Source organism: Paenibacillus sp. sg306046 (assembly GCF_059821225.1).
Map to the genome: position 1 here is coordinate 115,344 of NZ_JCAMRT010000009.1, position 104,997 is coordinate 220,340.

Genomic DNA, 104,997 nt, shown 5'->3' on the forward strand with positions numbered 1-104,997 from the left:
ACAACCTTGGTCATCTCCTCGATACCCTCGATGTCTTTCAGCTTCAGCCTTTTCTTATATGGGGAGCGCTCACGGACGTAAAAATGCCGGCCCTCTATCGTGAAGAAGCCGAGGTACGGATCGGCCTTGTGGTGCATGGCTTGCTGGGTAGCGGTGACGCGCTTGCCCTGATGTCCGAAGGAGTCCCAGAATGAGGCCGAGTAAGGCATAAAGTAGGCTGGAACCGTGACGCGTACTTCTTTGGCCTCCAGCACGGTGTCGTCAGCGCCCTCCTTCTCCATGCCGCCCTCAATCAGATCCGGTAGTGATCGTCGTTCGGGCTGCGCTCGGCGACCGTGCCGATCTAGGAGGCCCACGCTTGCTCCAGCTGCGCCTGCTCGGCGGGCTCGGGGACGGCCAGCTCCGCATTCTCTACAAATACGCGGCCGTGCTGCATATGAGCGGTTACCTTCTCCAGAAAGTGGGCTTGTCTCCGTTTCTCCAGCTTGCGAAGCAGCTTCTTCACCGGTCCTTTCGCTGAGCTTTCGTCGATCTCGAAATGTCCGGGGTCAGCCTTGCCTTGGCAAAACTGGCGAATTTGCTTGGCGTACGCCTGCACAAAGCTGACGATGACGTCATGCTGCTCCGCCTCGCTGTAGCCGAGCTGCTTGCCTACAAGCGCCAGACTGACGGACATCCGCAGCAGGTCATACAAGTAGGAGCCGACATACGCAGCGCAAAATACAGCTTGCCCGCAGCATAACTGCCGGTGGAGTCGGCTGCTTCCCCCCTCGACCAGCGGCTTGTCCTCCGCTATAATATGGAAATAAATGCTGCCGGAAACGGTTATGCAGGCATGATGAGGGTAAGGGGAAGTTGGACATGGGCAATGGAAGCAGCAACAAACAGCAATTTCGTCGCAATATGCAGGCAAGGCATCTGATCATGCTGTCGCTGGGCGGCGTCATTGGAACGGGGTTATTTTTAAGTACAGGCAATACGATTCAGCAGGCAGGTCCGTTCGGGACGATTCTCTCGTATATGGTCGGTGCGCTGGTCGTATACCTGGTCATGTTATGTCTGGGCGAATTGTCGGTGCATATGCCGGAGACGGGGGCCTTTCATAGCTATGCCGCTGCTTATATCGGACCGGCGACCGGGTATACGGTGGCGTGGCTGTATTGGCTGACCTGGACGGTGGCGCTGGGGTCGGAGTTTACGGCGGCAGGACTGCTGATGCAGCGATGGTTCCCGGAAGTGAGCGTATGGTTGTGGAGCGCTTTATTTGCAGCGCTTATTTTTGCGCTTAATGCGTGGACAGTCCGCTTTTTTGCCGAATCGGAGTTTTGGTTTTCGTCGGTGAAGGTGCTGACGATTGTCGTGTTTATTATGCTTGGAGGAGCGGCTGTGTTTGGCCTTGTGCCGATGGCGAATGCCGAGCCTGCCCCGTTTTTCAGCAATTTGACCAGCGGCGGCTTGTTTCCGAACGGAGCGTTTGCTATTTTGCTGACGATGCTGGCGGTAAATTTTGCGTTCTCCGGGACGGAGCTGATCGGCATTGCCGCCGGGGAAACGGAAAATCCCGTGAAGACGATTCCGAAAGCGATTCATACGACATTATGGCGGCTAATCGTCTTTTTTATCGGGACGATTGCGGTGCTGGCGGCGCTGCTGCCGATGACGGACGCGGGTGTGCGGGAAAGCCCGTTTGTTGCGGCACTGGAGCGAATCGGCGTGCCTTATGCAGCGGATATTATGAATTTTGTTATTTTGACGGCGATTTTATCGGCAGCCAATTCAGGTCTGTACGCTTCTTCGCGGATGTTATGGTCGCTGGCGGACAAGCAGACGATCTCGCCGCGTTTTGCGAAGCTGACGTCGAAGGGCGTGCCGTTTAATGCGCTGCTGCTAAGTATGGTCGGCGGATTGCTGGCGTTGCTGTCCAGCGTTGTTGCGCCGGATACGGTGTATATTGCGTTGGTGTCGATTTCGGGTCTGGCCGTGGTGGCTGTATGGATGAGCATCAGCGCATCACAGTTTATGTTCAGGCGTCGGTTTATACAGGAAGGGCATTCGGTGAAGGAGCTGGCTTACCGTACGCCGCTGTATCCGCTTGTGCCGATTGTATCGTTCCTGCTGTGTCTGGCGGCTTGCATCGGCATTGCGTTCGACCCGACCCAGCGAGTGGCGCTGTATTGCGGGATTCCGTTTATTGCCATTTGTTATATCAGCTATTATATGACGGTGCGTAGAAAGGGCTAGGTGAAGGCGATGACGGCTTCAAATCAAGTAAATGCCATTGAACGTATTTTGCAGCAGTTTCCGGTGATGATTGTGGACGGCGCATTGGCGACCGAGCTGGAGCGGCACGGCTGCAGCCTGGCTGACCCGCTTTGGTCGGCTCGCGTGCTGCTGGAAAACCCGGAACTCATCTACCGGGTGCATCTCGATTATTTCCGAGCTGGAGCCGACTGTGCCATTACAGCTAGCTATCAGGCGACGCTGGACGGGTTCAGGAAGCGCGGGCTGAGCGAGCAGGAGGCGCTGGAGCTGATCCGCCAAACGGTGCGGCTGGCGAAGGATGCGCGCGACGAGTTTTGGCGGGAATGGACGAGCGCTGCGGCGGATTCGGCTGCTGCCGCAAGTCGGCCCAAGCCGATTGTTTCGGCTTCGGTCGGGCCGTACGGCGCGTATTTGGCGGACGGCTCGGAGTATGTCGGACACTATGGCGTGTCCGATGAGACGCTGGCGGCGTTCCATCGGCCCCGGATGGCCGCCTTACTTGAAGCCGGCGCAGACGTGCTGGCGCTGGAGACGATTCCTTCGCTCCAGGAAGCGAAGGTGCTGGCGGCGCTGCTGCAGGAGTTCCCTAGCGCATACGCCTGGCTGTCCTTTTCCTTGAGCAGCGGACAAGCGATCAGCGAAGGTACGCCGCTGGCGGAATGTGCCGCAGCCTTCGCCGCGAACGACCAGATTGCCGCGATTGGGCTGAACTGCGCGCCGATCGGCATTGTGACGGAGGCGGTGCAGACGCTGCGCGCCCACTCGCCGAAGCCGATTATCGTGTACCCGAATTCCGGGGAAACGTACGATGCCGCCACGAAAACATGGCATGGTGGAGAAGGCTGCCAAAGCTTCGAGCTTGACGCGGTAGGCTGGTATGAAGCCGGGGCGCGGATCATCGGAGGCTGCTGTCGGACTTCACCGGAGCATATTGAGGCCATTGCGGCGAAATGGCGGGGGACGGCCGAGCGGTAGTAGTTAGGGGAGGCCGGAGCCTATTAAGGCCGAGGCAGCCATGAGGCCTGCACGTTAAGAAGCCGCTGAACACCACGCTAACGGTGGGTTCAGCGGCTTCTTTGCATCGGCCCGGGCCAAGCCCGGCAGACGTTAACCTTTGCCGGAGGCGCTGATTATGGCAGTCGGCGGCAGTGCAGCAGCGTTCCACGAGGAACAATCGGACAGAACGCTTCATAAGCAACGCGAGTCTATACCGGATTTTACAGGATGACGTTGCTTGAGAAACGATCTGCTAGCCGCTCTACAGACCGCGCGGCGCTCAAGAGGTTTGCGATGCCAGCCATTCGGCATGCGCCTGCCGCACGCGGGCCCATATGTCGTCCTTTTCCAGGGCGCTGTAGCGGATCAATTGCTCGCCGAAGCAGTCGCTCAGCACCTCAAGCCAGGCGGATTTCGTAGGCAGCTCGATTTTCTCCGTACCGCGTTCATCGCGCCGGGTCCAGATGCAGCCGCGCAGCTCGTCGCTGCCTGTCGCATGGCGGCGCCGGACGAGAAATAAATGGAACCAGACGGAATCGGGCGAACGGCTGTAGATCCGATGATTGTCTTCGAATACGGTGAGGTCGGTAACGACGCCGGCATCCACATCCACCCCGACAAACGAGGCGTCCGGATCATGCTCGATTCGCCAGCCGCCGGGAGCGACGGAGGAGGCCGTTACCTTGTACTGGAGCGGGCCTTGCTCGTACGTGTCGTAGTGCAGCGGCAGCGGCGCATACGGCAGATCGCCGAGCCCGACATCAATGAGCCAAGTTCCGGCCGGACCCTCCGGCGAATCCGGCAGCTGAACGCTGAGTCCGACATGGAACGAGTTAATGGAGGGCTCGCCGCCCCGCCGATGAACGCCTGCCCGGTGCATGGACACGTCATAGCCCAAGGAGCGAAGCAGCGTGCTGAATGCGCCATTCAGATGAAAGCAATAGCCGCTTCGCCCGTCGATCAGCAGCTGAACCGATTCGCGGACATCTATCCCTGCCGGTTTGCGGCCGAAAATATCAACCGTTTGCCAGGAGCAATGCTCTACATGAGCTTGATGCAGTCTGGTTAAATACGCCAGCGTCGGCGGCTCCATGTCGGACACGCCGATGCGGGACAAATAAGCCCGGATTTCCGGGACGGATAACGTGATCATGAGCATATTCACCTCTGGTCTGGAATTAGCGGAGCCCGGACGTTGGCACACACAGGGCCCTAATCGAATTGTAAGGGGAAATTCACCCCAACACCATGGCTTAAAAGTTGAATTGTACCGGTACAGTCAAGGTCGGCATGCCGTCGAAAGCATTGAAAATCCACACTAAATATGCCATGATACATGCGTGATGACTTCTCTTAGACTGCAGCCGTCCGACAGTGGGACCGCAGCCGGGAGCAGCCCAGGGCCGAGGTGAAACGATGGATCATACTTATGAAATTATTCAAACGGATCAGATGCTGCCGATGCATATTTTTTTCCACCGGGTCCGGTATGTCCCGAATCATTGGCACGACAGCCTGGAGCTGCTGTTTGTGCTGAAGGGCCAGGCCGTAGTCTGCGTGCAGGGGAAGACGTATGAGCTGCAGGAAGAAGACTTGATCCTTATCAACAGCAATGATATTCACACGATTCAGTCGGCGCACGATAATCTGCTGCTGGCGCTGCAAATTCCGGATTCCTTTCTGCGGGAGCAGGGCGTGGACGTTCAGCATATGACGTTTCAATGCCGCTCGGTCAAGGAAAACCGCGACGAGGCGGATCAGGCCCGCTACGATGAGGTGCGCGTCTTGCTTTCGTCGATTATGTGGATCTACCATAAGGCAGGCAGCGGCTATGAGCTGAAAATTCGTTCGCTGCTGCTGGAGCTGATCTATGTGCTCGTACGGAAGTTTGCGGGCAGTCAGCCGCGCAGCGATGCTTCGATTAACCGGCGGACGATGGATCGGCTGCTGAAAATCAATGAATATGTGCAAAGCCATTTCCGACAGCCGCTGACGCTGAACGAGCTGGCCGGACGGGAAAATTTCTCGGTGTCGTATTTATCAAGTTTTTTTCAGAAAAGCATGGGTGTCTCGTTCCGCGCTTACTTGACTCGAATTCGGCTGGAGCATGCCGTGAAGCTGATGCTGACAACGCAGGAGTCGATCATTCATATCGCGCTGGACAGCGGCTTCCCCAACCTGAAAGCGTTTCATAAGGCGTTCCGCGATGAATATGCGATGACGCCCACCGAGTACCGGGCCAGCGGCATGGATGCACGGGAGGAACCATCGGGCGGTCCGGCAGGCGGCAACAACTACTTGGCCTATGACCGGGAAAATGCGTATGTCCGGCTGTTTAAATATTTGCCGGCGGCCGACAAGCAGGCTGCGCCTCTGCTGGCGGACGAAGCGATTGTCGCCCGTGAGCTGGAGGTGCGCGCTTCCGGGCATGGCAAGCCGCTCAAGCATACATGGCGGACATTGTGTACGATCGGCAAGGCGAAGGAAGCGCTGTTTGCGCCGGTGCAGGAGCAGCTCAGGCTGGTGCAGAGCCGCATCGGGTTCCGGTATATCCGGTTCCACGGCATTTTCGATGACGAGATGATGGTGGCGGTCCGCGATCGCGACGGGCGGCTCCGTTACAATTTCGGCTATGTGGACCAGGTGTTTGACCTTATGCGCAGCCTAGGGCTGAAGCCGTTTGTCGAGCTGGGCTTTATGCCGGGCGAGCTGGCGGATAAAACAAAATCGTTTTTCCATAAACAAAGCTATGTCAGTCTGCCCCGGGTGATGAGCGAATGGACGGAGCTGCTGCAGGCGTTTTTCGTTCATCTGCTGGACCGTTACGGACTCGCCGAGGTGCGGAGCTGGCGCTTCGAGTTTTGGAATGAGCCGGACGGCTGGCTGTTCTGGCCGTATTCGTTCGAGCAATATATGCAGTTTTATAACGCGACCTATCAGGCGATCAAGCAGGTATGTCCGCAGGCGCAGGTCGGCGGTCCGAGCGTTCAAGGCGAGACGGTGGCGCTGCATCCGAGCTGGATGAGCGAATACCGGCGCAGCTGCGAGGAGCTTGGCTGCCTGCCGGACTTTCTGACCATTCATATTTATCCGGTCATCGGGGTGCAGCATCCGGAGCAGGCGGGTGAATACATCAGCTTCCGGTATGCGGATGCTTCTTATTTAACCGAGACGCTCAACGGGGTGAAGCGGAAGCTGGCGGAGCTGGGCTGGCCGGATGCCGAGCTGCATGTGACAGAGTGGAATGCGACCCCGCATCATCGCGAGCTGACGAACGATACGTGCTACAAGGCGGCGTTTCTTGCCAAAAGTGTCGTGGAAACGCTGGATGAAACGGCCGGCCTCGGCTACTGGACGGTAACCGACCTGCTGGAGGAGCTGGCGCTGCCTGAGCATACGTTTCATGGCGGGCTTGGACTTATGACACGCAACGGCATCCGCAAGTCGGTCTTCTATGCGTACGAGCTGCTGGCCAAGCTGGGGTGCCGACTGCTGGATCGCGGACAAGGCTATTGCCTGACCGTGGACGCCGAGCGCGGCTACCAGCTGCTGGTGTACCATTACTGCCATTACGACCAGCTTTATTCGCTAAACGATACGTCCGCCATCGGGCTGCACAGCCGCTACTCCGTGTTTGAGGACAACGGCGTGCTGGAGCTGACCTTGCGGCTGCATGGGCTGGAGCCGGGGCGCTACCGGATCCGCAGCCACGCGATTAACCGCGACAGCGGCAGCGCGTATGACCGCTGGGTGCAGATGGGCGGTCATGCGCTGCTGACGCCGCAGGATGTGGAGTATTTGAACGCGTGCAGCGTGCCGCGGCAGCAGGTGCGCGAGGAAACAGTCGGTGCGGAATGGCGAATAACCTGCCGCCTCGCGCCGCATGAGGTGCAGTTATTCGAATTTAGAAGCATATAGTCCAAGCGAAAGAGAAGACTATGAAGGCCTGGAATCGGCCGACATGGTCTTTTTTGTGGTTGATCCGCTGCATCCGGAATGGCTCTGCGACTTTTACCATAAAAAGTGACATGGTTTTCAATCATATAGGGAAGGATTGTTCCAGCCGGGAGTCCTATAATGGACAGGAAAACCTTTACACTGGCTTACCGCCAGTTAGGTTAACGGTTACATGACTTCATTCGATATTAGATCCGGGAGGTAATAAGAATGATGAGAAACATAGAGAGTCTGATTCAGCAGATGACATTGGAAGAGAAGGCAGGGCTGTGCTCGGGGCTTGACTTCTGGCACTTGAAGGGCGTGGAACGTCTGGGCATCCCGTCCATTATGGTGACAGACGGACCACACGGTCTGCGCAAGCAGAGAACGGGCGCCGACCACCTGGGCTTGTTCGACAGCGTACCGGCGACCTGCTTCCCGTCCGCTGCAGGCATGGCCTGCTCGTGGGACAAGGAGCTGATCGGCAGCGTCGGCGTGGCGCTTGGCGAGGAGTGCCAGGCGGAGGATGTAGCGGTGCTGCTCGGACCGGGCGTCAACATCAAGCGTTCGCCGCTGTGCGGGCGGAACTTCGAGTATTTCTCCGAAGATCCGTTTCTGTCCTCGGAAATGGCGGCCAGCCATATTAACGGCGTGCAGAGCCAGGGCGTCGGTACGTCGTTGAAGCACTTCGCGGTGAACAATCAGGAGCATCGCCGGATGTCGACGGATGCGGTTGTGGATGAGCGTACGCTGCGCGAAATTTATTTGGCGAGCTTCGAGGGTGCGGTCAAGAAGGCGCAGCCATGGACGGTGATGTGCTCGTACAACCAGGTGAACGGCGTGTACGCATCCGAAAATATAAAGCTGCTGACCGATATTTTGAAGGACGAGTGGGGCCATGAGGGCTTTGTCGTCTCCGACTGGGGCGCAGTCAACGAGCGTGATCTTGCGCTGGGCGCCGGGCTGGAGCTGGAGATGCCGGCAAGCAATGGCGCTGGCGAAGCGAAGGTGCTCAAGGCTGTCCGCAGCGGCCAGTTGACCGAGGAGGCGCTTGATCGCGCCGTTGCTCGTCTGCTGCGCATTATCTTCAAGTCGGTGGAGCTGAAGGTGGAAAATGCCTCCTACGACCAGCAGGCACATCACCAGCTGGCGCGCCGCGTCGCTAGTGAAAGTATGGTGCTGCTCAAAAACGACCAGGGCTTGCTGCCGCTTGGCAAGGACCGCAAGCTGGCTGTGCTCGGCGCCTTCGCCCAAAAGCCGCGCTTCCAGGGAGGCGGCAGCTCGCATATCGTGCCGACCCGTCTGGACAATCCGGTCGAGGAGATTACGGCGCTGGCAGGCAGCGGGGCATCGGTCGTTTACGCGCAGGGCTATCAGCTGAACTCGGATGATTCGGACGAGGCGCTGGTCGAGGAAGCGAAGCGTGCGGCGGCGGACGCTGACGTAGCGATCATTTTCGCCGGGCTGCCGGACCGTTACGAGTCGGAGGGCTATGACCGTTCGCATCTCCGTATGCCGGCCAATCAAAATGCGCTGATCGAAGCGATTGCAGACGTGCAAAGCCATGTGGTCGTCGTGCTGCTGAATGGCGCGCCGATTGTGATGCCGTGGCTTGACCGTACAGCCGCTGTGCTCGAAGGCTATCTGGGCGGGCAAGCGGTAGGCGGCGCAGTAGCCGACCTGCTGTTCGGCGAGGTGAACCCGTCCGGCAAGCTGGCGGAGACGTTCCCGCTGAAGCTGAGCGACAATCCGTCTTATCTGAACTTCCCTGGCGAAGGCGACCGGGTAGAATATAAGGAAGGCATCTTTGTCGGTTATCGTTACTATGACAAGAAGGAGCTGGCGGTTCAATTCCCGTTCGGCTACGGACTGAGCTACACGACATTTGCTTACAGCAATCTGAAGCTTGGCAGCGAGGCGATTCGCGATACGGATACCGTTGTCGTTACGGTCGATGTGACGAATACGGGCAGCCGCGCCGGTAAAGAAACGGTGCAGCTGTACGTTCGCGACGCCGTCAGCACCGTCATTCGTCCGGAAAAGGAGCTCAAGGGCTTCGAGAAGGTGGCGCTGCAGCCGGGCGAAACGAAAACCGTTTCGTTTACACTCGACAAGCGGTCATTTGCGTACTATAACGTTTCGCTCAAGGACTGGCATGTGGAAAGCGGCGAATTTGCCATCCTGATCGGCCATTCCTCGCAGGATATCGTGCTGCAGGCCACGCTGCAGGTGGAATCGACGGTGGCGTTGAAGCGTCATTTCACACGCAATACGACGATTGGCGATGTGCTGGCTCAGCCGGACAGCGCCGCGCTGTTTAAGCCGATTATGGCTGCATACCAGCAAGGAGGCGGTATATTCAGCGGAACCGACGATGACGAGCACGGCGAGATGATGGCGATGATGCTGCAATTTATGCCGCTCCGAGGGCTGCAGGCGTTTGGCGGTGATGCTCTGACGGATGACATGCTGGAGCAGCTGCTGCTCGACTTGAATCGTCTATGAAATCAAGCCTGAGGGAGACAAGAGTGCAATGAACGATAGAGGGGTAACCGGCTTTGCCGCGGATGATGCTTATCACAAGGTCAGCCTGAGGGAACGGCTCGGCTACAGCGTTGGCGATGCGGCGAGTAATTTGATTTTTACAGGGGCTGCGACGTTCCTGACGTATTTCTACACGGATATTGTGGGGCTGGCGGCAGGTGCGGTCGGCACGCTGATGCTGATCGCCCGGGTGCTGGACGCCTTCTTCGATATCGGGGTCGGGGCGATGGTGGACAAAACGAAGAGCCGCTTTGGTAAAGCCCGGCCGTGGCTGCTGTGGATGGTCATTCCGTTTGCGTTATCCGGCGTCTTGCTGTTTACCGTGCCGAATATCGGTCCGGGCGGAGCGCTTGCGTACGCTTATGTAACCTATATGCTGATGAATCTGGCTTATTCGGCCATTAATGTGCCGTACGGCGTGCTGAACTCGCTGATTACCCAGGACGGATACCAGCGCTCGGTGCTGAACATTTTCCGGATGGTCGGCGCGCTGGTGGGGGCATTGGCGGTCTCCTACTTTACCCAACCGATGGTGCAGGCGCTGGGCGGCGGCAAGCAGGGCTGGGTGACCACGTTTGTTATGTTCAGCGTCATTGCGATTGTGCTGTTCCTCATCACGTTCAGCACGACCAAGGAGCGGGTGAAGCCCACTGTTTCCCAGAAGGAAATTCCGCTCAAGCAAGGGCTGACAGCCTTGTTCCGCAACAAATATTGGGGCATCATGGTGCTGTTTGCGATCGTTGTGTTTATCAATAACGGCGTCGGCGGCGGGCTGAATATGTATTATGCCCAGTATATTTTGAAGGATGAAAGTCTGGTAGGGCTGCTCGGCATTATGGGGCTGCTTCCGATTCTGGTCGGCTTGTTCCTCATCGCGCCGTTCATCAAGCGTTACGGCAAGCGGAATGTGGCGGTTGTCGGCAGTATTCTGATGATTGTCGGTTCGCTGATTATTGCCGCCAGCCCTGAGCAGCTTCCTGTCGTACTTACGGGGCTGGTGATCAAGGCGATCGGCATTACACCGATTATCGGGACGATCTTCGCCATGCTGGCCGATACGGTGGAGTACGGCGAATGGAAGACCAGTGTCCGCACGGAAGGGCTCGTCTATAGCGCGGGCAGCTTCGGCACGAAGGCGGGCAGCGGAATCGGCGCGGCGATTATCGGCTGGGGACTGGCGATCGGCGGCTATGTCGGCGGGCAGGCTACGATCAGCGCGGAGGCGAGCGCGGCGATTCACTTTATGTTCATCTACTTGCCGTTGATTTTGTCCGTCGTGCAAATTGTCATCTTATGGTTCCACAAGCTGGATAAGCTGTATCCGCAAATTGTCAGCGACTTGAAGGCAGTCAAAAATCAATAAGGGGCAGGGAGTTTCGCGTTAGTTGGCTGCGGACAATGGTGTTATCCCGTTTTTTATGATAGGATGAGACCGAGTCTATAACGAGGAAGTGACCGATTGTGATCGACATTACGATCCCTACTCCGGATGTGACGATTGCCAAGCAAGCCGACCCGCAGCTGAGCCACATTTACGGATTTACTGATTTTATTTTGATTCCCCGTGACAAGGGCGGCATCTTTATGTTCTATAATGCTCAGGACGAGCTGCTGTTTGTCGGGAAGGCGAGAAAGCTGAGGCCGCGCATCAAAAAGCATTTCGAGGATACGGTATCCCCTATGAAGGATCACCGCAACGAGGTGACGAAAATCGAGGTTTGCTTGGTCGAGGAGCCGCTGCACCGGGAAATTTATGAGACGTACATCATCAATACGCTGAAAGCGAAATACAACGTAGACAAAGTGTTTAACTAGGGTGAGGCAAGCGGGCATGTATGCCCGGCTCCTCAGATCGTCAAGCACAATCCTTCTGTTCCGGCGCGAGTTGCGGGGCAGGAGGATTTTTTTTGCCTTCATTTGCATAACGCCGGTCGGCAGTCGCTGTGAAGTTTAGCGGTCTGGTACCAATTACCGGCCGTTTGGGGTACACTAAGAGGATGAACAAGGGAATGGGAGTGGGCATATGAGCAGTGAAGAAATTATTTTGACCCAGGAAGGGCTGGAGAAGCTGGAAGAGGAGCTGCGTGAGCTGAAAACCGTCAAGCGCAAGGAGCTGGCGGAGCGGCTGAAGGTGGCGATCAGCTACGGCGATCTCAAGGAAAACAGCGAATACCATTCCGCGAAGGACGATCAGGCTTTCATGGAGACGCGGATTCAGGTACTGGAGCGCATGCTGAAAAACGCCAAGGTTGCCGATGCGGGCGCTTTATCCCGCGATGAGGTCGGCGTCGGCTCAGTCGTTGTGCTGAATGATATTGAATTTGCCGAGCAGATTGAATATCGGCTCGTCGGTTCTGCCGAGGCGAATGTGGCGGAAAATAAAATTTCGTATGAGAGCCCGCTGGGCAAGGAGCTGCTCGGCAAAAAGGTCGGCGACACGATCAGTGTCAACGCGCCGATGGGCGTGCTCAAGTATGAGCTGCTGGAGATCAAGGCGTAGGCGATGGCTGCGCATCGACAGGACAAACCAAACCATCCGCGAACCGGCGCTGCCGGGCTGCGGATGGTTTTTTGTCGCGCTGCGCCGGCGTTTCTGCGGCCGGACAGGGTCAGGTCAGCAGGTCCTGCAGCGTATGCTCCAGCGTGCGGAAGGTGAAGCGGAAGCCTTCGCGCTCCAGCCGCTCCGGAATGACCCAGCGGCTTTTTACGATCAGCTCGGTTTCGGTCCCCAGGGCGAGGGCGCCGATTTCCAGCATCCACTTGGCGGCCGGCAAGCCGAGCTTCCGGTTCATCCCTGTCCGCAGCTGCTGCATCAGCTCGCGGTTCGTGACGGGCGTTGGCGACGAAGCGTTAAAGACGCCGCTCAAGTCATTCCGCTGCTGGAGGAACCGGATGATCCGGAAAACATCCTCAATATGAATCCAGCTGAACCGCTGGCGGCCTGAGCCTTGCACACCGCCGAGTCCGAAGCGGACCAGATTCTGATAAGGCGTCATCACGCCGCCGCCCGGTCCCAGCACGATCGCGATCCGCAGCGCGACTTGCCGGGTGTGCGGCGGCTGGAAGGCGAAGAAGGACTGCTCCCACGCCTTGGCGACCTCGACGGAAAAGCCTGAGCCGAGTTCGCCGTGCTCCTCCGTCATCGGCCGATCCTCCGCATGGCGGTAGATGGTAGCGGTGCTGGAGTTGACCCAGAGCGGAGGCGGGCTGTCGCAGGCCAGCACAGCTTGGCCGAGCAGCTCGGTCGTCTCTGTCCGCGATTGCAGAATCGCTGTCTTATTCGCTTCGTTATACCGACAGTTGACCGATTTACCGGCCAGGTTAACCAGCAGCTCGGCCTGCTCCAGCGCCGCGACGATGCCAGCCGTGTCGGTCCACGCGATCGCTCCGGGCTGCCTGGAGATCAGAAGGACCTCGTAGCCGAGCTCCGTGAACTTGTTCCGCAGATAGCGGCCAATAAAGCCGCTTCCGCCGGCCAGCACGATTTTCTTCTTCATGAAATTCACCTCTTGAACATCATTTTGATGAAAAAGGGCACTGCAATCAGCTGTTGGCAGAGAAGCTCCCGGGTAGGCAGGCTGTCCGTCAGCTTGATCAGATCATCGCCGCTCGAAAAAAAGTCCGCGTTGCGCGAGGGCAATCCGGCGTTATAAAAGCGCATCAGCGCTGAGCCTGCCGCATCGGTCAGGGTAAAGGAGGTCGCCAGCGGGTCATCCTTGGCCACCTGAGCGATGACTTCGCCGCTGTCGTCCTTGATGTCGATCCGCGCCTGAACCATCGCCTGCTGGTAGACAGCGATCCGTTCGCCGCCGGGCAGCCGCACCTCGATAGGCGCATTCAGTCCGGCCCGCTGGTGAAACAGCAGCCGCACTTCGCCATGACGGTCCGCCAGCGTATACGTTCTGCGCAAAAACGGGTGCAGCGATTCGAGCAAGGTGCCCGTGAGCACGGCCAGCGGACCGCCCGTTTCCTTAAATTCCAGCAGTGCGTCCCCGTCTAAGGAAAAATACCGGTACACCGGCAGCAGGCCCGAGCTTTTCTTCACCATGAGCTCTCTGTCCGCCGGCAGCAGTCCATCACCGCCAGCGGCTGGCGGCGGACTGGAGGCTACGGGCTGCAGAAAAGCTTTCCGTTTCTGCGAGGAGCCGACGCCTAGCAGCAGCATAGCGGGCAGCCAGAGCTGAAGCAGCCCAAGCGCCAGCAAGCCGGAATTGGCGAATGCGTCCGCCAGCCAGCGGTACACGCAGAATCCGACGCCTCCCAGCGCCAGCGCCCCTCCGGCGAGCTGACAGCGCAGGGCATTTTTGAGATGATGCTCGCGCCAGTTCAATACCGTCCCCCCTTGACCAACCCCTGATTATTTCCAGATGGGGAATTATGCCCCACCCTATACCATGATTATAACCCTTGTTTTTCCTGGCGTACAACCAGGCGGGGCGAGCCCCTAATCATTGACAGCTGGAAAGCAGTCTGTTACTATATGACTTAACAAGGTAGTTGGCGAAATTTTTTTGGAAAAGTATCTTGTTATGCAAGTTAGTAATTTGAAGGAAAGGAGTGTCAGTTGCGCATGTCAACGTATAGCCAGATGCTCAAGGGCATCCTGGAGGGCTGCATTTTGCATATTATATCGCAACGGGAAGTGTACGGCTACGAGCTGTCGGTTGTGCTGGCGGAAAGCGGCTTTTCTTTTGTCAGCGAAGGGAGCATCTACCCTCTGCTGCTGCGGATGCAGAAGGAGCACTGGATTACAGGCTATCTGAAAGCGGAGGAACGCTCCGGCGGACCCCCGCGCAAATATTACCGGCTGACCGACGAAGGCCGTCAGGTGCTGCAGCAATTCGGCATGCATTGGAACGAGCTGAAGGGCAGTGTCGATGCGATTTTAACTCAAGGAGGAAACCGCCGTGAACCCACATGATTTGGTTCGGGAAAATAACCGGCTGCGGAAGCAATTGCGGCCAGACAATAAAGCGTACTACGAGGGAATGCTTGTCTATATTCGCTCCAGCCCGATCAGCGAGCAGAAGGGAGAAGAGCTGCTGCTGGAGGTGCTCCAGCATATGGTGGAGGCGCAGGCGCAGGGGCGTTCCGCCCTCGATGTATTCGGCAAGCAGCCGGAGGCGTATTGCCGGGAGCTGCTGGAGCAGCTGCCGAAGCCGGGCTTGCCCGAGCGCTTGTCGACGCTTGCGTTGATCGTCTGGTGCTCGCTGACCTGGGCGCTCCTTTTGCCGGCCTTAAACGGGCTGCTGTGGCTGCTGTCCCGGAAGTCGTTTGAGGAAGCCAGCCGGCTTCCGCTGTCCACGCTGCTGGTTGATGTGCTGATGTCGATGGCGCTTATTGCGCTGATGTTCCGGCTGCTGCGGACAAGGGCTTTCCAGCGGGCGGGGATGTTATTTAATGTGCTGCTGTTTGCCGGGCTAACCGGATTTATTGGCACCAGTACGTTGACCGGCTTGTACGCGCAGAACTGGCTGCCGATTGTGACGCTGCACCCCGGCCTCAGCTTGCTGCTCTTCTTGCTTGGACTGGCGGGCATCAGGCTGATCTTCTTCCGCAAGGGCTTCGGACGGCGTGCAAAGGCCGCTTAGGCAGGTTGGACGAATGGACGGGTGCGTTGGCCCATGCCAGCCGTCCGGCTCCGTCATATCCTAAGGCAAACGACTTTGCCAAATGGAGATGAAGAGATGGCGATGCCCTACCCTGTTCAGCCAGGCAGCAGGACGAAGATTGATGTGCTTATTCCTGCGATCGAGAAGGATCTCAAGACCCTTCCTTACGTGATTGATGCCGTCCGAAAATATGTGAAGCACCCGATCGGGCAAATTTTGATCGTGTCCCCCCGTAAGCCGCGCATCAAGGCGCTGTGCCGTCGTAAGGGCTGCCGTTTTGTCGACGAGACTCGCGTTTTTCCGCTGACCAAGCAAGATATGAAGTACAGCTCCCGCACCTGGGACCGCTCCGGCTGGTTGTTCCAGCAGCTGCTCAAGCTGTGCGGAGATAAATTGTGTACGGCCGATTATTACCTGGTTATCGACGCCGACACGGTGCTGATCCGGCCGCATGTGTTTTTGTCCGGGAAGAAGACGGTATTTTATACCCGCAGCTGGAGCCAGCCGGAATATTTCAACACGTACCGCAAGCTGATGGGGACCCCGCGCTCCTCGTCGCGGTCCTTCGTCGCGCATTACATGCTGTTTAAGCGCTCGAAGGTCAGTCGGCTGAAGCGCACCATCAAAGCGAGGCACGGCATAAGCTGGTACCGCGCCATTTTGCGCAGCATGAACAAGTCGCGGCAGTTCGCTTTCTCAGAGTTTGAAACGTACGGTAATTTCCTCCACGCGGCCAATCCGGGCCGACTGCTGCTGAAGCCAACCTTGAACCGCAGCCTGCATACAAGCGTAACCCGGCTGTCCGCGTCGCGCATTCGGCGGCTCGCTGCCTCGTACCGTTCAATCTCCTTCCATGAGCGAAATGCTTACACCAGAAAACCGAAGGCTTCGCGCGGCTGAAGGCTGGCTTGCCATTCGTGAGAGGAGGGGGAAGCGATGCGTATTGTGCTGTTGTCCGGCGGTTCGGGGAAACGATTATGGCCGCTGTCCAATGAGATCAGATCAAAGGCATTCCTGAAGCTGCTGCAGGCCGCTGACGGGAGCCGGGAGTCGATGATTCAGCGGGTATGCCGCCAGCTCGACGCGGCGGAACTGCTGGAGCGTACGGTGATCGTCGCGCACCGCAGCCAGACGGGCATTATTCAGCGTCATGTCGGCGAGCGGATTCCCGTGCTCAGCGAGCCTTGCAAGCGCGGTACGTTCACAGCGATTGCGCTGGCGGCTGTGTCGGCCTTGGCTGACGTACGCGCGCGGTCCGGGCAGGTAGATGGAGCTGCCGAAGCGGGCGCAAGCTTGGCGGCGACATTGGTTGAGGCGGAAGCTCCGGGTGCTGACGGGACGCCGGGTAGCGATGGAGAGGCGACGGTTAGCCGGGATGCGGCGTCAGGCCAGGGTGGTGCGGCGGCTGGCCCGGATCAGAAATCTGCGATGGAAGGGGAGGCGGCATCCGTCCTCTCTCTGGATGAAACGGTATGCGTGCTGCCGGTGGACGCCTTCGCCGATTCGGCATTTTTCCGGCTGCTGCATACGTTTCCCGATGCATTGGCGGAGTCGGGCGCCGACCTCGCACTGCTCGGCACAGCCCCGCAGCAGCCATCCGATCAGTTCGGCTACATCGTGCCCGCTGCCGGAGCGGGCGATGGGCAGCGTTGGCTGCGCGTCGCCCGGTTCGCCGAAAAGCCGACCCCGCAGCGGGCTGCCGAGCTTATTCAGTCGGGCGCATTGTGGAACTGCGGCGTGTTTGCCTTCAGGCTGCGGTTTATGCTGCGGGAGCTTGCGAGCAAAGCGCTGCCGCTGGACCAGACGGAGCTGCTGCGCGTCTATGAAAGCTTGCCTGTGCGCAGCTTCGACGAGGAAGTTGTGGAGCGCAGCGGCAAGGTCGTGGTGATTCCCTATGAAGGCGGCTGGCAGGACTTGGGCAGCTGGGCCGCGCTGACCGGTTATGTGGAGGACCGCGTTGTAGGCGCTGGCTGCGTCTCCGAGGACTCGGCGAATACCCATATCGTAAATGAGCTGGCCGCGCCGATTCATGTCATTGACGCGCCGAACCTGATCGTTGCCGCGAGCCCGGACGGCATTCTGGTCGCAGGCAAGCACAGCGCCAGCCGGATCAAGGAAGCGCTCGCTGCGCAGCCGGAGCTGGCCCGGCCGCGGTTGGAAGAGACGCGCTGGGGCTCCAGTCGTGTGCTGGACCAGTGGTCAACCCCGGCAGGGCTGGAGGTATGGACCTGCCGGCTGGAGCTGCTGGCGGGCAAGCATACCAGCTACGAGCGGCATCGGCAGCGAAAAAAAGTGTGGACCGTGGCGTCCGGTACGGGCGAGCTGCTGCTGGACGGGCGGCTATGCCCGCTGCAGGCCGGGGATGTGCTGCACATTGCGCCCGGCGTGCGGCATGCGGTGAAGGCGGTGACGGAGCTGACCATCATCGAGGTGCAGCTGGGCGGCCCGCCCGCCGAGGCGGAGGTGGAGCAGCTCGCCGAGACGTGGGCGGAAGCTTTGCGGGCAGACGGCCAGGGCCGGGGCGAGCCGACAGAGTGAGAGTTAGGCGGCCGTCCATCTCCAGCCCCTGAAATGGGCGGCCGCCTGATTGAGGGTAGCCTAGCGTAAATAAAACCAAATATTGAACGAGACTTGGTGTTTACTAAGGAGTTCCTGTATAATTAGGCTTGACAAACATAGTGAACGGGACTTATTACGTTGCTTATGGATAAACTGTACGTAGAAGCCATATTCGCGAATTGGAGTTGCAGGGGGTTGAATGCATGATGAATACGTGGACGCTTAAAGTGCGGGATTTCGGCAAGATCAGCGAGGCAGATATCAGAGTAACCCCTTTTATGATGTTTGTCGGAGAGAATAACAGCGGGAAAAGTTATATGCTCGAGCTGCTATGGGGCATTTGCAAAAACATGGATTCGATCATGAGCAGAGTGCGCCAAGAGGACGAGTTCCAGCAATTGCTTGTGCAAATAGGTCTGGCATTGAAGAGCAGTCCGGTTGAAGGGGAGCATCAACGTAGGTCGCTCAGGATTGATGAAAACATGCAATCCAGACTCTTTCAACTGCTGAATCTGGCTTTGATGGCATCTAAGGAGTCGCTGGTAAAGGCGATCTTTAATCATTCTATTCCTATTGCCGGTTTGGAAGTTGCAAGAGACACGTATTTTAACTTTAGAATTCAAGTGACAAAACGGCAAGTGCTGTACTCTCGAGTTATTCGGACTGAGCATGAATCAGAAGAAAAGAAAACGGTGCAAGCTCCGATTTTTATAGATATGTATGCCTTGTTACTAATTAAAGAAAATGGAGAGGAAGAGCTGCTTACTTCCTTCGGGCTGGATTCGGAAAGAGAGCAAAATAAACTTCCAACCATTTTGTTGAGTAAAATTGTGGAAGTGCTCATTTGCAGCGATTACTCGTTTTCCTATAGAGGCCATTCGTTTGAACAGAGACGGTCAGGGCTTAGTGCTCCGATCTATTTTCCTGCTTCCCGCACAGGGTTTATGCATACTTACAAGACCATTCTCGGGAATGATCGAAAAGAATTAAGGCGACAATTGTTACATGAAGAATCCGTGATCGAAGAGGAGTTATTAAATTTCGACGAGGGGTTAAATCTCTACGAGGAGAAGCCTCGCTTGACACTTCAGCTGACTGCACCCGTTCAGGATTTTCTGGAAAAGTTATCGGAGTCCTATTGGGATGACGAGCAGCAAGAGGTTTATAAGGAAGAAATCCAATTTTTAAATACAAATATTTTAAATGGCCGCGTAACTATGGACCAAGCCCAAAATTATCGTTTTGTGGCCGATCGCGTGGCTGAGGGATTGCCTTTACATGTCACCTCCTCGCTGGTAGCAGAGCTTGCGCCACTAGCCATATTTTTGGCATCGCAGTATGATCCGCAGTTGCTTATCATAGAGGAATCGGAGTCGCATCTTCATGTCAGGAAGCAGCTGGAGCTGGTTCGCATATTTTTTAGACTGATAAACAAAGGCAAGTCGATTTGGCTTACGACACATAGTGACAGCTTTGCCCAGCAGGTCAATAATTTGCTTACTTTATCGCAGCATCCGAATCAAGAACAGCTGTTTGAGGAGCTGGGCTACGATAAATCCGATACTTTGCAAGATGTAGCGTACTCCTCTTGCTACGAGTTTAAGTCGGTGGACGGCAAAACGGTGGTCGAGGAGATCAAGCTCGGCACGTACGGCTTTGTCATTCCGACGTTTAATACGACTCTTGAAAAATTGTTGATTGAAACCAGTAAAATCCAGGATTTTGGTGAAGTGGATGCCTGATTTTGAAAACTCTTTAAAAAGAGTCGATCAAAGCTATTACAGCTTGCTAGAGGGCTTGTCCCATGATGTTGAAGAAACCTCCAAGGATGGAAAGGCGAGACTGACAGTAACCTTCCATTCTACCCAAGAGAGAATATGGATAAGGTTACTTCAGGAACATGCGGCCTGGCTGCAGTATGCAGTTAACAAACGTTGTGCGGACGGCATTCTCATTGAAATTGATTCAAGCAATCATAAGCAATGCAACTTGTATGTGATTGAGTTGAAACGTACAGTGGACTCAGAAAAATGGACGTCGGATATCAAATCTCAATTTAGAGGAGCTACACTTCGAGCTCTGGCGTTTTTATCGACTCTGGGTGTCACGCAGGTGGTGAAGCAGGAGTATGTCACTGGATTTGTTCATTCGAGTATGGAGACTTCTGTTGCCTCCCTTAAAGCTAGACAAAAGATAGACGAGTCAAGTCTTGTTGCCAAAAAAGGGTTTGTAGGTGGTCGTAGGGACGAAGAAATTCTTGAGTGGGAACAAGAGGAAATCAAAATTTTTGACGGCATTTTTGTCCATCGTAAGGTACAGCTTAATCTCAATGCGGAGGATATTGGGGTTGGTGAGGTTACAATAGCCAGAGGGGCGTTTTAATGTATCACTCCATTTTTACTTAATTAGGGTGTTGAAAAGAGGCTAGCGATGAATAAGCAATCCATATACGGGTTAACACTGGAGCAACTGATCGGATGGCTGCAGGAGCGAGGGCATAAAAAATCCCGCGCGCTGCAGGTGTGGGACTGGCTGTACCGCAAGCGGGCGGCGGATTTCGCCGCGATGACGGACGTGCACCCGGCATGTCTGGAGGCGTTGGCTGCGGAGTATGAGATTCGTATACTCACCGAACATGTCAGGCAGGAATCCGCGGACGGCACCGTCAAGTTTTTGTTCAGGCTGCAGGATGGCAATCTGATCGAAACGGTGCTGATGCGGCATAAGTTTGGCTTGTCCGTCTGTGTGACGACGCAGGTCGGCTGCAATATCGGCTGCAGCTTCTGCGCAAGCGGCCTGCTCGCCAAAAGCCGCGATCTGACCAGCGGCGAAATTGTCGGGCAGCTGATGGAGGTGCAGCATCATCTGGATCGGCTGCATCCGGGCGATCGGGTCAGCCATATTGTCGTGATGGGCATCGGCGAGCCCTTCGACAATTATATCCATATGTCCAACTTTATCCGGACCGTCAAGGATCACAAGGGACTGGCGATCGGAGCGAGGCATATTACCGTGTCCACCAGCGGACTGGCCGGCAAAATCCGCGAGTTTACCGATTCCGATCTGCAGGTCAATCTGGCGATTTCGCTGCATGCGCCGAACAATGAGCTGCGGACGCGCATTATGAAGATCAACCGCGCCATTCCGATTGAGCAGCTGATGGAGGCGATTGATTACTATTTGTCGAAGCGGAAGCGCCGGGTCACGCTGGAGTACATCTTGCTCCGCGATGTCAACGACCGCAGGGAGCATGCGCTGGAGCTGGCCGAGCTGATTGCCGACCGCCGGTCGTCCGTCAATGTGAACCTGATTCCGTACAATCCGGTGGACGAGCATAGCCAGTACCAGCGGAGCGACAAGGAAGCGGTGCTGGCCTTCTATGACGTGATGAAAAAGCAAGGCATCAGCTGCAGCGTGCGGCTGGAGCACGGCACCGATATTGACGCCGCCTGCGGCCAGCTTCGCAGCAAGCAGATTGAGCGTTCACAGGGTGCATAGCTTGAAAACGCCGACTTATCGGTTGCATGAAACGAACACCTCCAGACCCGGCAAGCCGATGCGCGGGACTGGAGGTGTTCGTTTGTTTTAGCCGGTTGTGCTCATCTGGCTTCCGTCAGGCGCCACGTCACTGCCCGCCGCCTGAATCGCAGCATTCCGGCTACCGCGCATGCCGGTTGGCCGGCCGCGCCAGCCCCAGATGCTCGCGCAGCGTTGTCCCTTCATAGTCCAGCCGGAACAAGCCCCGGCGCTGCAGCTCAGGGATGACCAGATGGACGAAGTCCTCCAGCCCGTCCGGCAAATACGGCGCCATGACATTAAAGCCATCGGCTCCGCGCTGCACAAACCACGCCTCCAGATGATCGGCGATTTGCTCGGGCGTGCCGGCCACGGTCTGGTGGCCCCGTCCGCCCGCTACCCGCATATACAGCTCGCGCAGCGTCAGCCCTTCCTCGCGCGCCATGGCGAGCAGCAGCTGGTTGCGGCTTTTGTCGCCATTGCTGTCCGGCAGCTCCGGCAGCGGCTCATCCAGCGGATAGCCGGAGATGTCATGACCCAGCTTGCGCGACAGCGCGCCGAGCCCTACGACAGGGTGAATCAGCTCCTGCAGCTCATCCAGCTTGCGCTGAGCCTCTTGCTGCGTCCGACCGATGATGGGAAATATGCCTGGCATGATCAGCAGCTCATGTTCTTCCCGTCCATAAGCAGCGAGCTGGCTCTTGAGACCGGCATAAAATTGCCGAGCGCGTTCCAAAGTGGGCTGCGCCGTGAACACGACCTCCGCCGTTTGCGCGGCCAGCGCCTGACCTTCTGCCGACGAGCCCGCCTGGATCATCACCGGATAACCTTGCGGGGAGCGGGCAATATTTAACGGGCCGCGAACGGCGAAGTGCTCGCCCCGGTGATTGAGCTTATGCAGCTTGCCGCTGTCGGCAAACCGGCCCAGCTCCCGGTCGATCAGGAAGGCATCGTCCTCCCAGGAGTCCCACAGGCCGGTGACGACCTCAACGAATTCCTTGGCTCGCTCATAGCGCGCGGCATGGGCCATATGGGCGTCCCGGCCGAAGTTGCGCGACTCGTCTGCCAGCGCCGAGGTGACCACATTCCATGCGGCCCGTCCGCCGCTGAGGTGATCGAGCGAGCTGAACATCCGGGCGATGTGAAACGGCTCGTTATACGTCGTGGTCGCTGTAGCCGCCAGGCCGATCTGCCGGGTGACGGACGACAGCGCGGCCAGCAGCGTAAGCGGTTCCAGCCGAATTGAAATTTGATGGTCATAAAACGCAGCCGAATCCGGCATGCCGAGCGTATCGGCGAGAAAGATCAGATCCATTTTGCCGCGTTCGGCCGTCTGGGCCAGCTCCTGATAGAAACGGACATCCACCAGCCGGTTGGCCGCCGACCGGGGATGACGCCAGGCTGCAAGATGATGCCCCGTTTCCATGAGAACAGCGCCCAGCTTCATCTGGCGGCGGGAGTCCTTGTTTTTATGCATAGCGATCCTCCACGTTGCGATTTTCTGCTTTCCACGCAGCACGCGCCTTGCTCACGATTAGTCCTCGTACAACTTGTTAACTTGCTTGCGATACGCTTGGGGCGTGATACTCATTTTGCTTTTGAACGACTTGACGAAATAGGCGCTGCTTTTAAAGCCGACCTGCTGTCCGATCTGGGTGATGCTCAGATTCGTCGTGGACAGCAGCAGCCGGGCTTCGCGGATACGGTGCGCCATCACGTATTGGCTGAGCGTACAGCCCGTTTCGCGGCTGAACAGATGCGACGCATAATAAGGCGACAGGTGCAGCGACTCGGCCAGACGCTCCAGTGAAAACTCCTGGGAATAGTGTTCATTGATCCAGGCCATCATCTGCTCGACATGGCGGCTGTTGGAGCGCGGACCTTCGCTTGATGAAGTCTCCGGATCGCCCTCGGTCAGCTTGCGGAACTGGCGCAGCAGGGTGAACAGGAACAGCACGACCTCCTCCGTTTGCTGCAGCTCGGTGCAGGTGTGCAGGTTATAGTGGAAGTCCTGCAGCAGCTCGGCGATCAGCGTCTGCTGCAGCAGGTCGAGCTGAAGCACCTGCTGGTGCAGCTCAGCCTTCCACAGCTTGTTGAAAAACATATGCAGCGCCGGGAACATCGCCATATACCGCTCGAACAAGGACGGGTCAAAGACGAAGATGCTGCGAATATACGGGCAGTCCGGCGTCACGTTCAGCTTGAACTTGTGCAGCTGATAAGGCTGGCACAGCAGCAGAGTGCCGGGGGAAACCGGATGAAGCTTCTGATCAAACATCAGGTGGCCGTTGCCCTCATGGACGTATAAAAATTCGATGCCCTGGTGGGCATGAATTTGCTCAAAGCCGCCTTCGCGCGTTTCGCGGCGGTAATGGAAGATGTAGCTTTTTTCTTCAAACTTTGCTTTGGGCTCTAGCATGGGACGGTGAATCACCTCTACATGTAGCAAGCTGGGGCGTTGCTGTTATCCCTTGAGCGCTCCGATGAGAACACCCTTGACAAAATGCTTTTGTAAAAACGGATAAATAAACAAAATTGGCAGCGTTGCGACCATAATGGACGCGTACTTGATCGTTTCGCCGATCTGGTACAGCTCATTGACCGCCCCGCTGGAGATCGTGTCGGTCGCATCGCTGATCAGCAGCTCGCGTAAAATAAGCTGCAGCGGGTACAGGCTGCGGTCCTTCAGGAAGATGGAGGCGTAAAACCAGGCGTTCCAGCGGTCAACGGCCGCATACAAAATCACGACGGCAATAACCGGCATGGACAACGGAATCACAATGCGCAGCAGGATCGTCAGCTGGTTCGCCCCGTCCATCTTGGCCGATTCCTCCAGCGTCTCGGGGATCGCCTGGAAAGCCGTGCGCATGATGATCAGATGGAACGTGTTCATGGCAAAGGGTAAAATAACCGAGCTGAGCGAGTTGGTCAGCCCGATGCCCTTCACGATCAAATAAAGCGGAATCAGCCCCCCGTTGAAAAACATCGTAAACACGATGAAAAACAGAAAAAACGGATTCCACATCACCCGCTTGCGCGACAAAACAAAGGCGGCGACAGTCGTCATCGCGACGCTTAGTACAACGCCGCTGAGGACGACCAGCAGCGTGTTCAGATATCCGGTATAAATCGACTTGTTGCCAAGCACGTGCTTGTAGCCGCTCAGGTTAAAGCCAAGCGGCTTCCACAGCAAGCCCTGATGGGCCATCAGCCGTCCGCCTTCGCTTACCGACGCAAACGCTACGTACAGCAGCGGATACAGCGTGCTGACGACCAGCGCGCTCAGCAGAAGGGCGATCAGGCCGCTGAACAGCTTGTCGGACCAACTGATGGACCGCGTCACAGGCATCAAACTCCTCTTCACCACAAGCTGTTTTTACTCCACTTGCGGCTCATGTAATTGGCGGCGATGAGCAGCAGCAGATTAAACGCCGAATTAAACAGGCCGACGGCCGAGCTGAACCCCCAGTTGGCTTCCAGCAGCCCTTTGCGGTAGACGGAGGTAGCGATGACATCGGCTGTTTCATAGATCACCGGATTGTACAGCAGGACAATTTTCTCATAACCGACATTCAGCATATTCCCGATCCGCAAAATGAGCATGATCATGATCGTCGGCAGCAGGCCCGGCAAGCTGATATGCCACATTTGCCGCCAGCGGGAAGCTCCGTCGATCCGCGCCGCCTCGTATTGCTCCGAATCAATACCCATCAGGGCAGCCATGTAAATGATGGACTCCCAGCCGGTTTTCTGCCATATTTCCGAGACGACATAGATCGGGCGGAACAGCTCGGGCTTTTGCAGCATGGACTGGCCGTCCGTCCCGGTCAGCGCCGTATAAGCGGTATTGATCAGCCCGCCGCTATTCGTAAAATCCTTGATGATGCCGCAGATGACGACCAGCGAAATAAAATAGGGCATGTACGTCACCGTCTGCACGAAGCTGCGCAGGTAGCGGCTCCGCACTTCATTCATCAGCAGAGCCAGCATGATCGGCGCGGGAAACTCAAACAGCAGCGTGTTCAGGCTGATCATCAACGTATTGCCGAGCAGCCGCCAAAAATAATAGCTGGAAAAAAACGCCTCGAAATGCTTGAGTCCGACCCAGTCGCTGCCCCAGATGCCTTTGACCGGCGAAAACTGCTTGAAGGCGATGACGGCTCCGTACATGGGCGCATAATGAAAGACGACGTAATAAGCGATGACGGGAATCATCAGCAGGTAAAGCGTTTTATTCAGCGCGAGATCCTTGAGAAGCCGCACGGCGAGAGGGCGGCGTTTCTTCGGCGCTGAAGCAGACCGGACCACGGCACTCCGTTTCATACGGGACATCCTTTCTGATCGGCAGAATCAGGGACGGCGCGGCGATGGCCGCCCCGTCCCTTCGTTTAACGTTTCAAGTAGAGCTCATACGCCGTCTGCGTAATCTGCGTCGCCCTGTCGAGCTGGACGGACTTGAGCTTGTCCAGGTAGCTGTCGAACTCTTCTACAGGCAGCGTGCCCAAAATAATTTTCAGCGAGGTTTCATCCACCAGTGTGTTGACCTCCGACATAATCTGAGCGTATTCATCCGCGTCAGCCCGTGCGATGGATACCGGCGGCAGCGCGTTTTTCTCGTTGTTGCTCTTCCAGACGGTCAGCGCGTCCTGCTGCTGCGGCATCGCATAAAATTGCTCAATAAACCGTTTGTCCTGCACAAACGGACCGACGCCTGCCCCGCGGATGTACAGCCCCATCGCTTGCGAAGGCGACAGCTTGTCCGGATTTTTCAGCAGCAGGTCGGTGTACTTCGGATAGCCGTTCTCCAGGTTGTAGCTGAGGCCCGGCGTGCCGAAGTTAAAGAAGTAGTGCCCTTCCTCGCTGTACGCGTAGTCGAGGAACTTGACGGCCAGCTCCGGATTTTTCGCCTTGGCCGAGATGGCGGCCGACGCTGTGCCGGCGTAGGAAAATTCCTTCTGTCCGAAGGCCGGCGTATCGCCTTTCTTGAGCACCGGATAAGGGGCCGGCACGAGCTTCGCTGTCGGTACGGCTGCGGTCAAGATCGGGGACCACTTGCCGATGCCGCCGCCTGCGCCGCCGATCGTTGCCCCGGCCGCGCTGGATGTAACGGCGGCGTCAAGCGCCTTCGTGTCGGCTGCCGCAAAGTTTTTATCAATCAGCCCTTCGGCGTACCACTGGCGCATCGTCGTCAGAAATTGCTTATAGCCCGGCTGCGCAGGGCCGTATTTCACCTGGCCGTTGTCCACGTAGAAATTGCGCACGACGCCGTAAGCGCCGACGAAGGAGCCGTTCAGCAAACTTTCCAGCGCGCGCGGCTTGCTTTTGAACGCCAGCGGAGCGGCAGCCCCCTTTTTCTCCTTGAAGACGGTCAGAACGGTATGCCATTCGTCGATTGTCGTCGGTGTCGGCAAGCCGAGCTCGTCCAGCCAATCCTTGCGGATGATCGGTCCTTCATACGTCTTCACCAGATCATCCTTGCGGATAAATGGAAACACGTAGTAGATGCCACTGTCCGTTTTGACCATTTTGTCGATATCGGGATTGTCCTGCAAATATTTTTTCAAATTAGGCGCGTGCTTCTCGATCAGCTCATTCAGCTTGAGAATATAACCGTCGCTGATCATCTTCTCCGGCCCGCCCGGCGCTCCGGTCAGCCAGTTGTATTCCACGATATCGGGCAAATCGCCGGAGGCCAGCATCAGGTTAAAGGCGTCCTTCGCCTGTCCGTTCGGAATTTCGGTTATATTCAGCTTGACACCGGTTCGTTTCTGCCATTCCTGGAAAAACGGAACGTCCTGCAGCGTGGATTTGAGTCCGAGGAAGGAAGCGTTCATCTCGATCCAATACGTTAGCGATTCCTGTGTCTGAATGGGATAGGCTGTAGGCTCCGTGCTGGTGCTTTTCGTGTCGGCAGAGGCCGGCTCGCTCACATTGGCTTGGGAGCAGGCAGCCAGCAAGCCAAGCAACAGAGTGGCGATGATTGGCTTTTGTACAATAATTTTCATAAGTTTACTAAAATTCCTCTCTCGTTAAATTTTGATATAATAAGTTTCATATATAACGTTTTCATGGTCCGAAATCTGTCCGCTCCATGAGGCTGTATGCATGCGATCAAATCGGAAAAAAGGAAAAAAGGCCCATTTCTAGTGGAAAAAACCGCTTATGGCGGGCAGTAAATCCCGAAATTTACTTGTGCTTCCTCAATTCGACATTTTCCATAATCATAATGGGTTAGAATGAAGGTGTAAAGCTGGAACTTTTAGGAATCACAATATTGTTATATAAAAGCACAACATTGTTATGGCGACTCTAGCTATACTAAAACTCAAAGGTGGTAGGTTCTGGAAATCATAAGGGGGAGAAGGGTTACTTATGAAATATGCGTTTAATTCGGCGTCTTGCCCCAAGCTGACTTTGCAGGAGCTGATTCATACAGCCAGCTTGTACGGTTACGAAGGATTGGAGCTGCGCAGCGGCGTCGATCATCTGCACGGGGTGGAGCTGTCCATCGGACAGCGGCAGCAAACTGAGATGCGGAGCCTGATTGCCGATTCAGGTATCGACGTTTGCTGCCTCAGCATTTCGAATACATTTTCCAAGCCGGTGGAGGTCGGGTACCAGGTCGGAGAAACGATGTCTTATCTGGAGCTGGCGTCGAAGCTGAATATTCCGAACGTTCGGGTTTTCTGCGGCCGTATTCCGGCTGGAGGCTCCCGTGAGGCTTCGCGTTATGCGATTATTGACGCGCTTTACTCGCTCGGACAGTTCGCTGGAGAGTACGGCGTCAGACTTGTCGTCGAGACGCATGATCACTGGTCCGACCCGAAGCTGCTGGCGGCGGTAATACAGGAGGTGAACAGCCCGCACGTGGCCGTTGCCTGGGATGTGATTCATACGGAGCGGGAAGGACTGGCGGAGCCGGAGGAGGTTGGCGATAGTCTGGGGCGCTGGATCAAGCATGTGCATATTCACGACGGGCTGCGCCGTCTCGACCGGCTGCACTATATGCCGATCGGCCAGGGAGAATTCGACCAGCTGCGCATTGCCCGTGTGCTCGTCAGGTCCGGCTATGACGGCTATGTGAGCGGCGAGTGGTACAATTGGGAGCCGTACGAAATACATCTGCCCCGCGAGCTGGCCGCCTGGAAGCAGTTCGTTAATCTGGCTCAGCAGGAAGTGGAAGTTCATGGCGTTTAACATTGTGACCATTGGCTGCGGGAGCATCGCCAGGCGGGGGCATGGCCCCGCCTGGCAGGCTTATGCGCTGCGCCACGCCGACGTCGAGCTGGCCGCCTGCGTTGACCTCGATGCCGGTCGGGCGGAGTCGTTCCGCCAGGAGTTTGGCTTTCGGCGGGCATACGCGGACCTGGAGACGGCGCTGACGGCCGAGCGGCCGGATGCGGTTTGTCTCATCGTCCCGTTTGACCAGACGGCACGGCTCGCGGAGCGGATCTTGGAGCTGGGCTACCCGCTGCTCACGGAGAAGCCGCCCGGCCTCACCCGTGCGGAGACGCTGCGGTTGATCGCGGCAGCCGAGCGCAGCGGCGCTCCGCATCAGGTGGCCTGGAACCGGCGGCATATGCCGGTTGTTGCCGAGGCGAAGCGCTGGCTGGACGAGCATGCGCCGTCCGGCCGCTTGCAGCATATCAGCTATGATCTGCATCGCGTGGACCGGGTCGGCTCGGACGCCTCCATGACGATGGTACACGGCATTGACACTGTCCGCTTCTGGGCAGGCTCCCCGTACCGGCATGTCCGCTTCAGGTATCAGCCGGTGGAGCATCAGGGCGCTTGTGAAACAAACATTTACATGGAATGTGAGTTTGACTCTGGTGTATGCGCGCATATTCGTTACTTTCCGCTGGCCGGAGCGGTGCTGGAGCGTGCTGTATTGGATGCGGCGGCTCATACGCTGCTTGTGAAGCTGCCCTTCTGGTCTTCGCATGATTCACCGGGCAGTGTGCAGCATCTGGCGGGCAATCATCACCAGCCGGAGCTGTCGGGAGACGTGCTGGGTGGAGACGGAGCCGCGTTTGTGACCAACGGTTTTTATGCGGAAAACGTCGCCTTCTTCGACCGGCTTCGCGCGGGCCGCAAGCCGCCGGAATCGTTCGCCGCGTCGCTACAGACCGTTGAACTGGCCGAAGCGATCCGGCTGCGGCGGCCGGAGTATACGGCGTTGGACTAGGGATACGGATGGAGCTTGCTTCTTATTCGAAATACGCCTGATAAGGCTGCAAAATACGCGCAAAATTTTCGCCATACCGCTCGGCCAGCGCCGGTCCGAAATCTTGTTCCAGCTGCTGCAGGACAACGTCATGGCGCCATTCATTCTGCAGCAGCTCGGCCAGTGCCGGATGGTCGGTTTCCAGCATCGACAGCTTGTGGGTAGCGCCGAAGCTGCCCAGCAAAGCGGAGCGGCTGTCGCAGAGCAGTGAAAATTTGCGGGACGGAGCGCCGGCCCATGAGCCGCTTCGCTGCCGGGCAACCACGTGCCGGAGGCGGCTGTGACATTCGCCGATGGAGATGACGGTTACGGCGATGCCTCGCCTTTCCGCTTCAAGTAGTGACGCTTCAACCCAATGAATATCTTCCGCCCAAAGCTGGGCGACCATGGATCGCTCGGCATTGGCGGCCATACGCTGAATGGCGGTCTCCACTGCCTTATGGCCCTGCCACGAATAAAACGAGGCGGCTGCGCGCGGCGGTGCTTGCAATTGGCTGAGCAGCGCCCGTGCTGTCTGGTCGAAGTTCGTTTGCAGCAAGCGGACCAGCTGTCTGATCGGCACCGCATCGTACGTGACAGGCTCGCTTTCCACGACGCGGCACATGCCCTTGTCCGTCAGGGCGCGCAGCACCGCGTATACATTGGTACGTGATACAGATACCCGCTTGGCTACCTCATAGCCGGATAAGCCCGGTTCGTCATGGAGCACCAGGTAACAGCGGGCCTCCAGATCGGACAGGCCGATCCGGCGAAGCTCCTCAATCATCCTCCAACACCTCCTGTCATTATAATGGTATTACTAAATACTACGTACAGGTGCGTACGTATGCGTGCGAAAGCAAACAGAAGACTGTTTATCCGCGCAGTCTGGGGGAACGGCAGCTTGCTGTCCGCTTGGCTCAAGGAATTTTTTGTCTGGGCAGCTGACGGAACGGCGTCGCCCGTTTGCCCGGAGGAGCTGGTGATTAGTCGATCCATCTCAACAGCAGCTTCAGCAGCTTAAAGAGCATCCTGAATAGGGACGGGATTAATTCGAATACAAATTCTAATACATCGACGAATCGAATGAACCTTTTTTTGAACGATTGTTTTGGCTTGGACATGGCGGGCACCCTGAACGAATAGGATAGTTTAGTGAAGCGGCGAGGCAGTAAGCGGGAAGGACAACTTGCCGATCTAATTGGATTGTGGCACACAAGCGCAGCGGTTGGCAAGCTCTATCCGTTTATTTGCGTTCGGACATCATGGACGGTGACAATGAAGTGAAACGTAATCGCTGCTTTTACGTAATACTGACGGAAGATGAGGGAGGGGAGTACGATGAATACAGAAAGCGCTGTTCGTAATCCGAATCCGGGCTCCAAGCAAGTTACTCGGCTGGTGACGGGTATTGCTGTTGTTCTGGTACTGGTGTTTCTGGGATTCCGTTCATTTACGATTGTAGAAGCAGGTCACCGCGGCATTGTGCTGCAGCTCGGAGCTGTCCAGCCGCAGGTGCTGGAGGAAGGCTTGCATTTTAAAATTCCGTTTGTTCAGAAAGTCATTCCGGTTGAGATTCGTGTCCAGAAGGCAGAGTCCAGTCAAGTATCGGCCAGCCGCGATTTGCAGACGGTGACGACGACGCTGGCGGTCAACTACCATCTGGAGGGAACGGCGGTTAACAACCTGTACCGTACGGTAGGGATGGAATATCGGGGGCGGATCGTCGATCCGGCCATCGCCGAGTCGCTCAAGGCTGTAACGGCTCAGTACACAGCCGAGGATCTGATTTCCAAGCGCTCCGAGGTTAGCGCAAAGGTTAAGGAATCGTTGACAGCGAAGCTGGGGATGTACAATATGGTCCTGGATGAGATCAATATTACCGAATTTAAATTTTCCGAGGAATTCGACCGGGCCATTGAGCAAAAGCAAATCGCCGAGCAGCAGGCGCTCAAATCCAAGCTTGACCTTGATCGGATCAAGATCGAGAAGGAGCAGGAAATTACCCGCGCCCAGGCCCAAGCGGAAGCGCTGCGGCTGCAGAAGCAGGAGGTCACGCCTGAGCTGATCCAGCTTCGCCAGATTGAGGCCCAGCTCAAGGCAATTGAGAAATGGGACGGCAAGATGCCGAATGTGACCGGTGGCGCTACGCCATTTATTAATGTAGAGTAAGCTGACTCGTAGAGTCGTCACAAAACAAACGCGAGTGCAGAGGTGCGGCAGCCCCTGTCACTCGCGTTTTTAGTTTTTATGTGAAAGAGCCTAAAGTAAGCGCATTCCACCTATTGACTCCTGGCTGTACTGAGCTATGATGGAAAAAAATAAATGATCAGGGGGCGGGTTTCTATGAAGGAGCAGCTGCAGCAGCGCGGGATTCGTGAGCACCATCAGCGGGCTATCTTGTACTTGGTCAACGATTTGAAGAAAAATCCGGATTACTTGGCGATTATCATCACGGGGTCGGTGGCGCATGGAACGGCGCGAGACGATTCCGATGTCGATTGTTATTTGGTTGTGCGGGATGAGGTGTTTGAGGAGCGGAAGCAGCAAGACGCGTTGTTTTATTACACGAAGGAGGGCTGTGATTACGAGGGCGGCTGCTACGATGGGAAGATCATTCCCGCTCATTTTGTGGCCGCGGCTGCGGAGCGGGGGAGCGAGGCGACTCGCGCGTCCTTCCGTCAGGCGATTGTGGCTTATTCCGAGCTGCCCGGACTGGAGGAGCTTGTACAGCGTATTCCCGTATATCCGGAACAAAACCGTGAACGGAATTTGCAGGATTTTTGGGCGCAAATCGAGCTGTATGCCGGGTACTTCGCCCGCCGGGCGCTAGAGGCGAATAATACGTATCTGCTCGCTCATTCCGTCAGCAGCGTAGCGTTGTTTGCCGGGCGGCTGATGCTGGCGCATAACCGAATCTTGTTTCCTTGTCATAAATCCATGTTGGCGGTATTAAAGACGGCTCCCCAATTGCCCGAGAATTACTTCGAGCTGCACGATGCGATGCTGGCGGATCCTGATCGAGAGACGATTCGGGCGTTTGTCGAGCGGCTGCGCGGCTTCTCGGATTGGGGGATGACGGTCCATGCGTCGGTAAGCCGCTTTGTTGAGAATAACGAATGGAACTGGCTGGAGGGGGAGCCGCCGCTTGCGGATCGCTAGAGTGCTGATAGTCAGAGGTGTGGGTTGGAGGAGATAAGGTTGAGGAGCAGCAGGATTCCGCGTCGCATCCATATCATAGGTTCGGTAGGGAGCGGCAAAACAACACTGGCTCGCCGCTTATCCGGACGGTACGGCATCCCGCACTTTGAGCTGGACAATGTGGTGTGGGAGCGGCATCCGTCCGGTGATATGCGCAGATCCGGGCATGACCGGGACTTGCACTTGGAACAGATCATCTGCACGGATGAATGGATTGTTGAAGGCGCGCACCATCATCCGTGGGTTATTCCGAGTCTGCGGCGCGCGGAGCTAATTGTGTTGCTCGATCCGCCGTATCTGACAAGGATGATTCGGATTGTGACACGGTATTTCCGGCAAAAAACCGGGCGAGAGCAAGCTAACTATATCCCGACATTTGAGATGGTACGAAAGATGTTTGTTTGGAATCATGGATTTGAGAAGCGTGGCAAAGCGACTGTGTTGGACATCTTTCGCCAGCATAATCTGACATATGTCGTCATAAAAGATGACTACGAGCGACATATCATGTCTTGTTTTGAATGATAACATGATATGTCTGGTTTAAGGCAATTCATAGTTGTAGCTGGCGAATCATTGCTCGTCCGAGGCAAGAAGGTTGAGTATTAGCCAAATAAACGCATGCCCACCGTGAAAAGAGGGACATGCGTTTATTTGTTTAGAACCCATCTTGGACTAGGCGTTCGCCGCTCGCCAGCCGCCGTAGGCCGAGATCGAGACGGCGTCCTGCGCCGCGTACGCCTCGCACACAAAGCCCGGCACGACCCGGCCGTCGCTAAGCTCGATTTTGCCGATGCCAAGCGGGGCCGGAATGGCGGCGGTGAAGGCGCCGAAGCCAGCTACAGGCATCTGCCACAGCTCCAGTGCAATGGAGTGTCCGCCATCGTGGACGCGAACTAGACCTGGCTTGGCTGGCGTCGTTGGCAGCTTGTACAGCTCGTAGCTCGGAGCTGTCACGGCCTCCTCCAGAAAACGCGCGCCCAGCCCCGTCATCTGCGGCTCCAGCGCGAAGCTGCGCATATGCAGCCCGCATACGGCGACGGTGACGAGCTGCTGTGCGTGCGCGAACAAGTTGGCAGCCGGCGCCAGCTTGGCTTCCTCCTCCGGCAGCGCAAACAGCGTAATGCCGAACGGCAGCTGTGCGGCCGCGTCTACGGCTGGTATGGCGATGGCGCTCAGATCGAGCAGATTGCAGTGGTTGGTGAACAGTCCCATTTGACGATTCGTAGCGATCGGGTCGGCGTTGACCTGTTCGCGTGTCCACGTTCCGCCGCACGTCGGCAACGCCAGCACGGCGCCCCGGAGCAGCTGAGCGGTCAGCCGCTTTATTTCCTGCAAGCGATGCTGGGCGCGGAACAAGGAGGCGGCATCGAATTCCGGCCGCGTGGCGGAGCGGAGAATCGTCTCCGTGACCGGCAGTGCAGCGCCAGGATGCGACTCGACGAAGGAGGCGAGGTCCGCCCAACGCTCCGCGACCAGCGGTCCTTCATACAGCAGGGCGGCCGCCTCCTGCAGCAGTTCGGTGTCCGCCTCGACGACCGTGACGCCCAGGCTGCGAATGGTTGCGACGGCCGCTTCCCATGCCTGCGCATATGAGTCGGCGTAAGGGCCATAGAAAGCCGGCCGCTGCTGCGGCAGCAGCCAGATGGCGGGCAGCGCTGCCCTTGTCAGCGGGCGATCCTGTGAAAACGGATCGTTCGGCTCCGGACCGCGCACGACGCGGTCCACCGCTTCGGCGTCAGCGACGCTGAGGGCGAACGCCGTCACGCAGTCAATGCTGCGGCAGGCCGGCACGACGCCCCGCGTCGGCCAGGCTCCGACTGCCGGCTTGTAGCCGACAAGCCGGTTCAGCGCAGCAGGCACCCGCCCGGAGCCGGCCGTGTCCGTGCCAAGCGCGAAGGCGGCCTGGCCCCGCGCGACCGCCACGGCTGAGCCGGAGCTGGAGCCGCCGCTGATCAGCTCGGGGCGCAGCGCATTATGCGTGTCCCCGTAAGGGCTGCGCGTGCCGACCAGCCCTGTGGCGAATTGGTCGAGATTTGCTTTGCCGACCGGAATCGCCCCTGCCGCCACCAGCCGCTCGACGACTGCTGCGTGCTGCTCCGGAATATAAGCAAACGCTGGGCAGGCGGCCGTTACCGGCCAGCCTGCTACCTCGATGTTATCCTTGACGGCGAACGGCACGCCCCACAGCGGGCAGTCCGCCGGGTTCATTTGCGCCAGCTTTTCCAAATAGGGACGGATGGACTCCAGCGACGGCGGCTGAATCCAGATGTTCATGTCCCGATCCCGCTCGGCGCGGTTCATGACGACCTGCACGACCTCCTCCGGCGTAAACCGGCCCAAGCGGTAGCCTTGCCGCAGCGCATCAACAGACAATTCAAACGGAACAGCTTGGATCGACATCAGGCGCTTGCCTCCTCATCATACGGATAAATGGCCGCAATGCAGTCTCCCGACCTGACCTCGTCTCCGGCCTGGACGTACAAGGACGCGATCACCCCATCACACGGGGCGAATTGCGGAAACTCCATCTTCATGCTTTCTTCCACGATCAGCACGTCGCCCTTGCGCACCCGCTGACCTGGCTCCACCAGTACCTTCCAGACGCTGCCGGACATCGAGCTGTTCACGCCGGAGCTGCCTTCCGGCAAGCCGAGCTGCTCCTGGGCAAGCGCGGCCTCCGGCTCGGCGACATGCTCGGCGATGCCGAGTTCCTTCCAATAAGCAAGCTCCTGCCGGAAGGCGCTTTGCTGCTGCTCGCGGAATGACGAGGCATCCTGTCCGATGCTGTCCGCCCACGCCAGATAGTCGCCCAGACGGAAGGTCGTTTCCTCGGCTTCCACCACAAATTCCCCGCGCGGGAAGTCCTCGCGCATCTGCAGCAGCTCCTGCTGTGTCACCGGGTAAAACTGAATCTGGTCGAAGAAGCGCAGCAGCCAAGGCTTGCCGGCTTCAAAGTTCGACGTCTCCCGGAACTTGTTCCACATCTGGACCGTACGGCCGACAAACTGGTAACCGCCGGGACCTTCCATCCCGTATACGCACAGGTAGGCACCGCCGATGCCGACCGCATTTTCCGGCGTCCATGTTCGCGCAGGGTTGTATTTCGTCGTCACCAGACGATGGCGCGGATCAAGCGGGACGGCCACCGGCGCGCCCAAATACACATCGCCAAGCCCCATCACCAGATAAGACGCGTTAAATACAACCTCTGCAACCTCCTCCAGCGAGCCAAGGCCGTTCATCCGGCGAATAAACTCCAGATTGCTCGGGCACCAAGGGGCGTCCGGGCGCACATTTTGCTGGTAGCGCTGGATGGCCAGCCGGGTCGCCGGATCATCCCACGAAAGCGGCAGCCGCACGATCCGCGACGGCACCTCGATGGAATCAAGCGCGGGCAGCTCCAGGTCGAGCGCGAGAATGATCGCTGCCGCTTCCTTGACAGTCATTCGCGTCGGGTTCAAATGAATTTGCAGCGAGCGGATGCCCGGCGTCAGCTCGACGAACGGGATGCGGCCGCTGTCCTGAATGGCCTGCATCAGCACATACACCTGGAACCGGTACAGCAGGTTCAGCTCCCGCTCGCCGTATTCGACGAGCAGATTTTCGTCGCCGGAGCAGCGGATCGCAATCGGGAAGCGGCGCCCGGCTTCTTCGTAAGCAAGGAGCGGCGTGTAGCCGCCGCGCGATACGTCAGGCAGCGAGGGCAGGGCCGGAGCGTTTGCCAGCTCGTCTAAATAGCGCTCCTGCGCCGCGCGCAGCTCCTCGGCTTCTTCGACCGCGATCAGCTTGAAGCGGACGGTGTCGCCGGGATGGAGCTGGCCGAGCTTCCACAGCTCGGCGGTCGCTGTCGTCACGGGGCAGACGAAGCCGCCGAGACTTGGTCCGTCCGGGCCGAGCAAAATCGGCATGTCGCCCGTCAGATCAAGCGCCCCGACCGCATAGGCGTTGTCGTGAATGTTGGACGGATGCAATCCGGCGTCGCCGCCATCCTCGCGCGCCCAGAGCGGGGCCGGTCCGATCAGGCGGACGCCGGTCCGCGAGCTGTTGAAGTGGACCTCCCACGCCGTTTGCGTCAGCTGGTCGAGGTAAGCGGGCAGCAAATATTCCGCCGTGCAGTGCGGCCCGGGAATGACGCCGATCGTCCATTCGCGGGTGAGCGTTGGCTGGGACTCGGCAGCAAGCGCTGCCGGGACCCCGGTGCTGGCGACATGGCCCGAATAGGCAGAGGCGCTCGCTTGGTTGGCTGTGGAAGCGCCCGCTAAAGCTGTCGAACCGACCGTCGCAAGCGCCGATCCCGTACCGCCGCGATGAACCCGCAGCACCGCTCCGGCGCGAAGCGCTCCGCCGCCATGGCCGCCGAAGCCGCCGAGCGTGAAGGTTGCCGCGCTGCCGAGCGTCAGCGGCATATCCAGCCCGCCTGCGACCAGCAGGTATGCACGCATCCCGGCGGCTGCTTCGCCCAGCGACAATACCGCGCCGGCTGTGGCCCGGACGGGCGTGTACACCGGCACCGGCGCGCCGTCGAGCGTTGCGCCCATATTTGCGCCGGTCAGGCAAAACACCAGCTCTTCGCGGAATTGAAACGAGCCGCCGCGAAGCGTCATTTCCAGCCCGGCTGCGCCTTCGTCATTGCCGAGCAAGCGATTGCCGATACGGAACGCCAGGCGGTCCATCGGACCGGAGGGAGGGACGCCGATGTCCCAGTAGCCGACGCGTCCGGGGTAGTCCTGCACCGTCGTCTGCACGCCGCCGTCCAGCACCTCGATCGCGCACTCGCGCGGCTCGAACTTTTGCAGCATCGTTGTGTACACTTGTCCTTGCCGGAAAGCTTCGGTTTGCAGCAGCGCCTCAACATAGGACTGGTTCGTTGCCAGGCCGTAAACGCGCAGCCGCTGCAGCGCTGCGATCATTTGGTGAATCGCCGCTTCGCGCGTCTCCGCATGCACGATCAGCTTGGCGAGCATCGGATCGTACAGCGGCGTTACCTCCAGTCCGGGCTGAATCCACGTTTCAACGCGTGTATGGTCCGGCAGCCGGACTTGATCAATACGCCCGGTGCTGGGACGGAAATCATGCAGGCAATCCTCCGCATATAGCCGAACCTGCAAGCTATGCCCGGCCGGGCTGCCTATTCGCTCGGCCAAGCCGCGCAGCTCGCCCGCCGCTTCCCGCACCATCCACTCGACGAGGTCGAGGCCCAGCACTTCTTCGGTGACGCCATGTTCGACCTGCAGACGGGTGTTCACCTCCAGGAAGTAGTAGCGCTCCGCCTCCGGGTCGTACAAATATTCCACTGTACCTGCGCTGCGGTAGCTGGCAGCCGCAGCGAGACCGCGCGCGCTTTCCAACATGCTGGCCCGAATGTGCGCGGGCAGCAGCGGAGCGGGCGTTTCCTCGATCATCTTCTGGTTGCGCCGCTGCACCGAGCAGTCCCGTTCGCCGAGCGCGACCGCTTCACCGTAGCCGTTGCCGAAAATTTGCACCTCGACATGGCGGGCGCGGGCGATGTATTTCTCCAGAAAAACGCCGCCGTCGTTAAAATTAGCCATCGCGAGCCGGGTGACGGAATGGAAGGCCTCGCGCAGCTCCGGCTCATTGGCGCAGATGCGCATCCCGATCCCGCCGCCGCCCGCCGTGCTTTTCAGTATGACGGGGTAGCCGATTCCGTCGGCCCGCAGCACCGCTTCGTCCAGCTCGGCGATCAGTCCGGTGCCTGGCAGCAGCGGCACGCCTGCCTGCTCCGCGATGGAGCGTGCGGTATGCTTCAGTCCGAACAGCTCGATTTGCTCCGGCGTCGGGCCGATGAAGGTAATGCCGTGCAGGGCGCAGGCGCGTGCGAATGCCGTATTTTCGCTCAGGAAGCCGTAGCCGGGATGGATGGCGTCCGCCCCGGTTTCCAGCGCTGTCTGCAAAATCAGCTCGGCATTCAGATAGCTGTCCTTGGCCGGTCCGTCGCCGATCAGCCGCGCTTCATCCGCTTGTTCCACGTGCAAGCTGTCGCGGTCGGCTGTCGTGTACACGGACACCGAGCCGACGCCCATTGCCCGCAAGGTGCGGATAATGCGGACCGCGATTGCGCCGCGGTTGGCAATCAATACTTTTTTAAACATGCGAGCCGCCTCCTTCCGCTTCCCAGATGATCACTTCAGCCGGGGTCGGGTTGTATGCATTACAAGGGTTATTGAGCTGCGGGCAGTTGCTGATCAGCACGGTGACGGGAGCTAGCGCGACCAGTTCAACGTAACGGCCGGGTCCTGACACGCCGTCGGCAAAGGTAAGCTCGCCTTCCGGCGTCACCGGCACATTCATGAAAAAGTTCACGTTTGGAGCCAAATCCCGCTTGTTGAACTCGCCCCGGCTGGCCAGCATCCGCATGAAGGTATCGCGGCAGTTATGCATCGGGAGCTTTTCATGCGCGTAGCGGACGGTGTTGCTTTGGGCTGAGCAGGCGCCGCCGATCGTGTCGTGCCGTCCGCACGTATCGGCCGTAATCGTCAGCAGCTTCCGGCCGGATTCAGCGAGCAGCGTCGTGCCTGCGGTCAGGTACAAATTGCGCTGGCCCGTAATCGTCCTGACTGCGCTGTAGTGATCGTCCGGATCATCAGTGGCGTAAAATAACGTATCAACCGCCTGATTGCCCTCCAGATCGACGATGCGCAGCGTCTGGCCCGGCAGCAGCTCATGCAGCCAGCCGTCCCCCGCGGGGATGATGTGGGAATGAATTGCGTCCGTCTTGCTGCGGTTGCTGGATACAGGTTGGAACAAGCTCATGTTAGTACGCCCCTTTCATCAGCATGGCGGCGGTCCATGTATTTTCGAATGCGCGCCGGTTTTCGCTGCAGTGATTCACGCACGGATCGTCTTCGCCGACCAGGTCGGCATCGGTGATGACCAGCTCGATCGCGGCATCCGGGTAAATGGAGGACGGGTCGAGCGGATGCGGCGTATTGGAGAAGACAGCCAGCACATCCAGCTCGGTGCGCAGCGTGATGGACTGTCCTGCCGTCGGCTGCGGCACATACATCATGTCGCCGCTTGCGGAGCAGACAACCTTGGCAAACAGGTTCAGCGGCGGTGACAGGTCGCGGGTTCCGAGTCCGTGACGGAACAGCTCGACGGTCATATTTTCCTCGCCGCTGCGCAGCCACGCGTTCCGTTCGGTCTGGAACGTGGTGAGGCCGTAGCGGGCATCCGTGTCCTTGCGGGTGGAGTAGCCGGAAAGCGGGTCGTGCCAGCCGACCGAATCTGAAGTGATGGATATCATCGACCGGCCCTGATCGCTCATCAGAATATGGCCCGCTGTCAGCATCGCCGTATGCTGTGCCTTGAGCGTATCCGGCATATTATAGCGCTCGGCCGTATGCGGGGCGCAGTAAAACAGGCAGGCGAGATTAGCCCGGTCGCTGCCGGCCGTCAATCGGATCGACTTGCCGCGGCCGATAGGAGCAGACCACTTGTCGCCCGGCTGGAGTGTGATCGAAAAAGCTGCTGTCGCTGTCATGGTAATGCCCCCTCTGGTAAAGTTAAGAAAACTCCGATCAAAGCCCTTCCAGGATGTGCGGCTGTGTTGAACGATCCGTTTTCTTGCGATTGTAAAATATAAAAAAGCCCGGGAGAATATCGAAGGCAACGCGTGCTTATTGGTGAGCAGCGTCATTCGATACATTCTCCCGGGCTTTTTTCCCGCCGTGTACATCAGGCCGGCAGGGGTCTGATGCGTTTTCTCTCGGTCCAGTCAATCGCGGCTGCGATTCGGAACCCTAGAAAACCTTTGTATGCAATTTTCCTTGCTTATCTTGACTATGTCATGAATGCTAACACAAAATCGGAGGGGTGCGCAACAAAAAAAATTTCGGGCGTGGTTTATCTGGGGGGATTTATCGTTTTCGAAGGGGGGACAAAAAAATAAGCTTGATTTTTTTAAAAACGCCTGTAAAAATGTTAGGTGTCATGACATGGATTGCCGGTTGAACAACATTCAAGGATCGAAGAGGAGGATGTGCGATGTCAAATTCTATAACGTTGAAACGAAACCTGACATTATCCCACGTCGTCACGATGGGACTGGCCTGGATGTCGCCCATGATATTTTTCACCAGCTTTGGCGTGCTGCATGAAGGCTCCGGAGGTATGCTGCTGGCCGCTTACGTGCTTGCTTTCGCCGCCATTTTGTTTACGGCCGTCAGCTACGGGCAGATGGCCAAAGCTTTTCCTGTCTCAGGTTCGGCGTATACGTATGTTACCAAAGCGATGAATCCGTTTCTTGGCTTTCTGGTCGGCTGGGCGATCCTGCTGGACTATTTATTTTCCTGCATCATTGCAGTGCTGATGTTCGGCATTAACCTGAATGCGCAGTTCCCGACGGTTCCGTTGGCAGTTTGGGTGATTCTGTTGACCGTCGTTGTGATGGTTGTTAACATCATCGGCATTAAGACATCGGCCAACGTCAATAAAGTATTCGTGCTGCTCCAGATTGTGTTTATCGCAGGCTTCTGCGCCATGCTGGTGTACAAAGCGGCACAAGGCGGCCTGTCTGCCGGGTGGAATCCGCTGGTCCATACCGAAGGCGTGTCCTTCACCGCGATTTTAGCCGGAGCTTCGCTTGTGTGCTTCTCCTTCCTCGGCTTCGATTCGATCACGACGATGGCCGAAGAAACGCGGGAGCCCAAGAAGACCATTCCGCGCGCCATTCTGATCATCGTTTTGGCGGCCGGTTTGCTCTACTTTGTCACCGCCTACCTCATCCAGCAAATGTACCCGGGCTTTACGTTCCAGCATATTGATTCGGCGGGCTTTGAGTTAATGGGGACGATTGGCGGAGGAATGCTTGCTTCGTTGTTTACTTTTGTAATCATATTTTCGGTGCTCTCCCAGGCCATGTCCTCCATGACAACCGTTTCCCGCATGCTGTTTGTCATGGGACGAACAGCGCTGCTGCCTCCGAAAATGTTCGGCTCCGTGCATCCCAAATTCCGCACACCGGTCTTCAATATTGTCTTTGCCAGTATCATCTCATTATCCGCGCTGTTCGTCAGTCTGGAGACGGCGATCAAGTTTGTCAATTTTGGCGCGCTGACGGCCTTCCTGTTCGTGAATCTTGCGGTTATTTTCCACTATATCGTCCGGCAAAAGCAGCGCCGGCTGCGCGACTTGGCGATCCGGCTCGTATGTCCGCTGATCGGCGCGGGCTTCGTCTTTTACCTGATTACGCTGCTGGATGCGTCAGCCTTGCTGCTCGGCTGCGGCTGGCTGGCTGTCGGTCTGATCTACTATGCGGGCATGGCGATGGCCCGGACAGCGCAAAGCCTCGGCTTGCCCGAGGTGGAGAAGGCGATGTAGACGGGATAGGGTTTCGCGGCAAGCATGACAAAACGACCATCCTCCTGAGGAATGGTCGTTTTGTCATGTCAGGTTAGGCGCGAGCAGACGGGGGCGTTCCAATGGGTAGAGATGCTGTGCTTATATTTTTTTCGCTGCCACGAGTGAGAAGAAAATATGTTCCATGATCGTATGTAGTTCCTGATGATGAAAGTTTGGGTAACGGGTGATGTTGGTCAACTTGGCATCGTCGGGGGGATGAACGTGGTATGGCTCGGTAGCTGTCTGATAGCGCGGATCTTGCTCAGGAGGCTCACTATGGAAGCTGAGGATCGTGTTTCCACTTTGATCCACCCAGTTGTAGTAGGAGATATCAATGAGGCCACGGCTCAATTCTTCGGTGACAAGCAAACGAGACCCATCAACGAGGATGAACGTATGGCGCGTAAATTTGCGGGAGGACATTACCCAGATCCATCTCCGTCTCTGGTGTCCATTATGATGTGAGCGTAATCCTGTTCTAATCGCGTAATATTAGACGGAGGTCTAGCCGCTCGATGTGATGGAGTCAAGCGCCGTTTCCCCGCCTTTCGATCGAGCGAAGCAAGCCCTCCCACTGCTGGGCATCGCGGGCTTCATCAGTCGTAAGCTCAGCTTTTACGCGAAGCGTTTCCTCATAAGCGCCAGAATACTTTTGCTCGAAATGAACGACCGCATTCACCAATTCGGCAAGTTCTTCCGCATCTGTCATCGACCGGGTCCGGTTCAGGCGAGCTTGCTCGCGCTCAAAGGCTTCGGCGGCTTCTACAACCGTCGTTTGTACACCCGTTGGGGCCAGGTAGACGGCGTTTTCCGGAATACGAACCTGCTTGAACCTCTCCCCTTTCTCAACACCAAGAAAGCGTCCTTGGTTGACCCAGTTATTAATCGTTGCGATGCTGACGCCGAAAAATCGAGCAACTTCTCCCGTCGTAAACATACGCATGCTTAACACATCCTCCGAGGTACCTACGGTCACCATATGCACAAACAATCGCTGTAGCGCACGCTGCGTATTTTGCTCGGTTAGATTCCGTTGAACTTCTTGCAGAATCAACTCTGTATTGTGGATTGACGTTTTTTCAATGTAGTTTGCCACAGCCATGATAAAAAGGGATAGCTTCTTGCTCTCCGCCTCCGGAAGGTCCTTGACCAATTCAGAGATGGCGACCGCCTCCGTAATGGCTATTTCCCTTTCGGCTAGATCAAACATATACATCACCTCACCGCCTATCCTAACATAATCATTTCAAAACTTCAATTAAACTTAAATGATTCATAAAGTGAACTTAAAATTCAGTATAAGCCCGAATTTACTGAATTATTCCACCCTGTTCATAAATGGACAAGGAGGCAAAAACGAATGCTTCGGATGGAGGTAGACAGAGGATCAGAAGCTGCAGAAGGTGTTCCAGCTTCACAGCCCGATGAAGCGTCACCGCGCGGTGATTCTGGACAATCCGTTTTTAGGCCCTGTATTTTTATATTGCGGAGCAGCTAGGCTTCCAAATGATTGCTCTCACGGCACATTGTGGAGGGAAAGTTTCTGCAGGACTACTTTCCGGTCGTGTACAGCTGCCGGCTGCGTTCCGCGGCGGAAGGGGGCGGCAAGCAAATTGTAGCCCCCCAGCAGCAGATTCAGCAGGCCTACTTCCGCGACCACGCGCCAGAGTCGCTGGACAGGCTCGGCGGGGAGTTCAGGCAGGCGGAGATGTTCTGAGGCGGACGTTATCCGTGCGGATTTTGTTTCCAATTGCAAACAAAATCTCCCCGCCTCCGCCGTCTACGGATACGTCTCCGGCGGCGCATCCCGGTACGTCAGGCGCAGCTCATCGACCGCCTCCAGCACATCGGCGCCGATGGCAGAGGCCATCTGGGCGTACACCGGCTCCAGCGCCTGCTGCCAGGCGAGCCGCTCCTCCGGCGTCAGCGTATGCACGCGCATGGCGCCGGTTTGCTTTAATTCCTCCCATTGCTTCCGGTTCAGCGCGACGGCATTGCGGTTCGCCCAATGCGTCGCTTCCTCCATCGCTTCGGTAATCGCCTGCCGTTCCCCGGGCCGCAATCCGGCCCAAAATGCTTTATTCATCAGCACCCCATAGCCAAGGTACGCGTGATTGCTGATCGTTAAATATTGCTGCACATGATACAGCTTGCGTGAATAAATGTTGGAGATTGAATTTTCCCCGCCATCCACCGCACCGGATTCCATATACCGGTACACCTGGTTAAACGGGATGCGCGTCGTTGCGGCGCCGAGCTGGCGGAACTGGGCTTCGATCACCTGGCTGGGCAGGATGCGAAATGTCAAGCCACGGAAGTCGGCCGGTTCCAGGAGCGGCCGGCGGCTCGACGTCATCTGCTGGAAGCCGTTCGGCCAGAAGGCCAGCCCGATTAGGCCTTGATCGCCCAGCTTGCGCAGCAGCAGCTCGCCAAGCCGGCCGTGGAATGCATCCTGTACGGCGGCTTCGTTGGCGAAGGCAAACGGCAAGTCCATCGCCATCCATGCCGGTGCAAGCTCCGAAATGTTCGAGAAGCTCGGGGCGATCATCTGGATGCTGCCGCGCTGCAGCGCAGCGACTTCATCCGTTTCGTTGTACAAGGTTCCGTTCGGAAACAGCTGCACTTGTACGGTATCCTGCGTCTTCTCCTTGACGAGCCGGGCGAATTCCTGGGCCGCGAGTCCTTTGGGCGTATTTTCCGCGACGACAAAGCTGAAGCGAATGACCGTCTGCTCGCCGAGTCCCTGCTGCTCGTCATCGTAGATGCGCGGCGTGCTGGCAAATTGCCCGTAGAAGCCGAACCCGGCTGCGGCTGCGATGCCGACCAGGACGAACAGTGCGATCGCGAAAAAGGTTTTCATAGCTGTCTCCTTTCTAAAGCGGACGTTCCGTGCTTGCCTGTTGTGTTCAGTGTATCATATTTGTATGATGATCGTAGAAGCGGTTGGGCGGCGGGAGGGACGAGCATGTTCGGGAGCATACAGCGGCTGCGGATGAACTGGAAAATCACGATTTTGTCCTTCGGCATCGTACTGTTTGCGATCAGCATCGGCGGCATTATATTGCTCGGCCGCGTGCTGCATCTGCAGGAGGAGGAGCTGGGGCAGCGGCTGCTGGTGACGGCGCGCACCGTTGCGGGACTGCCATCCGTGGCGGCCGCGCTGGAGAACCCCCGCCGCCGAAGCGAGATTCAGCCCATCGCTGAGCGCATTCGGATCATTAATGACGCCGGATATATCGTGGTGCTCGATATGGCCGGCATCCGCTGGTCGCATCCGGTCGAGCGGCGGATTGGCGAGCGGTCGCTCAGCGAGGATGAGCATGAGGCTTTCGCCGAGCATACGTATGTGTCGAAGGCGAGGGGCGAGCAGGGGACGGCGCTCCGCGCCTTTGTGCCGGTGATGAATGCCGCGCATGACCAGGTCGGCGTTGTGCTTGTCGGACAGCTCGTACCCGGTCTGGCCGATGTGCTGGGCAAGCTGGGCGGGCAGCTGTACGTAACGCTGCTGCTGTCGCTGCTTTTTGGGGTATGGGGCTCGTGGATGCTGTCGCGGCATATTAAGGAGCAGATGTTCCGGCTGGAGCCGGAGGAGATTGCCCAGCTGCTCGTCGAGCGGACGGCGACATTTAATGCGATGCATGAGGGTGTTATTGCGATCGACAGCCGGGAGCGGGTGACGGTATTTAACGACAAGGCGAAAAGCATGCTTCACATCCAGGGCGAGGTGCTGGGCCGCCCGATTCGCGAGGTGCTGCCTGACACCCTGCTGCCGGAAATGCTGGCGCTGGATCACGGTATTTACAATGAGGAGCTGCATATGGGTCCGGTCATGATCATGAGCAACCGGGTGCCGATCAAGGTACGCAATCTCACGGTCGGGGCGGTTGCGATTTTCCAGGACCGGACTGAGGTAACGCGAATCGCGGAGGAGTTGACCGGGGTCAAGACATTTGTCGATGCGCTGCGGGTGCAAAACCATGAATATATGAACAAGCTGCACACGATCGGCGGGCTGATCCAGCTGGACCATAAGCAGAAGGCGCTGGATTATTTATTTCAGACGATTGAGGACCGGTCCGAGCGGAGCAGCTTCGTAGCCAGCAAAATCGCCGACGAAAGCGTGGCGGGGCTGCTGCTAGGCAAGATCAGCCGCGGCGCGGAGCTGGGCATTGACGTGCGGCTTGACCCGGCCAGCCGACTGCAGCAATTTCCGGAGCGGCTGGATCAGCATGATCTTGTTGTCATTTTGGGCAACCTGATCGAAAATGCCTTCGACGCACTGGTGCAGCAGACCGGTCCGCGCGAAGTATTTCTCAGTATTGCGCAGGAGGACGAGCTGTTGTCCATTCTGGTTGAGGATAACGGGCAGGGAATGAGCGCGGAGACGCGGGCGCGGATGCTGGAGCGAGGGTTTTCGACCAAGTCGGGAGCGCATCAGGGTATCGGCATGTTTCTCATCGGGCAAATTGTAGGCAAGTGCGGCGGTACGTTGGAGGTTGAATCGGAGCCGGGGGCGGGAACAAGCTTTGTTCTGACCTTCCCCATGAAGGAAAGCGAGGCGGAGCGCGATGGTGAAGGTAGTGCTGATCGAGGATGACCCGATGGTGCTGGAGGTGAATCGGCAGTTTGTCGAGCGAGTCCCCGGGTTCGCGGTAATCGGAACAGCGGGCAGCGGCCCGGACGGGCTGGCGCTGGTGCGTGAGCTTAGGCCGGAACTGGTCGTGCTCGATATTTATATGCCGGGTCAAAATGGGACCGAGGTGCTGCAGCGTATCCGCGAGGAGCAGCTGCCTGTGGACGCGATCGTCATTACGGCGGCCAATGACAGGCCGACGATCCAGCGAATGCTGCATCAGGGGGCCGTCGATTATATCGTCAAGCCGTTCAAGTTTGAACGGGTGCGCGAGGCGCTGCTGCATTATACGCTGATGAAGGCGCGGTTCGGCGCGCAGGACGTGCTAACGCAGGAGGAGCTGGATGTGCTGCTGCATGGCCCGCAGCCGACCTCCGGGCAGCAGCCGGGGGCGACGGCCGGCGCAGCTGGCGCCGACGGCGAGGCCGCGCGTGCAGCCGCTGCGAATGCGGCGGATGACCGCTATGCGCCGGTCATTCCGTCCGACCTGCCCAAAGGCTTGCAGGAGCTGACGATGAAGCAAATTATGCTGTATTTGATGCGTCAACAGACTTCGCTGTCCGCCGAGGCGGTGGCGGAAGGCGTCGGGCTGGCGCGGGTGACGGCGCGGCGTTACCTGGAGCATTTGGAGAAGGCGGGACAGGTGAGGCTTGATCTCGAATACGGCGGCATCGGCCGACCGGTCAACCGGTACCGCTGGGTGGAGCGGCGATGACGGGAGATGCGGCGCCTGTGTTCCTTCTGTTCCTTCTATAATCTTGCCGAGCCTGCGACCAAAAAGACCATAATCACCAATATGGTCTAATTCTTCACGAGCTCCTCTGGAAGCGATATCATGAGCACATGAGATGAAAGCGCTATCCAGATCAGAGGAGGTTTCCTGATGAAACTGGCAAGAAATTTAACGGTTCAGGTGCTGGTTGCCATTGTGCTTGGGATTGCGGTTGGGCAGCTGCTCCCGCAGCAGGCCGACAATTTGAAAATATTGTCCGATGTGTTTGTGAAAATGATCAAGATGGTGATTGCGCCCATCGTATTTTTTACTATCGTAATCGGCTTCTCCGGAATGGGCGATATGAAAAAAATCGGCCGGATCGGCGGCAAGGCGATGCTGTATTTCGAAGTGATTACGACGTTCGCGATGGTAATCGGCGTTGCGGTCATGCTGTTGATCCAGCCTGGCGCGGGTATGAACACAAGCGGCGTCAAGGCGGCCGATGTGGCCAAATACACGAAGCAGGCGGCTGACAGCAGCCACGGCTTCCTTGATTTTCTGACCGGCATCGTGCCGGATAATGTGATCGGCGCATTTGCGAAGGGCGATATGCTGCCGGTGCTGTTTTTCTCCGTGCTGTTCGGGCTGGCGCTTGCCGGGCTGGGCGACAAGGCGAAGCCGGTTACGTCGCTGCTGGAGAAGCTGAACGATATTTTTTTCCGCATCGTTGCGATGATTATGAAGTTTTCGCCGGTGGCCGCTTTCGGCGCGATGGCGTATACGATCGGCAAGTTTGGCATTCATTCGTTGTTTTCGCTCGGCAAAATGATGGGCTCCGTCTATGTTACGATGGCGCTGTTTATTTTCGTCGTGCTGGGCACGATCTGCCGGGTGTACGGCTTCAGCCTGATCAAGCTGCTTTCGTTTATTAAGGAAGAGCTGCTGCTTGTGTTGGGCACCTCCTCGTCGGAGTCGGCGCTGCCGCGAATTATGCAGAAGCTGGAGCGGTTCGGCGCGTCCAAGCCGGTTGTCGGGCTTGTGGTCCCGACCGGTTATTCCTTTAATCTGGACGGAACGTCGATTTACTTGTCCATGGCGGGCTTGTTCATCGCACAGGCGTATGGCATCCAGCTCGACTGGATTCAGGTACTGACGTTCCTTGGCGTGCTGATGCTGACGTCCAAAGGCGCCGCCGGCGTCACCGGCTCTGGGTTCGTCACCTTGGCGGCAACGCTTGCGGCCGTCCCGAATAACGTAATCCCGCTGGAAGGGATGGCGCTGCTGATCGGTGTAGACCGGTTTATGTCGGAAGCGCGGGCAATTACGAACATTATCGGTAACAGCGTGGCGACGATTGTGATCGCCAAGAGCGAAAACCAGTTTCATCCGGACGGTCAGCCAGAGGCAGAAGGGGTGTCAATGGCCGCGCCGCTGTCTGCATCGGAAGGAGCGGAAGCAAGCCAGCCTGCTATTACGGTTGCGGACGGCTCGCTGGAGCTTCCCGGCAAGTTCGCATAATTCGGTTAGCCATGAAATCGAGACAGGCTGTGAGTCGGGGCGGGCCAGCCGGAGATCGACTACGCTCGAGAACCGCGGGGCCGCTCCGCTTGTTGCCTGACCTTGCTGTAACCGTCCTGATTTTATAAGGCTAACGGATCGCCACATGGTCCCCGCTCCCCGCGTCGAATGGGGAGCGGGGGCCATGTGTTGTTTGGGTAAAGTTGATTTGAGCATGTATGAACCTGCCGCTGAGCGAGCTTAAAGGCAGCGACGGGAAGGAAGGCGGCGATGTTTTTAGGGGACGGTTCGGGTATGATGAAGTACATCGGCGTGCGTTGTTTCATGAACTTACCAGGCTTGGGAGGGAATCGGATGGAGGCTTATGTTGCGCTGCTGCGCGGCATTAATGTCAGCGGGCAGAAGCTGATCAAGATGGCGGAATTAAAGCGGATGTTTGAGCAGTTGGGTTTCGAAAATGTCCAGACGTATATTCAGAGCGGCAACGTGTTGTTCAGGACGGGGCCGGAAAGCTCCGGGGAGCCATTTGCACCCAGGATTCAGCAAGGGATCCAGGACATGTTTGGTTACGAGGTTTCGGTTGTCGTCCGGACGGTGGAGGACATCGCGCGGGTGATTGCGGACTGTCCATTTCCGGCGAAAAAGCTTGCTGCGGGGGAAAGCCTCTATGTGGCGTTGCTCGCACAGACGCCGACTCCGGAGGGCGTTGACCGGCTGCTTGCCTGCGGCAGCGATATAGATGACTACCGGCTCGCCCGAGAGGAAGTGTATGTGCTGTGCCGCCAAGGTTTGGGCAAATCGAAATTTTCCAACAACTTTCTGGAGCAAAAGCTCAAGGTCTCCGCGACGACTCGCAATTGGCAAACGATGAACAAGCTGGTGGAGCTGGGTCGGGCGCTGTCCGTTTAACAGGGAACCGGTGCAGGACGCTTTGCAGAAAAGAAGACGAATTTGCCAAGTACGCGAATAGGATGGTTGTACAGGGAATTAGCTGAGTTCGCACTTCCTCTGAAATAAGTGCCGCTTTCCCGCGAGCCGTATTGCCTGTGCTGCACGAGCAGTTTGACGGAAGGCCTGCCGTATGAGGCAGAAGCGATGAGGCAGAAGTGACGAGTTTAGAAGCGATGAAGCAGAAGCGGCCTATAAAGGAGCGTCAGCGATGATCGTCGATTGTGCAATTATCGGAGGAGGGCCGGCCGGATTAAATGCGGCGCTGGTGCTGGGCCGGTCGCGCCGGTCGGTGCTGCTGTTTGATGACGGCAAGCCGCGCCATGCGGTGACCCGGAAGTCGCACGGATTTATTACGCAGGACGGGATATCCCCGGCTGCGTTCCGGCAGGCGGCTCACCGCGACCTGAGCCGTTATGCCGCTGTACAGTGCCGGGCGTTGCGGATCGCCCGCGTCAGCAGGCCGCCGGCGGACGCGATGCCGTCAGCCGCTGAATCAGGTGCAAGCCGCGGCTGGCCCGGTGCGCGGGGCGGCGTCTTCAGATGGACTGCGGAGCCGCCGGGGGGCGGGTTGTTTGGGTTGACCACGGAGCAGGGGGAGCTGTACGCCGCCCGTACGCTGCTGCTGGCGACCGGCTTGCGCGAGGCGCTGCCCGCGGTTGCCGGCATCGGCGATTATTACGGCATCAGCTTGTTCAGCTGCCCGTATTGCGACGGGTGGGAGCGCCGTGATCAGCCGCTCGTGATTATTTCAGAGCAGCCGCATGCTGCACAGCTGGCAAGGACGGTGTGGCAGTGGAGCCGCGATCTGCTTGTCTGCACCAATGGCCGACGCCTGCCGGACGAGCAGCGGGCAGTGCTGCAGCAGCGCGGCATTGCCGTGTACGAGCAGCGGATTCGCTCGCTGACCGGTGAGCAAGGGCAGCTGAGCGGCCTGCTGTTGGCGGACGGCACGAGGCTTGCGCGTTCCGGCGGCTTTGTGGCGACAGCCTGGTTTCAGGCGGCGCCGTTCGGCGAGGCGCTGGGCTGCCGGTTGAACCCGCAGGGCGGCTTGATCGCCGACCGCCTTGGCCGGACCTCCGTCCCCGGCGTTTATGCGGCGGGGGATACATGCGCGCCCGCGCCATCGCAGCTGATCGTCGCAGCCGCAGAGGGCAGCCGTGCGGCGGTGGGCATTAATACCGATCTGATGCAGCTGGACGGATAGTTTGCCAACAGCAGCGGGTTCAGCCAAGTCGGAACGGAAAGCCCTGGTGCAGGATGAAGGCGGACTTGCCGGACTTGTCGATGTTGTGCGGGATACCGTTGGAGCGGCGTTGCTTGAGTGTCGGCGGGCCGCAGAACGCTACATCCGGGAGCCGGTGCCCGCACCGGCGCGGCAGCAGGCTTGCATCGTTGCCCCGCAAGCTCAGGTCGTTTTCCCAAGACGGGGTTGGCTGGCGGCGGCACGTGGGCAGTCAGCCTGTGCGAGCTGGTCGGGAAGCGCCGAGCACCCCTGCGATAATCATCACGGCGCCGACGGCATGATACCAAGCGAGCTGCTCTTGTAGAAAGACAACGCCTGCGACCATGGCGACAATCGTAGATAGCTGATTGAACGTCGTCATGCGGGCCGCTTCCATCCGGGCAAGGGTGAAGTTGGACAAGTACGCGGTCACAAACGAGGACAAAATGCCCAGGTAAGCAATCGCTCCGAGAAATGCCGGATTCGCGAGCGGCTGGAAATACGCAGTCAGCGTGCCTTCGGCGATGTTGCGCGTAATCGCCATCAGATGAAAGGTAAGGAAGCCGATCACGGTCATCGCGCAGGTCAGCTCCAGCGAGGTGAACTGCCGGGCCAGCTTGCGCGCCCAGACCGTATAGCCCGCCGAGGAAAGCATGGACAGTACAATCAGCACGATGCCGATCAGCGGAGTGCTGCCGAGGCTGCTTCCTTTCATCACAAAAATAAACACGACCCCTGCGACGGACAGCAGCAGACCCGCCAGCTGCAGGCGCGTGGTGCGCTCCTTCAGCAGCAAGGCGGCCATTCCCATGGATACAAGGGGCAGCAATGCATACAAGATACCGGCTTCCGAAGAAGAAGCATAGACGAGACCGAACGTCTGGAAGGCGAAAAACATCGCCGGATAAAGCAGCGCCAACGGCAGCAGCGGCAATAGCTCGCGGAAGCTGCCGGGAAGGCGGATACGGCCCAACAGCAGCGGAATCAAGGCGGCGATCAGCGCTACCGTGAAGCGGTGAGCGAGCATATCCAGCGGATGGGCTGCCGTCAGCCCCACCTTCACAAATAAAAAGGAAAACCCGATAATGATCGCATACAAAATAGCAGCGGCGTAAGCGGCCCGCATCGAAGCGGGTTTGGTTGCGGCTTGCATAGGAAGCGCCTCCTTTGGGCAGAAATCAGGATAAGTTGCTGTAGGTGCTGGTCACGGAAAAAATAGGAGCGTTGCCGTGGTGAATGGCCCTGCTTCTATGGTATGTCCGAACGCCGGGTGGTACAATACGATTTAAGTCAGACTGTACCGGTACAGTCAGAGATGGGGCAACACGATCATGCGGAGGGATTGCGCTGGGAAAGCACGCAAAGCACACATAACGCTTGCTAGGAAGCTTCGCCGCTAGCGGCAATCAGGACAGAGAGGAGGCGATAAACGGAAGATGCTCAAATATATGGAGCTGCTTACGGAGCTGGAAGCGAGAATCGAGGGCGGAAGCATCCCGAAGGGCGGCAAGCTCCCTTCCGTTCGTCAGCTTGCTGCGCTTCATCAGCTTAGCAAGGCAACGGTGCTGCGGGCGCTGCAGGAGCTGGAGCGGCGGCATTTGATCTATGCGGTTCCGCAAAGCGGGTACTACGTCGTCGCACAGAATCGGGCCGGGGCGGATCAAGGCCCGCCTGTAATTGATTTTGCCGCCTCGGCTCCGGACCCGGATGTGTTCCCTTACATGGACTTCAGGCACTGCATTAACCAGGCGATGGACAGGTATAAAAATGAGCTGTTTATATACGGGACGGCGAAGGGGCTGCCGACGCTGATCCCGGTTGTTCAGCGGCAGCTGGCCGCACATCAAGTATTTGCCGACCCGGCGCGCATCGTGATGACGTCCGGCGTACAGCAGGCGTTGTCGCTGCTGGTGTCGCTGCCGTTTCCGAACGGGAAAACGAACATTTTGATCGAGCAGCCCGGCTATCATCTGTTTATCGAGCAGCTGCAAACCCACGGCATCCGGGCACTGGGCATTGCCCGAAGCGAGCAGGGAGTCGATTGGGCGGAGCTGGAGCGGTTGTTTCGCGATGGGGATGTCAAGTTTTTTTACACGATCCCCCGGTTTCATAGCCCGCTGGGCGTTTCATACACGGAGAAGGAGAAGCGGCGCATCGTGGAGTTGGCGGCACGTTATGATGTGTATGTGGTGGAGGACGATTATATGGCCGATCTGGAGACGGATACGAAGGCCGATCCGCTGTTCGCCTACGATACGTCGCGCCATTCCCATGTTATTTATTTGAAAAGCTATTCCAAGATCATTTTCCCCGGTTTACGGATCGGGGCCGCCGTGCTGCCGGAGGCACTCGTTGAACCGTTTATCCGGTATAAACGGGTGCTGGATATCGACAGTCCGATGCTGTCTCAGGCTGCCTTGGAAATTTACATCAAAAGCGGCATGTTCGAGCGGCATAGGCAAAAAATCAGCCGCTCCTACCGGCGGCGGTCGGCCACTTTGCAGGAAAGTCTGGTTAAGGCAAAGGAAAGCTTGCCGTCGCAGCTGCAGGCGGGGTTTCCACAGAAGCCGCCTTATATTCACACGCATCTGCGGCTGGATGGCCTCGGCGGCAGTCCCGGCGCGTTCATCCGCCGTTTGCAGAAGCGCGGGATTAGGCTGGAGCCGATTGACTCGCACATGCTGGCGCATATGCTCCGTCCGAGTATACTCAAGCTGAACATTTCGAATGTGAAGGAACCCGATATCCGGCGGGGGATCGCGGAAATTGCCGACGCATTGCGTGCGTTGTATCGCGGGTAGGCCGCCGGGCATCGCGAAGCATGAAGCGGTGTAACTGATGGAGGGCTTCGCGGCTATGTTAGGCGATCGTATCGACTTTTGGGACACGCGGCGTAGGAAGCGACGTTAAAAGTTGGAGGGCTTTCGCTATATAGGTGATCTGTGGACTTGGACTTATGGCCTTGCGGATATAAAGCCGCGTTCCAGGAAGTCACGCAGCTCGTTGGGCGGACTGCCATGAGAGTTAATGTTGAGCGTTCAGCGGCTGCATACGGCATGACAATTAAAGCAGTCTCCCCATTCCGCTCGTGGCGGATGTGAGGAGACTGCTTTGTTTTGCCTAAGAGTGGTTAGGTCAATGCGTTGCTTTGCACCAGAGATGTCTGTTTAATAACTGCGGGGTGATCCCGGATAGTAGTTATGGTGCGACGGCTCCTTTGGAATAACGATGCTGGCGATAATGTAGACGAGCAGCGTCGTGCCGAAGCTGCACAATGCGGAAATGACCCAGATCAGCCGGATCAACGTTGCGTTAATGCCGAGCCATTCGGCCAAGCCGCCGCTCAGACCGGTTAATTTGCTGTCATAGCGGGAACGAAATAGTTTATGCATAGGAAGTTCTCCCTTCAGATTTCCGTAGTTGGCTGTTGCTTTCGATGTCTTTATTGTAAGGCAGCGAGAGCTTCCCGCGAAACGGACCTGTGACGGTGCGGATGCTGGACCTGAGGCGGGGATGACGCGGAAGATATGGAAGCAAGGCGGGAAGGTATGAGCCTCGTAGTTGGAGTTCCGGTATTTAACAGCGGCCGCATGATTGGTATGCTTCCATCCGTGACATATTACACCTATATCGCCCGAAGCTTTAATTTGAATCTACTTTCATCTATGGAGGAGTCCCGATGCTGGCGTTGTACTGTAAGGGAAGTCCGGTCACCTTTTATAGCGTCAGCACGCAGCCGACGCATCATCTGATCCCGCCCTCCTGTGGGGTTGGCACGTATTTGGAAGATATACATCCTGAATGGCAAATGTGCTGCAAGGAGCTTCCGGAGGAGCTGCGGCATGCCTGGGGAGCATCCGGCCGTCTGATCCGGGGTCGGTTGTTTAAGCTGCCGGAGGATCAGCTGCACTTTGACTGTCTGTTTCTGACGCATCACGATATCGGCACGCTGGAGATGTATGTAGCGGAGCAAAAGGCGGCAGCCGAGACGCAGGACGAGCCGTTGACCAACGGTCCCTGTGTGATGCTGGTAGAGCTGATGATTGATTTTATGAAATCGCATAGCAATGAAACGGTGTTTCCGTTTGTCGGTGAACGGCCGCTTGACGGCGCGGTCAACGGACGGGTGCTTAGCGGCTCGCTTTGGCGGACGATGGGGCATATTGCCGTGGCGATTCCGTAGCCGGGTCTGAGCGAGATGTCCAGCGCAATTTAGGATAAGAATGTCCTAATTGTGCTTAGCATCCTCTATCCTCAACCGCCGTTCCTCTCTCTATAATCTAAAGTATTCCCCGAGTAAGAGAGGATGAAGGCGCAAATGGACAGCAAGCAGCCGGTTTTGCTTACGGATGAACAAATGCAGCAGTTTATTACGGATGGATTTCTGATTTTGCAGACGGACTTTACGGAGTCGTTCCACGCCAGTTTGATGGCGCAATTAAATCACGTTTACGGAGAGGAAGGCAATCCGGGCAACAACCTGCTTCCGCGAATCCGCGAGCTGCAGAAGGTATTCGACCATCCGGTCATCACCGGCGCGCTGACGAGTGTGCTTGGCCCGGACTACATGCTTCATGCGCACCGGCATGGGCATTTTAACGCTAATCCTGTGGCGGGCGGCTGGCATAAAGACAGCTATTGGGGCTACGAGCGTATACGCAATCATCATCCGTGGTGGGCCATGATTATGTATTTCCCGCAGGATACGCCGCCGGAGCTTGGGCCGACCGGGATTATGCCGGGTACCCAAAATTACGAGTCGCGCACATTCCCTAAGGATGACACGCCCGGCGAAGCGCTGGCGAGCGGCGGGGCTGGCACCTTTGCCCTCATCCATTACGATATTTGGCATCGCTCGACGCCGAACGTGCTCGGCCATCCGCGTTATATGCTGAAGTTTGAGTTTATGCGCACGCAGGCGCCGGTCCGTCCGACATGGGATGCCAAAGGCATCGCCTGGTCGCGGCCCGCTCATCTGGCTCCGGCGCTCGCGGCGCAGCAGGTGCAGGCACATGATTTGCAGTGGGAGGAAACGTGGAACTGGCTGTCCGGCTCGATCGGCAGCATCGCAGGCCTGAGCTCCGGCGAGCCGTCCGCGATTCAGGGCTTGGCGGCGAAGCTGGAGGACACCTTTGAGCCGGATGCGTTGAATGCTGCATACGAGCTGGCAGCTTGTGGAGCAGAGGGTATACAGGCACTGCTGGAGGCGCTGCGTCACGGGCAGCCTGCCGTTTCCCGGCTGGCGGCCTACGGCTTGTCGGTGAGCGGGGAGCAAGCGGTTCCCGACTTGATCGAAGCGTTGGACGATCAGCGGGAAGCGGTCGTCATTCATGCTGCGTTTGCACTGGGCGAGCTGCGTCACGCTGCCGGGGCAGCGCTTCCCAAGCTGTCCGGCCTGCTGGAGCAGGCGCCGGTTGGTGTACGCCGCACCGTCGTTGAAGCGCTCGGCATGATCGGAGCCGGGGTGGTTGAGCAAGCTGCAGCGGCAGAGGCGGTGCAGGGGCTGCTTCGCGGGCTACAGGATGAAGATACGCAGGTTCGTTTTATGACCGGTCTGGCGCTGGCCAGACTGGGCCGTGCCGCTGAAGGAGCTGTACCGGAGCTGGAGCGGGCGCTGGACGATGAGAACCGCTACGTGCGCGCTCATGCGGCAGAAGCGCTCCGCTACATCGGCACCCCGGAAGCGCAGGATGTGCTGATCCATGAGCTATTCTGTTCGCGGTGGTGCACTACGACAACGAAGGACAACACCTTTTACCCTTAATGTGCAGTAAGCTTAAAATGCCGGTTTCCGGTCCGCGACAGCGGCCGGGGGCCGGTATTTTTTTGATGAGTTGAAGAGGTGAGAGCTCGATTTGAGGAGGGAGAAGGGGTGGGATGCAAGCTGCAGTAGGCCTCTGCCAGCCTGACGATTGCAGCCAACCTTGAGATTTGGCATGAACAAGAGCATTGCGAAGCAACGGGGGGCAGCTCGCGGAATTGGCTGGAAGACAACATCGGTTGAAATGAGTTGGTACCAAGGGAGAATGATTGTGAGATCCTGCCCTTGGTGTGATTGAAGAGGCTGCGGCTTTTTAAAATTTGGATTAGTACCTAGTTTATGGTACCCTTGTGCCATAATTGAGGAAAGTTAATAATGTTCAGAAGGGATGAGTGTTATGAAGAAAAATATTATAATGATATCTGTTATAGGTATCTTTTTGCTGATTGCAGTATCGATTATCTATAATCAGAAGCAAAATGAGAATATAAAATTAGAAAGTATCATAGGTCATGCGCTCACTATGGTTTTAAATGGCTATGATGAACTAGCCAAAAATAAAAATGAAGTTCCTTCACTTGATTCCTTAAATGCAATGAGTCTAACGCTAGTACAGATTGAGGCTTATGCGGATATCATTGATCGTACAGTGAGTTCATGGAACGTGACAAAGAAAGATATTCCATGTTGCAAAATGAAATTTCAATTTTAATTCCTTTGATATATAAAATCTACTATGTTTCCGGTTCAGAGGGAAAAGCTGCACTTGAGATACCTACGCCACAAGAAATTATGGCAGTCAAAGAAAGATTAAATAAATACGCTACTAATATGAAATAATGCAAAAAGGTCGAGCGGGATGAACCCTGCCCGACCTTTTGCTATTAAAAGCCCGCATAATCCTCGAGATTTATTGGAAAGATTAGACTTTATACAAATTGACGAATTAATTCAAAACATCGCTTCAAAGAAGTGCCGCTATATCATTAAAAGAATTTATGTAGATGGATTGAAGGAGAAAGAAGTTGCGGACGAACTTCATATATCGCAGCAGGCTATAAGTAAGTGGAAAAGGAAAGGATTGGAATGTTTGGGGAACAAAATAAAAATAGAAGATTTAATGTAGGATTGCTGGAGGGCAGTGAATGCAGACAGAACGAGATCAATTTATAACTGAGTTAATTAAACATCAAGAAGAAGACAATAAAATTAAATTTATTGAAATGCTCTTATTCTACTTTGATGAAGAGATCCGAAACATGTCTAGATTTATAAAGATGCCTAGTGAAGATGCAATACAATCCATTAAAACAGATTTCATTGAATATGTTACAAAAAATTGGTAGGCACCTAGGAGGTGCTGCTCTGCGGTAATGCGCCACGACAACCAAGAACAACATCTTCTACCCCTAACGTGCAATAAAACTTAGAATGCCGGTTTCCGGTCCACGATAGCGACCGGAGGTGACAGAAGGCGAGCGTAGGAGACAGAGCAGCTGCTCCGCCCCGTTTCCTAAGGCGAAAACGGGGACAGCTCGCGGAATTGGCTGGGGGAAAAGCCTGTATGATCCTTGAACAGCCGGGAGAAGTAGGACATCTCCAGGCCAAGCGAATCGGCGATTTCTGAAATATTCAGCCCTGACAGCGACAGCAGCTGCTTGGCCTTCTCCATACGCCGTCGGTTGACGTATTGGATCGGCGAGACGCCGGTCGTATTTTTGAACACCCGGCTCAAATAGTTCGGGTGAAAATGCGCGACCTGGGCGAGCGCCTCCAAGGTCAGATGCGCGGACAGATGCTCGTCGATATAACGGAGCACCTGGTTGACTTTGTCCAGCGAGGCGGAGGCGCCGGAACGGAACCGGACAGATCCGGCTTCGTCCAGGAAGACGGACAGCAGCTCCAGCAGCAGCGCGTTTACCCGCAAGCCTGCGCTCAGCGTGTCCTGCCGGTGCCAATCGATCAGCCGCCGGAATGTATCCTCGACTTGCGCGGGCCGGCTGATCCGCACGAACGGCGGCACATCCAGCAGCCGGAACAACGGCAGCTCGGCGGCGACGGCTGTGAAGTGGCACCAATATTTGCCGAAGGTGTCGCCTGTGGTGGTGCCGAAGGCATGCACTTGTCCGGCCGGGAGCAGGAACAGCTGGCCGGGCTGCGGATGGTACAACTGCTCGCCGAGCTTGATGAAGCCCGACCCCTCCGCGAAAAAATAAAACTTGTTAAACGACGGGGCAATATCGTCGCTGCTCCAGGTATCGGCGACCTTCGTATAAGCCGCGACGGAGAGGTCTAGCTGAACCCCGGCTATCGTTTTTTGCCAATGAACCGCTGGGTCGGCCATCATAACGGTGGATCAGCTCCTTGATGAGGTGAAATGCGAGATGCGTCGTAATAAGGCGAAGCGTCCGACACTTGCGCTGGCACGGCGATTATTAGCCAGGTAATCCGATGCCCGCATGAGCAAGCGCTTACGGTATGTCTCCTATTATAACGGATCATAGGTAATGCAGCACTTAAATCCTTCAAGTTGACAGCAGCTCCATTTCCCTTTATATTTTGATTGTCATGAATGTCAATGAAAGCGAGGGGCAACGATGTCACCACGTACCAAAGAACAAAATGAAGAAATTCGCAAGCAGCGGAAGCAAGAAATTTTGCAAGCAGCGATGCTTGTTTATGCGGAGAAAGGTTTTGCGGCATCAGAGATCGGGGAAGTAGCGGAACGGGCCAGTCTGGCGCGCGGGCTGGTTTACCATTATTTCAAAAACAAGCAAGCCCTGTTTCGTGAGTTATACGAGCATATGATGGATAAGACCGAGCGCTTTACGCAAGCTCATTTCGCACAAGAGTGTCCGTCGCCTGATCTATTCCATGGATATGCGCGTATTGTCTGCAAGCAGGTGCTTGACGAACCGGAGGTTTTTCGTTTTTACATGCGAATCAGCACGGATGTGCATGAGTTGTATACCGATGAGCCGTTCTCGCCGTTTGCATGGGTGAAAAATTTTCTGCAGACTATGGCGCAAGCTATTGAGAAGGGGATTAGCGAACGGACGATTCGGCAGGGGGACGCAAGTCTGATGGCTATGCAATTTTGGGGCGCTGTGTCGCAAGGCATGAATTATTTGGACAAGCTGAACCAAGACCTCATCTTGCAGGGAGCTTCGGAGCCAGAGAGGAAGCAGCAGCTGGAGGCGCGGCTGGAGCAAGTGATCGAGTCGGCTGCAGCTGTACTAAATACGCGAGTAGATCGTTTCGAAAGTTCGGATGTGGTGTCTGACATATGAAGCTTTGTCGCAAGAAAACACTACGGCTAGCGCACGAATGCAGCCTCGTCGAAAATGCTTCTGTACGAAGCTTTTTTTTACTTTTTTAATTGACATTCATGAAAGTCAAATACTAAAAGGAGCGATTACATGGCATTAGTAACGGTAAAAAAACAGGTTTTTGACACGTTGGAGGACGAAAGACTCGGGTGGGTATGTATGGAACCGATACTTCTCCAAATCCGGGGAAAAGATAGGTCTGTGAAAACAGAAGTGATCTCTCGGCTCACCAAGGGCCAGCAGGCTTTGTGTATGTTTCGAGTCTTGTACGATCATGCCAAAAACTCGGTCGACGAATACGCTGCGTGGATCGGATACTTGCTGGATGAACCGGGTTATTGGTCTGGAGTAACGGGTGGCTTGCGTTATTTTGGCGATACCGCGATGCTGGGCTTGCTTGAGGAAACAAAGGAGCTGCTCGAAGCCCGGAAGCGCAGACCAGATATGCCGGGGGACGGAGCTGATGCGCAAGACCTGGATCAGGAGCGTGAACGGCTCGCCGCTGTAAGCTCGTTGTTTGAACGCTTCACGGAGATCGCCCCGGATAGCTTGAAGCGAATAAGTTTGCATATCCGGTCCAATCCGCGCGAGTTTGTCCTCCTGGAAAGCTGAGTAGTCGCTGCAAGCTGATTGAACTCAGGCTGTGTGCGGTCAGACAATTGTTTCTTCCTCCATCCGCAGCTAAGGCGTTGCCGCCCGATTGACACCGTTTCGCGACTCCGATATATTTATATTATATAATTAAAATATTTAGATTTAAAATGTATAGGGAGGACGCAGCATGTTTAGTTTATTTCGGTACCTAAAGCCGTACCGGGCGGCGGTCGCGCTGGTGCTGGTGTTTATTTTGCTCCAGTCGCTGTCGGATCTGTACCTGCCAACGTTGATGGCGGATATTGTAGACCATGGCGTCGTTACCGGCGACACGCCTTACATTTGGCGGATCGGCGGCTTCATGCTGCTGGTGGCGGCGCTGGGCGCAACCTGTTCCGTGGGCGCAAGCTACTGGTCGGCCAAGGCGTCCAGCGGCTTCGCCCGCGACCTGCGCAGCCGGGTATTTGCCCATGTCGAGCAATTTTCGTTGCAGGAGTTCGACCGGATCGGCACAGCTTCGCTCATTACGCGCACGACCCAGGATATTCAGCAGCTGTACCAGGTGCTGGGCATGATGATGCGGGTTATCGTGATGGCTCCGCTGATGTGTATCGGCGGCATCGTGATGGCTGTGTCCAAGGACGCCAAGCTGTCGCTGGTGCTGATCGCGATTGTCCCGGTGCTCGGATTATTTATTTTTTTCATTTTCCGTAAGGCGGGGCCGTTGTTCAAGGCGATGCAGACGAAGCTGGACCGGCTCAGCCTGGTGCTGCGCGAGCAGCTGACGGGCGTGCGCGTTATCCGTTCGTTTAACCGGACGGAGCATGAGCAGCAGCGATTTGCCGCGTCCAACGGGGACTTGACCGAAACCGCGATCCGGGTAAACCGGATGATGGCTTCGATGATGCCTGTGATGATGCTGGTGCTCAATTTTGCAAGCATCGCGATCATTTGGTATGGCGGCATCCGTATTGATCAGGGTCATATGCAGGTTGGCGATTTGATCGCATTTATTCAGTACGCGTGGCAAATTATGTTTTCACTTGTGTTTGCTTCGATGATGTTTGTGATGATTCCGCGTGCGTCTGCCTCTGCTGTCCGGATTCAGGAGGTGCTGTCGATGAAGCCGGATATTCTGGACGGCGACGGCTCGGCGGAGGCTGCCACAGAGCGGCCTTCGGTGCAGTTCCGTAATGTCACGTTTCGTTACCCGGGTGCGGAGATGCCCGCGCTGATGGATATTTCGTTTGAGACGCGGCCCGGCGAGGTGACGGCGATTATCGGGGGCACCGGCTCCGGCAAATCGACGCTGATCCATCTGATTCCGCGCTTCTATGATGTGGAGCGTGGGCAGGTGCTGATCGGGGGCGCCGACGTGCGCAGCATGACCCAGGAAAGCCTGCGCCGCCAGATCGGATTTGTTCCGCAGAAGGCGGTGCTGTTCAGCGGCACGGTAGCGGACAATATCCGCTACGGCAACGAGCAGGCGAGCATTGATGAGGTGCGGCGCGCGGCTGAGATTGCGCAGGCGTCCGAGTTTATCGGCCGGATGCCGGAAGGCTTCCAGGCGCCGATTTCTCAAGGCGGAACCAACGTGTCCGGCGGACAAAAGCAGCGGCTGGCGATTGCCCGCGCACTGGTGCGCCGTCCGGCCATCTACGTGTTCGACGACAGCTTCTCGGCGCTTGATTTGAAAACCGATGCCAAGCTGCGCGCGGCGCTGCGGCCGGAAACGGCTGACGCCTGTGTGCTGATCGTCGCTCAGCGGGTGAGCACGGTGATGGACGCCGACCGGATTCTGGTGCTGCATGAGGGACGACTGGTTGCGGAGGGCACGCATCGCGAGCTGCTGCAGTCCTCGCCGGTGTACCGCGAAATTGCAGCTTCCCAGCTGAAGGAGGAGGAAAGCGCATGAGTGATAGACCAAGCACGACCTCGATGAAACAAACGGCGTCCGATTTCGCAGCTGGCGATCGCACAGGCGGCTCTCCGGCTTCGTCAGGCAAAACGGGAGGCTCTGGCGGCCCCGGTCCGGGCTTCGGCTTCGGTCCCGGCCGCGGCGGCCCGGGCATGATGGGTCCGGCCCAGAAGGCGAAGGACTTCAAGGGTACGCTGCGCCGGCTGGCGGGCTATCTCAAGCCGCATCGGCTGTCGCTTGGCCTTGTGCTGGCCGCGGCGGTGCTGAGCACGATATTTTCCATCGTCAGCCCGAAGATTATGGGGGACGCGACAACAAAGCTGTTCGAAGGCATGATGGCCAAGGTGAAGGGCGTGCCGGGCGCGGCGATTGACTTCGGGTATATCGCCAATATTTTGCTCGTACTGGCGGGCTTGTATATCGTCAGTGCGTTGTTCGGCTATGTGCAGCAATATGTGATGGCCGGCGTCTCGCAGCGGATTGTCTACGATCTGCGAGCGGCTGTCAACGGCAAGCTGGCGAAGCTGCCGCTTACGTATTACGATGCCAGGCCGCATGGCGAGACGCTCAGCCGCGTAACCGGCGATATTGAAACGATCAGCAGTACGCTGCAGCAAAGCTTGACACAGCTTGTTACCTCTGTGGTAACGCTGGTCGGGGTCGTCGTCATGATGCTGACGATCAGTCCGCTGATGACGCTTATTGTCATCGTAACGCTGCCGCTCAGCTTCGTTGTGATCAAGGGCGTGACGAAGCGTTCGCAGCAGCATTTTCGCACATTGCAGCAGTCGCTCGGCCAACTAAATGGACACGTCGAGGAGATGTACACCGGGCATACGATTGTAAAGGCCTTCGGTCATGAGCAGAGGTCCATCGAGAAGTTCGACACAATCAACGGCCGGATGTATGATGCCGCATGGCGGTCGCAATTTATTTCCGGCGTCATTATGCCGCTGATGGGCTTTGTCGGCAACATCGGTTATGTGTTCGTGAGCGTCGTGGGCGGTGTACTGGTCATGAAGGGCACGATCCGGATCGGGGATGTGCAGGCGTTTATCTCGTATTCGCGCCAGTTTTCCATGCCGATCAGTCAAACGGCGCAAATCGCCAACATCATTCAATCGACCATTGCCGCCGCCGAGCGCGTGTTCGAGCTGTTGGATGAGCAGGAGGAGACGGCGGACGCGCCGCCACAGACACGGACAGCAAACGTTGCGTCGATGGGCGAGGTTCGGTTCGAGCATGTGGACTTCGGCTACAAGCAGGATGCTCTGCTTATTCAAGATATGAATCTGCTCGTCCGGCCAGGGCAAACGGTGGCAATCGTAGGGCCGACTGGCGCAGGCAAGACGACGCTGATTAATTTGCTGATGCGTTTCTATGAGCTGAACGGCGGCCGCATCCGAATCGACGGCGTCGATATTACGAGTCTGCCGCGGCATGAGCTGCGCAGCCAGCTCGGAATGGTGCTGCAGGATACGTGGCTGTTCAATGGCACGATTCGCGAAAATATTGCGTATGGCCGCGCCGGGGCGACCGAGACGGAGGTAGTGGCCGCAGCTCGGGCTGCCTATGCGGATCATTTTATACGCACGCTGCCGGACGGCTACGAGACGAAGCTGAATGAAGAGGCGTCCAATATTTCACAGGGGCAAAAGCAGCTGCTGACCATCGCCCGGGCGATTCTCGCTAACCCGCCGATTTTGATTCTCGACGAAGCGACCAGCAGCGTGGATACCCGTACGGAGGCCCACATCCAGCAGGCGATGAACGAGCTGATGCAGGGACGCACGAGCTTCGTCATCGCCCACCGGCTATCCACGATCCGTGACGCCGATCTGATTCTGGTTATGAGCCAAGGCACAGTCATCGAGCAGGGTACCCATGACGAGCTGCTGGCGGCGGGCGGCTTTTACGCGGATCTGTACGAAAGCCAGTTCAGCGCGAGTCGGCCTGCAGTGTAGCGCACAGAGGAGCGTACGTAGGCAGGGCCCGTAGCAGCCGGGAGAGAGCGAAGGCAGGGCGTTTTGTGAGGGAGGGTCGAGCTGAGCGACTGTCTTGGCCCGGAATATAGGTTGCGCAGGCGAGAAGGGTCGTCGTAATCTTGTGCGGCGCATGATATACTAAACGGCAACGAACGTATGTTTTGGGCGGGCAGGTGAATACGATGACGACGGAGGTCGGCATTTCGGTCAGAGCCTTTGTTGAGTACGCTTATATGAGCGGCAGCATCGAAGCCGGGTTTCGTACGATGACGACGCTGGCTGAGGGGACGAAGGCGCATCAGGCTATTCAGCAAACGTATGAACAACCGGACCGCAAGGAGGTGCATCTGGACGGAACGGTGGAGCACGGCGAGCTGACGTTCCGGCTGGAGGGGCGCTGCGACGGGCTGCGCTTCGCAGGAGAGCAGGCTATTATTGAAGAGATCAAGTCTACCTCGGGCGACTTGAGCCGACTGACGGAAAATTCCCATCCGGTCCACTGGGCTCAAGCGGCTTGCTACGCGTATTTGTACGCGGTGCGTGAAGGCTTGACAGTCATGCGGCTGCGGCTCGTTTACGTGCAGACGGGGACCGGGGAGCAGCTCCGCTTCGAGCGGGAAGCGGACATCGAAGCGCTGGCTGCGGAGCTGCAGCGGTATGCTGAGGCTTATGCGCCGTATGCCCGGCTGCAGCTTGATCATGTGCAGCAGCGGGATGCGAGCATCAAGCAGCTGGCGTTTCCGTTTCCCGCCTACCGGAGCGGGCAGCGGAAATTTGCGGGCGCGGTGTACACGGCGATTGCGCAGGACAGTCGTTTATTTGCCCGCGCCCCGACCGGAACGGGTAAAACGATGTCCACGCTGTTCCCGGCCGTGAAGGCGATCGGCGAAGGGTTGCTCCAGCGCGTATTTTATTTATCGGCGAAAACGTTGACCCGTACGGCGGCAGAGGAAGCGCTCGCGCTGTTAAAGGCGGGAGGCTTACGCCTGCGGTCCGTTACGCTGACGGCGAAGGACAAGATTTGCTTTCAGGAGGAAACGCGCTGTGACAAGGAATTTTGTCCATTTGCCGACGGTCATTATGACCGGGTGCAGGCTGCGCTGCTTGATCTGCTGACCCATGAGACATTGATCACGCGGGAAACGGTGGAGCGATACGCTCGCAGGCATATGGTTTGCCCGTTTGAGCTGTCGCTGGACGCCGCCTATACGGCCGATGCCGTGCTGTGCGATTACAATTACATTTATGATCCGCGCGTTTATCTCAAGCGCCAATCGGAGGAGCAGAAGCGGCAAGCCGTGCTGCTTGTCGATGAAGCGCATAATTTGGTGGACCGCGGCCGGGACATGTATTCGGCGGAGCTGACGAAGGCGCCGTTTCTGGCGCTGCAGCGTGCGTACAAAGGTGTAAACGCCGCGGTATACGAGGCCGCCAAGGCGGTGAATGCTTGTTTTATCGCCTGGCGCAAAGCATGCGCCGCAGCCGATGCAGGGGTTGGTTGGGCCGCGGCAGACGGTATAGGGCGGGAGCTGTTGCCTGCTTCTGGAGCTCGTGGGATGACCGGTTTAACGGCCAGATCAGCCGAGACGGCCGGAGCAACGGAAGCCACGGGAAAGACCGGAGCCACAGGAGCAATAGTTAGCTCAGCGGGCGCATCAGCCAAGCATTGCGTTCACGGAGAGCCGCCGGAAGAGCTGGGCGTATGTGTGGAGTCGTTTATTCAGGCGGCGGAGCGGGAGTTGTCCGGACCCGGTACGGGTGAGTTGCGGCAGCTGCTGTTGGATACATACTTCGCCTGTCAGCGGTACAGCCGCGTGCTTGATACGTATGACGAACGGTTCGTGACGCTGACCGAATGGTCGTCCGGGGGCGTGCGGCTCAAGCTGCTATGTCTCGACCCGTCGGCGCTGCTGCGCCAGATGGCCAAAGGCTACCGGTCGCAAATTATGTTCTCGGCCACTTTGTCCCCGCTAGGGTATTACCGGGACATGCTGGGCGGCGAAGCGAATGATTACGCAGTGACAATTCCGTCGCCGTTTCGCAAGGAGCAGCTGGCGGTCGGACTGCTGCCGCTGTCTACGCGTTATAAAGATCGCGAGGCTTCGAAGGCCGTCATTGCCGAGGCGCTGCATACGTTAATTGGGGAGCAAAAGCCAGGCAACCGGCTCGTTTTTTTTCCTTCTTATGCGTATATGAACGAGGTGCTGGCTTGCTTCGCAGAGCAAAGCTGCCCGTCCGTTCACCTGCTCGTGCAGCATGGCGAGATGAGCGAGGAGGAGCAGGCGGCCTTTCTGGCGGAGTTTCAGGCGGGACGCGACAAGCCGGTGCTTGGATTTGCCGTGCTGGGCGGTATGTTTGCCGAGGGTATTGATTTGACCGGGGAGCGGCTGACGGGGGTGGCGGTCGTCGGAGTCGGAATGCCGCAGCTTGGCCCGGAACGGGACGCGATTAAGTCGTATTTCGATCGTACAGGTAAAAACGGGTTCGATTACGCGTATGTTATTCCCGGCATCAACAAGGTGCTGCAGGCGGGGGGACGGCTGATTCGGACGGAGCATGATTATGGTGCGCTGCTGCTGATCGACGACCGTTACCGACAACAGGCTTACCAGCGGCTGCTGCCGGAGGAGTGGAAGCCGCTGAAGCTTGTCCGCGAGCTGCTGCCCGGCAGAAAGACGGGGGTGCCGAAAACTTCGCCCATTGTCATCCAACATATAGAATGAGTGTAGTATACCTAGGAAATCCACTAGGGGCGCCGTCGATGGCTGAGATAAAGCGTTACGCTTTGGTCCCTTTGAACCTGATCTGGGTTATGCCAGCGTAGGAAAGTGGGAAAGTGAGTTCATCGCACAACAAGGATGTCCAGGGAACGGAGCTGTAATTGGCCGAGTGGACATGCTGTTGTCAGCGTATGTTTGCACCTTCAACCGCTTCTTCGATGGAGCGGTTTTTTGAATGTCAAGCGCAGCAGCCGGACGGCTGTCTGCCGGCCGCTTGCCGTTCATGTCCAGACGAGACGGGTCCGCCGCAGGCGGGCGCAGCCGTTGGTGTTGCCTGCTTATCCTCCGCTTCCGGCCTCGCTCCGCGCGGCGATACGGAGGCGTACGAAGGGCGTTCGACAAGGCCGGCGGATGACGGCTTTGGTTCGGCGGCAACGCGGGCTGAGCGGGGGGCGGAGCCATTTCCGGCGTCGGCGCGGCCGCGGCGGGCGAAGCCGGGGCGCAACGTGTCGCAGCTGCATTATGCGCGGATACGATTATGGATTTGTCGACGGGGAAGCATGTTCATACGACACGCGAATGGATCATTCGAAACTCCCCGGTTCCGGTCGGGACGGTTTCGATCTATCAGGCGCTGGAGAAGGTGAACGGCAAGGCGGAGGGGTTAAGCTGGGAAGTATTCCGCGATACGCTGATCGAGCAGGCGGAGCAGGGCGTGGATTACTTCACAATTCATGCGGGCGTGCTGCTCCGTTATATTCCGTTGACGGCCCAGCGGGTGACGGGCATCGTTTCGCGCGGCGGCTCCATTATGGCGGCCTGGTGCTTGGCTCATCATAAGGAAAACTTTCTGTACACGCATTTCGAGGAAATTTGCGAAATTATGAAAGCTTACGGCGTTTCGTTTTCGCTGGGTGACGGGCTTCGTTCCGGCTCGATCGCCGATGCAAATGACGCTGCGCAATTTGCGGAGCTGTGGAGTCGGGCTCCTTGTCTCGTGTATGTCCATATCCAGTAGACATGTGTCTTTTGCTCAGTGGACATTGCTTCGTCAGTTCTCCTGTTGCTCACATGTCCAGATCTAGATGTTGATGGGTTATATACTGCTAGATATGGATTTCTAGCTCGGCTATACGTAGATCGTGATCATGTCCCCTTATGTCCGCCTTTTAAAAGACAAAGTTCTGTAAACGTCCTCTCTCAGGGGACATTCCTGCCCTCTGAAATATCATACTTATTAGCCAAGCAGTTTTTTCTGCGTGCGGAATTAAACAAGTGCCGCATAACGTAAGCCATCTGTAGGATGGAACTATTACGTTATGCGGCACTTGCAAGTTAGCGGTGTTGAGTCTTGTTGTTCCGGGCGTGTATGGATGCGAGAAATTTAAGTGAGCGAAGGATGCTAGATGTGACTTCGTGTCAGTGTCAAACCTGCCAAGCGTCTGACAAGCCACACAGCACGAAGTACGCTGTGTCACTGTGTCGTCTACGCGCGAGTCAGGCTCGCCCGGCCGCCACACATCAAGCCTGCTCGGGCATCGGGCTCATGCCGCCGGCTGCTGCTTTTTTCGCCCGTACATACCGGAGGGCGAGCAGCAGGGCCAGAACGGCTACGGCCAGCATGCCCCAAAATTCGGCTTCATAAGCGGAGGCCAACGGCCGGTTCGTTTGCCAGACGAGGCTGGCTCCGGTTAATGCGACGCCAAGCGCGCCGCCGAAAAACTGCGTCAGCTGCAGCATGCCGAGGCCGCTGCCGATCTCATCTTTATGCAGGGTTCGGGAAATTTCATTGGACACTCCGGAGCCTGCGGCAGAGAAGGAGACGCTCATCACCATATACGACACCATCAGGCCATAAGGCGATTGAACGCCTAGCAGGACAAAGGCAAGCATAGCCGCCGCAAGGGTGGAAAAGCCGCCGATGATCACCTTCACGTTGCCAGCGCGGTCGATCGCCCGGCCGATGAACGGCGAGAGCAGCGCGCTGAGCATAGCGCCGGGGAAAATCATCAGCCCTGCAAACACCGAGCTGTGGTTGAACAGCTTGATCACCACCAGCGGCATGAGAAACAGCATGGCAAAGTTCAACACATAGGCCAGTAGATTCAGCGCAGACAAGTTCATATAGGTGCGGTTGCGCAGCAGAGCCGGCTGAACGAACGGATGTGAAGTCCGGTGGATACGCAGCCAAAACGCGGTCAGGGCGATCAGGCCCGCAGCCAGCGCAGGCAGCGTCTGGCCGGTCAAGTACAGCAGCAGGCCGGTTACGCCTACGCCGATGAACAAAGCGCCCGGTACGTCGAAGTGTACGGACGAGCTTTCCTGGGCAGGCAGGTGACGAAGAAACAACGGCAGCGCCAGCAGCACGAGGGACGTGACCGCAAATAACGATGTATAGCCGAAATATTGGGTTAGTGCGCCGCCGACGATCGGGCCGATCCCGAAGCCAAACGAAGCTGCCGAAATGATGGAGGCCATGGATTGGCCGCGGCGCTCCAGCGGAACGAAGCGGGTGACCAGCACGATGCCGAGGCCCGGGGCTGCTGCTGCGCCCAGCGCCTGCAGCAGCCGAGCTGCGAGCAGCAGGTAGAAATTGCTGGCGGTCAGTCCGATGATCGACGCGATGCCGAGCAGCAGCAGCCCGACAAGCAGCAGCTTGCGAATCGGCAGAAAGTCAGATAGCCGGCTATAGGCAATGGACGCGATGGCAAAGCAAATCGAATAGCCCGTCACGATCCACGAAGCCGTTGTCGGCGTCAGATTCAGATCATGCGCGACGGTAGGCAGCGCCACATTAAACATCGTCGTATTCATGACGACCAGCAGCACGGTCAAGCTCCAGAGGCGGATGACCAGCTTTTCGCGGAAGGTGCCGGAGGCGGGAAGGTCTTTTTCCATAAAAGCGATCTCCTTTAGCGCGTGAGCGCATTTAGTTTTATTAAAATACTATTATTAGAATAGTAGTTGTGCTAAAATATAACCGATCCGTTATTCTGCTGTCAACGGTAAACAAATAAAAATAAGATCATCAGTGAGGTGAGGCACGATGTCCGAGCATCCGGTCAGCTCGCTATGGCGCAGTCTGCTCGATCTAGACAGCAAGCTGAAACAAACGTTGTGCTTTGTCAGCCAGGAGGCTGGCATACCGCCGTCAGCTGTATCGCTTGTATTTAAGCTGGAGAAGGAAATGCTCAAGATCAATTGCGTAGCTTCCGCGCTTGGCATTACGATCGGAGCAGCTTCGAATTTGATTGATAAAGTGGAGGAAAAAGGGTGGGTTGAACGGGTGCGCTCCGAGGAGGATCGGCGTATTATGTTTGTTCGCCTGACGGACGTGGGCATGGAGCAGCTGTTGCGCTGGCGGCAGCATTTTGCCAGCCGTGCGGATACGATTTTTGCGTCGCTGCCGGAGGAGGAGGTCCGCGAGTTTGAGGACAAGATCAAGCGGCTGAGCGAGCACTTGGAAGCCTATAACAACCAACTGGAGCGCGACGGGCTATAGATGCAGCCGATCTCCTCCGCCAAGTGTGCCCGGGCAGGCGATCAGGCATGCATGGCAGGAAGAGGAGGAGGTAGACCTGTTCCTGCCTATGCTCCGCTATCGCCTACTTTGAAAAACGTTGTCCCGGCAAGCATTCTCAGGTTGAGCGCTTATGCAGGGTTAATGTGGTTGAACAAGGAAGGGAAGGATCTCTGAATGGAAGAAAGTCTGGAAGGACAACCGAAGCGGGCCGGCGCCGCCGACAGGCCGGGGCAGGCTGCTTCTCCAGCTCAATCACGCCGGTTATGGATGGCGCTTGTGTTAGGCGTGCTGTCGGCCTTCGGGCCGCTGTCGCTTGATATGTACTTGCCTGCGCTGCCGCAGCTGGCGGGTGACCTGAACACAAGCGCCTCGATGGCGCAGCTTAGCCTGACGGCTTGCTTGCTTGGCTTGGCGCTCGGACAGCTGGCCGCGGGGCCGCTCAGCGACAAGTACGGCCGCCGCCGTCCGCTGCTAATTGGGCTGACTGTATTTGCGGTGTCATCGCTGCTGTGCATGCTGAGCGCGTCGGCGGCTGCCTTTGTAGCGCTGCGGTTTGTGCAAGGCGTAGCGGGTGCGGCCGGGATCGTAATCGCCCGCGCGATTGCGCGCGATTTATATGCGGGCACCGAGCTGACGAAGTTTTTCGCGCTGCTGATGCTGGTGAACGGAGCAGCGCCAATTCTCGCTCCGATTGCCGGAGGGCAGCTGCTGGAATTTACGTCTTGGCGGGGCGTATTTGTCGTGTTGGCTGGCATCGGGCTGCTGACGATGCTTGCGGTCGCGCTGGGGCTGCCGGAGACGCTGCCGCGCGAGCGCCGACAGCAGGGCGGAGCGCAGGAAACGTTCGCGACGTTTGCGCGGCTTCTCCGCGACCGTTCCTTTATGGGGTACGCGTTGTCGCAGGGCTTCGTGACGGCCGCCATGTTCGCTTATATCGCGGGCTCGCCGTTTGTGCTGCAAAATTTGTACGGCGTCTCGCCGCAAGGCTTCAGCCTTATCTTTGCAATGAACGGGCTGGGCATTATTCTCGGCAGCCAGCTGACCGGGCGTCTAGCCGGGAAGATTAGCGAAAGCCGGCTGCTGGTGACAGGGCTGACGCTGGCCGCGTTCAGCGGACTGGTGCTGCTGGCCGGCGTGTACGCCGGAGCGGGCCTGGTCTGGATTTTACCGCCGCTGTTTGTCGCCGTATCCTGCGTCGGCGTCGTCGGGGCGTCGGCTTTTCCGCTGGCGATGGCTGGCCAGTCGCAGGCTGCCGGAAGCGCGTCTGCGCTGCTCGGCGTCCAGTCGTTTATTTTCGGCGGACTCGTCGCTCCGCTTGTCGGCTTGGGCGGGGAAAGCTCCGCGATCCCGATGGGGCTGGTGATGGCGGCTGCGAATATCACGGCCGTCTTGATTTACTGGCTGTGCATAGGACGTACACGAACCTCGCGGACATAGTCCGTGAGGTTTTTAAACTCTGTTCACATATTGTTCACATTTGTCGGAAATTGGCTTTTCTTACTTTGGGCATCCGGAGTTATAATAGAAGTAACATAGGGCTCCGCTTCGGGCCTGAATCTTTTATCGAGCATGTTGTGAAATTTGGTACAATTAGGCGGGTTTATTGATCCCTGAACGTGAACTTCTTAAGATTACAGAACGCATAAGTTTTCAGCGCAGCTGAACTTGCCTTGAGATAAGTAACGCGCACGCCGATCAGAAGCCTAAGTAAGGCTCGAACAGGATGATCCCGGACACCAGGGCTTCTATTTTTTCAATGCAAAGGAGGACGTTTATTTATGTCTCAATCGACACAAACGATCACACGCGAGTCCGCAGACGTGCTGGATCAACTGATGAAGCCGGAGGTGCAGCAATCGCTGACCGTGCTGGTGGAAAACCTGCCCAAGCTGGCTGAGATGGTCACGCTGCTGACCAAAACGTACGATGTGGTGCAAGGTCTGGCAACGGATTCGGTTTTCATCGAAGACATCAAGGGCGGAATCAGCGAGGTTGCCGTTCCGCTTGTGGAAGGCGCGAAAAGCATCGCAGCCAGCGCTATCGAAGCAAATGACCGCGCGCAGGCAGAGACGGCGACGATCGGTCTGTTCGGCTTGCTCAAAATGCTGAAGGACCCGCAAGTGCAAAAAACATTCCGGTTTGCTCAAGCCTTCCTGGAAATTTCCGCACAGCGCAATCAGCAAAAACAACAAGGCGAATAATTTTCGTTAATCCAGAACGGAGGATAAATCAGTATGTCGAAGCACATTTTGATCTTGGGCGGCGGTTACGGCGGCTTGCTTAGCGCGCTGACGGCCCGCAAATATTTAACCCCTGAAGAAGCGACGATTACGGTTGTCAATAAAGTTCCTACACATCAGATTATTACGGAGCTGCACCGTCTGGCTGTCGGTAATGTGAGCGAGCAAGCGGTAGCTCTTCCGCTGGAAAAGCTGCTGCGCGGCAAAGATATCAACCTGCGTATTGATACAGTCGAAACGATCGGCCTGGACGAGAAGCGCGTTGTGCTGAAAAGCGGCGTCACCTACAACTATGATGCGCTTGTCATCGCCCTTGGCAGCGAAACGGCTTACTTCGGCATTCCTGGACTGAAGGAAAACAGCTTCACGCTGAAATCGGTCGCCGATGCCAACCGCATTCGCGAGCATGTGGAAGCACGGATTGCCGAGTATGCCAAGTCGAAAAACAAAGCGGACGCAACCTTCGTGGTCGGCGGCGGCGGCTTGACAGGCATCGAGCTTGTCGGCGAGCTGGCGGACATGCTTCCTGGGCTGTGCCGTAAAAACGGCGTCGACTTTGCCGACGTGTCTCTGTATACCGTAGAAGCGGGTCCGTCCATTCTGCTGGGCTTCCCTGCCGAGCATATCGAGCGCGCCCAAACAAGCCTTGAGAAGCGCGGCGTCAAGTTCCTGACCGGTCTGGCCATTACTGAAGCAACCGAAACAACGGTATCGCTCAAAGACGGCAGCTCGATCGAAACAAATACAATGGTATGGACGGGCGGCGTACAAGGCAACGCACTTGTTGGCGCTTGTGGCATTGAAGTGAACCGCGGCCGCGCAAGCGTGACCGAATCGCTGCAATCCGTCTCCCATCCTGATGTGTATGTCGCTGGCGACAGCGCGGTGGTAATGGGTCCGGAAGGCCGCCCATATCCTCCGACAGCTCAAATCGCCTGGCAAATGGGCGAAGCGATCGGCTACAATATTTTCGCAAGCTTCAAAGGCGTGCCTGCCCAATCGTTCAGCCCGGTATTCTCCGGTACGCTGGCGAGTCTGGGACGCAAGGACGGTATTGCTACCCTAGGCGCGAACCAAACCCGCCTGAAAGGCTTGCCGGCTTCCCTGATGAAGGAAGCGAGCAACCTTCGCTACCTGTCGCATATCAACGGCTTGTTTACACTCGCGTACTAATTCAATACCGGTTCATGGCGATGAACCGTATAGCTTCGTTCTCCTGTCGGTCAGGGGAACGGGGCTTTTTTTTGCTGCCTGTGGACCAATTGTGGATAAAAAGTGGATAACTTTTCAGAAAATAAAAAATATTTAATACATTTTAATGTCATATATATTGACGTTATGGGATATAAAAATTATGATAATAGGTATAAATAACAAAATATCTAGAAAATTTCCACTCACCACTCATATTGTGTCATTAATAATAACATACATTGAAGGGGATTAGAAGGGGGCGGTTCCGATGTCTACTGGCGATCGTATATCTTGTGCGCCGTATTCGCTGCAAGCTTTTTATGATGAGATGTTTGGCGCCGAGGAGCCTGTCCGCTTGCATTATGAGCAAGTGTACTGCAGCTTCTCCCGAATGCGCGGGGAGGAGCTGAAGGCGAAGCAGCAGGGCATGGAGCGGCGAATGCTGGAAGAGGGCATCACCTTCACGCTTTACAAGCCGGAGCAGTCCCAGCCGCTGGAGCGTACGATTCCGTTTGATCTCATTCCCCGGATTATTCCCCAGGCCGATTGGGCGATGCTGGAGGCTGGTCTGATCCAGCGTGTGAAGGCGCTGAACCGCTTCGTGCATGACGTCTATCACGAGCAGCGCATCATTAAGGACGGCATCGTGCCCAGACGGATGATCATAGCCAACTGCTATTTCCGGCCGGAAATGATGGGCGTTGACGTGCCGGGCGGCGCCTACATCACCACTTCGGGCATTGATCTGATCCGCGATGCATCCGGCGAATATTTCGTGCTGGAGGATAATCTCCGTTCCCCGTCCGGGTTTTCTTACTTGTTCAAGGGACGTTCTATTATGAAGGAGCTGTTTCCGGAGCTGACCTTGTCCTGCTCGCTCCGCGATGTGGACCACAGCCTTAACCGGTTTCTGACCATGCTGCGCAGCCTCGCGCCCGCAGGCAAGTCGGAGCCTGTCATCGCGCTGCTTACACCGGGCGAATACAATTCGGCGTATTACGAGCACGCCTTTCTCGCTCAGCAGATGGGCATCCATCTCGTTGAGGGCCGCGATCTGATTGCGCGCGACCATAAGCTGTACATTCGCGGTATGAAGGGGATGACCCAGGTTGACGTGCTTTACCGGCGGCTGGATGACGATTTTCTCGATCCGCTTGTGTTCCAGCCGGATTCAATGCTCGGCGTAGCCGGCATTATGAATGCTTACCGGGCAGGCAACCTGGCGATTGCCAACGCGCCGGGAACCGGGGTGGCCGACGACAAGGCGATCTACGCGTATGTGCCGGACATGATCCGTTATTACTTGCAGGAGGAGCCGATCTTGCGCAACGTGCCGACCTACCTGCTGTCGCGTCCGGAGGAGCGGGAGTACGTGCTGCAGCATTTGTCCGACATGGTGGTGAAGGAAACGTCGCTGTCCGGCGGCTACGGGATGCTGATCGGCCCTGCGGCCACCCGCGCGGAAATCGACGCGTTCGCCGAGCTGATCCGGCGCGATCCGGGTCGCTATATTGCGCAGCCGACGGTGCAGCTGTCGCGGGCGCCGGTGTTTCAGGACGGTCGGATGCAGCCGCGCCATATTGATCTGCGGGCGTTCGTCCTGCAGGGAGCTGGCGAGCAGATGCATGTGATTCCGGGCGGGCTGACCCGCGTGGCGATGAAGGAAGGCTCGCTGGTCGTTAATTCGTCGCAGGGCGGCGGCTGCAAGGATACATGGGTGCTTGCCTGAGGGGGCGGCAGGGCCGGTAAGTGATAACGCGAAAGCCGGGAGATTGAACGGAAGGGGATCGGAAATAATGATGCTTAATCGAAATGCGGAAGCTTTGTTTTGGGTCGGCCGGTATTTGGAGCGCGCGGAAAATCATGCGAGGTTAATTGACGTGCATTACCATATCCAGCATGAAGGCGACTTCGAGCATGAGGAGCATAAATGGGCAAGGCTAGTGGACGCTTTCGGCGCGCGCGCTGATTACACGCTGCAGTTCGACAGCTTCACGCAAAAGGATGTGCTGTCGTTTATCACGCTTGACCGCGGGTACGCCAACTCGTTGTTTTGCTGCGTCAGTCAGGCGCGGGGCAATCTGCGCACGCTCCGCGAGAAGCTGCCAAGCGAGCTGTGGGATGCGTTGAACGGCTTCTACCTGTGGCTGGGCGACAAGAAGGTCGATGATATATTGGCGGAGTCTCCGCATCTGTTTTTCAAGCAGATCAAGGAACGGACGGCGACCTTCTACGGCATTCAGCAATCGGTGATGCTCCGCGAAAATGCCTGGAATTTCATCGAAATGGGGCGCTGCCTGGAGCGTGCGGAAAATACGGCCCGCATTCTTCAGTCGGTCGCCGCCGCCATTCGCGAGGATGAGGTTCCGGCATATCCTTATTTGCTCGCGGTGCTGAAGTCGGTGAGCGGCTACCAGGCTTTCCGCAGGTATTACGCAGATGCGGTATCGGTTGAGCATATTCTGGAGTTTCTGATCGTAAATGATTTCTTCCCGCGTTCGATTCATTTCAATTTCACCCAGCTGGAGAAGCACCTGGCCGGCATCGAAGCGCTGCGCGAGCTGCGGACGCCCCGGGAGCGGGCGATCCGCCAGGTCAGCAAGCTGACGGCGGAGCTGGCCTGCCTGGAACGGGACGATATGACGTTTCCGAAGGTACAGCAGCTGCTGGATCACGTCGCGACATCGTGCCAAAGCCTGGGGCATATGATGGCGAGCGCATTTTTTCGGGTCGGGGAGGCAACCGCATGAAGCTCGAAATTCAGCATACAACCCGTTATTGCTACGGCCAGCCGGCCACGGAGAGTGTCAATGAGCTGCGGCTTACGCCGCGCACCGACGGACGGCAATCGTGCTACCATCATGAGGTGATCATCGAGCCGACCGCGTCTTTGTTCACCTACGAGGATTACTTCGGCAACCGAGTGCATGCATTCAGTGTAAATGTGCCCCACCGCGAGCTGGTCATCCGCACGCGCGCTACCGTCGTGACGCGTGATCAGGATACGGCTACGCGGCCGTCCGCGGCGCTGGTTGAGCAGCTGGAGCTGCTGCGCGGCGAGGCGTTTCAGGACCGTCACATTGAATACTTGCTGCCGACCGCCTATACGCTGGACACGGAAGAGCTGCTGGCGTATGCGGAGCGGTATCCGTTCGGCGGAGAGGGGCTGGCTGCGTGGGCGCGCGAACTGATGGAAGGCATCCATCAGGAGCTCACCTATGACCCCGAGGCCAGCCACGTGCATACGACGGTCAGCGAAACGCTGCAGCAGCTGCGAGGCGTTTGCCAGGATTACGCTCATCTGATGATCGCTGTGTGTCGCAGCCGGGGCGTGCCGGCCCGCTATGTGAGCGGTTATCACTTCGTCGGTGACTTGCAGGGCGGAAGCGCCGACTTCGAGCAGGCGTCCCATGCCTGGGTCGAGGTGCAAATTCCCGGTACCGGCTGGCTCGGCTTTGATCCGACGAACCGGGCCGAGATCGGCTGGCGATATGTGAAGCTGGGCCACGGCCGCGACTATAAGGACATCGTGCCGGTCAAAGGGGTGTATATCGGATCAGGCGGGCAGCATCTGGAGGTGACAGTGGACGTTCGCCGTCTCGACGCTTAGCTGTCGCAAATGTTGCTGCTTTGCTGAAAGCCGCCGTGCTGGCTGAAACCAGCGCTATTGAAGGGAGCATGCTGCTGACAGGCGGCAAGCTCCCTTTTTACAGGCGTGCCGGTTGCTCCGGCTTGGATAACGATAGACGATGCAAGGCAGGACGCTTGCTCCTTCGGGAGGGCGTTTTTTGCCGTGTTCGACAGCGTCGGGCCGTCGTCTGCTCAGGAAGGGGCCTGGCCGGAAATCGGGAATATAAAATAAAAATATAATATGGATAGACCGCAGCAGAGCTTGTTCGCTATAATGGAAAGAAACCGTTATCAATGTTGGAGAGAGAGGAAATTTCCGCATGCTTCGATTTTTGAAAACTCATCTGATCGCCCGAATTTTACTCATTGTGACGGCTGCGATGCTGCTGATTGCCGTCGGCAGCGTTGTCCTGCAATTGACACGCACGCAGTCGGCTGTAGAGGAAGCGATCGGCAGCTATAACATGCGGATTGCGCAAAGCTATGCCGCCGGGATGGATACGGCCCGTTATGGCGAATTTCTCAAAAGCCGTCAGGAAACAGAGCTTTATTGGTCGCTCAGGCAGGAGCTGGACAAGTTCCGTACATCCGTCGGGGCGCGTTATGTTTATTTCGTTCGGGTGGAGGCGGACGGCACCCCCTTTATTATGATCGACGGGCAGCCCAAGGGCTCTCCTGACGCTTCGCCGATCGGGGAGCCGACCGATATGCCGAAGGACGCCGTGCAGCGTGTGCTGGCGGGTGAAACGGCTACCTCTCCGTTGATCCAAAACCCGGAGTATGGCACCTACATTTCGGCCTATGCGCCGGTGCGCGATGCGAGCGGCGCCACCATCGGAGCGCTGGGGATTGATACGGATGCTTCCGTTCTCCAAAATTTGACGATGAGCGTCATTCGCGACAGCTGGGCGTTTTATGTGCTCATGCTGCTGGTGACGGTGGCCGCGATAGGCGTCGTCATCGGCATGGTCGTGCGCATGCTGCAGCCGTTGCGGATGATCACGGCAAGCGCCGGGAAAATGGCGGCCGGAGAGCTGGCCGAAGCGAAAGCTATGCTGCAGTCGCATCCGGTCAAGTCCGAGGATGAAATCGGCGTTGCGTATAAGTCGATGGTCGTCATGTCGGAAAACTTAAACGAGCTGGTGCGTAACGTGGTTGTCCGGGTCGCGGAAACATCCGATCAGCTGGTGCTGTCGTCCGAGGAATTTGCCCGTAATGCCGACCGGATGCTGGGAATGAGCGAGACGGTTCACGGCAAAGTAAATCAAATTCATGCCGGCGCCCGTTCACAGACGCGCAGCGCGGACGAAAGCGCCCATGCGATGGAGGAAATGGCAACCGGCATCGGCCGCATTTCCGAGTCGTCCAGCACGGTCAGCGAAGCGGCGCTGCAGGCGCTGCAAGTAGCCGAGGCAGGCCAGTCTTCCATGCTGCGCATGGATGCGAAAATTCGCGCTATCTCGACATCGGCCGTTCAGACGGTAGAAACGGCTGCGCGGCTGCGCAGCTACTCGAATGAAATGGAAGAGGTTCTGCACTCGATTAACGAGTTCGCCGAGCAAACAAAGCTGCTTGCGCTGAATGCTTCGATAGAAGCGGCCCGAGCCGGGGAGCATGGCAGCGGATTTACAGTTGTTGCGCACGAAGTGCGCAAGCTGGCCGAGGCTTCTTCGACAGCTGTGCAAGGATTGACGGCGCTGCTCGGCAATATCGGCCGGGAAAGTGTGAGCATCAGCGAGCAGATGGACGAAGCGGAGCGGGAAATCACGTCCGGCGTCAGCTTGTCTAAGGAAGCCGAGCAATCATTCCGGCATGCCGTGTCGGCGTTCAAGCTCGTTACTGAGCAAATTTTGGAGGTATCGGCTGCGGCGCAGCAGCTATCTGCCGGCTCGGAGGAAGTGGCTGCCTCAGTAGGCAGCATCGCTGAAATTGCGCACGAAGTATCCGATCAGACACAGCATATCGGCGAGCTGACGAGCGGACAGCTGGATATGATCCGTCAAGTATCGGAAGCGTCGTCGCTGCTGAACGGCCATTTGCACAATATGCAGCAGGCGATCCAGCAGGTGAAGGTGTAGGTAGAACTGCAGCTGCGTTCCACGTGGAACGCAGCTGTATTTGTGTTGGATAAACGTGTGAGGTAAGCCGAGCAATTCGTAAACGAATAAAGATTCATTATAATCAATTAATCAGCCTGTCCTTCGTTGACAGTAAGCGGAAGGGCATGCTACCCTTTTATAAGAACATCCCACATCCCAATTCTGGAAAGGAGCGACATGAACTTATGCGAATGACTCATCTTGATCATCCAGGCGCTTTCGCGCGCAACCGTCAACTTCATAGCTCGCTTCGCGGCCTGATTCAGGTCATCCGGCAATCGGGAGTTGGGGGTAAATCCACAGCTGTCTGTTGGCAGTCAGGATGCGGGCCGCGTGCTTAGGCGGTCATGCGCTGAATGTCACAGTCCATTTTATAGACGAAGGCACATCGCTTGAGGGCGGTGTGCCTTTTTTGCGAAGATTATAGGAATTTAAACGGATGTATCTTCATCGAGAGTGCTTCGATCCGAAGCTTTTTATGAGCAGGCAGCGGCCATGCGGACTGAGTTTAGGATGTGCGCGGCGTTTAGAAGGTGAGGCAAGTATGTCGACTTAATGAAATGATTCGGATTATCGGAAGCTCGTGAATTGTGGCGTGCCGGTCGCAAGCTGCGGCCTGATAAAAAAGGGGGATGACCCGATGTTTTCGATATTTACCAAGCTGGGCTGGTTTTTCCGGCAGGAGTGGCGGCGCTATTTGGTGGCGGTCGTGCTGCTGCTGATTGCCGGTATACTGGAGATTATTCCGCCGATGCTTGTCGGTCAGGCGATCGACGCCATCGGCCTTGGACATATGACCTGGGCGTACATTGGCCGGACCTTGCTGCTGCTGGTTGGTATTACGGTTGTCGTATACGTCATTTCGTACATGTGGGGTTACCGGCTGTTTGGCGGTGCGTTTGTCGTCGAGCGGCTGATGCGGGGCAGGCTGATGGGGCATTTTCTGAAAATGACGCCGACCTTCTACGAACGCAACCGCACAGGCGATCTGATGGCCCGCGCGACAAATGATTTGCAGGCCGTGGCCCAGACGGCGGGCTTCGGTATACTGACCCTGCTGGACTCCACGCTGTGGATGGGGACGCTGTTGGTAACGATGACGGTGTTTGTATCCTGGAAGCTGACCTTGGCGGCCGTGCTGCCGCTGCCGATTATGGCGGTGCTGGTCAGCCTGTACGGGGGCTGGATTCATACTCGGTTTATGAAGGCGCAGGATGCATTCGGCGATATGAACGAAGGTGTGCTGGAGACAGTATCCGGTATCCGTGTCATTCGGGCTTACACGCAGGAGCGAAAGGCGGAGCGGCAATTTGCGGAGGTTACGGAGGATGTGCTTGCCAAAAACTTGGCCGTCGTGCAGATCGAATCGTTGTTTGAGCCGACGATCAAAATTTTGGTCGGGGTCAGCTACATGATCGGTCTTGGCTACGGCGCGTATCTGGTGTTTCACAATGAGCTGACCATTGGCGCGCTGGTTGCCTTTAATGTATATCTTGGCATGATGATTTGGCCGATGTTTGCGATTGGCGAGCTGATCAACATCATGCAGCGCGGCAATGCTTCTCTGGACCGGGTAAATGAGACGCTTGGCTACAGGCCGGATGTGCCGGAGCCTGCCAACGGAGTACGGCCGGAGCAGCCGGGCCGACTTGTGTTTGATGCAGTAACCTTTCGTTATCCGTCCTCGGCGGTCGATAATTTGCGCGAGGTGACATTTACGCTGGAGCCGGGGCAGACGCTGGGTGTGGTCGGTCGAACGGGCAGCGGCAAGTCAACGCTGGTCAAGCAGCTGCTGCGCGAATACCCGCCGGGTGAAGGCCGTATTGAACTGGCGGGGGTTTCGCTGGGCGAGCTGGACCCGGACCGGGTTAACTCATGGATTGGGTATGTGCCGCAGGAGCCGTTTCTGTTTTCACGGACGATTCGCGCCAATATTTTGTTCGGCGGGGAGGCGGCGGACGAGAGCAAGCTGCAGACGGCGGTGGAAGCGTCGGCATTCGCCAAAGACTTGAAATTTCTGCCGCAAGGCCTGGATACGATGGTAGGAGAAAAAGGCGTCGCCTTATCGGGCGGGCAAAAGCAGCGGGTATCGTTGGCTCGCGCGCTGCTGGCCAGTCCGCGCATTCTGCTGCTGGACGATGCGATGTCAGCGGTTGACGCGCGTACCGAGGCGCAAATTATCGGCAATATTCGCCGGGCCCGAGCAGGCAAGACGACCGTGATCGTCACCCACCGGCTGTCGGCGGTGCAGCATGCCGATCTGATTTTGGTGCTGGAGGCCGGTCAGGTGATCGAACGCGGCACACACGCGGAGCTGCTGGAGCAGGGCGGCTGGTACCGGGAGCAGTATGAACGCCAGCAGGTCGAGGCGGGCCAATCGGAAGAAGAAGGAGCGGAGCAAGCATGAGTGAGCAGGGAGATATGCTGGACTATGAGCCGGATTTAGCGGAGCTGAAGCCAGGCAGCACGGCGGCGACGATTCGTCGTCTGATCGCCTATGCGATGAAGTTCAAGCGGCCGCTGGCGTTGGCTTTGCTTCTGCTGGCGCTGGCTGTCGTGACGGATCTGGCAGGGCCGCTGATTGCGAAGCGGATCATCGACGTGCATATATCCGGCATCGAGCAGCCGTGGTATGAGAGCGGAGAAGCGGTCGCGGGGAACGGAACGGCAGGAGGAAGCGGAGCTGCGGTCGCGGGCAACGGAGCGGCAGGAGGAGGCGGAGCTGCGGTTGCCGGGAACGGTACAGCAGGAGGAAGCGGCGCCACGCCACAGCCGGGCAGCGTGTCCGGGGCGGCGGCATCCGACCCGTACGCCGTTGCTTACGGCGGCAAGCTTTACAAGCGAGCAGACAGGTTTGCCGAAGGCGAGCTACGAGGGGCGGAAGCCCGCGTGCTGCAGCTGGAGCGGGAATATTACTGGATTGACGGACCAATCACGTTTGACGGAAAACGCAGTTTGAATGTGGACGGCTCAATGGTCATCGAACGCGGCGGCGAGCGGCAGACGTATGCTGCCCAGAAGCTAAGCCGGGAGCAGACGCTTGCTTTTTACCGGCCGGAGCTGGCGGGTATTTGGCAGCTATGCTGGCTTTTTTTTGGGCTGCTGGTCGCTTCGGCGGCGTTCACCTACGGGCAGCGCTACTTCCTGCAAGCATCGGCGAACCGGGTCATCCGGTCGATGCGGACGGATGTATTTGCCCAGCTGAACCGGTTGCCGGTGCGGTATTTCGATAACTTGGCGGCGGGCAAGGTGGTGTCGCGAATTACAAACGATACGGAATCCATCCGCGATTTGTATGTAAATGTACTGGCTAACTTTTGTACAGGAATTATTCATATGGCGGGCATTTATGTCGCTTTGTTTGTTTTGGACGCCCAGCTGGCGGCGATTTGTTTGTTTGTGCTGCCTGCGCTGGCGGCCTGGATCTGGGTGTACGGGCGGATCGCCAAACGGTATAACCGCGTCATCCGCAGCGTAGTCAGCGAAATTAACGGGATGATTAATGAGTCCATCCAGGGGATGAATATCGTTAAGGCGTTTCGCAAGGAGAAACGGACCGAAGAGGAGTTTGAGGGCCATAACAAGCGGCTGTTTGATTACCAGAATCGGCTGCTTAGTCTGAATTCCTGGACCGGATACAATCTGGTCGGGGTAATCCGCAATATCGCGCTTGTTGCGCTGATCTGGCATTTCGGAGGCGCATCGCTGAGCGGAGCCGCGGGAGTCGTGTCGCTGGGCGTGCTGTATGCCTTCGTCGATTACTTGAACCGGCTTTTCCAGCCGATTGTCAATATCGTCAACCAGCTGCCTAATCTGGAGCGGGCGCTTGTATCCGGCGAGCGGGTATTCGCGCTCATCGACGAGCAGGGCGAGGATGTATCCGAACGGCGAATTGCCCGGTACGAGGGGCATGTTGTCTTTGATCGCGTACAGTTTGCCTACAAAGAAGGCGAGTCAGTGCTGCGCAATGTCTCATTTGAGGCAAAGCCTGGACAGACGGTCGCGCTTGTCGGCCATACGGGGTCAGGCAAGAGCTCGATTCTGAATCTGCTGTTCCGGTTTTATGACCCTCAGCAGGGGCGGATTACGATTGATGGACTCGATATCCGCGAGCTGCCGCGCCAGACGATGCGTCAGCATATGGGGATCGTGCTGCAGGACCCGTTTCTGTTTGCCGGGACGATCGGCTCCAACGTATCGCTGGGCGACCCTGCGGTCACGCGGGAGCGAGTGGAGCGGGCGTTGGCCGATGTGGGCGCCGGAGACTTGCTTAGGCAGCTGCCCCAGGGGCTTGACGAGCCAGTCATTGAGAAGGGCAGCACGCTATCGGCCGGTCAGCGGCAGCTTATCTCATTTGCCCGCGCGTTGGCTTATGATCCGGCGATTCTGATTTTGGACGAAGCAACGTCTAATATTGACACGGAAACCGAAGCAGTCATTCAGCAGGCATTGGATGTGGTGAAGCAGGGGCGCACGACATTTGTTATTGCCCATCGTCTGTCCACGGTGCGAAACGCCGACCAAATCCTGGTGCTTGACCGGGGCGAGATTGTTGAACGGGGCAACCATGATGAGCTGCTGCGGCAAAACGGCCGATATGCGCAAATGTACCGGATTCAGCAAGGGGAGACGGCGGTTGTGCCGGAGAACCGAAGCGAGGTTTCACTGGGCTTGGGGGAACACTGAGTTGTTTGCTTGAGCCGGTTTTGTCCATGATATTGCGTGATTCGCGCGCGACCTGGCGTCCGTTGCCGATCCCTTGGGATTGAGCAACGGGCTTTTTTGTGGAGAAAATGTTCCATGTGGAACATTTTACGGGGTGGCGGCTTGTCCATGCCGGACGGGTGGCTGTCGAAGTCTGCAACTGCGATTTTGGCGGCTGCCGACGTTTTGATTGTTATGGCGGACATGCCGCGAGGGCGCTGTTTAGACTACGTAGGCGAACGGGAGGCGGATATGATAAACTGGTGGTATACTTAAAGAACCAAGACTTTTGGTGCATAAAAAGGAGATTATCCGATGAAGCATCGCGGGCTGATAGGACCTTTGGTTGGTATTTTTTTACCTTTTGGTTTGTATTCCTCCTTACGCTGGTTTCCGGAGCTGGATGCTCGCTTCGAGATGCCGAACGGCCATTTTTACATCGTAAGCGCCGTAGCCTTTCTCGCGCTGATCGCCGCTTGTCTCGTGGGGATTGCGGGCAGTCGTCTGCGGAATATCAAGGTCAGCTTTCTTGCTCTTTCCTTTATTTCATTGGCTGAAATGTTTATGGTTCACGGTCTTGCCACGCCTAATTTTATTATGAGCCATTCGACTCACCTCCCCGGTGTTTCCGCCCAAGTCAGCGTGCTGCTTGCCTCGATGTGGCTCTGCTTGTCCGCGATGTCGTCAGACCGTTGGCTGATCGGCTTCCTGTCCCGCTATCATCGGCTGCTTGTGCCGGTCTGGACGGTGCTGCTTGGCGGTTTGGGGCTTGCTTCGCTGATGTTTCCGCACGTCGTCGAGCTGGTTCCGATTGACCTGAAACCGATGAACGCCATGCTCGGCATCATGACACTGGCCTTGAACAGCTATGCGATGTACCGTTATTACCATGCTTACCTGTACTCCCGGTTTCCGCTGCAAATTGCAATTTTGTACAGCAGCGGCTGGCTGGTCGTGTCCCAATGGATTATTTCTACCGGCGAGACCTGGCAAGCGAGCTGGTGGATGTATCATTTCCTGCTGTTGGCATCCATGATTGTGATGCTGATCGGGCTGCTGGGTCAATACGGGGCCAGACAGTCATTGACCGGTGCGCTTAAGTCGTTATTCACCGCCGATCCGTTCGAGCGGATTACAAGCCGCATTTCGCCGAGCGTGAGGTCCTTGATGGCTGCTACGGAGGAAAAGGATCATTACACCGCAGGCCATAACTTCCGCGTGACGTTGTATGCGCTCCGGCTCGCCGAGGAGCTGCATCTGCCGGCCGACCAGCTCCGCGCGCTCGCACAAGGCACGATTGTCCATGATGTCGGCAAAATTCAGGTGCCCGATGCGATTCTGAACAAGCCGGGGCGGCTTGATCCGGAGGAACGTCTGGTCATTGAGCAGCACCCGTTGAGCGGGTACAACATGTGCAAGCGGCTCGGCTTTATGAAGGAGGAGCTGGCGATTATTCGCTGGCATCATGAAAAATGGGACGGAACCGGCTATCCTGACCGGCTGCAGGGCCAACAAATTCCGCTTGTGGCCCGTATCGTAGCCGTTGCTGATGTGTACGATGCGCTAACCTCGAAACGGGCATACCGGCAGGCGATGCCGCATGAGGAGGCGATGAGCTTTTTGTTGTCCCAGCGCGGTATTCATTTCGACCCGGTGTGTATAGATGCCTGGGAGCGGCTGTGTGAGCGGGACGCTTCGGTGGCGGAATATGCGGTCAAGCTGACCGAATGGCCGTCCGCCGCCTCGATCTGAGATGGACAGAGCTGTAGGCGAGACAAGCTGCAGCATAGATATCGTGGATTGACGGGAGACACTCGTCCGTTCAGCGAAAAAAGCAAGGCGCAAGAATGCTTCGTTGATTTACGAAGTGTTCCTGCGCCTTGCTTTTTGGCGTGTCAGGGTAGGCGAGGGGAATTGAACCCCTATCCGAAGACAACGCCACTATAGGCTTCTACTGGTGTGGCCACAGTTTTGATGTCACCTTAGAAGCGATCCGGAAGTCCCCCTTTTGACAATGTGAACAGAAAAGTGTTAGAATGTGTTAGAAAGGTTAGTTTTTCGTTAGATAGGAGGAGATTCCCGTATGACTTTTGTGGAAAGCTCTACATGTGAGTTGAAGAGGGAGTTTACGCCTGAACTTAAGAAAGAAGCTGTCGCCTTTGTCAATACAGATGGGGGAGAGGTACTACTAGGAATTGATGATGACGGCACCGTAGTGGGTGTAAATCATGCAGAACTCGTACTGACGCGAATTATGAATATGCTTCGCGACTCCATTAAGCCTGACATCTCGATGTTTACTTCCCCGAACATCACACTAGTTAACGGTCTTCAGGTGATCGTTCTCGCCATTCAGAGAGGTACCTCAAGACCTTATTATATCGCAGAAAAAGGACTTAAACCATCTGGCGTCTATGTAAGACAAGGTACGTCGTCCGTCCCAGCATCTGAGGCTGCCATTAGGCGAATGATTATCGAGACTGACGGCGAAAAATATGAAGATATTCGTTCCATGAATCAGGATATAACCTTTGTAGAGACCGCGAAAGCCTTTAAACACCAAGAGCTAGCTTTTGGAGAAAGCCAGATGAAAACATTACATTTGATTAATCCCGATCAGGTATTTACCAACTTAGGTTTACTTCTATCGGATCAATGCTCTCATACTGTCAAAGCTGCCGTTTTTGACGGTCCCGATAAAAGCTTGTTTAAAGACAGAAGGGAATTTACAGGCTCGTTACTGCAGCAACTTACAGGAGTGTATGAGTATATCGATTTGCATAATAAGACCGCCGCACAATTCAAAGGAATCAGCCGAATCGACAGGAGAGATTATCCCGAAGCCGCTATACGTGAGGCCTTGCTCAATTCCATCGTTCACAGAGATTATTCCTTCAGCGGAAGCACTCTGATCAATATATATACTGATCGCATCGAATTTGTTTCGCTTGGTGGTCTTGTAAAAGGGATTACCATAAATGATATTATGCTAGGTATTTCCCAACCAAGAAATGAAAAGCTGGCTTCTATCTTTTATCGTCTTAAGCTCATTGAAGCCTACGGCACGGGAATCAGCAAAATAATGACCAGTTACCAAGGTTATGAATTCGGACCTGAACTGCAGGCTTCGGATAATGCTTTTGTGATTACACTATACAATAGGAATCAATCTGTTAGCTCAGATAAAGTAGCAGGTATTGAAACCATGTCCACAGAAGATACTGTATTAAAATATTTAGAAGTTAACCCCTATATCGCCAGAAAAACAGTTGAACATCTATTAAACGTGGGTCAAACAGCTGCGGGCAGGGTGCTCCATGATATGGTGAGAAAAAACTTAATTTACTCTGTTGGATCAGGAAAAAGCACAAGATATACTTTAGTAAGGTAAGGGCATGAAAAAACACCATCACGTCGGATAGTGTTTTTGTCTTTATGGAGACGAGCCTTGGCTTGCCAAATCCACAATTCGTCGCCGTTTGATTATTTGGATGTATTGGGATGTGGCGCAGCCTCAACCGATATTTGCGTAAAAATAACGAAGATCGCCCTCATTCTGCCCTCTTGGCCAGGTGGTTGGCGATCTTCTTCATGTTCTAGCAGATGGCCGTCATTAGGACTTGCTCCGGCACCTTCAAAAACAAGGCTGCTTTGAATTTGACTTCAAAGCAGCCTTTGCAAGAATTCATTTACTTGCTCTTTTGCGCCAGTATTTTCAGCAGCACCGTAACGGCCTCTGCTCTCGTGGTCCTAGCCAGAGGAGCAAATTCTTCTGCGCCTTTGCCTTGGATAATGCCAAGCTTTTTCATGGCCGTCACTGCGCCCTTCGACCAGGCTGGAATGTCCTTGTCGTCCACGAAGCCTGTTGCCGTTGTAACTTCAACGGACTGTCCCAGCGCCTTGACGCTCATCACTGCCATCTCCGGACGTGTAATTTCGGCGTCCGGACGGAAGGTGCTGTCCTCGTAACCTGTAATAATGCCTGCATGTACCGCCTGTGCGACCGACTTTTGTGCCCAAGAACCGATCTTCGCCTTATCAGTGAACGTCAGCGCCGCGCCGTCTCCTTGCGGCTTCAGCGCATTCATCAGCATCACTGCAAATTCCGCGCGCGTCACGGTATGATCCGGCATGAAGGTGCCGTCCGGATAGCCGCTGACGATGCCAATGCTTACCGCTTGCTTAATATTGGCTTCCGCCCAGTGTCCCTGGATATCGCTAAAATCCGTTCCGTTTGTTTGCGGTCGAGGCTCCTCAGTCTTCGCTTTGTCCGAAGTCAGCACGGCAAATTTCGTGAAATGGTTCACCGAGCCGGATGCCGTTCCCTTCGCTTCGTCGACTTTCAGGTTATCCAGTTGCACCCACTTGCGGGTTTGCTCGTTCAGCCAATATACTCCTGCTGTTGACTTGGTAAAGTCTATCTTCATCTTGTCAAAAGGTAGCGTAATGACGACCGGCTTGCTAAAATCGCCATCCTTGTCTTTCTTGATTTCGTACACCTTGCTCGCGAGCTGCAAAGCGTTGTCTGCCGGCAGGCTTGAGGTATCGCTTACTTGATCTATAGTGATTGTAAAGCTGCTCGCCATCGCTCCGGCCGGCGCCTCAACGGTGACTCCGTTCAGCGTTGCCGTTCCGCCACTGGCGGCCGAAATCGTTGCAGAGTTGGTTGCGGCGCCTCCGTGACCGCCAGTTGTGCCCGTGCCTGTGTTCCCCGTGCTCGTAGAGGCGACTTTCGTGTAGCCGGCAAATTGGGTAAAGTGCTTCGTCCAAATGACAAGGTCACTGCCCACCGTAATGACTGCGTCTCCGCCTGCAGCAATTTCGTTATTCGCCGCTGTCTGGGTATCAGCTGTAATTGTACCCGTAATTGGGGTAAATACGCCATTTCGTACATAGCCGGCCAACTTGTCCCCTTGGTCCGGGATTAACAGACGCACCGCTTTATCGAACGTTAAAGATATATCCGCCGCTCCGACTTCAATAACGAAGCTAACGTTGCCGCCGTTAATCGTTACGCTGCTGGTGCTTTGCACTTGCGGCATCTTGATCCTACCGTCCCATTCGGCAGGAGCCGTGATGGTTGTGCCGTCCGGAATCGCTACGCCCACATTCCCCAGCGCGGTAGTAGCTTGTACTTCCATTAATGGTAGCGTCGCTTCCATCTTCGACCCGACTATTGTCGTTGCGACGGTAACCTCGGCATTCGTTACGCCCGAAGGAACGGTAATGCTGACCGGTTCAGTCGTCACCTGGATCGGAGTACCGGAGCCGGCGTTGATTAATGCGGCTCTGGTCACGTTCACGGTGTACGTCAACGTGGTCTTTCCGTCTTGCGCCGTCACAGACACGGTGATCGGGTTGCTGCCTACATTTAGAGCAATCGCGCTCGACGACTGTCCGCTCGTCACGGTCGTTCCGTTCACCGTCATTATGGCGCTGCTGTCGGCAACGCTCGGCGTTACCTTGACGCTGCTCACGCTGTTGCCAACGCTTGTGGTGTAGCTTGTTATGCCCTCAGCAAATGCCGGGCTTAATGTGCCGCTCGAAAGCGCCAATCCGCTCAAGCTCGCATTGCTGGATGCGTCTGGTGTTGCAGCTGCCGGCTTCGCGCTGACTTCGTTGGAGAAGCCGCTGATTCCTTTCGCACTGATCGTTTTTACCGCAAAGTAATAGGTCATTCCGTTTGTTAAGCCTGTTGCGGTATAGCTATAAGTCGCACCGCTCACTGTCGCGATGGGGGTTAAGCCATAGGTGCCGGAGGCTGTCCCCGCATAGACATTGTAGGTAACAGTTCCAGGTTCGCCGTTCCAGGTTAACGCAACTTGCCCGTTCCCGGCTTTTGCTGCAAGCCCCGTAGGCGCCGAAGGTCCGGAAGACGAGGTCGTATTGACGGTCACCTTGGCTACACGGCTTGTTGCTGTAGCAGTCTTGCTGCCTGTCGCGCTGCTGTCGGTGTTCGTCACCACGACGTAATAGTACGTCGTTCCTGTAACTGTGGTCGGTGCTGCATATGATGCGCCCGTTGCCCCGCTAATCGGCGTCCCGCCACTGGCACTGTCCGTCACGCTGCTGTACCACTGGTTGCTTAGCGCGACTCCTCCGCTGGCCGATAAGGTCAGGGTAGCGCTGCCTCCCACATTCACTGTTTGATCCGTCGGCTGCGTATCAATGCTCGGCGCTGCGGCGCTAGTCAGCGCGTTTACAGTCACCGTGCTTGTCGCGGACTTGCTTCCGTCTGCCGTCGTCACTAGGATCTTCGCCGTTCCGGCTGCTACCGGCGTGACCACGCCGCTGCTGTCCACCGTCGCTACCGATGTATTGCTGCTCTCCCATGTTACATTTTGGTTCGTCGCATTGCTCGGTAATACGGTTGTGGTCAGCGTAGCTGAACCACCTCCTACCGTCAGTGTCAGTGTGCTCTTGTCCAGTGTCACTCCCGTCACCGGTATCACCGCCCACATCGCATACAGTGTGGTATCTCCTGTAATCGAGGTTGTGAACACAAACGTTGTCGAATACGTCGTGTCTGTGTACCAGCCGCCAAATGTGTACCCGGTCTTCGTCGGCGCGGCCGGTTCGCTTGCATACGCGTTGTAGGTTACCGTCTGGCTGCTGACCAATGTCCCGCCGTCACTGTTGAAGCTTACCGTATAACTGTTGGTCGTCCACTTCGCGTACAACGTCGTATCGCTGGTAGTGGCGCTGTTGAAGTCGAACGCAATCGTCAACCCGCTGTCGGAGTACCAGCCTGCAAAGGTGTAACCCGTCTTGGTCGGATCAGTTGGTGCAGTGGCTGTTCCGTTGTAGTTCACGTTCTGGCTAGTAACGGCCGAGCCCTCGTTGCTGTTGAAGCTAACCGTAAAGTTGATGATCGTCCACTTTGCATACAACGTCGTATCGCTGGTAATCGCACTGTTGAAGTCGAACGCAATCGCCAACCCGCTGTCGGAGTACCAGCCTGCAAAGGTGTAGCCCGTCTTAGCCGGAGCAGTTGGCGCAGTAGCTGTTCCGTTGTAGTTCACGTTCTGGTTAGTAACCTCCGAGCCCTCGTTGCTGTTGAAGCTAACCGTAAAGCTGATGATCGTCCACTTTGCGTACAGCGTCGTATCGCTGGTAATGGCGCTGTTGAAGTCGAATGCATTCGCCAACCCGCTGTCGCTATACCATCCCGCAAAGGTGTAGCCCGTCTTAGCCGGATCAGTTGGCGAAGTGGCCGTGCTGTTGTAGTTAACGGTTTGGCTAGTAACCGCCGAGCCCTCGTTGCTGTTGAAGCTAACCGTATAACTGATGATCGTCCACTTTGCGTACAGCGTCGTATCACTGGTAATGGCGCTGTTGAAGTCGAACGCATTTGCCAACCTGCTGTCGGAGTACCAGCCCGCAAAAGTGTAACCCGTCTTAGCCGGATCAGTTGGCGCAGTAGCTGTTCCGTTATAGTTCACGTTCTGGTTAGTAACGGCCGAGCCCTCGTTGCTGTTGAAGCTAACCGTAAAGCTGATGATCGTCCACTTTGCGTACAGCGTCGTATCGCTGGTAATGGCGCTGTTGAAGTCGAACGCATTCGTCAACCCGCTGTCGGAGTACCATCCCGCAAAAGTGTAACCCGTCTTGGCCGGATCAGTTGGCACAGTGGCTGTTCCGTTGTAGTTCACGTTCTGGCTAGTAACCGCCGAGCCCTCGTTGCTGTTGAAGCTAACCGTAAAGCTGATGATCGTCCACTTCGCGTACAGCGTCGTATCGCTGGTAGTGGCGCTGTTGAAGTCGAACGCATTCGTCAACCCGCTGTCGGAGTACCATCCCGCAAAAGTGTAACCCGTCTTGGCCGGATCAGTTGGCACAGTGGCTGTTCCGTTGTAGTTCACGTTCTGGCTAGTAACCGCCGAGCCCTCGTTGCTGTTGAAGCTAACCGTAAAGCTGATGATCGTCCACTTCGCGTACAGCGTCGTATCGCTGGTAGTGGCGCTGTTGAAGTCGAACGCATTCGTCAACCCGCTGTCGGAGTACCATCCCGCAAAAGTGTAACCCGTCTTGGCCGGATCAGTTGGCACAGTGGCTGTTCCGTTGTAGTTCACGTTCTGGCTAGTAACCGCCGAGCCCTCGTTGCTGTTGAAGCTAACCGTAAAGCTGATGATCGTCCACTTCGCGTACAGCGTCGTATCGCTGGTAGTGGCGCTGTTGAAGTCGAACGCATTCGTCAACCCGCTGTCGGAGTACCATCCCGCAAAAGTGTAACCCGTCTTGGCCGGATCAGTTGGCACAGTGGCTGTTCCGTTGTAGTTCACGTTCTGGCTAGTAACCGCCGAGCCCTCGTTGCTGTTGAAGCTAACCGTAAAGCTGATGATCGTCCACTTCGCGTACAGCGTCGTATCGCTGGTAGTGGCGCTGTTGAAGTCGAACGCATTCGTCAACCCGCTGTCGGAGTACCAGCCTGCAAAGGTGTAGCCCGTCTTGGTCGGATCAGTTGGTGCAGTGGCTGTTCCGTTGTAGTTCACGTTCTGGCTAGTAACCGCCGAGCCCCCGTTGCCGGTGAAGCTAACCGTAAAGCTGATGATCGTCCACTTTGCATACAACGTCGTATCGCCGGTAATGGCGCTGTTGAAGTCGAACGCATTCGTCAACCCGCTGTCGGAGTACCATCCCGCAAAAGTGTAACCCGTCTTGGCCGGATCAGTTGGCGCAGTGGCCGTGCTGTTGTAGTTAACGGTTTGGCTGTTTACAGCCGAGCCCTCGTTGCTGTTGAAACTTACCGTAAAGCTGATGATCGTCCACTTCGCGTACAGCGTCGTATCGCTGGTAATGGCACTGTTGAAGTCGAACGCATTTGCCAACCCGCTGTCGGAGTACCATCCTGCAAAGGTGTAGCCCGTCTTGGCCGGATCAGTTGGCGCTATGGCCATGCTGCTATAGTACACGTTCTGGCTAGTTACAGCTGATCCTCCGTTACCGTTGAAGCTAACCGTAAAGCTGATGATCGTCCACTTCGCGTAAAGCGTCGTATCGCCGGTAATGGCGCTGTTGAAGTCGAATGTATTCGTCAACCCGCTGTCACTGTACCATCCCGCAAAGGTGTAGCCCGTCTTGGTCGGATCAGTTGGCACAGTGGCTGTTCCGTTATAGTTCACGTTCTGGCTGTTTACCGCCGATCCTCCGTCACTGTTGAAGCTAACCGTATAACTGATGATCGTCCACTTCGCATAAAGCGTCGTATCACCGGTAATGGCGCTGTTGAAGTCGAATGTATTCGTCAACCCGCTGTCGGAGTACCATCCTGCAAAGGTGTAACCCGTCTTGGTCGGATCAGTTGGTGCAGTGGCTGTTCCGTTGTAGTTCACGTTCTGGCTAGTAACCGCCGAGCCCCCGTCACTATTGAAGCTAACCGTATAACTGATGATCGTCCACTTCGCGTAAAGCGTCGTATCGCCGGTAATCGGGCTGTTGAAGTCGAACGCAATCGTCAAATCGNCACTATTGAAGCTAACCGTATAACTGATGATCGTCCACTTCGCGTAAAGCGTCGTATCGCCGGTAATCGGGCTGTTGAAGTCGAACGCAATCGTCAAATCGCTGTCGGAGTACCATCCCGCAAAGGTGTAACCCGTCTTGGTCGGGTCGGTTGGCGCAGTGGCTGTTCCGTTGTCGTTCACGGTCAGGCTGTTTACCGCCGAGCCCCCGTTGCTGGCGAAGCTTACCGTACAGGTGATGGTCGTCCATTTCGCGTACAGCGTCGTATCGCCCGTAATGGCGCTGTTGAAGTCGAACGCAGTCGTCAACCCGCTGTCGCTGTACCAGCCTGCAAACCGATAACCCGTCTGTGTCGGGGCGGTTGGTTGTGTTACCGTGCTGCCGCCAGACACCTGCTTGCTGTCGACCACCGAACCGCCGTTGCTGTTGAAGCTCAGCGTGTATAGTAATCCTAGCTTCCGTATCCGGTTATTAGATGAATCCGCTATATAAAGGCTCCCGCTGCTGTCTACGGCCACGCCCATTGGACCATTCATTTTAGCCGCAGTCGCGGCGCCTCCGTCTCCAGAGTAACCAGCGTTCCCGGTTCCGGCAACAGTGCTGATCATCCCCGAAGCATCTACTTTCCGTATCCGTGAATTCGATAAATCGGCTATATAGAGATTTCCGCTATTGTCTACGGCCACACCTTGTGGCGTGTTCAATTGAGCCGCAGTTGCGATGCCTCCGTCTCCAGAGTAACCAGAGTTCCCGGTTCCGGCAACAGTGCTGATCGTCCCCGAAGAATCTACTTTCCGTATCCGTTGATTCGCTAAATCGGATATATAGAGATTTCCGCTGCTGTCTACAGCCACGCTCATTGGAATATTCAATTGAGCTGCAGTCGCGAGACCTCCGTCTCCAGAGTAACCAGCGTTCCCGGTTCCGGCAACGGTGCTGATCGTCCCAGACGTATCGACTTTCCGTATCGTATGATTAAATGTATCCGCTATATAGAGACTCCCATCGCTGCTTACGGCCACGCCTTGTGGAAACATCAACTCAGCCGCAGTCGCGGCGCCACCGTCTCCAGAATAGCCAGCGCCAGTAGTACCCGTCCCGGCCACGGCGGTGATCGTCCCAGACGTATCGACTTTCCGTATCTCGTTACTACCATCAACGATATAGAGATTCCCGATGCTGTCTAGGGCCACGCCAGTTGGATTCCACAATTCAGCCGCAGTCGCGGCGCCTCCATTTCCGGAGTAACCAAGGGCCCCAGTTCCGGCAACCGTGCTAATCGTCCCAGACGTATCTATTTTCCGTATCCGGTTATTAGATGAGTCCGCTATATAAAGGTTCCCGCCGCTGTCTACGGCCAGGCTCCTTGGATACCAGAATTCAGCCGCAGTCGCGGCGCCACCGTCTCCAGAGTAGCCGTGAGTCCCTGTCCCTGCAACGAGGCCGATAGACAATCTGATCCACTTCGCGTACAGCGTCGTATCGTCGGTAATCGTGCTGCTGAAGTCGAAGGCATCCGTCAAACCACTGTCACCGTACCAGCCGGCGAATGTATAACCGGCCCGCGTCGGGGAAAGTGGTTGTAATGCCGTGCTATTGTAAGTTAGCGTCTGACTGCTTACCGCTGAACCGCTATTGCTGTTAAAGGTGAGCGTGTACGTGTTGATCGTCCATTTCGTATACAGCGTCGTATTAGCGGTAATCGCGCTGCTGAAGTCAAATGCATGCGTCAGACCGCTGTCACTATACCATCCGGAGAACGTGTAACCAGTTTTCGTCGGAGTGGTTGGTTGGGTTGCCGTGCTGTTATAGCTTAGCGTCTGGCTGCTCACCGCTGAACCGCCATTGCTGTTAAAACTCAAGGTGAAGGGTAACCCCTGTTTCCGTACTCTGTGATTAAATGTATCGGCGATATAGAGATTCCCTCTGTTGTCTACCGCCAAGCCATTTGGATTATTCAAATGAGCCGCAGTCGGGTCGCCTCCGTCTCCAAAAAAGCCTCGATCCCCCATCCCGGTAATGGTGCTGATGATCCCGGACGCATCTACTTTCCGTATCCGCGTATTACCTGGATCCGCTACATAGAGAATCCCGCTGCTGTCTACGGCCACCTCAGTTGGCGGGGAAATTTGAGCCGCAGTCGCGGCGCCCCCGTCTCCCGAGTAGCCAGTAGTCCCTGTCCCGGCAACGGTGCTGATCATCCCCGACGTATCGACTTTCCGTATCCGGTTATTCCGTAAATCCGCTATATAAAGATTTCCGGCACTGTCTAGGGCCAAGCCAAATGGATTATTCAATTTAGCCGCAGTTGCGGCGCCTCCGTCACCGGAATAGCCGCTAGTCCCCGTCCCTGCAACCGTGCTGATCGTCCCGGACGTATCGACTTTCCGTATTCGATGGTTACCATAATCCGCTATATAGAGGTTCCCATCGCTGTCTACGGCCACGGCGGATGCAGTACCCAATTTAGCCGCAGTCGCGGCGCCACCGTCACCCGAATAGCCAGTAGTTCCCGTCCCTGCAACGGTGCTGATCGTCCCGGACGTATCGACTTTCCGTATCCGGCTATTCAGTGAATCTGCTATATAGAGATTCCCGCCGCTGTCTACGGCTACGCGTTTGGGACTATTCAATTGAGCTGCAATTGCAGCGCCTCCATCTCCCGAATAGCCAGCAGTCCCCGTTCCGGCAACGGTGCTGATCGTCCCAGACGTATCAACTTTCCGTATCAGGTTATTTCCGGCTTCCACTATATAGAGATTCCCACTGCTGTCTACGGTCAGGCCAAATGGATTACTCAATTGTGCCTCTATCGCGGAGCCTCCATCTCCCGAATAGCCAGCAGTCCCCGTCCCGACAACGGTATCGATGGACAGGCTTGCCGCATGAGCTGCTTTTCCTGTACCGATGAAAGGGATGAGCATCAAGGCGAGTATGCATGCCAGAACTATCCTTTCTGATCGGAAAGGCCCCATCTTGAGTCTTGATGTAAAGAGTTTCATAAATTCGTGTACACCTCTTCATTTGTAAGAATGTTTGTAACCGGCGATGCAGCGATACAAGATTACTACAGACGACAAATAACGACATGCCCTCGCCACGCTTGTCGATCATTGCCACTTTAGTCCTAATATAAGGCGATTTCAACACAAAAAAAATCCCCCATCTAAGGGGGAGGGACGTTAAAATAATGGGGGATATACCTCATACCAATCATTATTGTATAATGATGATCTCCTTCATTGCGATAAATGGCCCTCTACAACCAATTTAAGTCTTTTCCTTGCTTCAGTGCCTGTACTCTGCTGTTCACATGAAGCTTTCTATACATACTTTTCAGATGGCTCTTGACCGTTTCGGCTGTGATTTGGAGCTGCTCGGCGATCTGTTTATTCGACAGCCCCATGTCAATCATCCGTAATATTTTTAATTCCTGTTTCGTGATAATGGTTCCCGAGCTTGCCGTCTCATTCGTATGATCCGACATCAGCAGAAGCAATTCTCTGGCGTAGAGCATGCTCGCAGATTTACGGTTAGGGTTGATCTGCCTTTGCCGGATATATTCATGCAGCAGCTCCGCCATCTTGGCCCCCTCATCCAGGAAGCTGCGGATGTATTTTCCCGGTTCCGCCAATTGGAGTGCCGCCTCCAGCTTCATTACAGCGTTCGTCATATCTCCTTTTCGATAAAAAGCCATGCTTTGCAGGATGGTCACCTTAACCTTATCCCAGGTCCGATCAGCTTTATCGACAAGCCGGTACAATTGTTCCAGCAGTTGCAAAGCTTCATCAATTTCCTTCTGTTCTATAAGAGCGCTTGCCAAATAAAGATATTCTTTAATTGGACCGAGCGGGATCGTGTCGGTATGCCTGATGCCGCATGTTTGCAGCCAATGTTCATCGAAAGAACCGTTCACAAGCGACAAATTTGCCTTCTCCGCCTCGATCCTCCTCATAAACAAGCTCTTGTCTACTGAATGAATCTTGGGCTTAACCGACTCAAGTAATTCAAGCGCTTTGGCCGAATCTCCCTTGGCCTGACAGATCCGCGCAGCATTGACAGAAGCGCTTAACAGAATAAGAGCATAGGGCTGCATGCACGTTGACCCTAGAACCCTCTCCGCATAAGCTTGAGCCTCTTCCAAGCGGTTCCATTCATATAACAGCAAGCTGTACGTATTGTAGAAAAAACCGACGTAGGGGTAATTGTCTCTGGCTTCCCATACCTTGATCCATTTATGAAAGAATCTCTCCGCATCATGCAAATCATTGAAAAAGCTCAATAATGTATCGAAATATATGGAAAACGAGTTTGCTTCAATCATCTGGATGTAGCTGCCCTCCGGCGTATGCCGATCAAATATCTCAAAATATTCATTCGCTCGTTGAAAATCTCTTCGGTAAAAAGAAACAGCCGCGGACAAAAAATGAACGGTTCCTGCGTAAGGTTTCCATTCCGGATCGGATAGCTTGTCCTCCATTAGGCGAAGTCTGGCTTGCGCCAACTCCATTTCATTGGTTTCCACCATCACTTTGACATAAAGAAACTGAATTCCCGGCTTTCCCGTAAAACAGGCTTCCGGCAGATCGCGCAGCCATTGATAAAGCACGCCTCTCTTCGCATGAAGATTTTGCGAATGCTTTTCGATCAAAGTGCTTGCTTCGGGATAATGTCCGTCCATAAACAGTTGCTCTACCGCTTCTTCCAAAAGTCCGTGCTCCTCCAGCCAATGGGCTGCCTTGACATGCAATTCCTTCGCTTGTCCCGCATACCTCTGCCGGAAAAGCCTCCGTAAAAACTCGGAAAACAAATGATGATAACGATACCATTTCCGCTGATCATCCAATGAAACAATGAACAAATTATGCTGTTCCAGCATTTCCAGCATTTGTTGGCAATTTGCTTGTCCGGTTACCGCTTCGCACAACGGGCCGTTCATTTTGTCTACGATCGAAGTTTCCAATAAAAAGGACTGAATCTCGCCCGGCTGGAGACTAAAAACCTCCTGAAACAGATAATCGGATATGTTGCGGTGTTCCCCGCTAAAGGCACGGATAAAATCCGAATAATTGCCGCTTCGTTGCAGCGAAATAGCCGCAAGATACAGTCCGCTGATCCATCCCTCCGTGCGGTCGACCAGCACTGCTATTTTTTCTCCCGACAGTGACAATCCCATGCAATCCTGAAAGTAACGAATTCCCTCCGCAAGTTGAAATCGCAGCTCCTGAATCGTGATTTTCACCATCTGTCCGGTCGTCTGCAGCCTGGCCGTAGGAAAGGGCATTTCAGCCCGACTTGTTACATAGAGGTGGATGTGAGCGGGCAAATACGCAAGAAAATAAGCCACCGAGGCGTGAATGGGAGCAAGCTCAATCGCGTGATAGTCATCCCAAATGATGACCAACTCATCTGAATGGCTGTCAAGCTCGCGAATCATGGCTGAGAGGAATGGCTCAAACGCTCCCGACTTTAAGGATGGCAAATACGAGGTGACCGCTTCCGCAAAATGGGGGATCTTACCATTGACCGCAGCGATCGTATAGCTCCAAAACTCAATCAGGTCATTATCTTGAGAGCCCAAGGAAATCCATACGGCAGGTATGGCGGACTGCTGCAGCCACTGGCTCAAAGCCGTTGTTTTGCCGTACCCCCCGGGAGCCGTTATGGATGTAAGCTTACTCTTTAATCCATGATTTAATAGCTCGGTGATCGCCGCTCGCTCAACAAGGTCATCGCGCCGCGTTTGCGGGATATGCAGTTTGGTACTCAGAATCATGGGTCGGCACCTCGAATCTAACTGTGAACATCTTGTCATCATTATATATGATTCTAATGATTTCAAGATAGGTTTTACTCAAGGGAATTCTAGCCCAAGTAGCATGGGAGGAAGGCGAACTATGATAACCTCCGTATTAGAGATTCGAAGCCCTTCAGTGAAAAAAAACTCGCCGAGGGCATCACATTCCAGGAAGCCTTTGATCGAAAAAAGCGCAGTCTCCTCAAAATTTCGAGAAAACTGCACTTTTATTAATTGAACACTTTTTCAGGGCCTCTTCCATTGCGGCATTTTTTTGTAATTGGGATTGCTATTTTACGGATAGGGCATAACTAACGAATTAATTGATGCTGGTTGCGACATACACAAGATCCAAGATATCAATTTTGTCATCGCCGTTCATATCAGCAACCTTAGCTTGTGCCCAATCTGCGCTGGTGGAGTTCTTGCCATAGTGATAAGCTACAGTCGCGAGATCACCTACGTTGGTGTCTCCATCTCCGTTTAGGTCTGCAGACTTATTGGCTGTTGCTTTGAAGGTATCAATGGAGGTGTTGAGTGCTGCGAGGGCACTGTCAACGTGGGCTTGAGTTGCGCTTGCATTGTCTCTTACAGCAATTGCGGTGTTAATTGCTTCAAGGAGTGCGTCTTTAGCTGCTTGCGGATATTGACCAGGTCGAGTACCTACTATAGCCGCGTTGTACAGGGTTTGTGCACTCGTAATTGCTGTATTCAAAGCAGTTTTATCCAGTTGAATAGTAGCAACGGATATAGTCTTGCTGCTCAGTGCCGCAGTGGTTACGGTTCCATCAGGACCGCCAGTCTTCGCTTGAGAGACTGCAATGGTTCCAGTTGTATTCTGAACACCGGACTTTACTTTAAAGGTTATATTCAAAACGGGTGTACTGGTTCCAGCTACCCCTCCGATATTAACGGAAATGATTCTCACTGTTCCAGGGGTAGCCGAATCTGCTTTCAGAAACTGAATGTTACTGGTTGCACCCTCTGAACTGACATAATCGAATATGCGGGAATCATAGTTTAGCGTGATATCCTGTGCGTACACGCTTTGTGTCACGCTATCCAGGCTAACAGCTGCTGTGAAAGTACTTCCAGGTGTCACACTGTTGTTAGCTGCGATTGTTGCTGTAAGCGATTTGGCTTCTCCATTACCGGGTGTATAGATGCCAAGATCGCCAAGGTCAATTGCATAGCTGTTCTGGAGTTTCTCGTATTCGCCTGCAAAGAAATCATCCAGGTATGAATGTCCAAGAACGAATCTGTCAGGATTCACGGCCCCATAGTAGCCGGCATTGGCATTGCTCTGACTGTCAAACAACACATAGCTTCCCTGCCATCCTGAACCGGCTACGCCCCAGCTGATGATGTGATCGATGTAAGGGGCGAACCTGTTGAACAGTTTGTACATCAGCGCGTACTGATAACCAAGGGCGTCAGATTGTCTGACATTGAGCACTGCGGGAGCGACCGCGCCGCCGCCTGGGGTAGTAGTCAGCATCTTAAGATCAAGTTCTGAGTAGGCAATACCGGAAAGAAGGCCTTCGTCAATGAGAGAAGCATAAAGGGCCATGGCATATTGGTTATCGCTTGCAAGGGTCTTGCCAATCGAATCGTGTCCCTGGATCCCAATGTCTTCGATAAGGGGTCTTCCGTCATACAGCGGATCGGAGAGCCATGCAGTGTTCAGTGCGCGAACCATGTTGTATACAGTCCTCGCTTTGGTGCGATTAGAAATGTCGTAATCGTTATAGGTCAGTTTCGGAAGATCGTTAACGATATACCCGTCAATGCTGCCAACGTTGTCGTGTCCGTCGAGCTTCATGTATCCGGGAAGGTTAGCGTAGTTGGCTTTGTAAGCCGCCGCCATCTTGGCGTTGGGGGCCGCGATGTGGGCGTATTTGAAGAGCAAGTAAATGTAATGTTCGGAGATGTCGCCGCCAATTAGATCATCCGACATTGCAGAAAGCCAGTTGGTGTTTTTGAGGGTCTGTCTCCAACTGTTCGGGTCCGCAGGGATGGTTTCGCTGTGGCGGCTTTCGTGAACCTCTTCGTTGAGTACGTCCCATGAATTGAAGGGGATTACTCCGCGGGATACACTTGAGCCATACTTCGTATCTGTCGTCAGGAAGTGCCGCATCACATACATGGTGTGGTTAAACTGCACTCTTCTGGCCATTTCTTTGTCTACCTTAACCGTGGTTGTAACGCCGTTGCCCAACCCGTAGTAATCGGTTGTTCCATTATACCCCAAGGGGAGGGTCGCGGGAATCATCTGTCTCATCCATGCAGGGGCCTGGTTGTACCATGCCAAAACGTGGGCGTGAGACTTATACTGTCCGGGAGTTCCGGAATCCCTGATCGCTTGATAAGAGCTGGTCGGGAAACTGTACTCACCTATACCAGGGGTGGTCGTTGCGCCGCTCAGAGCCTCGCCAGTAACGCTTTTCAGCCAGCTCGGGCCGCGGGGATGCGTTCCTTCGGCCTTGAGATTGTTGCCGTCGACAAAGATTTCATAGTGATTGGCTCTGGTTCCGGTTACTGCTCCGGTTCCGATCGTACCGACCATGAACGTGCCATTTTGCCTGTTGTAAACATTCTTCAAAGGCGTTACGACACTCTGGTTTTCCTTGTTGACAACGTTAGGAAGCGCAACGCCGTTAGGGTCCGGTGCGGTTATTTTGATGTTGGCGACAAGAAGCATACCGGTTTCTGCGGGACGGCCGTTCTCGCCATGGAGCTCAAGAATGAAGTTCGAGGAAATGCCTGCTGTGGCGGTAATGCTGGTGTGCTTCAACAACCAGGTTTCACCGTTGTAGCTGCCAATCCAGTCGGGGTTAAGGTTGTTGTAATCGTATTCCCTGAGGTAGGTATCGATGTCAGAGCCGGCATTTCTGATTCTCCACCTCATGAATTTTCCCTGCGCGCTCTTGGGATAGTACACATCAAACTCAATAGTTGAGCCTGCGGGGACATCTACACTCGGGGATAACGGAGATTGAAGGGTCATTCCTCCGAAGATGGTTTTTCCGTTATGGACGTAATTGATCTGGAGCACATCAGCTTTGCCTTGGGAATCTGCAAAAGGATACGGAATCATTTTGAATGTGCCGCCAGCAAAGTCGGTGGGGACACGGCTGTCAAGCGGGGTTCTTGCACTCCAGTTGTTGGTGGGCCCGGTAATTTTTGCAGGCACTCTGCCAGGACCCGGATCAAGACGGAAATAGGGATCTGAACCATCCGCTTTGATCTTTCCACTGAAATTCACTATTGCGTCTTTAAGGCTGGCTATGGCTTCGCCGGCGGGAGTGAGCGCATTGCGTGCGAACTCAAGCGCGTTATTAAGATCTTTGAGTTCGTCGGCGTACACCCAAGGGAAAGCTTTGTTCACATCGGATCCGTCGTTAGTGTGGCTAATCTGGAGCGGGAATTCCTCGTTGCCGGCTTTTAAAGCTTCGGCTTGTGCAATGAGGTCGTTCAGTTCAAGTGTCGGTTCGCCTCCGGCCGCTGCGGCCGGGACGGGGGCAAACGCGAATAAGGAGAATAGCATGATGACTACGAGGATGCGGGAGACGTTGATTAAGGGTTTTTCACGGTTCATCTTCGGTTTACTCCTTTTCTTAAGGCAACCTCTAAAATTTCGTTTTAGAGTCGTCCGATTTTTAGATTTCGGATTTTTTGATGAATAGTCTTCGCAAACTCGTGACTTCAGTCGTTAGTTAGAAAACTTCGGATAGGGCATGGCTTATGCCCCATTAACTATCCGACAATATGGTGTGGTAAAATAGGCTTGTACGCACCTTGAAAGCTGACATATGCGGTTGTGGCAGGAAAAGCTCTGTAGCAGGTACGCACTCAGCCCAGGAATCTCGCGACTTTAGTCGTGAGAGGGTCACGAATTGACCATCAACTATCCCTCCGTTTCTTACTGCGCACTTGTCCCTTGGGTTACGTCGTACGTGGCTTGACTTTCAATAAAAACACCTCCCTCTGATGTTGTATGGCAGACTTTGAAAGCGCCTTCAAGCGAATGAATGCAAGGTCGCGACCTTCTACAGCCTTAACAGTTGAATGCAGCTCAGCTGTTTGTCACCGACGGTGTAGACGATCTTCGTATCCCTGCCACTCTGAATTGAGTTTGATAAAATGATATACAAACCTTACAATTAACTCCATGGATGGATAATAGATCATTTGTATTTTTTTCGAAAGCGGTTACAACTTACCCCTGGTTCATGATCTCTCTTGGCTTTACTTTCATCAAAACCCTTTTTCGTTTGATCATGCGCTGTGCAACGCCCACCTCCTTCGGGAATGTCAAGGAATCATGGAGAATGATAATCATCAGTGATTGAAGCCCATCTGGAAACTTACAAAGAAGCGCAGCAGTTGATCCAAACGATTCCCGGCGTTAGCCATGTGACCGCCGCGGCGATTATTGCCGAGATCGGTGTGGATATGGAGCAGTTTCCGACCGCTGATCATGTCGCGTCTTGGGCCGGGGTCGCTCCGGGCAACTAGGAGAGCGCCAGTAAATGTAGAAAGCGTTAGTGCCGTTAGGAGCATCAATCGCTACTTCTAACGGCAGGTAAACACCTTGATGAACCCCTGTCCGAAGATAACGCCACACAGGCTTCTACGGGTGTAGTCACAGTTTGATGTCACATTAGAAGCGCCGCGTAAGTCCCCATTTTGACAATGTGAAAAGAAAAATGTTAGAATGGTTAGTTTAGTGTTAGATAGGAGGAGATTCCCGTATGACTTTTGTGGAAAGCTCTACATGTGAGTTGAAGAGGGAGTTTACGCC

Annotated in this window: 76 protein-coding genes, 2 pseudogenes and 2 riboswitches (1 of these 80 cut by a window edge); of the genes and pseudogenes, 53 read left to right on the top strand and 25 right to left on the bottom strand. The window is 56.1% G+C overall.

Features of this window, described 5'->3' with window-relative positions; all coding sequences use genetic code 11:
* Both AC6ROY_RS11585 and AC6ROY_RS11590 read right to left on the bottom strand, forming a co-directional pair.
* On the bottom strand, nt 1-281 hold the 5' portion of the coding sequence (locus tag AC6ROY_RS11585) for a DUF2252 family protein (protein ID WP_500100574.1). 226 nt of this gene lie to the left of the window's left edge; the window shows 281 of its 507 coding nt (coding positions 1-281); the start codon lies at nt 279-281; its stop codon lies beyond the left edge, outside the window.
* 62 nt (nt 282-343) lie between these two features.
* On the bottom strand, nt 344-694 hold the full coding sequence (locus tag AC6ROY_RS11590; protein WP_500100576.1) for a DUF2252 family protein: 351 nt from the start codon (nt 692-694) through the stop codon (nt 344-346).
* Between the two features lie 167 nt (nt 695-861).
* Between AC6ROY_RS11590 and mmuP the strand changes: the two genes are divergently transcribed.
* Together mmuP and mmuM are read left to right on the top strand one after the other, a co-directional pair.
* The gene (gene mmuP, locus AC6ROY_RS11595; RefSeq protein ID WP_500100577.1) at nt 862-2,241 is read left to right on the top strand and encodes an S-methylmethionine permease; all 1,380 of its coding nucleotides are present in this window, start codon (nt 862-864) and stop codon (nt 2,239-2,241) included.
* Between the two features lie 9 nt (nt 2,242-2,250).
* The gene (mmuM, locus tag AC6ROY_RS11600) at nt 2,251-3,237 is read left to right on the top strand and encodes a homocysteine S-methyltransferase (protein ID WP_500100578.1); all 987 of its coding nucleotides are present in this window, start codon (nt 2,251-2,253) and stop codon (nt 3,235-3,237) included.
* A gap of 301 nt (nt 3,238-3,538) precedes the next feature.
* Here the strand turns inward: mmuM and AC6ROY_RS11605 are convergent, their stop codons facing one another.
* On the bottom strand, nt 3,539-4,411 hold the full coding sequence (locus AC6ROY_RS11605) for an arylamine N-acetyltransferase family protein (RefSeq protein WP_500100580.1): 873 nt from the start codon (nt 4,409-4,411) through the stop codon (nt 3,539-3,541).
* A gap of 263 nt (nt 4,412-4,674) precedes the next feature.
* Between AC6ROY_RS11605 and AC6ROY_RS11610 the strand changes: the two genes are divergently transcribed.
* The 5 genes from AC6ROY_RS11610 to greA all read left to right on the top strand — a co-directional run bounded on the left by AC6ROY_RS11610 (nt 4,675) and on the right by greA (nt 12,241).
* Nucleotides 4,675-7,176: a GH39 family glycosyl hydrolase gene (locus tag AC6ROY_RS11610; RefSeq protein ID WP_500100581.1), complete on the top strand. Its 2,502-nt coding sequence runs from the start codon at nt 4,675-4,677 to the stop codon at nt 7,174-7,176.
* A 249-nt stretch (nt 7,177-7,425) separates the two neighbouring features.
* Nucleotides 7,426-9,702: a beta-glucosidase family protein gene (locus AC6ROY_RS11615; protein WP_500100582.1), complete on the top strand. Its 2,277-nt coding sequence runs from the start codon at nt 7,426-7,428 to the stop codon at nt 9,700-9,702.
* Nucleotides 9,703-9,730: 28 nt separating this feature from the next.
* Nucleotides 9,731-11,104 carry a glycoside-pentoside-hexuronide (GPH):cation symporter gene (locus AC6ROY_RS11620; RefSeq protein WP_500100583.1) on the top strand — a complete coding sequence of 458 codons (1,374 nt, stop codon included), beginning with the start codon at nt 9,731-9,733 and terminating at the stop codon, nt 11,102-11,104.
* A gap of 98 nt (nt 11,105-11,202) precedes the next feature.
* A complete protein-coding gene (locus AC6ROY_RS11625) occupies nt 11,203-11,556 on the top strand; it encodes a nucleotide excision repair endonuclease (RefSeq protein ID WP_500100584.1) in 354 nt (117 codons plus the stop codon).
* Between the two features lie 208 nt (nt 11,557-11,764).
* Complete coding sequence (gene greA, locus AC6ROY_RS11630; RefSeq protein ID WP_500100585.1) at nt 11,765-12,241, top strand: transcription elongation factor GreA; 477 nt, start codon at nt 11,765-11,767, stop codon at nt 12,239-12,241.
* A gap of 109 nt (nt 12,242-12,350) precedes the next feature.
* Here the strand turns inward: greA and AC6ROY_RS11635 are convergent, their stop codons facing one another.
* Together AC6ROY_RS11635 and AC6ROY_RS11640 are read right to left on the bottom strand one after the other, a co-directional pair.
* Entirely contained in the window at nt 12,351-13,238 is an 888-nt protein-coding gene (locus tag AC6ROY_RS11635; protein ID WP_500100586.1) for a TIGR01777 family oxidoreductase, read from the bottom strand.
* A 5-nt stretch (nt 13,239-13,243) separates the two neighbouring features.
* A complete protein-coding gene (locus tag AC6ROY_RS11640; RefSeq protein WP_500100587.1) occupies nt 13,244-14,071 on the bottom strand; it encodes a hypothetical protein in 828 nt (275 codons plus the stop codon).
* 240 nt (nt 14,072-14,311) lie between these two features.
* Between AC6ROY_RS11640 and AC6ROY_RS11645 the strand changes: the two genes are divergently transcribed.
* The 7 genes from AC6ROY_RS11645 (at nt 14,312) to rlmN (ending at nt 21,410) form a co-directional block, all read left to right on the top strand.
* Nucleotides 14,312-14,662: a PadR family transcriptional regulator gene (locus AC6ROY_RS11645; RefSeq protein WP_500100588.1), complete on the top strand. Its 351-nt coding sequence runs from the start codon at nt 14,312-14,314 to the stop codon at nt 14,660-14,662.
* Complete coding sequence (locus AC6ROY_RS11650) at nt 14,649-15,332, top strand: DUF1129 family protein (RefSeq protein WP_500100589.1); 684 nt, start codon at nt 14,649-14,651, stop codon at nt 15,330-15,332. The genes AC6ROY_RS11645 and AC6ROY_RS11650 overlap by 14 nt, the downstream gene beginning before the upstream one ends.
* 96 nt (nt 15,333-15,428) lie before the next feature.
* Nucleotides 15,429-16,253 carry a DUF6492 family protein gene (locus AC6ROY_RS11655; protein ID WP_500100590.1) on the top strand — a complete coding sequence of 275 codons (825 nt, stop codon included), beginning with the start codon at nt 15,429-15,431 and terminating at the stop codon, nt 16,251-16,253.
* Nucleotides 16,254-16,289: 36 nt separating this feature from the next.
* Complete coding sequence (locus tag AC6ROY_RS11660) at nt 16,290-17,891, top strand: sugar phosphate nucleotidyltransferase (protein ID WP_500100591.1); 1,602 nt, start codon at nt 16,290-16,292, stop codon at nt 17,889-17,891.
* 224 nt (nt 17,892-18,115) lie between these two features.
* Nucleotides 18,116-19,654, top strand: a complete 1,539-nt coding sequence (locus tag AC6ROY_RS11665; protein WP_500100592.1) for an AAA family ATPase — start codon at nt 18,116-18,118, stop codon at nt 19,652-19,654.
* The gene (locus AC6ROY_RS11670) at nt 19,647-20,294 is read left to right on the top strand and encodes a hypothetical protein (RefSeq protein ID WP_500100594.1); all 648 of its coding nucleotides are present in this window, start codon (nt 19,647-19,649) and stop codon (nt 20,292-20,294) included. Before AC6ROY_RS11665 ends, AC6ROY_RS11670 begins: the two co-directional genes overlap by 8 nt.
* 48 nt (nt 20,295-20,342) lie before the next feature.
* Nucleotides 20,343-21,410, top strand: a complete 1,068-nt coding sequence (gene rlmN / locus AC6ROY_RS11675) for a dual-specificity RNA methyltransferase RlmN (RefSeq protein WP_500100595.1) — start codon at nt 20,343-20,345, stop codon at nt 21,408-21,410.
* A 160-nt stretch (nt 21,411-21,570) separates the two neighbouring features.
* Here the strand turns inward: rlmN and AC6ROY_RS11680 are convergent, their stop codons facing one another.
* The 5 genes from AC6ROY_RS11680 to AC6ROY_RS11700 all read right to left on the bottom strand — a co-directional run bounded on the left by AC6ROY_RS11680 (nt 21,571) and on the right by AC6ROY_RS11700 (nt 27,433).
* Nucleotides 21,571-22,905, bottom strand: a complete 1,335-nt coding sequence (locus AC6ROY_RS11680; protein ID WP_500100596.1) for an LLM class flavin-dependent oxidoreductase — start codon at nt 22,903-22,905, stop codon at nt 21,571-21,573.
* 57 nt (nt 22,906-22,962) lie between these two features.
* Nucleotides 22,963-23,847, bottom strand: a complete 885-nt coding sequence (locus tag AC6ROY_RS11685; RefSeq protein WP_500100598.1) for an AraC family transcriptional regulator — start codon at nt 23,845-23,847, stop codon at nt 22,963-22,965.
* A gap of 45 nt (nt 23,848-23,892) precedes the next feature.
* Nucleotides 23,893-24,771, bottom strand: a complete 879-nt coding sequence (locus tag AC6ROY_RS11690; RefSeq protein WP_500100599.1) for a carbohydrate ABC transporter permease — start codon at nt 24,769-24,771, stop codon at nt 23,893-23,895.
* Nucleotides 24,772-24,788: 17 nt separating this feature from the next.
* Complete coding sequence (locus AC6ROY_RS11695) at nt 24,789-25,751, bottom strand: ABC transporter permease (RefSeq protein ID WP_500100600.1); 963 nt, start codon at nt 25,749-25,751, stop codon at nt 24,789-24,791.
* Between the two features lie 65 nt (nt 25,752-25,816).
* On the bottom strand, nt 25,817-27,433 hold the full coding sequence (locus AC6ROY_RS11700) for an extracellular solute-binding protein (protein ID WP_500100601.1): 1,617 nt from the start codon (nt 27,431-27,433) through the stop codon (nt 25,817-25,819).
* Between the two features lie 367 nt (nt 27,434-27,800).
* Between AC6ROY_RS11700 and AC6ROY_RS11705 the strand changes: the two genes are divergently transcribed.
* Nucleotides 27,801-28,625 (top strand): sugar phosphate isomerase/epimerase family protein, encoded by an 825-nt coding sequence (locus AC6ROY_RS11705; protein ID WP_500100602.1) that lies wholly within the window; start codon nt 27,801-27,803, stop codon nt 28,623-28,625.
* Nucleotides 28,615-29,616: a Gfo/Idh/MocA family protein gene (locus tag AC6ROY_RS11710; RefSeq protein WP_500100603.1), complete on the top strand. Its 1,002-nt coding sequence runs from the start codon at nt 28,615-28,617 to the stop codon at nt 29,614-29,616. Before AC6ROY_RS11705 ends, AC6ROY_RS11710 begins: the two co-directional genes overlap by 11 nt.
* A 22-nt stretch (nt 29,617-29,638) precedes the next feature.
* Here AC6ROY_RS11710 and AC6ROY_RS11715 read toward each other — a convergent pair whose 3' ends face one another.
* The gene (locus AC6ROY_RS11715; RefSeq protein WP_500100604.1) at nt 29,639-30,421 is read right to left on the bottom strand and encodes a TrmB family transcriptional regulator; all 783 of its coding nucleotides are present in this window, start codon (nt 30,419-30,421) and stop codon (nt 29,639-29,641) included.
* A 60-nt stretch (nt 30,422-30,481) separates the two neighbouring features.
* Here AC6ROY_RS11715 and AC6ROY_RS11720 point away from each other — a divergent pair, with 60 nt between their 5' ends.
* The 4 genes from AC6ROY_RS11720 (at nt 30,482) to AC6ROY_RS11735 (ending at nt 33,360) form a co-directional block, all read left to right on the top strand.
* Nucleotides 30,482-30,658 (top strand): hypothetical protein, encoded by a 177-nt coding sequence (locus AC6ROY_RS11720; RefSeq protein WP_500100605.1) that lies wholly within the window; start codon nt 30,482-30,484, stop codon nt 30,656-30,658.
* A gap of 317 nt (nt 30,659-30,975) precedes the next feature.
* The gene (locus tag AC6ROY_RS11725) at nt 30,976-31,806 is read left to right on the top strand and encodes a prohibitin family protein (RefSeq protein WP_500100607.1); all 831 of its coding nucleotides are present in this window, start codon (nt 30,976-30,978) and stop codon (nt 31,804-31,806) included.
* A 174-nt stretch (nt 31,807-31,980) separates the two neighbouring features.
* Nucleotides 31,981-32,796, top strand: coding sequence for a nucleotidyltransferase domain-containing protein (locus tag AC6ROY_RS11730; RefSeq protein WP_500100608.1), 816 nt, complete (start codon nt 31,981-31,983; stop codon nt 32,794-32,796).
* Nucleotides 32,797-32,835: 39 nt separating this feature from the next.
* Nucleotides 32,836-33,360, top strand: coding sequence for a P-loop NTPase family protein (locus tag AC6ROY_RS11735; RefSeq protein WP_500100609.1), 525 nt, complete (start codon nt 32,836-32,838; stop codon nt 33,358-33,360).
* A gap of 150 nt (nt 33,361-33,510) precedes the next feature.
* On the opposite strand, the gene atzF is transcribed toward AC6ROY_RS11735, so the two are convergent.
* The 4 genes from atzF to AC6ROY_RS11755 are packed head-to-tail and all read right to left on the bottom strand — an operon-like array spanning nt 33,511 to nt 40,339.
* Nucleotides 33,511-35,238 (bottom strand): allophanate hydrolase, encoded by a 1,728-nt coding sequence (gene atzF, locus AC6ROY_RS11740; protein ID WP_500100610.1) that lies wholly within the window; start codon nt 35,236-35,238, stop codon nt 33,511-33,513.
* Nucleotides 35,238-38,948, bottom strand: a complete 3,711-nt coding sequence (gene uca / locus AC6ROY_RS11745) for an urea carboxylase (protein WP_500100612.1) — start codon at nt 38,946-38,948, stop codon at nt 35,238-35,240. Before uca ends, atzF begins: the two co-directional genes overlap by 1 nt.
* Nucleotides 38,941-39,609 (bottom strand): urea amidolyase associated protein UAAP2, encoded by a 669-nt coding sequence (locus AC6ROY_RS11750; RefSeq protein ID WP_500100613.1) that lies wholly within the window; start codon nt 39,607-39,609, stop codon nt 38,941-38,943. Before AC6ROY_RS11750 ends, uca begins: the two co-directional genes overlap by 8 nt.
* Nucleotide 39,610: 1 nt before the next feature.
* Entirely contained in the window at nt 39,611-40,339 is a 729-nt protein-coding gene (locus AC6ROY_RS11755) for an urea amidolyase associated protein UAAP1 (protein ID WP_500100614.1), read from the bottom strand.
* A 164-nt stretch (nt 40,340-40,503) separates the two neighbouring features.
* Nucleotides 40,504-40,613, bottom strand: a riboswitch (guanidine-I (ykkC/yxkD leader).
* A gap of 229 nt (nt 40,614-40,842) precedes the next feature.
* Here AC6ROY_RS11755 and AC6ROY_RS11760 point away from each other — a divergent pair.
* Complete coding sequence (locus AC6ROY_RS11760; RefSeq protein ID WP_500100615.1) at nt 40,843-42,177, top strand: APC family permease; 1,335 nt, start codon at nt 40,843-40,845, stop codon at nt 42,175-42,177.
* A gap of 120 nt (nt 42,178-42,297) precedes the next feature.
* Here AC6ROY_RS11760 and AC6ROY_RS11765 read toward each other — a convergent pair whose 3' ends face one another.
* Both AC6ROY_RS11765 and AC6ROY_RS11770 read right to left on the bottom strand, forming a co-directional pair.
* Nucleotides 42,298-42,621: a toxin-antitoxin system TumE family protein gene (locus AC6ROY_RS11765; RefSeq protein WP_500100616.1), complete on the bottom strand. Its 324-nt coding sequence runs from the start codon at nt 42,619-42,621 to the stop codon at nt 42,298-42,300.
* 103 nt (nt 42,622-42,724) lie between these two features.
* On the bottom strand, nt 42,725-43,414 hold the full coding sequence (locus tag AC6ROY_RS11770; RefSeq protein WP_500100617.1) for a helix-turn-helix domain-containing protein: 690 nt from the start codon (nt 43,412-43,414) through the stop codon (nt 42,725-42,727).
* 294 nt (nt 43,415-43,708) lie between these two features.
* Between AC6ROY_RS11770 and AC6ROY_RS11775 the strand changes: the two genes are divergently transcribed.
* A complete protein-coding gene (locus AC6ROY_RS11775; protein ID WP_500100618.1) occupies nt 43,709-43,915 on the top strand; it encodes a hypothetical protein in 207 nt (68 codons plus the stop codon).
* A gap of 63 nt (nt 43,916-43,978) precedes the next feature.
* Here the strand turns inward: AC6ROY_RS11775 and AC6ROY_RS11780 are convergent, their stop codons facing one another.
* Nucleotides 43,979-45,058 (bottom strand): DctP family TRAP transporter solute-binding subunit, encoded by a 1,080-nt coding sequence (locus tag AC6ROY_RS11780; RefSeq protein ID WP_500100620.1) that lies wholly within the window; start codon nt 45,056-45,058, stop codon nt 43,979-43,981.
* A gap of 105 nt (nt 45,059-45,163) precedes the next feature.
* On the opposite strand from AC6ROY_RS11780, the gene AC6ROY_RS11785 reads away from it, so the two are divergent.
* The 5 genes from AC6ROY_RS11785 (at nt 45,164) to AC6ROY_RS11805 (ending at nt 51,219) form a co-directional block, all read left to right on the top strand.
* Nucleotides 45,164-46,795 carry an ATP-binding protein gene (locus AC6ROY_RS11785; protein WP_500100621.1) on the top strand — a complete coding sequence of 544 codons (1,632 nt, stop codon included), beginning with the start codon at nt 45,164-45,166 and terminating at the stop codon, nt 46,793-46,795.
* Nucleotides 46,767-47,546 (top strand): response regulator, encoded by a 780-nt coding sequence (locus AC6ROY_RS11790; protein WP_500100622.1) that lies wholly within the window; start codon nt 46,767-46,769, stop codon nt 47,544-47,546. The genes AC6ROY_RS11785 and AC6ROY_RS11790 overlap by 29 nt, the downstream gene beginning before the upstream one ends.
* Nucleotides 47,547-47,714: 168 nt before the next feature.
* Complete coding sequence (locus AC6ROY_RS11795; protein ID WP_500100623.1) at nt 47,715-49,064, top strand: dicarboxylate/amino acid:cation symporter; 1,350 nt, start codon at nt 47,715-47,717, stop codon at nt 49,062-49,064.
* Nucleotides 49,065-49,418: 354 nt separating this feature from the next.
* Nucleotides 49,419-49,973: a DUF1697 domain-containing protein gene (locus AC6ROY_RS11800; RefSeq protein WP_500100624.1), complete on the top strand. Its 555-nt coding sequence runs from the start codon at nt 49,419-49,421 to the stop codon at nt 49,971-49,973.
* A 250-nt stretch (nt 49,974-50,223) separates the two neighbouring features.
* Nucleotides 50,224-51,219 (top strand): NAD(P)/FAD-dependent oxidoreductase, encoded by a 996-nt coding sequence (locus AC6ROY_RS11805; RefSeq protein WP_500100625.1) that lies wholly within the window; start codon nt 50,224-50,226, stop codon nt 51,217-51,219.
* A gap of 250 nt (nt 51,220-51,469) precedes the next feature.
* Here the strand turns inward: AC6ROY_RS11805 and AC6ROY_RS11810 are convergent, their stop codons facing one another.
* Nucleotides 51,470-52,390, bottom strand: a complete 921-nt coding sequence (locus AC6ROY_RS11810) for a DMT family transporter (RefSeq protein WP_500100626.1) — start codon at nt 52,388-52,390, stop codon at nt 51,470-51,472.
* 283 nt (nt 52,391-52,673) lie between these two features.
* Between AC6ROY_RS11810 and AC6ROY_RS11815 the strand changes: the two genes are divergently transcribed.
* Nucleotides 52,674-54,038: an aminotransferase-like domain-containing protein gene (locus AC6ROY_RS11815; protein WP_500100627.1), complete on the top strand. Its 1,365-nt coding sequence runs from the start codon at nt 52,674-52,676 to the stop codon at nt 54,036-54,038.
* A 366-nt stretch (nt 54,039-54,404) separates the two neighbouring features.
* Here AC6ROY_RS11815 and AC6ROY_RS11820 read toward each other — a convergent pair whose 3' ends face one another.
* Nucleotides 54,405-54,629 (bottom strand): PspC domain-containing protein, encoded by a 225-nt coding sequence (locus AC6ROY_RS11820; RefSeq protein ID WP_500100629.1) that lies wholly within the window; start codon nt 54,627-54,629, stop codon nt 54,405-54,407.
* A gap of 287 nt (nt 54,630-54,916) precedes the next feature.
* Between AC6ROY_RS11820 and AC6ROY_RS11825 the strand changes: the two genes are divergently transcribed.
* From AC6ROY_RS11825 to AC6ROY_RS11845, 5 genes are all read left to right on the top strand, one after another.
* A complete protein-coding gene (locus AC6ROY_RS11825; protein ID WP_500100630.1) occupies nt 54,917-55,420 on the top strand; it encodes a hypothetical protein in 504 nt (167 codons plus the stop codon).
* Between the two features lie 135 nt (nt 55,421-55,555).
* Nucleotides 55,556-57,001, top strand: coding sequence for a HEAT repeat domain-containing protein (locus AC6ROY_RS11830; RefSeq protein ID WP_500100631.1), 1,446 nt, complete (start codon nt 55,556-55,558; stop codon nt 56,999-57,001).
* Between the two features lie 394 nt (nt 57,002-57,395).
* A complete protein-coding gene (locus AC6ROY_RS11835; RefSeq protein WP_500100632.1) occupies nt 57,396-57,710 on the top strand; it encodes a hypothetical protein in 315 nt (104 codons plus the stop codon).
* A 147-nt stretch (nt 57,711-57,857) separates the two neighbouring features.
* On the top strand, nt 57,858-58,124 hold the full coding sequence (locus tag AC6ROY_RS11840) for an RNA polymerase sigma factor (protein WP_500100633.1): 267 nt from the start codon (nt 57,858-57,860) through the stop codon (nt 58,122-58,124).
* Between the two features lie 19 nt (nt 58,125-58,143).
* Nucleotides 58,144-58,344: a helix-turn-helix domain-containing protein gene (locus AC6ROY_RS11845; RefSeq protein ID WP_500100634.1), complete on the top strand. Its 201-nt coding sequence runs from the start codon at nt 58,144-58,146 to the stop codon at nt 58,342-58,344.
* Nucleotides 58,345-58,511: 167 nt separating this feature from the next.
* On the opposite strand, the gene AC6ROY_RS11850 is transcribed toward AC6ROY_RS11845, so the two are convergent.
* Nucleotides 58,512-59,345 carry a helix-turn-helix domain-containing protein gene (locus tag AC6ROY_RS11850; RefSeq protein ID WP_500100635.1) on the bottom strand — a complete coding sequence of 278 codons (834 nt, stop codon included), beginning with the start codon at nt 59,343-59,345 and terminating at the stop codon, nt 58,512-58,514.
* A 250-nt stretch (nt 59,346-59,595) separates the two neighbouring features.
* Here AC6ROY_RS11850 and AC6ROY_RS11855 point away from each other — a divergent pair, with 250 nt between their 5' ends.
* The 6 genes and pseudogenes from AC6ROY_RS11855 to AC6ROY_RS11880 all read left to right on the top strand — a co-directional run.
* Nucleotides 59,596-60,288, top strand: coding sequence for a TetR/AcrR family transcriptional regulator (locus tag AC6ROY_RS11855; protein WP_500100636.1), 693 nt, complete (start codon nt 59,596-59,598; stop codon nt 60,286-60,288).
* Nucleotides 60,289-60,579: 291 nt separating this feature from the next.
* A complete protein-coding gene (locus AC6ROY_RS11860; protein WP_500100637.1) occupies nt 60,580-60,939 on the top strand; it encodes a hypothetical protein in 360 nt (119 codons plus the stop codon).
* 169 nt (nt 60,940-61,108) lie between these two features.
* Nucleotides 61,109-62,836: an ABC transporter ATP-binding protein gene (locus tag AC6ROY_RS11865; protein ID WP_500100638.1), complete on the top strand. Its 1,728-nt coding sequence runs from the start codon at nt 61,109-61,111 to the stop codon at nt 62,834-62,836.
* Between the two features lie 155 nt (nt 62,837-62,991).
* On the top strand, nt 62,992-64,803 hold the full coding sequence (locus AC6ROY_RS11870; RefSeq protein ID WP_500100669.1) for an ABC transporter ATP-binding protein: 1,812 nt from the start codon (nt 62,992-62,994) through the stop codon (nt 64,801-64,803).
* Between the two features lie 203 nt (nt 64,804-65,006).
* Entirely contained in the window at nt 65,007-67,547 is a 2,541-nt protein-coding gene (locus AC6ROY_RS11875) for a helicase C-terminal domain-containing protein (protein ID WP_500100640.1), read from the top strand.
* A gap of 15 nt (nt 67,548-67,562) precedes the next feature.
* Nucleotides 67,563-67,668, top strand: a riboswitch (TPP riboswitch).
* A 402-nt stretch (nt 67,669-68,070) separates the two neighbouring features.
* A pseudogene (locus AC6ROY_RS11880) lies at nt 68,071-68,520 on the top strand (phosphomethylpyrimidine synthase ThiC); the annotation flags it as partial.
* Between the two features lie 545 nt (nt 68,521-69,065).
* On the opposite strand, the gene AC6ROY_RS11885 reads toward AC6ROY_RS11880, so the two are convergent.
* Nucleotides 69,066-70,442, bottom strand: coding sequence for an MFS transporter (locus tag AC6ROY_RS11885; RefSeq protein WP_500100642.1), 1,377 nt, complete (start codon nt 70,440-70,442; stop codon nt 69,066-69,068).
* Between the two features lie 148 nt (nt 70,443-70,590).
* Here AC6ROY_RS11885 and AC6ROY_RS11890 point away from each other — a divergent pair, with 148 nt between their 5' ends.
* From AC6ROY_RS11890 to AC6ROY_RS11950, 13 genes are all read left to right on the top strand, one after another.
* Nucleotides 70,591-71,046, top strand: coding sequence for a MarR family winged helix-turn-helix transcriptional regulator (locus tag AC6ROY_RS11890; protein ID WP_500100644.1), 456 nt, complete (start codon nt 70,591-70,593; stop codon nt 71,044-71,046).
* A gap of 288 nt (nt 71,047-71,334) precedes the next feature.
* Complete coding sequence (locus tag AC6ROY_RS11895; protein ID WP_500100670.1) at nt 71,335-72,504, top strand: multidrug effflux MFS transporter; 1,170 nt, start codon at nt 71,335-71,337, stop codon at nt 72,502-72,504.
* Between the two features lie 341 nt (nt 72,505-72,845).
* A complete protein-coding gene (locus AC6ROY_RS11900) occupies nt 72,846-73,268 on the top strand; it encodes a DUF1641 domain-containing protein (protein ID WP_500100646.1) in 423 nt (140 codons plus the stop codon).
* Nucleotides 73,269-73,301: 33 nt separating this feature from the next.
* Nucleotides 73,302-74,480 (top strand): NAD(P)/FAD-dependent oxidoreductase, encoded by a 1,179-nt coding sequence (locus AC6ROY_RS11905; protein ID WP_500100648.1) that lies wholly within the window; start codon nt 73,302-73,304, stop codon nt 74,478-74,480.
* Between the two features lie 289 nt (nt 74,481-74,769).
* Nucleotides 74,770-76,230 carry a circularly permuted type 2 ATP-grasp protein gene (locus AC6ROY_RS11910; protein WP_500100649.1) on the top strand — a complete coding sequence of 487 codons (1,461 nt, stop codon included), beginning with the start codon at nt 74,770-74,772 and terminating at the stop codon, nt 76,228-76,230.
* Between the two features lie 67 nt (nt 76,231-76,297).
* Nucleotides 76,298-77,251 (top strand): alpha-E domain-containing protein, encoded by a 954-nt coding sequence (locus AC6ROY_RS11915; protein ID WP_500100651.1) that lies wholly within the window; start codon nt 76,298-76,300, stop codon nt 77,249-77,251.
* The gene (locus tag AC6ROY_RS11920; RefSeq protein WP_500100652.1) at nt 77,248-78,111 is read left to right on the top strand and encodes a transglutaminase family protein; all 864 of its coding nucleotides are present in this window, start codon (nt 77,248-77,250) and stop codon (nt 78,109-78,111) included. The genes AC6ROY_RS11915 and AC6ROY_RS11920 overlap by 4 nt, the downstream gene beginning before the upstream one ends.
* A 340-nt stretch (nt 78,112-78,451) precedes the next feature.
* Nucleotides 78,452-80,209 carry a methyl-accepting chemotaxis protein gene (locus tag AC6ROY_RS11925; protein ID WP_500100653.1) on the top strand — a complete coding sequence of 586 codons (1,758 nt, stop codon included), beginning with the start codon at nt 78,452-78,454 and terminating at the stop codon, nt 80,207-80,209.
* Nucleotides 80,210-80,870: 661 nt separating this feature from the next.
* A complete protein-coding gene (locus AC6ROY_RS11930; RefSeq protein ID WP_500100655.1) occupies nt 80,871-82,637 on the top strand; it encodes an ABC transporter ATP-binding protein in 1,767 nt (588 codons plus the stop codon).
* Nucleotides 82,634-84,916 (top strand): ABC transporter ATP-binding protein, encoded by a 2,283-nt coding sequence (locus tag AC6ROY_RS11935; RefSeq protein ID WP_500100656.1) that lies wholly within the window; start codon nt 82,634-82,636, stop codon nt 84,914-84,916. Before AC6ROY_RS11930 ends, AC6ROY_RS11935 begins: the two co-directional genes overlap by 4 nt.
* 114 nt (nt 84,917-85,030) lie before the next feature.
* The gene (locus tag AC6ROY_RS11940; RefSeq protein WP_500100657.1) at nt 85,031-85,210 is read left to right on the top strand and encodes a hypothetical protein; all 180 of its coding nucleotides are present in this window, start codon (nt 85,031-85,033) and stop codon (nt 85,208-85,210) included.
* 39 nt (nt 85,211-85,249) lie between these two features.
* Entirely contained in the window at nt 85,250-86,686 is a 1,437-nt protein-coding gene (locus tag AC6ROY_RS11945) for an HD-GYP domain-containing protein (protein WP_500100658.1), read from the top strand.
* A gap of 331 nt (nt 86,687-87,017) precedes the next feature.
* Nucleotides 87,018-88,325 (top strand): RNA-binding domain-containing protein, encoded by a 1,308-nt coding sequence (locus AC6ROY_RS11950; protein WP_500100659.1) that lies wholly within the window; start codon nt 87,018-87,020, stop codon nt 88,323-88,325.
* Between the two features lie 298 nt (nt 88,326-88,623).
* On the opposite strand, the gene AC6ROY_RS11955 is transcribed toward AC6ROY_RS11950, so the two are convergent.
* From AC6ROY_RS11955 to AC6ROY_RS11965, 3 genes are all read right to left on the bottom strand, one after another.
* The gene (locus tag AC6ROY_RS11955; RefSeq protein ID WP_500100661.1) at nt 88,624-97,398 is read right to left on the bottom strand and encodes an InlB B-repeat-containing protein; all 8,775 of its coding nucleotides are present in this window, start codon (nt 97,396-97,398) and stop codon (nt 88,624-88,626) included.
* 257 nt (nt 97,399-97,655) lie between these two features.
* A complete protein-coding gene (locus AC6ROY_RS11960; RefSeq protein ID WP_500100662.1) occupies nt 97,656-100,172 on the bottom strand; it encodes a winged helix-turn-helix domain-containing protein in 2,517 nt (838 codons plus the stop codon).
* 340 nt (nt 100,173-100,512) lie between these two features.
* Entirely contained in the window at nt 100,513-103,791 is a 3,279-nt protein-coding gene (locus tag AC6ROY_RS11965) for an endo-1,4-beta-xylanase (RefSeq protein ID WP_500100663.1), read from the bottom strand.
* 788 nt (nt 103,792-104,579) lie between these two features.
* On the opposite strand from AC6ROY_RS11965, the pseudogene AC6ROY_RS11970 reads away from it, so the two are divergent.
* Nucleotides 104,580-104,708 (top strand): annotated as a pseudogene (locus tag AC6ROY_RS11970) (IS110 family transposase); the annotation flags it as partial.
* Nucleotides 104,709-104,997: the final 289 nt, after the last annotated feature.

Coding starts and splice junctions, on each gene's coding strand:
- mmuP (WP_500100577.1), top strand. CDS start 862: ATGGGCAATGGAAGCAGCAACAAACAGCAATTTCGTCGCAATATGCAG.
- mmuM (WP_500100578.1), top strand. CDS start 2,251: ATGACGGCTTCAAATCAAGTAAATGCCATTGAACGTATTTTGCAGCAG.
- AC6ROY_RS11605 (WP_500100580.1), bottom strand. CDS start 4,411: ATGATCACGTTATCCGTCCCGGAAATCCGGGCTTATTTGTCCCGCATC.
- AC6ROY_RS11610 (WP_500100581.1), top strand. CDS start 4,675: ATGGATCATACTTATGAAATTATTCAAACGGATCAGATGCTGCCGATG.
- AC6ROY_RS11615 (WP_500100582.1), top strand. CDS start 7,426: ATGATGAGAAACATAGAGAGTCTGATTCAGCAGATGACATTGGAAGAG.
- AC6ROY_RS11620 (WP_500100583.1), top strand. CDS start 9,731: ATGAACGATAGAGGGGTAACCGGCTTTGCCGCGGATGATGCTTATCAC.
- greA (WP_500100585.1), top strand. CDS start 11,765: ATGAGCAGTGAAGAAATTATTTTGACCCAGGAAGGGCTGGAGAAGCTG.
- AC6ROY_RS11635 (WP_500100586.1), bottom strand. CDS start 13,238: ATGAAGAAGAAAATCGTGCTGGCCGGCGGAAGCGGCTTTATTGGCCGC.
- AC6ROY_RS11645 (WP_500100588.1), top strand. CDS start 14,312: ATGTCAACGTATAGCCAGATGCTCAAGGGCATCCTGGAGGGCTGCATT.
- AC6ROY_RS11655 (WP_500100590.1), top strand. CDS start 15,429: ATGGCGATGCCCTACCCTGTTCAGCCAGGCAGCAGGACGAAGATTGAT.
- AC6ROY_RS11660 (WP_500100591.1), top strand. CDS start 16,290: ATGCGTATTGTGCTGTTGTCCGGCGGTTCGGGGAAACGATTATGGCCG.
- AC6ROY_RS11665 (WP_500100592.1), top strand. CDS start 18,116: ATGATGAATACGTGGACGCTTAAAGTGCGGGATTTCGGCAAGATCAGC.
- AC6ROY_RS11670 (WP_500100594.1), top strand. CDS start 19,647: ATGCCTGATTTTGAAAACTCTTTAAAAAGAGTCGATCAAAGCTATTAC.
- rlmN (WP_500100595.1), top strand. CDS start 20,343: ATGAATAAGCAATCCATATACGGGTTAACACTGGAGCAACTGATCGGA.
- AC6ROY_RS11680 (WP_500100596.1), bottom strand. CDS start 22,905: ATGCATAAAAACAAGGACTCCCGCCGCCAGATGAAGCTGGGCGCTGTT.
- AC6ROY_RS11685 (WP_500100598.1), bottom strand. CDS start 23,847: ATGCTAGAGCCCAAAGCAAAGTTTGAAGAAAAAAGCTACATCTTCCAT.
- AC6ROY_RS11695 (WP_500100600.1), bottom strand. CDS start 25,751: ATGAAACGGAGTGCCGTGGTCCGGTCTGCTTCAGCGCCGAAGAAACGC.
- AC6ROY_RS11700 (WP_500100601.1), bottom strand. CDS start 27,433: ATGAAAATTATTGTACAAAAGCCAATCATCGCCACTCTGTTGCTTGGC.
- AC6ROY_RS11705 (WP_500100602.1), top strand. CDS start 27,801: ATGAAATATGCGTTTAATTCGGCGTCTTGCCCCAAGCTGACTTTGCAG.
- AC6ROY_RS11710 (WP_500100603.1), top strand. CDS start 28,615: ATGGCGTTTAACATTGTGACCATTGGCTGCGGGAGCATCGCCAGGCGG.
- AC6ROY_RS11715 (WP_500100604.1), bottom strand. CDS start 30,421: ATGATTGAGGAGCTTCGCCGGATCGGCCTGTCCGATCTGGAGGCCCGC.
- AC6ROY_RS11720 (WP_500100605.1), top strand. CDS start 30,482: ATGCGTGCGAAAGCAAACAGAAGACTGTTTATCCGCGCAGTCTGGGGG.
- AC6ROY_RS11725 (WP_500100607.1), top strand. CDS start 30,976: ATGAATACAGAAAGCGCTGTTCGTAATCCGAATCCGGGCTCCAAGCAA.
- AC6ROY_RS11730 (WP_500100608.1), top strand. CDS start 31,981: ATGAAGGAGCAGCTGCAGCAGCGCGGGATTCGTGAGCACCATCAGCGG.
- atzF (WP_500100610.1), bottom strand. CDS start 35,238: ATGTCGATCCAAGCTGTTCCGTTTGAATTGTCTGTTGATGCGCTGCGG.
- uca (WP_500100612.1), bottom strand. CDS start 38,948: ATGTTTAAAAAAGTATTGATTGCCAACCGCGGCGCAATCGCGGTCCGC.
- AC6ROY_RS11750 (WP_500100613.1), bottom strand. CDS start 39,609: ATGAGCTTGTTCCAACCTGTATCCAGCAACCGCAGCAAGACGGACGCA.
- AC6ROY_RS11755 (WP_500100614.1), bottom strand. CDS start 40,339: ATGACAGCGACAGCAGCTTTTTCGATCACACTCCAGCCGGGCGACAAG.
- AC6ROY_RS11760 (WP_500100615.1), top strand. CDS start 40,843: ATGTCAAATTCTATAACGTTGAAACGAAACCTGACATTATCCCACGTC.
- AC6ROY_RS11765 (WP_500100616.1), bottom strand. CDS start 42,621: ATGTCCTCCCGCAAATTTACGCGCCATACGTTCATCCTCGTTGATGGG.
- AC6ROY_RS11770 (WP_500100617.1), bottom strand. CDS start 43,414: ATGTATATGTTTGATCTAGCCGAAAGGGAAATAGCCATTACGGAGGCG.
- AC6ROY_RS11780 (WP_500100620.1), bottom strand. CDS start 45,058: ATGAAAACCTTTTTCGCGATCGCACTGTTCGTCCTGGTCGGCATCGCA.
- AC6ROY_RS11785 (WP_500100621.1), top strand. CDS start 45,164: ATGTTCGGGAGCATACAGCGGCTGCGGATGAACTGGAAAATCACGATT.
- AC6ROY_RS11790 (WP_500100622.1), top strand. CDS start 46,767: ATGGTGAAGGTAGTGCTGATCGAGGATGACCCGATGGTGCTGGAGGTG.
- AC6ROY_RS11795 (WP_500100623.1), top strand. CDS start 47,715: ATGAAACTGGCAAGAAATTTAACGGTTCAGGTGCTGGTTGCCATTGTG.
- AC6ROY_RS11800 (WP_500100624.1), top strand. CDS start 49,419: ATGGAGGCTTATGTTGCGCTGCTGCGCGGCATTAATGTCAGCGGGCAG.
- AC6ROY_RS11805 (WP_500100625.1), top strand. CDS start 50,224: ATGATCGTCGATTGTGCAATTATCGGAGGAGGGCCGGCCGGATTAAAT.
- AC6ROY_RS11810 (WP_500100626.1), bottom strand. CDS start 52,390: ATGCAAGCCGCAACCAAACCCGCTTCGATGCGGGCCGCTTACGCCGCT.
- AC6ROY_RS11815 (WP_500100627.1), top strand. CDS start 52,674: ATGCTCAAATATATGGAGCTGCTTACGGAGCTGGAAGCGAGAATCGAG.
- AC6ROY_RS11820 (WP_500100629.1), bottom strand. CDS start 54,629: ATGCATAAACTATTTCGTTCCCGCTATGACAGCAAATTAACCGGTCTG.
- AC6ROY_RS11825 (WP_500100630.1), top strand. CDS start 54,917: ATGCTGGCGTTGTACTGTAAGGGAAGTCCGGTCACCTTTTATAGCGTC.
- AC6ROY_RS11830 (WP_500100631.1), top strand. CDS start 55,556: ATGGACAGCAAGCAGCCGGTTTTGCTTACGGATGAACAAATGCAGCAG.
- AC6ROY_RS11835 (WP_500100632.1), top strand. CDS start 57,396: ATGAAGAAAAATATTATAATGATATCTGTTATAGGTATCTTTTTGCTG.
- AC6ROY_RS11840 (WP_500100633.1), top strand. CDS start 57,858: ATGAACCCTGCCCGACCTTTTGCTATTAAAAGCCCGCATAATCCTCGA.
- AC6ROY_RS11845 (WP_500100634.1), top strand. CDS start 58,144: ATGCAGACAGAACGAGATCAATTTATAACTGAGTTAATTAAACATCAA.
- AC6ROY_RS11850 (WP_500100635.1), bottom strand. CDS start 59,345: ATGATGGCCGACCCAGCGGTTCATTGGCAAAAAACGATAGCCGGGGTT.
- AC6ROY_RS11855 (WP_500100636.1), top strand. CDS start 59,596: ATGTCACCACGTACCAAAGAACAAAATGAAGAAATTCGCAAGCAGCGG.
- AC6ROY_RS11860 (WP_500100637.1), top strand. CDS start 60,580: ATGTTTCGAGTCTTGTACGATCATGCCAAAAACTCGGTCGACGAATAC.
- AC6ROY_RS11865 (WP_500100638.1), top strand. CDS start 61,109: ATGTTTAGTTTATTTCGGTACCTAAAGCCGTACCGGGCGGCGGTCGCG.
- AC6ROY_RS11870 (WP_500100669.1), top strand. CDS start 62,992: ATGATGGGTCCGGCCCAGAAGGCGAAGGACTTCAAGGGTACGCTGCGC.
- AC6ROY_RS11875 (WP_500100640.1), top strand. CDS start 65,007: ATGACGACGGAGGTCGGCATTTCGGTCAGAGCCTTTGTTGAGTACGCT.
- AC6ROY_RS11885 (WP_500100642.1), bottom strand. CDS start 70,442: ATGGAAAAAGACCTTCCCGCCTCCGGCACCTTCCGCGAAAAGCTGGTC.
- AC6ROY_RS11890 (WP_500100644.1), top strand. CDS start 70,591: ATGTCCGAGCATCCGGTCAGCTCGCTATGGCGCAGTCTGCTCGATCTA.
- AC6ROY_RS11895 (WP_500100670.1), top strand. CDS start 71,335: ATGGCGCTTGTGTTAGGCGTGCTGTCGGCCTTCGGGCCGCTGTCGCTT.
- AC6ROY_RS11900 (WP_500100646.1), top strand. CDS start 72,846: ATGTCTCAATCGACACAAACGATCACACGCGAGTCCGCAGACGTGCTG.
- AC6ROY_RS11905 (WP_500100648.1), top strand. CDS start 73,302: ATGTCGAAGCACATTTTGATCTTGGGCGGCGGTTACGGCGGCTTGCTT.
- AC6ROY_RS11910 (WP_500100649.1), top strand. CDS start 74,770: ATGTCTACTGGCGATCGTATATCTTGTGCGCCGTATTCGCTGCAAGCT.
- AC6ROY_RS11915 (WP_500100651.1), top strand. CDS start 76,298: ATGATGCTTAATCGAAATGCGGAAGCTTTGTTTTGGGTCGGCCGGTAT.
- AC6ROY_RS11920 (WP_500100652.1), top strand. CDS start 77,248: ATGAAGCTCGAAATTCAGCATACAACCCGTTATTGCTACGGCCAGCCG.
- AC6ROY_RS11925 (WP_500100653.1), top strand. CDS start 78,452: ATGCTTCGATTTTTGAAAACTCATCTGATCGCCCGAATTTTACTCATT.
- AC6ROY_RS11930 (WP_500100655.1), top strand. CDS start 80,871: ATGTTTTCGATATTTACCAAGCTGGGCTGGTTTTTCCGGCAGGAGTGG.
- AC6ROY_RS11935 (WP_500100656.1), top strand. CDS start 82,634: ATGAGTGAGCAGGGAGATATGCTGGACTATGAGCCGGATTTAGCGGAG.
- AC6ROY_RS11940 (WP_500100657.1), top strand. CDS start 85,031: ATGTGGAACATTTTACGGGGTGGCGGCTTGTCCATGCCGGACGGGTGG.
- AC6ROY_RS11945 (WP_500100658.1), top strand. CDS start 85,250: ATGAAGCATCGCGGGCTGATAGGACCTTTGGTTGGTATTTTTTTACCT.
- AC6ROY_RS11950 (WP_500100659.1), top strand. CDS start 87,018: ATGACTTTTGTGGAAAGCTCTACATGTGAGTTGAAGAGGGAGTTTACG.
- AC6ROY_RS11960 (WP_500100662.1), bottom strand. CDS start 100,172: ATGATTCTGAGTACCAAACTGCATATCCCGCAAACGCGGCGCGATGAC.
- AC6ROY_RS11965 (WP_500100663.1), bottom strand. CDS start 103,791: ATGAACCGTGAAAAACCCTTAATCAACGTCTCCCGCATCCTCGTAGTC.